Below are 115,343 nucleotides of genomic sequence, written 5' to 3'. Positions count from 1 at the left end.
AGTGGGGCGACCCGACGGCGCGCTGCGCCATGGGCCCACAAGGAGAAACCGTCGTGTCCCATCCCCCGCTCACCCAGCTCTCCGACGAGGAGCGCCTCTTCCGCGACTCGGTGCTTGATTTCGCCAAGAAGCGCGTCGCGCCGCGCGCGGCGGCGATGGACGAGGAGGGCGCGCTCGACCGCGATCTGCTCCCTCCGCTGTTCGAGCTCGGCCTCATGGGCATCGAGATCCCGGAGGCGTACGGGGGCTCCGGCGCGGGCTTCTTCAGCGCGATCCTCGCGATCGAGGCGCTCGCGGTGGTCGACCCGAGCGTGAGCGTGCTCGTCGACGTGCAGAACACCCTGGTGGCCAATGCGTTCCTCCGCTGGGGCAGCGACGCGCAGAAGGAGAGGTATCTCTCGCGGCTCTCCCGGGACTGGGTCGGCTCGTATGCGCTGAGCGAGGCGGGCTCCGGCTCGGACGCGTTCGCGCTCGCGGCCCGGGCCGAGCGCCGGGGCGACCGCTGGATCCTGAACGGCCGCAAGCTCTGGATCACGAACGCGAACGAGAGCTCGGTGTTCCTGGTGTTCGCCAACGTCGATCCGTCGAAGGGCTACAAGGGCATCACGGCCTTCGTCGTCGAGCGATCCTCCCCGGGCTTCTCGGTGGGCAAGAAGGAGAACAAGCTCGGGATCCGCGCCTCCAGCACGTGCGAGCTCGTGCTCGAGGACTGCGAGGTGCCGGAGGGCAACGTGCTCGGCGAGGTCGGCAAGGGCTACAAGATCGCCATCGAGACGCTGAACGAGGGCCGCATCGGCATCGGCGCGCAGATGCTCGGCCTGGCCGCCGGGGCGTTCGAGCACGCGATGCGCTACATGGGCGAGCGGAAGCAGTTCGGGCAGTCGATCGCGAGCTTCCAGGGCGTGCAGTTCCAATATGCGCGCGTGGCCATGGAGATCGAGGCCGCGCGGCTCCTTGTCTACAACGCCGCGCGGCTCAAGGACGCGGGCCAGCCGTTCGTGAAGGAGGCGGCGATGGCCAAGCTGTTCGCGTCCGAGGTGGCCGAGCGGACCGCGTCGCTCTGCATCGAGTTCATGGGCGGCGTCGGCTTCACCAAGGACTATCCGGTCGAGAAGCTCTACCGCGACGCGAAGATCGGGAAGATCTACGAGGGAACGTCGAACATGCAGCTCTCGACGATCGCGAAGCTGCTCCAGGCCGGATACGACGCGAAGGGCTGAGCGGGGGAGTTCGCCCCCGTCCCAATACCGGCTCCCCACATCACGGGAGCTGCCGCTTGAGATCCGCGAGCGAGCGGCGCGTCGACACCTGCTGCGGCAGGATCACGTCCCGCACCAGGGCGTGCGACTCGGAGTCGAGCTCCTCGATGTCGTCCCGGTAGTCCTTCAGGCCGTGATCCTCTCCCTCCGCCAGGACCGAGAGCGCCGTCTTGTGGCCGAGCGCCACCGCGGTCCTCTCGACGGCCTTGGCGAACGCGCCCCATGGCCCGGAGCTCTCCGGGGGGTCGCCTCCGAGCTCCTCGATCCGCCGGCGCAGCACCTTCACCCGCGCCTCGTGCGACGCGAGGTTGAGCCGGAGGTGGTGGGCCACCCAGCCCTGGCGCGCGGCGGCGATGGCCTGGCGGTACGTCTCGACCGCGGACATCTCGCCGCGGCAGAACGATTTGAGCTGCTCGATCGAGTCGTCGTCGATGAGGCCATCCAGGCCCACGTTCTCCTCTGCAAATGCGACAGGTTCCATGGGTACTCTCCTGAGATGTCTGGTGAACGCCCGATTCCTCTCCTCCTTACCTCCCGAGATCGGCCTCCATGCCGTGCGTCCATGCAGGAACCGCGATCACCAGGGCTCGGCCTTACAGCGCGAGCCCCTTGACCTCAGGGGTACAACCTCGCCTCACACCGAATCAGTCTCGGCTGAACTCTTTCATTCCCTTCCACGTCTCTTCCAATTCCCGTTCCAACGTCCGGGACCTACTCGGTCCAGAGCGAGCTCATCCTTCCAGCGGCAATGCGGGGCGCTGGTGGGGCTCACAGCGCGGCGAACACGCGAGCGCCCTTGCTCGTGCCGTAGGACTCGCCGTTGCCGACCTCTCGCAGGATGGCGCGCAGCGCAGCGGCGTCCCGCTCGTCGCGCGCGACGGCGCCGAGGAGCATCGCGCCTTCCTTGAGGCGCCTTTCGACCTCCGGCGCGCTCTGCTCCGGGATCCCGGCGTCGACGAGCACGCTGATCAGGCTGGCCGTCTCGCTCGCCGAGCTCGCGTCCGCCAGCCTCACCGCGATGGGGCCGGCCACCGCGAGCCGCAGCCCTGGGACCACGAGCCCCGCGCGCGCCGAGGCGAGGATCGAGCTCAGCGCGCTCCCGTGAGAGGCCGAGCCGTGCACGCGAGAGCGCGAGAAGTGGTGGCGGCGGGCCGCCTCGCTCACGATGGCGCAGACGTCCCACCGCGTGTGCCCGCTGTCCAGGATCCGCCGGACGGCGTCCTCGGCCTCTCCACGTCCTCGCACCATCCCGGTGATCAACCTCTGGCTCGCCATGCAGACCTCCTTGGCTGAGGGTTCGCGCTGCTCGCGCTGGTTTCCAAGGACTTCCGCACAACACGAACCGTACCGCGCTCATCTGCGGCAGGAGATGCGCGGAGCCGCTCGCGAATCCACGAGAGCACCGTCGCGTCCGGGGCACGATGCCACAGCGAGGGAGTCACGCTGTGACACAAGGACACGGCGATCTCGTCGGGAGCGGCGTGCCCCCACGACGGCGCTGCTGCAGCGCTCGCCGTCAGCGCGGCTCAGGCTGCGGCGCGCCGCTCCTTGGCCGGACGCTTCGCGCTCTTGCCGGCTCGCCGCGCGCTCGCCGCGCGCACCACCCGCACGCTCTCGCGCAGGCGGGTCACGAGCGGCACGGCATCTCGCTCGCTGAAGCCGCGGACGATCCGGAGCATCTGGGCCTCTTCGGGCCGGAGCGCCGCGAACGCCCCGTCCGCGGCGGACTCCTCCGCCTCGATCAGGGACTGCAGGGCGCCCTCCGTATAAGCGCGGATCACGGCGGGGTGAACATAACAACGCTGACAGACAGCGCGTGTGTTGCCGAGGCGGGCGGACACCCTGTCGATCACCTGCGCCACGCACTTCTTCACCTGGCGGACAGAGCTCGCGACCTCCATCTCGCAGAAGAACGACGCGCACAGCACGGTGCCGGTCCAGGTGCGGAAGTCCTTCGCCGTGAAGTCCTGGCCCGCGATCGAGCGCAGGTACTCGTTCACGTCGTCCGAGTGGATCCTCTGCCGCTTCCCCTCGCCGTCGATGTACTGGAACAGCTCGTGGCCAGGCACGTCCTGACATCGCTTCACGATGCGCGCCAGCCGCCGATCCCGCACCGTCAGCGTGTGCTCCTTGCCGGCCTTGCCCCTGAAGTGGAACTTGATGAGACTCCCGTCTATCTCGACGTGCTCGTCGTGGAGCGTCGTCAGACCGTACGAGTCGTTGTCGCGCGCGTATTCGTCGTTCCCGATGCGGATCGAGGTCTCGTCGAGCAGGCGCAGCACCGTCGCCAGCACCTTCTCGCGCGGCAGCCCCGGGAGCGCGAGATCGCGCTCGGTCGCCGCGCGGATCTGCGGGAGCGCCGCGCCGAACGCGAGCATGCGATCGTACTTCGTCTCGTCGCGGACCTCGCGCCAGCGCGGGTGATACCGGTACTGCTTCCTGCCGCGCGCGTCCCGCCCGGTGGCCTGGATGTGCCCGCGCTCGCTCCTGCAGATCCACACTTCGGTCCACGCGGGCGGTATCGCGAGGCGGCGGATCCGCGCGAGCGCCGCCTCGTCCTTGACGGGGCGCCCGTCGGGGTCGACGTAGCTGAAGCCCTTGCCCGCCCTTCGCCTGAAGATCCCGGGCTCATCGTCGTTGACGTACCGGAGCCCAGCCGACGCCGCGGACTCGACCGGCGACGGGGTGAGCTGCCCTGTCCCCGCGAGCTCGCCGGTCGCGCGAGCGAGGCCGACCGCCTCGACGGACTCGATTGACACGCTGACGCGGCGCCGGCGGATGACGACGGCGGTCGGCGCGGCGGGCCGCCCCCGGCGCGGAGCGCTCCGCGGGCCGCGCTTACCGCGGGCGGTCGTGGTGCTGCTCTTCATGGCGCGACGCCTTCAGAGGGCCTCCTGCACGACGGCGCCCGTCGCGCGCCGCCGCGCGCGCTCGCGGTGCGCTTCGTCGATGTACCGCCTCACCTCGGCGTCGATCGCCGCGATCGCCATCCGGCTGAACATGCGCAGCGGGAGCGGCATCTCGATCTCGACGTCGACGGCTCTGGGCCGGAGCTCGAGCCGCCCGGAGAGCGTGAAGCCCTTGAAGGAGATGCCGAGCTCCGCGCATCGCTGATCGCTCCAGACGATGGTTGGAGCGTACTCCGCGTACCGATCACAATACTTCGCCATCGCCCGCAGGACGGCGCTCTTCGCTTCTTCATCGTTCAGGTCGTGATGGACCGTGTGCTTCATGATGACCTCGGGTGATGGCTGGAAATCGGCTCCAGTGGGCGTCGACGCGCGACAGGCGCGCCGACGCAGGCGTTCGCAGGGTTAGCAATCCGGGTGCCTGTCGGGCCCTGCGGCGGTCGAGCGCCCACGACGAGGCCATTTCCAGGGAGATCCGGGTGAGATCGGGCCCCCCTGCGGTCCGCGCATGGTGACGTTCGCCACGAGCGGGGCAGATCGCCACGGCCAGCCCTGAGCCCGCCCCCTCGCGCCGCGGCTCAGCTCGCGGCATGGCGCGTGCGATCGGTGCATTCATGCACGCGCCCATGCACGCGCTCAAGCACGAAGCTGTCGCGCTGAAGTCTCCACCTAGGCTCAGCGGGTGGCTCGGGCCACGGGCGAGGAAGGCGCTGAAGGCGCTGTTGATCGTGCCTATCGCGATCTGGCTCGGCTACGTCGTGATCGTGAACATCATGCTGAGCACGGGGCTCATCGCGCGGCTCGTCAGCTACAACCCCGTCGACGCGTCGCTCTATTACGGGTCGGCGTGGAGCCTCTGGCCGGGCCTCGTTCACGTCGAGGAGCTCCGGCTCAGCGGATCCGACAGCGTGCTCCAGTGGGCGGTGGAGCTCGACGAGGTGGACGTGGACATCCACCTGACCGATCTCCTCCGGCGGAAGTTCTATGCGGAGGACATCCGCGCCAGGGGCTTCGTGTTCCGGATGCGGATGCTCGTGGATCCGACGAGCGAGCGCGATCTGGAGGCGCCGCACATCGAGGCGCTGCCGCCCATCCCGGAGTTCGCGAACCCTCCGCTCAAGCCGGAGCTGCCGCCGAAGCACGATCTCGAGAGCTCGGACGAGGGTTACAACCTATGGACGGTGCACCTGGAGGGCATCGACACGACGCTCAAGGAGATCTGGATCCAGCAAGTCAAGTATGCCGGCAGCGGCCGCGTGCGGGGAGGATTCTATTACAAGCCGCTCCGCGCCGTCCGCGTCGGGCCCGTCGCGCTGGAGCTCCGGTCGGGCGAGGTCCACGTCGCCGACCGCGTCGTCGCGCGGCTCGACGCCGACGCCGACGTGACGATGACCACGTTCGATCCGCGGGACGTCGACGGGCTCGACGTCCTCGATACCACCTGGGCGCGCGTCCGACTCGACGCGCAGCTGCCAGGGCTCGACGTCATCCACCACCCCGCGTTCATCCATCTTCCCGGGGGCGAGGGCGCCGGACCGCGGATCGAGGACGGGAGCGGAGAGCTCCGGACGAACCTCATCGTGAACCGGGGGAACATCGAGCCGGGAAGCACGGTGTCGTACGAGACGAGCCGCCTCGTGGCCTCCGCCGCGTCGCTCCGGGCGACCGCCGAGGCGCGCGCGGCGCTCCATGTCGATGAGCGCGGGGCGGCGCGCCTCGCGGTGACGCTGCCCCGCGCGACGATCGAGCGCCCGGAGAGCGGGCTGCCGCCCATCGTGGTGGAGAGGGCGAGCGCCGTCTTCGACGCGCCGGAGCTCCACCTGCTGCGGCTCCCGCCGGGGTTCGCGTCGAAGGTGGATGTCGTCGCCGCGGCGATCCCGGATCTGCGCTGGCTGAACGCCGGCGGCGCCGCGCCGGACGCGCCGCGGTTCACGGGCGGCGCGGCGTTCCTGCGGAGCAGCCTGGAGGTCGACCCCCTGGGCCGCGGGACGGGCGCGCTGAGCGTGCTGCTCAAGCACGGCGCCCTGCGGTGGAAGCAGACCACGCTGAAGGGCGATGTGGCGGCGCGCATGAAGCTCGACGCGGCGAACATATCGAATTGGACAGCCAAGCTCCGAGAGGGCCGCATCGACATCGAGGACCTCGCGATCGAGCACGAGGGAGAGGCGCTGCCGGGCTGGTGGGCGCACGTCGATATCGAGGACGCCGAGGTGAGACGAGGGCTCATGGAGGCCGCGATCCGGGTGGAGTGCAAGGACGCGAGGCCGGCCGTGACGCTGCTCGACGCCGAGGATGTCATTCCCGGCTGGGCCGCGGGGCTCCTTTCCATGGAGGGGCTTAAGGCGTCCGCGAAGGTCAGGCGCACGGCGGGCGGCGTCGATTTCAGGCTGCTGGAGGCGCAGGGCGGCGACCTCGCGATCCGCGGCCGGCTCACGAAGTCCGACGGGCAGACCGCCCGGGGGGCGTTCCTCGTGAAGAGCGGGCTGCTCTCGGTGGGGATCGCGATCGAGCAGGACGGGGCCGGCGTCCACCCGCTCGTCGGCAACGACTGGGTGAACGAGAAGATGACCGCGCTGGGCAGGTGATCCCGCCGGACGACGACGACGGACCGCGGGACAGCCACCTGCGCGACGCTCGCCCGCGCCTCGAGGTGCGCCGCGGCCGCGTCATCGCACTCGAGACCCCTCTGTAGGCATTACGGAGAGATTCGCCGTGTAATGCGGCATCTCGGGTAAAATTCCCCATCCGAACGTTCAGCTCAATGCCGCGCAACCGCGCAAAGACACGACCTCGGCGCCGCATCGCATCACACGACGCTCGACGCTGGGTTCCGCCACGGGTTATCCTGCTTTGCTCAGCCCACCAGAACGCAGCGGTGTGTGTCTCGCGACGCGGGGACACGACGGAGGGGTGCGTGAGCTGAGCAGGAGGGATTCTTATGTGCCAGAAGCTCTGTGGAAATGACTCGAAACACGAGCGAGAGCCGGGCGAGGCGGGCTCTTCTCGTCGCCAGTTTCTCGCGGTGGGAGCTTCAGCCCTCGGCGCAGCAGCGGCCTTCACGGCCCCCGCGGCGGCGATGGGAAAGGCGGAGCACGATGACGAGCTGCCGCACGGGACCGGCGCCCCGCACCGGCGTTACATCCTGAGAGGCGGCGCCGTGCTCAGCATGGATCCGAACGTGGGGGACTTCGCCCAGGGCGACGTGCTCGTCCAGGGCAAGAAGATCATCGCGGTCGGGGCGCACCTGCACGCCCCAGGCGCGGAGATCATCGACGCGACGGGCACGATCGTGATGCCGGGGTTCGTCGACACCCATCACCACCAGTACCAGACGGCGCTGCGGAGCTACCTGTCCGACGGCCTGTTGGCCAACGACGGATTACCACACGGCGAGAAGAACTACCTCGACTACATCCACTTCACCATCACGCCGGTCTTCAGACCACGGGATGCCTTCCTCGCCATACTCGCCTCCTCGCTCAGCCAGCTGGACGCCGGCGTGACCACGGTCGTCGACACATCGCAGGTGGGTCATACGCCGGAGCACACCGATGCGGTCATCCAGGGATTACAGGAATCAGGCCGTCGCGCGCTCTTCGTGTACTCGCCGGGCGCGGGCCCCGGCAACATCTTCCCGAATGACCTCGATCGGATACAGAGCCGGTACTTCTCCTCGACCGACCAGCTCCTGACCCTGGCCATGGGTGGGGAGGTGTTCGACCCCGCGTGGCGCGATTACTGGGCGATCGGGCGCCAGCACGGCCTGCCCATCGTGACGCACCTCGTCGGCAGCATCGGCCAGGGCACGCTGATCGAGCAGATCGAGAGCGAGGGCCTGATGGGGCCAGATCTCGAGTTCATCCACGCCAGCGCCATCTCGGAAGCGTCGTGGCAGGCGATCGCCGATGCGGGCGCGAGCGTCTCGATCGCGGCCCCGATCGAGATGACCATGCGGCACGGCACGCCCCCGATCCAGGCCGCGATCGATCACGGCGTCCAGCCCGCGCTCAGCACCGACGTCGAGTGCACGATGACCGCGGACTTCTTCACCCAGATGCGGACCGTCTTCACGCTCCAGCGGGCGCTCATCAACGAGCGCGCGCTGTCCGGAGAGACGGATCTGCCCGAGCTCCTCACGTGCCGCGATGTCATCCGCCTGGCCACGGTCGAGGGGGCCCGGGTGGCCGGTCTCTCCCAGAAGATCGGCACGCTGACGCCGGGCAAGGAGGCAGACATCATCCTGCTGCGGGCGGACGCCATCAATGTGGCGCCGCTCAACAATGTGCCGGGGGCCGTGGTGACGTTGATGGACCGCAGCAACGTGGACACGGTCATCGTCGCGGGGAGCATCCGCAAATGGCGAGGGAAGCTCGTCGGCGTGAACTTTGGCCGGCTCCGCGCGGGCCTCGAGGCGTCCAGGGACTACCTCCTCGACGCGGCCGGCGTCGAACGCGTGCTCTTCTGAGGCGAGAGCGCCGCGCCCCGCGTCAGCCGCGGGCCTTCTCACGAACGGCGATCTGCCGAATCGCTTCCTCGATCGCCCCCGCGACGCCTCGAATCCGCGGGACGCGCCGCAGATCGCGGTGGACCACGAGGTACACGCTCACGGTCGGGAGCGGCGTTGGGCAGGCGAGCCGTCGCAGCCCGGGCACGTCACGGGCGAGCGCGTCCGCGAAGATGCAGATGCCCTGGGACTCGCTCGCGGCCGTGAGGATCGCGTCGTCCGAGCTCGAACGGAACGGGAACCGACGCGCGCCGCGGGCGACGAGCCACTTTTCCTGCTCGGAGTCCCGTCCCGGCCCGTCGTAGCCGACGAAGTCGTGCCGCGGGAAGTCCGCCTCGCGGAGGTGGCCGTCGCGCAGGTGGCGCTCGACATACTCGTTCGAGGCCCAGAGTCCGTACGAGAACGTGCCGAGGCGCTTCTCGACGAGCGCCTTCGACGACGAGCGCGCCGTCCGGACGCCGAGGTCGGCCTCACGCTTCGCGACGTCCGCGAGGCGCGCCTCCGAGGCGAGCTCGATCTGCGTCTCGGGGTGGAGGCGCCGCCACGCGGAGAGTACCTTCGCCGTCGGACGCGCGAAGCTCTCCTTGATCGAGACGCGCACCACCCCCTCGAGCGACTCGGCGCCGCGCGCGTCCCTCCCTTCGACGCGGAGCTCCCTCTCCATGCCCTCGGCGAGCGCGACGAGGGCGCGCGCCGTCGCATCGATCGACGTGCCGGCGGTCGTCCGGTGCACGAGCTTCCGGCCGAGCGCCAGCTCGAGCGCGTCGATGCGCCGCCCGACCGTCGAGGTGGAGAGCCCGAGCGCCTTGCCCGCGCCGAGGAAGCTGCGACGTCGGTCGACCTCGAGCAGCACGCGCAGGTCGTCCCAGGAGAAGGCGTCGTTTTTCATCCGTGGAACTCCGATGCCCGAAGATGTCCGTTCTCGCGAACCAACCCGGAGCTTACAACTGGAGGCATGACGCGACACCCCTTCGAGAACCGGAACGCCCTCATCACTGCCGCCTCCACGGGCATCGGCGCCGAGTTCGCCCGCCAGCTCGCCGCGCAGCGGTGCGACCTGATCCTCGTCGCCCGCTCGCGCGACAAGCTCGAGGCGCTCGCCGCCGCGCTGCGCGCCGCGCACGGCGTCCGGGTGGAGGTGATCGCCGAAGACCTCACGAGCGAGGGGGCGATCGGGCGCGTGCAGGCGGAGGTCGCGCGGCGCGGCGTGACCGTCGATCTCCTCATCAACAACGCCGGATTCGCGACCCACGGCCGGTTCGAGGAGACGCCGATCGCGCGGCAGCTCGAGGAGATCGCGCTCAACGTGAGCGCGCTCGTCGCGATGACCCACGCGTTCCTGCCCGACCTCGTGAGGGCGCGCGGCGCGGTCCTCAACGTCGCGTCGACGGCGGCGTTCTACCCGATCGCCTCGATGGCCGTGTACGGCGCGACAAAGGCCTTCGTGCTCTCGTTCAGCGAGGCGCTCTGGGCCGAGCTCGGCGAGCGGGGCGTGAAGGTGGTCGCGCTCTGCCCCGGCGCGACCGAGACGCCGTTCTTCGAGATCGCCGGGGAAGCCGCGGCCGTGGGCGCGAAGGCGAAGGCGAGCGACGTCGTGCGGCTCGGCTTGCGCGCCGTCTCGACGGGGCGCACGTATGCCATCCACGGCCTCGGCAACTACCTCCTCGCGAACCTCGCGCGCTTCGTGCCGCGCTCCGTGGCGGCGCGCCTGACGGCGGACGTCATGCGGAAGAACCAGGCGCGAGCCTTGCCCGCCAGGGCGGCGGGCGCACATCGCTGATCGGCGCTCGGCCGGGCGCCGCGCCGCCCCGCGGGCCCGTCACGTCGGCAAGCGCGTCACGTCGGCAAGCGCGTCACGTCGGCAAGCGCGTCACGTCGGCAAAGGAGCCCTGAGGGCGAGCTCGCGTCGCAGCAGGATCTGCTGGAGCCCGAGCTGGCCGAGCGTGGTGCCGAGCGAGACGAGCCAGATGGTGTGCATGCGAAAGCCGGGGCGAGCGCTCAGGGCGAGGACGGGGAGGATGAACGCGAACGCGCGCGCCCCCGAGGCGACGAGCGAAGGCCAGGTGTTGCCGAGGCCTTGAAAGACGCCTGCGCAGACGAACACGATGCCGCTCGCGAAGTACCCCCAGGAGATCACCTGGAGGTAGTCGACGCCGGCCGCGATGACGTCCGGGGCCGGCGAGAAGAGCGCGACCATCTGCGCGGGGAAGACCTGGCAGACAAGCGTGAAGAAGAGCATGAACCCGAGCACGAGCTTCACGCTCTCGAGCGCGGTCTCGCGGACGCGAGCGTACGCGCGAGAGCCGTAGTTCTGGCCGACGACCGCCGCGGCGGAGAAGCTGATCGCCACGGCGGGCATGAAGCCGGCCTGCATCAGCCGCAGCCCGATGCCGAACCCGGCCTGCGCCTCCGAGCCGAAGGGGCGCGTGACCACATAGATCACGCCCATCGTGACGCCGAGCAGCAAGAACTCCGCGCCCGAGGGCAAGCCGATGGCGAGCAGCTTGCGCCACGTGGAGAGGTCTGGCCGCCAGTCGGCGAGGCGGAGGCGAAGGAAGGTCTTGCCGCGCAGGAGATAGACGGCTAGCCCGGCGACGGCGGCCGCCGTCGCGATGAGCGTGGCGAGGGCCGCGCCGAGGACGCCGAGCGGGCGCCCCGAGATCCAGCCGAAGACGAGGAAGGGCGCGAGGACCATGTTGAGCAGCACGCTCGCGGTCTGGGCCACGAGGCCCGGCTTCATGTCTCCGATGCCGCGCAGGGCCGAGCCGAGCCCCACCATCGTGAACTGGAGCGCGAGCGCCGGGATGAAGGCGCTCAGAAAGGTGCTCGCCAGCTCGGCGGTCATGGCGTCTCCCGAGAGCCGCTCGGCGTACGTGCGCTGAAGCGCGAGGCCGACGACGAGAAAGAGAGCGCCCGCCCACATGGCGAGGCTCTGCACCTGGTTGAACAGGCGCTGCACCTCCCCGTGCTCCTTCCTTCCGGCCGCCTGCGAGACGAGGGCCACGCAGCCGACCGAGAGCATCTGCGTCGCGGCCAGGGAGATGAACATCAGGTTGCTGGAGATCGCCACGGCGGCGACGGCTTCCTTCCCGAGGCGACCGACCCAGTAGATGTCGACAAGGCCATACAGGGTCTGGATCACCATGCCGGCCAGGATGAAGAGCATGACGCGCACGACGTGCGCGCGGGGCTTGCCCTGCGTCATGTCGTGCACGCCGCGCGGCGCGGACGGCGCTTCGGTCTCGATTTTCGTGTCCATATATTTTACGGGGTAATATTTGATCGTCTCGGAGGTGGCGGCTCGACGGCTACCTCGTTCGCCGCGGTTTGCCCTCGCGCTCGGCGGGGAAGGCCCCGCCTTCGCGCAAGAGCTCGCTCAGGTGCTCTCGCACGTCCGCGGGCCACGAGCGCGTGAGCTCCGTGAAGCGCCGCTTGTCCGAGGCGAAGAGCGCGCGCGACGCCTCCTCGAACAGGGGCAGGTCGCCGGCCATGACCCACATGAAGCGGCTGGCCGCGGCGCGGGCCTCCCGGGCGCGGTCCTCGTCCGGGGCGCGCTTGCTGGCCTCCTCCACCAGCCTGCGGAGCGCTGCCGAGATCCCCTGCGGCTGGCGCTCGAGCCACTCCCAGTGCCTGGGCAGGAGCGACACCTCGCGCGACACGACGCCGAGCTTCGGGCGACCGGGGCCCGCCTTGGCCGGGCGCTCCGGCATGGCGCGCGAGAGGACCTGATCGAGGGTGCCCCGGAAGTCGAAGTCGACCTGTTTCCCCGAGGCGTCCTCGAAGATCAGGAGACGGAGCTCCGGATCCGCGTCGAGCCGCTTCTTGGCCTCGCGCAGCATCTCTTCCAGCGTGCCGCGGACGATGCGCTCGGCGCCGGCGAAGGCGGTGAACGTCGGCAACGTCGGCGGGTCGCTCATGGTGGCGACAATATTACCCGGGTATATTCTCCTGGCAAGGGCCGGGCGAGGCGGCGACTTCGTCCGGTGCGACAAGGGTCGTTCGCCGACAGCGTGGGCAATTGTCCCACGCAGCGCTGCCGGCTCCGCTACGCTATGACTGCGAGATGTTCGGTCCAGGGCAGCCTCCGTACCCTCCGCAGCGACCACCTCACTATCCTCCGCAGCCGCCGCCTCAGTACCCGCCGCAGCCGCCGCCTTACTACCCTCCACCGCCGCCGCAGCGTCCGAAGCCGGGCCTTTCGCCAGTCGCGATCGTGCTCATCGTCCTCGGCGGGCTGTTCGCGTTCGGCATGGGCGCCCTGGTCGTGCTGGGCGGCGTGGCGTACCTCGTGGCGAGCGCGTCGCCGGAGGATGCCGTCGTCGAGTCCGAGCCTTCGGCCGTGCCGACCGTCGGCGGCGCCTCGCCGGTGCGTCCCAAGTCGACGAGCACCCCGCTCCGCCCCGACAAGGAGGCCGACGAGGCGACGGGCGAAGACCCGTCCACCGGCGATCACGTCGCGGGTGATGCCCCGTCGCCTGCTGCCGACGACGAGGCGGGTGAGGCGCCGACGCCTCTGTCGACGGCGGCGCAGACGCCCACCTCCCCGAGCGAGGGCTCCTCGAAGGGAGGCCCGAGCAACGGAAGCGCGACGGGCGGGACGTCGTGGTGGTGTACGGCGAGCGCGTCCGTGCGCGTCTGCGGCTTCGCGGGTGCGTGCAACTATCAGATGGTGTTCGGCAACGGCTCGGCGAAGGATCGCTTCCTGGCGTCGCAGCAAGCGAAGCACGCGTGCGAGGCGAGCGCGCGCGCCAGGGGCGCCACGGCCATCTGCATCGTGCAGTGCAGCCCTCGCTGACGAGCGACGAGGCGCTCGCTCCGCCGAGCTAAAAGCACCTGACAAAAGAAAATCGCACGACGGCTCCTCGCCCACCGGCCGTCATTCCGGGCGCCACCGTCACCCCGCCGCACGCCTGCCCGCGGCCTGCCTGTTGCTCCCAGGGGAACGTGCGCTTGCCGGACGGAAGAACCAAGCTCGTTCGATGATCCCGCTTTTCTGGAGGGGCGGGTCGCCGAGGCTCAGCGCGCGGGGCTCCGCGGTGTGACCGCACGGCCAGCACGGACCCCTGCGGGGCGCGGGGGACCACCCCTCTTCGAGATCATCCGGGCGCATTTCTCGAATCGCTGAGGAGAGCGGAAGGGCAGGAGTCTCATGGCTATCGACGCGTATACCTCGCGTAAGTCGGTCGTGCAGGGAGAGGCGCTCGGGTTTCGCGTCAGCAACACCGCGGCGGACCCCACGGTGCAGATGGCCATCGAGCGGATCGGAGGGCGCGCGTCGCTCGGCATCTCTGTCGTGTTTTCGGCCGGCGCCCATGCGACGCCCCCGGACGCCTACGCGGTGGGCTGCGGCTGGCCCAGCGCCCATGAATGGTCCGTCCCTCCCGATTGGCCGAGCGGCGTCTATCTGGCCACCCTGAAGAACACGGACGGCGAGGAGACGTCGCTGCGCTTCGTCGTGAGATCCCGCGTCCCCGGCGCGAGCATCCTCGTCTGTATGCCGTTCTTCACGGACGAGGCCTACAATGGCTGGGGGGGCAATCGCCTCTATCCATGGGCCTCGCCGGATCGCTCCAGGAGGGTGTCCTTCGAGCGCCCCGGCGGCACGGGCGCGACGAGCGCGATGCCGCTCGTGCGCTGGCTGGAGAGGGAGCAGATCGCGGTAGATTATTGCACCAGCATGGACCTGCACGCGGAGCCCGACCTCCTGCGAGGGTATCAGCTCCTCGTCAGCACGGGCCACGACGAATACTGGTCCAAGGAGATGCGCGACGGGGTAGAGGCGTTCGTGCGCGCAGGCGGCAACGTGGCGTTCCTGAGCGGCAATACGTGCTACTGGCAGGTCCGCGTCGAGGATCAAGGCCGCACGATGGTCTGCTACCGCGACGCGGTCGAGGATCCGCTGGCGGGCGTCGACAACGAGCGAGTGACCGTGCAGTGGGCCAACGCCCCCGTGAATCGCCCGGAGAATCGGTTGACAGGCGTAGGCTACCGGTACGGCGCCGGCAGCTGGCTCGACACGGAGGAGTGGAAGGAAGCGGTCTACCGGGTCAATTTTCCCGAGCACTGGATCTTCGATGGAACGGGGCTCGCGCTCGGAGATGCCTTCGGGAGAGGCTCGGTCGGCTACGAGACCGACGCGGCCGATATCGTCGACGTCGACGGGATCGCGCGCGCGACCGGGCTCGGCGACACGCCCTCGACGTTCGTGGTGCTCGCCGTCGCCGACCTGCGGCACTGGCGCGCCCAAGGGCAAGGCGGGCTCTCGACAATGGGCATCTACCGCCGCGGAGGCACGGTGTTCACCGCGGCGAGCGTCGACTGGGCGGCCCCGTTCGACAGGGGGACCGCCCCGGAGATCGAGCGCATCACGCGCAATGTGCTGGAGAAGCTCTCGCGTCGAGACCCCGAGCACGGCTGGCAGCGGGCGGGCAGCGCGCCGCGCATCGTGGCGATGACGGGCGCCGAGGGGACCCTCTTCGCGGCCACCGAGGACGGCGCGCTGCTGTGGCGGGAGCCATCGGGCCAGAACCTCCCCTGGAGGTCCGCGGGTGTGGCCCGCTCCGTCATCGCCATGGCGAGCTCGGTCGAGGCAGAGGCGGACCAGCCGCTCGGGATCTTCCTTCTGACGGCCGATGGTCGCCTCTTCTTCCGAGAGCCGTTGCGCGAGGAGGTCCTCTGGCGGCCGGCCGGCGCGGCGCCTGGCATCGTGGCCATGGCCACGGCCCGTTTCGATCTATTCGCCGCGACGCGCGATGGTCTCTTGCTCACGCGCCCCACGCGGGGCGGCGATGTTCCGTGGAAGCCCGTCGGGCGCGCGGAGGGCGTGGTCGCCATGGCGGCGATCAACGGAAAGGTCTATGCGGTCACGGGGGATGGGCGCCTCTCATGGCGCACGCCGGTGCGCCATGAGAGCCCATGGGTCTCCATCGGAGAGGCGAAGGACGTGCGAGCGCTCGCCGGCGCGCAGGGGAGGCTCTTCGGAGCGACGCGCACGGGCGCGCTGCTGGCAAGGGACGGCTTCTAGCGCGCCGACCGGTTTGAATGGCCGACCGCTCCACCCCACGCACGAGCTCCTCGTCGCACGTATGGCCGTTCACGTTCACGATCGACCGCTCGGCTCTTCACGGCAGCGCTGAACACCGCCGCTGCCGCCGCTCGATCGCTCGTATCAGGGCGAGCCGCCCCCGACCCCGGAGGCGCCGACCCCGGAGGAGCCGCTCCCGACCCCGGAGGAGCCGACCCCGACCCCGTAGTAGCCGCTGGTCACGCTCTCGACCGGGTCCCCGCCTCCACCACCGTAGTACTCGTCCGGAGTTTCGTAGACGTTGATGTTGACGTTCAGCTTGCCGTTGAGCCACACCTCCCGATCCCCGATACCGAACGCATACTCAGCCCAGCTCGTCGAGCGCGGCGAGACATAGACATAGACCGTCTGCTGCGACAGCAGCGTCGCCTCCACGTTCGGCTCCGTCACCGTGCCATTCTCGACCTTCTCGAAGTGCCAGCCCGGCAGGAGCCTGACGTTGTACGACCCCCGCTCCAGATCGACGAGGATGGAGCTCGCGTCCGGATCCTCGTCCTCGCTGCTGACCGTCACCAGAGATCCATAGCCATCACTTCCACCGACGCCGACAGCGACGGCTGAAGAATTCTCATTCCAGTAGTAATTGCTGCTCCAGATCTCGAACGTGGCATCGCGAAGTCGATATCGCGCTCCAGACGGCGCCTCGGCCGCGAGCGGCAAGCTGAGCGAGCCGACCCCTGCCTCGCGATCGCCTGCCTGCGAGCCGCAACCGCTGAGCAAGGCCGCGAACACCACGCCGGCCGCCGCCAGCGACCCAAACCCCTTGATCGTCTTGGTCATTCTATCCTCCAGCTAAGCTGCCGCTCTGGACCGATAGCGGCGTGTGCCGTTGCCTGCCACCGGTCCAGAGTGGGCCACCACAGCAAGAGCAACCCGCGTACCAAGCTGAATTCGGCGAGATTTCGGGCATTCTCGTCGCTGGCCATCGATGACACGACCCATTTGGCTCATGCCATATTGAGCCAAATGTGCCAAATGTGCCAGGATGAGCACGTCGAGCGCCGGGCGGCCGATCGCCGAGGACTGCGTCCCTCCGGGCCTCGTCGTCGATCAGCTGCCGGTTGGCAGCGACGAGCTACCCCTCGCCCGAGAGCACCGCGGCGATCGCAACGCGCTGCCCTCGCGGATTCCCCGCCGCGTCGGCGTGGGCCATGTCGAGCGCGGCCAGCACCGTCGACAGCGTCGTCTGGTCCAGGACCGACGACGCATCGACGGCGTGGAGATCCTCTCCCACGAAGTTCTTGGGGCAGGCGTCGATGACCGGCAGCGCGCGCTCGCTGGCCGGCGCGAACCGGATGGGCAGGCCGTGCGTGCGGCAGATGAGCGGCCGCGCCGCGTAGACGGCGCACCTCCCCTCGCCGTCGAGCGCTGGGCACACGCCCGGATCGCCCGCCCGCGCGCGCTCGGCGAGCGCCGCGCGGTCGGCCTCCGGAAGCGCCGCGAGCGCCTCGCGGATCGCGTCGGCCTCGAGCGACGTCACCGAGAACCGCCGCCGGCAGCAGTCGCTGCACCCCGTTCGGCAGGCCATCTTGTCGCCGTGGCGGGCGCTCGCCCTCGCGAAGAACGCGTCGACCTTGGCGAAGAGCTCGTGGAGGCGCTCGCGCGGCGTGCGGTGCATGGCGCCGGGTCCTATAGCGGGGCGCACCTCCGTGCGCCACGGGCTCATCCGCAGAGCGAAGCTCGCCGCGGCGCGCGCTCGTGCGCCTCGCTCGCCTGCCTTGAACGGCTGAGCCCTTATCCTACGAACCTGCTCCCCGTCATCGCGAGCGGGACGGCGCCCCTCTACCCAGCGGCCACGGCGGGGCCGTTGGCGTACTCCGGCGAGGGCGCGTGCCGGGCCACGAGCTGGGCGACCTCGCCGCGGCAGGAGCCGCACCCCGTGCCGGCCTTTGTCGCCGCGCACGCCGCCTCCAGGGAGCAGGCGCCGCCCTCGATGGCCCCCCGGAGGGTCGCCTCGCTGACCTTGTGACAGTTGCAGACGATGCGCTCGGCCTGCGCCGCCGGCCCCGCGCCGCCGCCGGCGCAGAGCACCTCCAGAGGATCGGCGGGCAGCGGATCGTTGCGATCGAAGAGCTGCACGAGCGTGGCCGCGGCCGCGGTGTTGCCGACGAACATGGCGCCAAGGAGCCTTCCATCCCGGATGATGAGCTTCCGGTACGTGCTCTTCCGCGTCTCCACGATCTGGAGCACTTCGTCGCTCTCCAGCTCCGGCTCGGTGCTGCCCATGGAGGTGACGTCGACGCCCGCCACCTTCAGGCGGGTATACAGCTTGGAGCCGCGGTAGCGCGCCTGCGGGTTCGCGCCCGTCAGGACGTCGGCGAGGACGGCGGCCTGCTCCCAGATGGGCGTCACGATGCCGTAGAGCTTGCCCCGGTGCTCCGCGCACTCGCCGATCGCATAGATGCCGGGCACCTGGGTGGCCATCGTGTCGTTGACGATGATCCCCTTGTTGATGGGCAGGCTCGAGGCGCGCGCGACGTCGATGCGAGGCCGGACGCCGCACGCGAGGACCACCATGTCGGCCGGCAGGACGCTGCCGTCGTCGAGGCGACACCCCTCGACCGACTCGTCCCCGCAGATGGCCTCGATCGTGCGCCCCGTGCGGACGAAGATCCCGCAGCGCTCGATGTGCTGCTCGAGCATGTCGCCGCCCATCTGATCGAGCTGCGCGTTCATGAGGCTCTTCGCGACGTGGATGACGGTCACGTGGAGCCCCATGTCGCTCAGCACCTTGGCCGCCTCCAGGCCGAGGAGCCCGCCGCCGACAACGACGGCGTTGTCTCCCGCCCGCGCGCAGCCGCGCATCCGGACACAATCGTCCATCGTCCGGTACACGAAGACGCCCGGGCGCAGATCGCCCTCCGCGGTCGTCATGCCCTCGAGCGGCGGGACGAGCGGCTGGCTGCCTGTCGCGAGCACGGCGACGTCATAACGATGGCGCGCGCCGTCGGCCGCGACGACCGCCCTCGACGAGGTGTCGATCCGCGCGACGGACGTCCCGCTGACGAGCCGCACCCCGTTCCGCTCGTACCAGGCGGGGGGCTTCGTGACGATGGAGTCGGGCGCCTCCCCTGCCAGCACCTTGCTGAGCAAGACACGGTTGTAGGCGCCGCCTCGCTCCTCGCCGAACACGGTGATGTCGTAGCGCTCCCTGGCGCCGCGCGACATCAGCTCATCCAGCAGGCGGCACGCGGCCATGCCGTTGCCAACGATGACAAGGTCCTTCCTTCGCATCAGTTCGACTCCGAGACCCGGCGCGCCCTGACGGCGCACACCTTGAACTCCGGCATCCGGCTGGTCGGGTCCAGCGCCGGCACGGTGAGCACGTTGGCGGCCTGCTTGCCGCCCCAGTGAAACGGAGCAAAGAGCGTGTCCGGCCGGATCGAAGGCACGACCGCGACGCGGAAGGTGACCGCGCCTCGCCGGCTCTCGACGAGCAGCCAGTCGCCGTCGACGACGCCGAGGCGCGCCGCGAGCCTGGGGTGGACCTCTACCTTCGGCGCGGGCTTGGCCTCTTCCAGCTTGGGGACGCGGCGCGTCTGGGCGCCGGAGTTGTAGTGTTCCTTGTAACGGCCCGTCGTGAAGTAGAGCGGATAGGCGTCGTCGGGGAGCTCGGCGGCGGGGCGGTGGTGGACCGCGTGGAACCGCGCCCGTCCGTTCGGGTGATGGAACCGCTCGGCGAAGAGGCGCGGAGTCCCCGGGTGCTCGACCGACGGGCACGGCCAGAAGACGCCTCGGTGCCGGCGGATCTTGTCGTAGGTGATGCCGCTGTAGTCCGCCCTGGCGCCCGCGGTCGCCCGGCGCAGCTCATCGAACACCTGCTCCGCGGAGGTGTACTGGAAATGCCTTCCCGCGCCGAGGCGGCGGGCGAGCTCGCAGAAGATCTCGATATCGGTCTTCACCTCGGGGGGCGCAGGGCGGACCTTCTGCCGCAGGATCACCCGCCCTTCGAGGTTCGTCATCGTCCCCTCCTCCTCGGCGAACTGGGCGACCGGCAAGAGGACGTGGGCGTCTCGGGCCGTCTCGTTGACGAAGGCATCACAGACCACGAGCAGATCGAGCGAGGCGAGCCGCCGCTCGACGTTGAGCGCGTTCGGCGACGCGACGACAACGTTGGAGCCGAACACGAGCAACGAGCGGATCCCCCCCTCGGGGCCGAGCGCGTCGAGCAGCTCGTAAGCGCTCTTTCCCTTTGTCGGCAGCTCGGCCGGGTCGATGCCCCAGACGCGGGCGATGGCCGCCCGGTGCTCCTCGTCCTCGATGTGCCGGTAGCCCGGGAGCTGATCCGCCTTCTGGCCGTGCTCGCGGCCTCCCTGGCCGTTGCCCTGTCCGGTGAGGCAGCCATAGCCGCTGTACGGCTTGCCGACCTTGCCGAGCGCGAGCATCAGGTTGATGAGGGAGAGCACGGTGTCCGACCCCTTCGACTGCTGCTCCGGCCCGCGGCCGGAGAGCAGCATGCTGCTCGGCGCCTCGGCGAGCAGCCGGACGGCCTTGAGCTGATCCTGCGTGGAGACCCCGGTCAGCCGCTCGACGTGCGCCGGGTGGTACGAGAGGACGACGCGCCGGAGCTCGTCGAACCCGTCGGTGCGCGCGGCGATGTACGCGGTGTCGACGAGCTTCTCCTCGAGGGCGAGGTAGAGAAGGCCGTTGGCGAGCGCCAGGTCGGACCCGGGCGTGGGCTGGAGGTGGAGCGCCGCAGCGCGCGCCGTGTCGGTGCGCCGCGGATCGACGACGATCAGCGCGCCGCCGTTGTCGCGCTGCGCGAAGATCCATTGCATGATGGGCGGCAAGGTCTCCGCGCAGTTCGCCCCCCAGAGGAGGAGCGCCTTTGTCTGGGCGATATCGGACACGGGGAACGGCAGGCCGCGGTCGACGCCGAACGCCTTGTTCTGCCCCGCGGCCGCCGAGGACATGCAATAGCGACCGTTGTAATCGACGTTCGGCGACTTGAGGGCGAGGCGGACGAATTTGCCGAGGAGGTAGGTCTTCTCGTTCGTCAGGGCGCCGCTGCCGAACGCGGCCAGCGCCGCGGGGCCGTGGAGGTCGCGCAGGCGAAGGAGCCGCTCGGCGACGAAATCGAGCGCGGTGTCCCAGCGCGCGGGCAGGAGGCGGCCGTTGCGCCCGCGGATCTTCGGCACCGTCAGCCGCTCGGGGTGATCGAGCAGCGCCGCGGAGGTGAACCCCTTGATGCACATCTGCCCGCGGTTGACGGGGAAATCGTCGTCCGGCCGGACGTCGATCGCCCCCGCGTGGTCCGCGCGATCCGTCACGACCAAGCCGCACTGGAAGGCGCAGTAAGGACAGTGGGTCTGCGTCGTCGTCTCGGAGGTGACGATCTTGAGCCGGAGGGAAGAGCGGGGTGCCATGGAGTCGCGTCGGCCACCCTCACCGAGCGCGTCGAGGAGGCTGGCTGTGATGTAGCAGGCGCTCTGTTTCGGACGTATTTCCGCGGAGTGTGCGGGCAATGAACCTGTCGATGCCCGATACTCCTGGCGAGCGGCCTTTCTCCAGCGGCCCACAGCGGATGCTTCGGAACGCAAGCCGCGGAGCGGCCCCTGTCTCGCGCGCTACGCGGCGCCGGACGGCGCCTCTGGCGAACCGTGACGCCGGCGCAGCAGGAGGTTCTCTCCCAGCGCCCACATCTCGCCCCCGTCCCCGCGCACCTCGAACAGGGTGGCCCACGTGCCGGACGCCTCGCCTCGCCAGGTGTGGCCGCCGTCGATGGAGCGCAGGAGCACGCCGCTCCCGCCGCACGCCCACAGCGCGCCTGCGTCGTCTCCCCAGAGGCTTTTGAGGCTGCCGGAGACCTGGGCCAGCATCTCCCAGGTCGCGCCGCCGTCGCGAGAGCGCAGCACGTCGCTGATGCCCAGTCCGCCGGCGACGAAGAGCTCATCCCCCCTGCCCCAGATCGCGCACAGATCGCGGGTGCTGCCGCTCTCCACAGCTGCCCATGAAGCGCCGTCGTCGATCGTGCGAACGATGGTGCCGCCGGAGCCCACCGCCACGGCGCGCTGCTCCGGCCCTGCCCAGACGGCGCGGAGGCGCGGCTCGCACGGGATCTCCAGCGCCAGCCATCGTGAGCCGTCCGCGCCGATGCGGCAGACCCGGCCATCGAGGACGGCGAAGGCCCTTGTCGCGCCCTGCCCGTGGACCGAGGCCCCGCCAGGATTGCCTGTCACTTCCACCCAGTGCCGCCCGCCGTCATCGGACCGGATCTGCGAGATTCCCTCGCCGACGGCCAGGATCGTCTCGCCGCTTCCCCACACGGAGATCAGCGCGCCGGCGTCCTCCACGGTGCTCCTCTCCCAGGTCTGGCCGCCGTCGTGGGTTCGCGCGATGGTGCCGCCGTCGCCCACCAGCACGACCCTCCCCTCGCCTTGCACCCAGAGACTCCGGAGCTTCCCTCGGACTGGCACCTTCTCCCAGGGGCCGTCGAGCGGCGCGTCCCCTCCCTGGACTGGCACCTTGGTGAAGCTCTTGCCGCCATCGAGGGATCGGGCGGCGGGGCCGTCCCCCACACACCAGATCGTGCCCTGGTCATCGCCCCACGCGGCGAACCGGTGCTGATCGGACTTGAGCGCGGTGCGCGTCCAGGTGCGGCCCTCGTCCTGGCTGACCGCCAGGATGCCGCTCTCGCCGGACGCGATCACGAGGCCCGTGGAGCCGAGCCAAAGCGCCTTGATCGAGCGCCCGGTCCCGGTGGAGTGCGACTCCCAGGAGGCGCCCCCGTCCCGGCTCGCGTGGGCATGGCCGTCGCCGTCGCCAACGATCACGAGCCCGCCTCGCGCAGAGAGCGCCCGGTGATTCCGGCCCGGGATCTTGTGGCGCGTCCATGTCGCTCCTTGCAGGGTGCCGAGCTGCCCTTCGAGCGCGAGCGCGAGGAAGCGGCCCTCGGCGTCGACCGCGGCGGCCTCCAGGCACAAGTCTCCGAGGCTCGGCCCGGCGCTCCACGTCTGGCCGTGATCGCCGGAGCGGAGCACCGTCCCGCCGAGCCCCACCGCGATGGCCTCGCCGTCGTCGCGCAGCGCGACGCCGCGCAGGTCCGCGCTTGCGCCGCAGCTCACGTCGGACCAGCGCCGCCCGTCATCGCTCGACGCCAGCAAGGTGCCGCTCTGTCCGGCGGCGATCAGCGCAGGGCCGGCGCCTGCGAGCGCGCTCAGACCCTGGCGGACGGGCGTCTGCACCCTTCTCCAGCGCTGGCCGCCGTCCTCCGACCGGAGCACGTGCCCCTCAGATCCCACGATGACGAGCAGGTGGCCTCGTCCCCAGACGGCGCAGTGTCGGATGCTCATGCCAGCCACCATAACAGGCCGGTGCACCGGGGGCGCTCGCGATCGTGTTCGGGCGCCCCGCGCAGCCGGCGAAGGCATGCGAGTGTCGACATCGTCGGTTGGCAACGGAGGTGGTCGTCCGACGTCTCATGACCTCACCACAAGGAAATCGGCGTGGGGACGGCGGCGTGCACCAGCTCCCCGACATCCGACATGAGCGTGGTCAGATCTCACCGGGCTCCTTCCGGAAGAAGTGGCCGTGCAGGAGCTGCCCGTTCGCCGGATCTCGGTGATAGTTGTACTTGAAGCAGCGGTTGGGGCAGCTCACATCAAACAGGCTTGGCGAATCGTGGACGCTCAGCACCGCCGAACACAAGGGGCAAACGGCCTCCACGCCCTCGTGCTTCGCGATGCGACCGCAGAGGTGCTGGATATGCCGACCTTCCGCCAAGTATCGATCGCGGCGCGCGGGAGTCCAGAGGTAGAGCGGCTTGTTCCCTCTTGCGGAGAACGCCCTGGCCCCCGCATGGAACACCAGCTCAACCTTGATCGTATCATCGCCCGATGAACGATGGAATGCGAACTCGAACTCATAGATGTCGCGAACCGCGCTGTTCGGACCGCAGCACCTTTCCTCGTCGTAGGCCGCCACCAAGGTCCCGCTCGTCGACTCGAAAGGCTGTTCGACCTGTGGCAGCAGTTCCTTTTCCAGAAATGCGCCAAGCGCCTCCTTGAACTCCGGAGTCATGGCTCGCGAGTGGTAAGCGCTCGCAAAGGGGCCGAATTGAATGTCGGCGAACGCAGGATGCATCTTTGATCACCAATACCAGCGCTCAGCGGCGGGCGCCAGAGCGACGGCGAAGCCCGCAGGCTGCGGAGTGAAAGCGGCCCCTTTTAATACACGGATAAATTGTTAATACAGCGTCACTTTTCCAGGAGGGATGCGGATCGCGTAAGGTGTTCGATGTCAGCCGGCGCGTGCAGCGTGACTGTACTGCGGAACCGTTGGTGCCACGGGCCCTTCAACGGGCGTCACGTGCGTCGGAGCGAGCGGTCAGGTGTGTCGGAATGCCCCGCCCGGCGGGCCGGAACGCCCCGTCATGTCCCCTCGGAACGAGCCGTCACGTGCGGCAGCGCAACGCAGCAGGTGGCATGCTCCGTGCTTGCTTCTCACGAGCGTGACCAATTTTAACGATTCACCAAGAGGCCTAGTGCACGCCGACGATGCCTGCAGAGGCTCGGACGCGAAGGGACGGCCGCCGGCGACCGCGTACATCAACCGCATTGCCACGGCCGTGCCGCCGCACGACGTACACTCCTCTTTTGTCGGCTTCGCGAAGACGCTGTTCAGCGATGAGCGCAGCCGCGCGCTGTTCGGGCGGATGGCGGACAAGGCGCAGATTTCACACCGGTTCTCCGTGCTGGCCCCGAGCGTCGACGTGGGCGGCGCCTCGGTCGACGCGGGGCGGTTCTACCTGCGCGGCAGCTTCCCCACGACCGCAGACCGCATGCGTTTGTACGAGGAGCACGCGCCGGAGCTCGCCGCGCAGGCCGTCTCCGGCCTCGACCTCGGGACCACGGCGCGCCGGATCACCCATGTCATCGTGACGTCGTGCACCGGCTTTTTCGCGCCGGGCATCGACCAGGCGCTCGTCGAGCGCTTCGACCTCGATCCATCGGTCGAGCGCACGATGATCGGCTTCATGGGGTGTTATGCGGCGATCAACGCGCTGAAGCTCGCGCGGCATATCGTAAGGTCGGCGCCCGGGGCGCGCGTGCTCGTGGTGAACGTCGAGCTGTGCACGCTGCACCTGCAGGAGACCATCGCCATGGATCAGATGCTGTCGTTCCTGGTGTTCGGCGACGGCTGCGCCGCGGCCGTGGTCAGCGCCGAGCCGATCGGGCTCGCGATCGACCGGCTCCACGCCGTCGTGGTGCCCGGCACGCGCGAGCTCCTCACGTGGAACATCCGCGACTCCGGCTTCGAGATGTTCCTGTCCGGCCGCGTGCCGGGCGCGATCGACCGGGGGCTCAAGGCCGCCGCGGGCGAGATCCTCGACGGCGCCGCGCCGGGCGAGATCGACCTGTGGGCGGTGCACCCCGGCGGGCGGTCGGTGCTCGACGCGGTCGAGCACGCGCTCGATCTCGGGCCGGCCGCGCTCGCGGCGTCGCGCGACGTGCTCGCGCGCTTCGGCAACATGTCCTCGGCGACCATCATGTTCGTGCTGCAGTCGATCATCGCTGACGCGCGGCCGGGCATGCGCGGATGCGCCATGTCGTTCGGTCCAGGCTTGACCGCCGAGACAATGCTGTTCCACGCGGACTAGACCGATGAGCGCCCCGGACTTCTCGCGTCGATCCACGCTCGACGAGCTGATGGATACCGAGCCCGTTGGATTCGAGGAATTCCGCGCCTGCCTCGTCGATCTGGCGCTGGTCAACCGGCTCACGCTCGCTTACCGGCCGACGTTCGCGTTCCTCGAGCGCCTCGTCGCGCGCGGCCTGCCCGAGAACCGTCCGCTGGAGGTGATCGACGTCGGCAGCGGCTACGGCGACATGCTGCGGAGGATCGACGCGTGGGCCAGAGAGCGCGGCATCGCCGTCTCGCTCACCGGCGTCGACCTCAACCCGTGGTCGCGCCGGTCGGCCGCCGAGGCGACCCCGCCGGGCCGGCCGATCACCTGGGTCACCGCCGACGCCTTCGCCTACGAGCCGCCCGGCGGCGTCGATGTCGTGTTGAGCTCGCTCTTCACGCATCATCTCCCCGATCCGCTGGTCGTCCGTTTCCTCGCCTGGATGGACGCGAAGGCGCGGCTCGGCTGGTTCATCAACGATCTGCACCGCCACCCGCTGCCGTATCACGTCTTCCGCCACCTCTCGCGCCTCGCAGGCTGGCACCGCTTCGTGCAGCACGATGGGCCGGTGTCGATCGCCCGCGCCTTCTCGGCGAGCGACTGGCGGCGCCTCATCGCCGAGGCCGGGCTCGATCCGCGCGCCGTCGAGGTTCGATGGCGCGTGCCGTTCCGGCTCACCGTCGGGAGGCTCAAGGTCCCGTGAACGACGCTGTCGTCGTCGGAGGGGGCCTGGCCGGGGCGGCGGTCGCGCTGCTCCTTTCGCAGGCGGGGCGCGAGGTCGCGCTGATCGAGCGCGAGGCCTGCCCGGCGGACAAGGTCTGCGGCGAGTTCCTGTCGCGTGAGGCCGCGCTCTACCTCGCGTCGTTCGGGCTCGATCTGCGGGCGCTCGGCGCGGTGCCGATCGAGGCCGTGCGCCTGGTCGAGCGCGATCGGATCGCGGCCGCCGCGCTGCCGTTCTCCGCGCTCAGCCTGTCGCGCCGCGTGCTCGACGAGGCGCTGCTCGCGCGCGCCGCGGCGGCGGGCGCGTCGATCCGGCGGGGCGTCCGGGTCCAGGCGCTCACGCGGGCGGGCGCGGGCTGGGGGGCGCGGCTCGAGGACGGCACCGCGATCGAGGCGCGCGCCGCGTTCCTCGCGACCGGCAAGCACGACGTCCGGGGCCTGAAGCGGCCTCCTGGGCTGCAGGACGATCTCGTCGCCTTCAAGCTGCACTGGCGGCTGTCGCCGCGGCAGGCGGCGGAGCTCGACAGGCACGTGGAGCTCGTGCTGTTCGAGGGCGGTTATGCCGGGCTGCAGCCGGTCGAGGGCGGTCGGGCGAACCTCTGCCTCCTCGTCCGCAAGAGCCGCTTCGCCGCGCTCGGGCAGCGCTGGGACCGCCTCCTTTGCGCGATGCGCGAGGGGTCGCCGCACCTCGACGCGCGGCTCGCGGGCGCGGAGCCGTGCCAGGCGCGGCCGCTCGCGCTCTCGGCGATCCCGTACGGCCATGTCCAGCGCCGCGCGGACGGGATATGGCGCCTCGGCGATCAGGCGGTGGTCATCCCCTCCTTCTCTGGAGACGGCATGTCGATCGCGCTGCACAGCGCGCGGCTCGCGACCACGGCGTACCTCGAAGGGGCGAGCGCGGAGACGTACCAGCGTCGGCTCTTGCGCGACGTGCTCGGGCAGGTGCTGCTCGCGACCGGCCTCTCTCACGGCCTCGTGCGGCGGCCCGGCCAGGCGGCGCTCGGCGCGGCGGCGCGCCTTTGCCCGGGCCTCATGGCGGCCGTGGCCGGGCTCACGCGCGTGCGCGAGGCGGCGCTCGTGCGTGGAGGGCTGCCGCTCGCCGCGTCGAAGGGCGGGCTCGTGAGGGCCGCGACGCCTCGCCGTGAGCGCCGGAGTCCAGCCTGAGGCAGCGCGGCGCTCGGTCCTGCCGGAGGGGCCGCCGCGGTGCGCTCAGACCTCCTGCGCGCTCTCGACGATGCGGTGCACGAGGCCGTACGCCTGGGCCTCGCGCGCCGTCATCCACAGGTTGCGCTCGGTCTCCTGCGCGATCTTCGCGGGCGCCTGCCCCGTCGCTTGCGCGAAGATGCGGTTGAGCCGCTCGCGCGCGGCCATGATCTGGGCCGCCTCGATCTCGATGTCCGACGCGGGGCCGCGCACGCCGCCGAGCGGCTGGTGCAGGAGAAAGCGCGTGTTCGGGAGCGCGAACCGGTTCTCCCGCCGCGCGGCGACGAAGATCAGCGCGCCCGCGCTGGCGACCCACCCGGTGCCGATCACCTTGACCTCGGGCCGGATGAAGCGAATCACGTCGTGGATCGTGTCCCCCGACTCCACGTGCCCGCCCGGCGAGTGGATCAGGATCCGGATCGGCGCGTCGCCATCCTCGCTCGCGAGGGCGAGGAGCTGCGCGGTGGTCGCCTGCGCCAGCTCGCTGGTGATCTCCCCGAAGATCAGGACGGTCCGGCTCCTCAGCAGGCTGCTCTGGACCTTCTCGGACAGCGCGCGGGGGTGCGGCTCTTCGTTCGGCGTAGAATCGAGGCGCGTCATGTCCCCGAGCTTCCGGCAGCCCTCGCCCGCGCGCCATGACCGCGAGGCGCGGAGTCATGCTCGCGCGTCTCGATCCGCGAGCGAGCGCTGGACGAGCGGCCTCGGCGGGGGCAACCATGGAGTATGGCGGACGAGATGGAGCGGCTGCTCCCCCGAGGCGTGGTGGTCTCCCGGCATCACGGCCCTCCTGGCGCGCCCTGGCGTGCGAGCGCGGGCGATCCGCCGAGCCTCCACGTCGTCGTGCAGGGCGCCTTTCGCCTCTCGCAGGACGGCGTGTGCGCCCTGGAGCTCGACGCCGGCGACGTCGTGCTCCTCGGGTTCGGCCCGCGCGGCGCAGGGCCCCGCGAGCAGAGCCTTTGCTGCGTCGCGCCGCCGCCGGGGCGCGCTCCCGCCGAGGCGGAGCTGATCTCGGCGACCTACGCCGCCGCACCCGGCGGGGCGCTCGCCTCGCTCGCGCCCGTGATCCACCTGCCTGCCGGCGAGGTGCGACGCTCGCCGGGGCTCTCTGCGGTCGTGGGCCTGCTGCGCGCGGCGCTCGCGGACGCTTCCCCGGGGCAGGCCCAGCTGGCGCGCGCGCTCCTCGAGCCGCTGCTCGCCTACGCGCTGCACTGTCACGAGCATGCGCGCGAGGGGCGCGAGCCGCGCGCGCTCGACCGGCGCGGCGCGCGCGCCTTCGACCGTCGCGTCGCGCGCGTGCTCCGGCTCATGCAGGAGAAGCCGGCCGAGCGCTGGAGCGTCGAGGCGCTGGCGAAGGCGGCGGGCCTCTCCCGCGCCGCGCTGGCGCGGCGGTTCCTCGCCGAGCTGGGGGTCCCGCCGCTCCGCTACCTCGCCGAGCTCCGCATGCAGCGGGCGGCCGAGCTGCTCGCCGAGAGCGACGGCTCGCTGGCCGCGGTGGCGGCCGAGGTCGGGTACGACTCGGAGTTCGCGTTCAGCCGCGCGTTCAAGCGGCACATGGGCGAGGCGCCGGGCGCGTTCCGCCGGCGCAGCCGCTCCGAGGGGGCCGCGTTCCGCCTGCCGCCGGTCCGCGCGGCGGCGTGAGCGCATCGCCTGGGCGGGTCTGCCGGTCGCCAGGAAATCTTTTCGAGTATCGTCCTCCCCGATGTCGAGAACGCCGCCTGGACTCCGACTCCTCCGTGAACGCGCCCCCGATGCGGGGCGCGCACGCTGAAAGGGAGCTGACGATGAAATACGTCCTGATGATGCACGTGCCGACCAGAGAGCCCTACCAGTTGATGAGCTGGCCGCCGAAGGACCTGCAGGCGCACCTCGCGTTCCTCAACAGCTTCAACCAGAAGCTCCGTGAGTCGGGCGAGCTCGTCGGGATCGAAGCGCTGACCGGGCCCGACCAGGCCAGGCTCGTGCGCGCCGGCAAGGACGGCAAGCCCATCACCGACGGCGTGTTCCCCGAGGCCAAGGAGTTCCTCGCCGGCTTCTGGATGGTGGACGTCGGGAGCCCCGAGCGCGCCTACGAGCTCGCCGCGCAGGCGTCCGCCGCGCCCGGGCCCGGCGGCGAGCCGCTCAACATGGCAATCGAGGTGCGGCAGGTGATGAGCGGGAGCGAGCTCCCCAAAGAGCTCTTGTGAGCTCACCCGCGCCGAGCGGGCGGTTCCGCCCTGCAACCTCAGCGCTAGCGCTTGCATCGAGCCGCTGACCTGGCTACGTCGGCGCCTCCGTGACTCCCGCCCCCTCGCCCTACGGTGTCCTAGGCCACCTCGACGTTCCCTTCGGCCTCGGCCTGCTCCGGCTGGCCACGGAGGGGCGCCCCTCAGAAGAGGACGCGACAGCCGTCATCCACGTTGCCCTCGATCAAGGCATACGCCTCCTCGACACCGCCGACTCCTACTGCCTCACCGACCGCGAGGTCCACTATGGAGAGCGCCTCGTCCGCAAGGCGCTCGACGCATGGTCCGGCCCGCGCGACGACGTGCGCGTGATCACCAAGGCGGGCCTCAGCCGACCCAAAGGGCGATGGGTCCCGAACGGCAGCCGCGACCACCTGCGCCGCACGATCGAGGGCAGCCTGAAGGCGCTCGGCGTCTCGCGGATTTTCATGCTCCTCCTCCACGTGACCGACCCCAGGACCCCCCTCGAAGAGAGCCTCGCCGCCCTCGCCGAGCTCCAGAGAGAGGGCCTCATCGAGCACCTCGGCCTCAGCAACACCTCCATCGCAGAGGTCCGCCAGGCCGAGCGGCATTTTCCGGTGCGGGCCATCCAGGAGGAGCTGAGCGTCCTCGATCGCGGCAGCGCCGCCCGAGGCCTCTTCGAGCTCGCCAGGCAAATGGGCATCCCGTTCCTCGCCCACCGGCCGCTCGGCGGTCACGCCAAGGTCGATAACCTCCTCAAGAACCGCGCGATCAAGCCCATCGCCGCGCGGCACGGCATCACGCCTCAGGAGGCGGCCCTCGCGGCCTTGCTCGATCTCGGCCCCCCAATCGTTCCCCTGTTCGGGGCGACAAAGCGGGAGAGCGTCGAGTCCTGCTTGCGCGCGCTCCGGGTTCCCTTTGGCGCGCGCGATCGAGCCGACCTCTCGAAGACCAGCTTTGCGCCCGCGGCCGATGTGCTGGCCTCGGTCGCGCCCCCCGTGGTCCCCGCCGGCCTGCGCAAGCTCGAGCCCGGAGAGGGCCCCGGCGATGCGCCCGAGGTGGTCGTGGTCATGGGGATTCAAGGGGCAGGCAAATCGTCGGAGGTCGCCCGCTACACGGCCAAAGGGTACGCGCGCCTGAACCGCGATGAGCTCGGCGGCACGCTCGACGGCGTGGTCAAGAAGCTCGGGGGGCTGCTCTCCTCGGGGCAGACGCGGGTGGTCCTCGACAACACGTACGGCACGCGCGCGTCGCGTTATGCGGTGCTCCGGATGGCGCACGCGCACGGCGTGCCCGTCCGGTGCCGGTACCTGGCCACGCCCATCAACGAGGCCTACGCGAACGTCGTCCTGCGCGTCCTCGAGCGCTACGGCAAGCTGCTCGGGCCGGAGGACATGAGAGCGCTCGGCAAAGAGGATCCCAACCTGCCGCCGCCGCAGGCGCTCTCGCGGTGGGCCGCGAATTTCGAGGCGCCGCACGCGGATGAGGGGTTCTCGGTGGTCGAGGAGATCCCGTTTGCCCGGCGCGTCGATCCGCTCTTCACGGGCAAGGGCCTGCTCCTCGACGTCGACGGCACGCTGCGAAAGACGAAGAGCGGCGAGATCTACCCGCGCGACCCCGACGACGTCGAGCTCCTGCCTGGTCGGCGCGCGGTCCTGGAGCGCTGGGTCAACGACGGATACACGCTCTTCTTCGTGTCGAACCAGAGCGGCATCTCGAAAGGATCGGTGACCGAAGAGGCTGTCCTGGCCGCGTTCTCGCGGACGATCGAGCTCCTCGGCCTGCCCGTGGCCGAGGTCGTGTACTGCCCGCACCCGGCGTTCCCGGTCGGCTGCTTCTGCCGCAAGCCCCTGCCGGGGCTCGGGGTATCGCTGATCCAGCGCCATAAGCTCGCGCGAGAGCACCTGGTCATGGTCGGCGATATGGAAAGCGACCGGGAGTTCGCGCAGGCGCTCGGGGCGAAGTACATGAAGGCCGAGGAGCTCTTCCCGGGCGAGTGAGCGCCGCCCGCGCTGCACAGGCTCCTGCTCGAGCGCGGCGCCGTTCCGACGACCACGTTGTTGAGGACGTCGAGCTCCGCGGCCCTTGCCCGCCATGCCGATGCGGATGTCCTCGGGCGCGCCAGGCGCGCAGCAGCTCCTGAGGACCTGGGAGTGTAGTTACGATGTCGCGGGGAGCCAACGGGCCTCCGCGAGCAGCGTCTGATCGCGCTGCGGCTGATTCATGAGCGCGATCAGCTCGACCATGGCGCCGTGGAGCTCGCGGAGCTTCTTTCTGCAATATGTGTATTTTGCACAAATTTTCTTGACGCTTCGAAAGGGACGACTATATGCATAATACACATATACAAAACGCAGTCGAACAAAACATGGCTCCTTACCAAGCGCCCGGCCCCTCCGCTCGTGAAGGATCCGGCTGCCCGGAGGTCTCATGCCTGCTTCAACACGTTCGCGTGCCGTCGTCCGAGTCTCGCTGTCCGCCCGCACCCTCGCCCTGCTAGCCGCCGCCTCGTTCACCGGCTGCTCCGGGGGCGACGAGACCACGGAGCCGCAGGCTGCCGGGAGTAGCCCCACGTTCCACAAAGACGTCGAGCCCATCCTGCAGAAGAGCTGCATGGGCTGCCACTCCGCGGGCAATATCGCGCCCTTCAGCCTTACCGCGTACGACGATGCCAAGGCTGTCGCGGCGCTCATGGTCCAGACGACCAAGGCGGGCACGATGCCGCCCTTCGCCGTGCGTGACACGGACGAGTGCTCGACCCGTCACGCGTGGAAGGGCGACATCCGCCTCTCCGACGAGGAGATCAGCACGCTGGAGGCCTGGAGCAAGGCCGGCACCCCCAAGGGTGATCCGAAGGACGCGCCCGCCTCGTTCGTGCCGAAGAGCCCCGGCCTGCCGGGCATGACCCTCGAGGTTCATCCGAACGAGCCCTACGTCACCTCCGGTGAGCAGGACGAGTTCCGCTGCTTCGTCATCGATCCCGGGCTCACCGAGGACCAGTACCTAAACGGTATACAGATGGTGCCCGGCAACCACAAGGTCGTTCACCATGGGATAATCTCCATCGATCCGGAGGGGAAATCCGCGAGCGTGGCCGGCCCCGACGGGAGCTTTCCGTGTGGCGCCGGCGAGGTCGCGAATGGCGTGGAGATCGGATCGCTCCAGATGCTCACAGCCTGGGCTCCCGGCACCGACCCGGTCGATCTGCCCGAGGGGGTGGGTCAGCTGATCCCGAAAGGGTCGCTCCTCATGATGCAGATCCACTACCACCCCGCCGGCACGACGGCCGACCCGGACCTGACGCGCATCCAGCTCAGGCTCACAAAAGAGAAGCCGAAGTACGGCTTCCTGTACCACCTGCTCGGCAACTTCGATGATCCGGTCGGTGAGTTTGGCTTCGGGCTGCTACCCGGGCCGGGCGACAAGAACGGCGTCGAGTTCCTGATCCCCGCGGACAGCAAGGATCATGTGGAGACGCAGCAGTTCACGGTCCCGGCCCCGGGCTCGCCCGGATCGGAAGAGATGCCGTTCCCGCCGGGCACGCGCATCTATGGCGACTTTCTGCACATGCACTACCTGGGCTTCGACGAGAAGGTGACGGTCACGCGGGCGAACGGCTCACCCGATCAACCCAAGGAGGAGTGCCTGGCCCACGCGCCGAAGTGGGAGTTCGGCTGGCAGCGCTCGTACTCGTACGACGCGCCCATCGAGACGCTCCCGACGCTCGAGCCGGGCGATGTGCTCCAGATCCGGTGCACGTACAATAACTCGACGGAGAACCCGTACGTGGTCAAGGCGCTCAAGGAGGCGAATATGATCTCGACGATCGACGTGACCTACGGCGAGGGGAGCACGTTCGACGAGATGTGCGTCGCCGGGCTCTCGCTCGTGTACCCGATGCCCTGACGGGAGCCGCGGGCGACGGGGCGGCGGAGGGCGCCCGTCGGGCCACACCGGAGCCCGCCTCAGCGGGGAAACAGGCGGAAACTACGGAAGTCGCTTCTGTTTCCGGCGACCGCTCGGTATCGACCGGTTTCTCTGGCGGGACGATTCCGCGGGGGCGAACCGTCGCGAGCCGTCGCCTGCCCCGGGATTTGTGGCGGCCGTCGACCGTAGGCCGAGCTCTTGCGCCGCACATTTGCGATCGATGGCCAGACCAGCGCCCGGACGGGCAGGTGTGCCCACGGCACGCCGATGCGCCCCACAGCGCGCTCGGCGCCGCCCGGACCACGCTCTTTCGACCCAGGACCGAGCCATCACGACGCTCGCCGTCCCACCCTTTAGGTTCGCTGCGCTACACTTCCTCGCGAAGGGCGCTGTGGGCTCAGGTCGCGCCGGGTCAGCGGGCGACCGAGCTCAGTTGACGACCGGGGTGAAGCAACCGATCGACGTGTCGATGCGGAAGTTCGACTCGGTCGTGTGGCGCTCGGCGAAGAAGAAATCGAGCGTGTAGCTGTTGCCCGGCGTGATGCCGAACTCCTCAGCGCGCGCGTCGAGGTCGATGGTCGCGCTCTCCGGCTTGTGAACACCGCCCAGATCGATCGCGAGGTGGCCGTTGATGAAGGTGAAGAGATCGTCGTCGCCCGAGAAGGTGAACACCTCGCCGCCCTCGTATTCAAACTTGGTGCGGAGCTCGAGCGTGAAGTGGTAGTTGTGGCTCCGGTCCTCGTTGCCAAACCCCATGTCGTCGATCGGGAAGAAGTCGGTGCTGTCGTACGTGGACGTGCCATTCCCGTTGTCGGCGAGCGGGATCGATATCTGGACGGCGGTGTTCACGTCGGGCACGTCGCGGAACCACTGATCGAAGGCCTCCTTGCCGGTCGTGGTCCGCGTGCCCTCGCTGCCGCCCGTATACACCGGCTTGCCGTCCGCGCCGAGCTGAGCCTCCACGAGGCCCCGGTCGCGCCCGAACCGGCCCGCCTCGAAATCAGGGTGCGTGTCCTTGAAGTCGCGGACGATTGCGATGAGATCGCTGCCGCACGCGTCGTCGCCCGAGCTCGGGTTACCGCCCGAGCTGCCGCCGATCTCGCCGAAAGAAGGATCTTGCCCGAAGTCGCCGCCGCTCGCCGTCCCGGAGCTGCCGCTCGCCGTCCCGGAGCTGCCGCTCGCCGTCCCGGAGCTGCCGCTCGCCGTCCCGGCGCCGTAGGAGGCAGCGTCACCAGCGTCGCTGGCCCCTCCTGCACACGCGGTCGCCGCCACCAGGGTCACGCACGCCGACACCGCCACCACCATCCGCCGATGAGCCATCATGTCTTGCCCCTTTTCCCGACCGCCAGAAGCCATCGAACCCGCACGGGACGACGTCTGAGCCCGCACGTCGCCAGCGTCCTTCACGGTGGGCAGCGGTGGGTCGAACGGGTCAAAAATTCTTCGACAAAAAAGCTCGGCGTCCCCGGCCGCAACCCCGGAGACATTCTGCATCAGGAGCAGAAAGTTCAAACGTATCTGAAGCTCGTCATGGCCTGTCTACGCCGCGGGACGTGGCCCTCCGCGCAGGAGCTCCGTAGAAGCAGTACCCCTTACCCCACAGGGGGAATCGGTAGGTGCCATACTCCCAGGTGAACGCGTCGCCGAGCGGGGCGACCATCTCCCGCAGCTCGGCCTGGCATGGCGCGAGGCGTCTCGCCGCGCGACGCGGTGGAGCGACGTCATCGCGGGCGCCGCGGCCGTCGGCCCCTCGTTCGCGCTCACGCTGCTCGCCGCGCACCACGCCGGGCTCCCCCCTGCGGCCGCGCTGACCTGCGCCGTCATCGGCAGCGCCGTGGTCGCGCTCTTCGGCGGCACGACGCTCGGCCTCGCCGGGCCAGGCCTCGCGATGGGCTTCGCGCTCGCCGACGTCGCCCGCGACTACGGGGCGGCGCCCCTCGCGCTCGCGGGCGCGATGTGCGGCCTCTTTCAGCTCGTCGTCGGGGTGCTCGGGGTCGGCCGCTTCGCTCGCCTCGTGCCCCTCTCCGTCGTGCACGGCTTCGTGCTCGGCCTCGGCGCGCTGCTCGTCATCCAGAGCCTGCCCGACGCGCTCGGGCTCGCGGCGCCCGCGGACCTCGACCCGCTGCGCGCGCTCGACCACATCGGCGCCCACCTCAGCGGTGCGCGCGCCCCGGCGCTCGCGATGGCCATGCTCGCGGGCGCGGCCACGTGGCTGGGAGCCCGCTACGCGCGGCGCGCCCCGGTCGCGCTGCTCGCGATCGCGGCGTGCACCTGGGTCACACGACGAGCGCACCTGGATCTCCCCACGCTGTCCGATATGCCGTTCGCGCTGCCGCTCGGCCCGTGGCCCAGCGAGCCCGCGCACGGCGTGGCGCAGTTCGGTCGGGCCGCGCTCGTCCTCTTCGCGCTCGCCTCGATGGAGACGCTGCTCTCGGCGAGCGCCGAAGAGGAGCGCGTGCCCGGCGCGCGCCGTGATCGTGCGCCAGCTCGACAACCTCCGGCGGTTTCCGCTGGTGCGCGACCGGCTCGCGAGCGGTGAAATCGAGCTTCACGGCTGGTTCTATGACGTCCGTCAGGCCGAGCTCTTCGAATGGGACGAGGCCAAGCGGGCGTTCACCGTCATGGAGGGTCGTGGCGCGAACGAGGTTCGCTCGGAGCCACCGCCCTTGCGCTGAAGGACATCGATCTACTCGCCAGCGGCGCGGCGCAGGGGGCACCGGCTCGCGTGCCCGCGCGGGGCTCGGCGGACCGCTCGGCGGCGCGCCCATTGACCGCGGCCCGTGCCGGCACGAGTTATCCATCATGAACGCGCCAACGTACGAGCTGTACTACTGGCCTGGCATTCAGGGCCGCGGCGAATTCGTGCGCCTCGCGCTCGAGGACGCCGACGCTCCTTATATCGATGTCGCCCGGCTGCCCGCGGCGAAGCACGGCGGCGTCGCCGCCATGCAGAAGCTCATGAAGAGCCACGCGCTCGCGCTCGAGCCCTTCGCGCCGCCGTTCCTTCGCTCCGGCGATCTCGTGATCGCCCAGGTGGCCAACATCCTCTTCTACCTCGGCCCGCGCCTCGGCCTCGCGCCGGACGACGAGGCGAGCAGGCTCGGCGCCCATCAGCTCCAGCTCACCATCACCGATCTGGTCGCCGAGGTGCACGACACGCACCACCCCATCTCTGTCGAGCTCTATTACGAGGACCAGAAGCCCGTGGCCCTCCGCCGCAGCCAGGCCTTCCTCGCCGAGCGCATGCCCAAGTTCCTCGGCTATTTCGAGCGCGTCCTCGAGCGCCACGGCGGCCGTCACGTCCTGGGAGGCGCGATGTCCTACGTGGATCTCTCGTTGTTCCAGGTGATCGCGGGGCTCCGCTACGCGTTCCCGCACGCCATGGCCGCCTTCGCGCCCAGGATCCCCGGGCTCGTCGCCCTGCACGACCGCGTGGCCGAGCGCCCGCGGATCGCGGCCTACCTGGCCTCGGAGCGGCGGATACCCTTCAACGAAGACGGCATCTTCCGGCACTATCCGGGGCTCGATCCGGCGCCGTCGAAGAGGCGGTGAATCCGCCACCGCCGCGGTCGATCTCCTCGATCGGCTGAAGCGCGATCTGGAGACGTGACGCGGGAGGCCTCGCGTCACGACGGCGGGACGACGGCGGTGGCGGGCGTAACCACCACCTTCCCCCGCGCGCGACGGCTCTCCAGATAGCGGACCGCCTCCGGTACCCCGCTCAAGGGATAACGCCGATCGAGCACCGGCCTGACCGTGCCCGCTTCGATCAGCTTCGTCAGGGCGATGAGATCGGCGGCGCTCGGACGCGACGCGTGCGCCTTCATCGCCTTCGACCCGGACCATCGCCCCAGGAGCGCGACCCGCAGAAACGCCCCGGTGGTTCCTCCGACGAGCACGTACGTGCCGCCATCGCGGAGCACGCGCCGGTAGTCCGAGACGGATCGGTAAGCCGCCGCGTCCACGATCAGGTCGTACTCGTGCCCGCTCCGGGTGACGTCCGCGCGCGTGTAGTCGACGACGTGATCGGCGCCCAGCGACCGCACCAGATCGAGGTTCCTGGTGCTGCACACCCCTGTCACCTCCGCGTTCAGGGCCTTCGCGATCTGGACAGCGAACGTCCCCACCCCTCCAGAGGCGCCGTTGACGAGCACCCGCTGCCCGGCCCGAGCCCGCCCGCAGTCGCGGAGCGCCTGGAGCGCAGCCAACGCCGCCAAGGGGACGGCCGCCGCTTCCTCGAAGCTCACGTTCGACGGCTTCGGGGCCAGCGCCTGCTCCGACGTGCAGACGTATTCCGCAAAGCCTCCCCACCCGTAAGCGGACAGATCCCCGAACACCTCGTCGCCCACCCGGAACCGGGTCACGTTCTTCCCCACCGCCTCCACCCGACCGGCGATGTCGGCGCCGGGCACCCGGTGATTCGGCGCGAAGAGCCCGAAGCCGAGAAACCGAAGGAAGAACGGATCTGCCCGCATCATGTGCCAGTCGGCCGCGTTCACCGACGCGGCCTCGATCCGCACGAGCACACCGTCGTCCCTGAGCGCGGGCATGGGGATCTCCTCAAGCCGCAGGTTGTCCGCCGAACCGTATTCGTACTGAACAATCGCCTTCATCGCATTCTCCCGTGGCGAGCCCCTTCGCCGCCCGCTGCGATGGTGGTCCCGGAGGCCGCACGCCGCCGCTCCACGCGGGAGCCTTTCAGCTCCCAGCGGGAGGACCGTGCTTCGAGCCGGCCCCTGGCGGCACCTACCCCTCGTGGCGATGCTCCCCGCGCGCCCCCTCGCCGTCCGCGGCAGCGAGCGTCGCCCCCAGGGCGCTCAGCCCACCGTCGACGGGGGCACGCCGAACCGCTTGCGGAACGCGGCCGCGAACTTGCTCGGGTTCTCGTACCCCACCCGCTGCGCCACCTGGGTCACGTTGCACGCCCGCTGGCGCAACAGGCGATGGGCCTCTTCCAGCCGGTGGTTCCGGAGGTACGCGAAGACCGGCGCGCCGAAGAGCGTGCGGAACCCCGCCTTGAGCTTCACCTCGTTCAGCCCGGCGTGCCGGGCGAGCTCCGGGAGCGTCGGCGGGTCCACCATGCGCGCCAGCAGGGCGTGCCGCGCCCGCTCGAGCCGCGCGATGTCGTGCTGCGAGAGGAGCGGCGACGCAGCGCTCTCGCTCTCCTCCAGCTGATCGACCATGGCCGCCATCAGCTCGATCCCCTTGGCCTCCAGGTAGAGCTGCCGGGAGAGACCCTTGGCGTCGCAGCCCAGGATCTCGTCGAGCAGCCGGTACAGGGTCGGCGACATGGCGTGCGTCGCGCGCGGGTAACCCCCGGTGTCGGCCACGATCCGCTCGAGGGGCGCAGGCAGGACCTGCGAGCCCAGGAGCTCGCGGAGCCGCCATGCGTCGATGATGAGGCAGAGGCTGTCCTGATCCTGCCCGAGGGCCGACTCGTCCCATTCGCACACGAGCTTCAGCGGCCTCTTCACCTGGCCGATGCGGAATGTCCCGCCCCCGAGGAGAAAGCCGTCTCCCTCGCTGCTCCTCACCCGCATGTGGGGTCCCCGCGACAGGACGAACTCCAGCCCCGTCGGCGCGTGGTCGATGACCATCCCCGACGCCCACGCCCACCGGCACCGGGTGGCGGAGAGGGAGATGCCGGAGCGCAGCGTGGAGGCGCTGATGAGGCCCGTGTTGCCCTGCAGGTCCCAGCGCACCTGGCGCTCGAACGGGGTGGGCGTCTCGATGGGTGCGGCGCCTTGGAGGATCCCCGCCGCGAACGTCTCGAGATCGCGCTCGCTTCCCTCGATCCTCATCGCCTCCATGCGGACGTTTTAGCACGCGCCGCGCCCGGCTGGCTGCCGGCGAGGGACCAGCTGCCCCTCGGTCCTCGGTCCTCGGGCGATGCGCTGACACGTCGCGACCGCGTGGGCGCCCGGGCGCTCACGGGGGAGCCTGCCGGAGCTGGATGGCGTGCTCGGCCGCCATCGTATACCGGCGGTTCTCGGCCTCGTCGGGATCGAGCCCGAGCTCGCCATAGCGATATGCCATGGCCAGCGCCCCGCAGGCTGTGGAGTGAAAGCGGCCCCTTAGATGCATAGATTAACGATTGATAGAGCGCCGTTTCCCAGGAGGCCAGATCGCATGGGGTTCTCTATGTCAGCCAACGCGTGCAGCGTGGCCGTGCGGTGGGACCGGTGATGCCGCGGGCCCTTCACCGCGAGCGACGCGACGGCGGAGGGCGCCCCGTTGGGCCACACCAGAACCGCCCTCGGCGGCGAAACAGGCGGACGCCATGAGAATCGCTACTGTTTCCAGCGACCGCTCGCCATCGACCGGTGTTTCTGGCGGTGTTTCTGACCCGCGGAGCTAGCAGTCGAAGACCCCGGCGCCCCGCTCGATCTCGCCGAACGGATCCATGAGCGCGCGCACGATTAGGCGCGCCGGCGCGCTCTCGATGCTGCCCGCCGCGCGCCACGTCACATAGCGGAGCTCACCCAGGAGGGCCCCGGCGAGCGGCGTATAGACCAGATCGAGCGCCGAGGGCCGGACGCCGTTGGCCTCGTAGCCGTACTCCCAGAGGTGGGTGCCGGCGACGGCGAACGCGAACGCGGCCGGGGCGCCGAAGCGGCAACTCCGCGCCCTGAGGTACATCTCGCTCCCGAGCAGGCCGTGGCCAACCACGTTGATCGGCCATGGGTCGTGATCCCACCGGAAGGCGGGCTGAGCGGCGTCGAAGAGCGGCGGCTTCGTGAGCGCCTCGCCATACTGGTATCCCCATCGCTCCACGCGGAAGTCGGCGAAGGGCTCGGGCCACAGCACCGCCTCCACGCTGCGGGTCACCGTGAGCACGGCCAGGGTGTGCACGATCGGCGGCGCCCAGGCGGGCTCCACGGGCTCGGCCGCCGCAGCGGCGCGCGGCCATGCCTGGGGCTCCCCCGCGGCAGGCGCGCGCTCCGGCAAGGGGGCCGGGAGGCTCGGCGGGAATGCCGCCTCAGCCGGAGGGACCGCCGTCGTCCGGCCGGCGCACGCAGAGACGAGGACGGCGAGAGAAGCGGCAGCGCACAGGCGGATCTGGGCCATTGGGGAGCGGCCGCGGCGCGCGGTGGGTGCGGCGGCCAGACCCGAGTCTAGAGCGACAGACGGGTTGAAGCCGCATGCAAACAGCGAGAATTTGAGCCGCCAAGTCGCCAAGGACGCCAAGATTTTTAAGGACTTCTTGGCGACTCGACGGCTCATTTTCATGTCTTCTTGGCGACCTTGGCGACCAGGCGGCTTATTTCTCTGGTTTCCAAGCTGCTCGGCGCTCCAGCGCGACCGCGGGCCTGACGGCGCGCCGACTCGCCGCGGGCTGGCGTAGGCTCCCGCGGCTTCATCGCGCCTCGCCCGCCCCGATCGCCCCCACCACGACGGCCGCCAGCGTCCGCGCCGCGTCCCGGAGCACGCCCTCCGAGTGCGCGCCGAACCCCAGGATGAGCCCGGGCGCGCGCGGCGCGCGGGCCGAAGCGCGCGCCGCGGTGCTGCGCGAGAGCGGCAGCGCGTCCACGCCCCGCGCCGCGAGCGCCTGGACGATGGCGACGTCGTCCGAGCCCGCGGGCAGGTCGAGCGTCAGCACCGAGCCCCCCGCGGGCGCCCGCGCCCGGACGGCGCTCGGCAGGAGCAGCCCGAGCTCCGCGAGCAAGAGATCGCGGCGGTGCCGCGTCGCCTGCTTCAGCTTCCGGAGGTGGCGCGCGAAGTGGCCCTCGTCGATGAAGTCGGCGAGCGCGGCCTGCAGCAGGTAGGGCGGTGCGCGCGTCGACGCCGCGCGCACCGCGGCCACGGCGCGCACCAGCGCGGGCGGCACGATCATGAAGCCGAGCCGCAGGCCCGGGAACAGCGAGCGGCTGAAGGTCCCCACGTGAATCACGCGATCCTTCACGCCCTCGAGGTCGAGGCCGAGCAGCGAGGGCAGCGGCGAGCCGTCGAACCGCAGCTCGCCCTCGTAGTCGATCTCGACGATGACGGCGCCCGCCTTGGCGGCCCAGGACAGCAGCTCGATGCGCCGCGGCAGCGTGAGCCGCGCCCCGGAGGGGAACGCGTAGGCCGGCGACACGAAGGCGACCCGCGCGTGTGGCACCCGGCGCACGCCGACGTGCACCCGGAGCCCGTCCTCGTCGACCGGGATCGGGATCAGCCGCGCGCCCGCCATGCGCACCGCCGCGCGGAGGGCGAGCGGCCCCGGGTCCTCCACCCAGGCGGCGTCGCCCGGGTCGAGCAACACGCGGCAGCAGAGGTCCACCGCGGCCAGGGATCCCTCCGTGATGAACACCTGGTCGACCGTCGCGCGCACGCCGCGGGCCACCGCCACGTGGTGGAGCACGGCGCGCCGGAGCAGCGGCGCGCCCCGCGGATCGTGGTCGAGGGCGTCGGCCGCCGACATCGACCGGACGCGGCGCGCGAGGCACCGCTCGAGGATGCGCCACGGCAGCAGCTCGAGGTCCGGAAGGCCGACGCCGAACGGGCGCGATCGCGCGCGGCTCCCGAGGAGCGCGTCGAGCTTGTCGGGGGGCACCACCGCCGAGAGCCGCCGCGCGCTCTTCGACGTGCGCGGCGCGGCCGCCGCCGGCTGGACACGGGCGGCGCCCTGCCACCCCGCGCGCGCCGGCACGAGGGCGACGACCGGCGCCCGCCGGGGGCGGATCACGATGGTGCCGTCCGCGGCCAGCGCCTCGTACGCCGCCACGGCGGTGTTGCGCGACACGCCGAGCTCCCGCGCGAGCTCGCGGGACGACGGGAGCAGGTGATCGGGCTGGAGGACGCCGTCGAGCACCGCGCGGCGCAGCTGCTCGACCAGCTGGGCGGCGAGCGTCGCCGGCGCGCCGCGCTGCAGGCGGAGGAAGGCGTGGGCGGCGTGAGGGGTGGAGCGCGCTGGCACCATCGAGACGGCCTCTGCTGGCACTTTCCAGGGTGCCAGCTCCAGGGCACGCTGTCGACGAGGAGCCAGCCATGCCCACCGCCGATGACCCCACGTCGCTGTCTTCCGCCCGCGAGCGGCGGCCGCTCGAAGGCGACAAGACAGGCGAGCTCTCGTCGCGCATCGCCCGCCGCGCCGCCGGGGCGCACGCGGGTCAGCCGCTCGATCGGCTCCTCGCCGAGGACCTCCCGGGCAACGAGCTGACCACGCTCCTGCTCCATTGCCTGCGCCGGCGCGCGCTGCGGCGGAGCTTCGCCGACGTCCTCGACCACGCGGAGCGCGCGCCGATGACGCACGCCTCGGCCGCGGACGCCCGTCGGCTGCACGCCCTCGACGCGGCGGCGTTCGCGGCGGCGGCGGGCTTCGAGGCGGTGGATCTCGCCCCGATCGGGCCGCTCGGCGCCACGGCGTGCGCGGGCGTCGAGCCGAACAACGTGCTCGCGACGGTCCGCTTCGCCGAGGTCGCCGCGGATCCCACGACGGGGCTCGCGCTGCACGCCGCCCGGCGCCGACGCGGGACCCGGGGCGGCGAGCCGCTGCGGTTCTGCGCGAGCCAGCGCGTCCTGCGCATGCAGCCCACGACCCAGCCGGGCTTCACGCCGCACTTCCGCCTGTTCGCGCTCGTGACGGCGGCCCGCTCGCCGGGCCGCGGCGAGGACGACGCGTGCGAGCGGCGCGCCCTGCTCGAGCACCTCGTCGTCTGGGCCGATCTGGTCCGCGCGCTGCCCCACGCGGGCTTCCGCGCGGCGGGGCTGCGCGTCGTGCTCTCCGACACGTCGCTGGTCCGGGCGAGCCTCGGCGCGCGCGGCCTCGACGCCGACGCGATGGCGCGGCGGGCGAAGGCGCACGAGCCCGGGTCGACGGAGGCGGCCCTGCGCGAGGCCTCCGTCGATCTCCCGCGCGCCGCGGCGGATCTCGTGGGGGCCGCGCGGTCCATCGGCCTCGGCCCGGAGCTCCTCGCGCGCGCCGAGCGCTGGGTCGCCGAGGTGGGCGAGCCGCTCTCTCGCGCGCGGCCGGAGGTCGAGGTCGTCTACGATCTCGCGCGGCTGCAGGGGCTCGGCTACTACGCCGGGCCGTTCATCCAGCTCGTCGTCCGGCGGGACGACGGCCTCGAGCTCCCGCTCGGCGACGGCGGCGCGGTGCCGTGGCTCGGCGAGCTGCTCTCGAACCGCCGCGAGCGGATGGTCGCGACCGGCGTCGGGAGCGAGATTCTCGTGAAGCTCTTCGATCGATCGGAGACCCGGGCCGGCGAGGCTCGACCGGAAGGAGCGACCCCGTGATCCTCGAGATGCCCGCGTTCACCCTGCGTCCCTGGGCGGCGGTCGACGTCGGCGCGCTCGTGAAGAACGCGAACGACCGCCGCGTCTGGGCGAACCTCCGCGATCGCTTCCCGCACCCGTACACGCGCGAGGACGCCGAGGGCTGGATCGCGCACTGCGCGGCGCGGGCGCAGCCCGGCGAGGCGCTGGCGATCGTGGTCGAAGGCGAGGCGGCCGGCGGCATCGGCCTCGAGCGCTTCGACGACGTGCACCGGCACACCGCGGAGATCGGCTACTGGCTCGGCGCGGCCTACTGGGGCCGCGGGCTGGCGACCGAGGCGGTGATCGCGCTGACGCGGTACGGCTTCGAGCAGCTGGGCCTCGAGCGCATCCAGGCGGGCGTCTTCGACTGGAACGGCGCGTCCGCCCGGGTGCTCGAGAAGGCGGGTTACGCGTTCGAGGCGCGGATGCGCCGCCACGTCGTGAAGGACGGGCGGGTGGGCGACGTCCTGCTCTACGCGCGCGTCCGGGAGGGCGCGCGCGTAGAGCAGCCGTGAAGCGCCGGGCAGCCCCGGAGGGCGCCGCCGTGTGCCGGTCGACGCCTCACCCGCGCCGGCGGTCGTCGCCTCCCGCGGACGGCGCGGGCGCCCCTGCCGCGGCGGGCGCCTCGTGGGCTGCCGGCTCGGCGATCGGGAGCGTGAAGTAGAACCGGGCGCCCTGCCCGACCTCGCTCTCCACCCAGATGCGGCCGCCGTGCGCGTCGACGATCCCCTTGGCGATGTAGAGCCCGAGGCCCGTGCCCTTCTTCCCGGGCCTCTCCTCCTTCCAGAACCGTTCGAAGATGCTCGTGAGGTTCTCGCGGGGGATCCCTGGCCCCGAGTCGAGGACGGCGAAGCGGGCCATCGCCCCGTCCCGGTCCACCGAGAGGGTCACCTGGCCGCTCTGGGGCGTGAATTTCAGCGCGTTCCCGAGGAGGTTCGATAACACCTGGAGCACGCGCTCCCACTCCGCGCGGATCACGAGCCCGGGCTCCTTCAAGCGCTGCTCGAACCGGACGTGCTTCGACTCGGAGAGCGGCCCGAACATCTCCATCGTCTCGTGCAGGAGGTCCTCCACCGCGCACGGCTCCGGCGTCACGGAGAACTTGGAGGCCTGCATCGTCGTCACGTCGAGCATGGTCCTGATGAGGTGCTCCATCCGCAGCGAGACGTGCTCGATCGACTCCGCTTGCTGCCGTATCCGCTCGGAGTCGGCGCCCCTCCGCAGCCGCGCTGCCTTCAGCGCGATGGCGCCGAGCGGGTTGCGCAGGTCGTGGGCCACGATGCCCATGAGCTCGTCGCGCGCCGCCAGCGCCGTGCGCGCGGCGTCGCGGGCCTCCCGCGCCTTGTTGTACGGGCCGCCGAGGAGCTTCGTGAAGTACCAGGAGATCCCCAGGCCTGCCAGCACCAGCAAGCCCAGCAGGCCGTCCAGCCACATCTCCAGCCGGGCTCGCTCCGCCTTCGCGTCATCGTAGAGGTGCTCGAGGATGGCTTGTTTGTGGTCGACGAGGCGGCCGAGGGAGGCCTCGAGCTCGCGGTGACGCGGCCTCAGCTCCTCGTCGAACCGGCGCACGAGCGAGCTCGGGTCGTCGGTCCGCTGACGGGCGGCGAGCAGCTCCTCCTGGATCCGGACGAGGCGCCTGGCCGCCTGCTCGACCTCCGCCACCAGCTGGAGGCCGATCGGGCTGAGCGCATGGTCGCGAAGAGCGCTGACGTGCTCATCGAAATGCCCCCTGGCGCTCTTCGCCTCCTTCAGGAGCTCGCGATCGCCGGAGATGAGATAACCCCTGCCGTGAGACACGATGAGCTCGCTGCTCCACCGGAGCCGCTCCACGAGCGTGATCTCGTGCTCTTTGGCGCGCAGCCGATCGATCTGAGCCTCAGCCACGGACGAGAAGCGCCGCACCGAGAACGCCATGCCGACGGCCAGGAGCAGCGTGAGGATGGCGTAACCCATCCTCGCCGTGGCCTCGAAGCGCGTCCGCGTCGGCATGACCGAAGTTCCGTCCTCTCGACGGGCGCCGGCGGATCCGTGGGGCTGAGCCACTCGACGAAGGCTTGGGCCACGCTCCGCGAAGAGCAAGCTGCCCCCAAGCGCCGCGCGGCGCGGCGAGGCGCGCTCCGGCGAGCGGGGGCGTGGCAGGTCGGCGCGCGGCGAGCATGGCGGCTCGGCCTGGCGGGAGGAAGCGCGCATCGAGGCCATCAGCCATCAACGGATGACAAGCAAACGTTCCTCGGTGTAAAGAGTGTGCGTCATGACCGATCGAGCGGCGAACCGGGTCCGCGAGCGGCGCGAGGCGCGCGGGCTGTCCCAGGTGGCGCTCGCCGAGCGCGCCCGCCTCACGAGGCAGAGCGTCGGCGCCATCGAGGCGGGCCGCACGACCCCGGCGGTCGACGTCGCGCTGCGCATCGCGGGCGCCCTCGACTGCCAGGTCGAGGACCTCTTCGGGGCGCCGAGCGCGGCGTCGGACATCGCGACCGAGACCGACGCGCCGGCGGCACTGGGCCGCGCCGCGGTGGCGCGCATCGCGGGCCGCTGGGTCTCCTACCCGCTCGTGCAGGACGCGGTGCGGACGGCCGCGGACGGCATCGTGACCGGCGAGCGGCGCGGGATGGCTGTCGTCGAGCCCCTCCGGGAGCTCGCGGAGGTCGAGGAGAACGTCGTCGTGATGGGCTGCGCGGCCGGCCTCGGGCTGCTCGCCGACCGGCTCAACACGAGGCCGGGGCCCGGGCGGTTCCTCTGGTTCCCTCGCTCGAGCACCGCCGCCCTCCAGGCGCTGGCCCGGCAGCGGACCCACATCGCGGGGGTCCACCTCGTCGACGCGCGCACCGGCGAGGCGAACGTCGCCGACGTCCGCCGGCTCGGGCACGCCGAGCCGATCGTCCTCATCACGCTGGCGCGCTGGGAGGCGGGCCTCCTCGTTCGCCGCGGGGACGCGGACCGCATCCGCGGCGCGGCCGATCTCGGTCTCCCCGGCCTGCGCCTCGCCGGCCGCGAGGCGGGCGCCGGCGCCCAGCGGCTCCTCGAGCGCGAGGTGCGCAGCCACGGGCTGCCGCTCGATCTGGCGCGCAAGCCGCGGCTGCGGGTCGCCGGCCACCTCGACGTCGCGCGCGCCGTGGCGATGGGCGCGGCGGACACCGGCGTCGCGACGCGCGACGCGGCGATGGCGTTCGGGCTCGGCTTCGTGGCCCTGACCGAGGAGCGTTACGACCTCGCGGTCCCGCGCGAGGGGCTCGCCGACCGCAGGGTCCAGCGCCTGCTCGACGTCCTCGTCTCGGGAGAGTTCCGCCGTGAGCTCTGCGCGCTCGCCTACGACGCTCGCCAGGCGGGCGAGCAGGTCGCCGAGGTGCGAGCGGCGTGACGGCGCGAACGGAGCCACGGAACGACGGAACGCAGGAGTCCTCCAGATGAATTGCCCCGGACGACAGCTGTTGCGAGCCCTCCCCCTCCTGATAGTCGCCGCGTGCCTCGCCGTCCTCGGCGGCTGCGAGCGCTCGGAGCCGGCGTCTGCCCAGCGAGAGGACAAGCTCGTCGTCTTCGCCGCCGCCTCCCTCCGGGACGTGTTCACCGCGCTGGGCGAGGACTTCAAGCGCGCCAACGCGGGCGTCGAGGTCACGTTCAACTTCGCCGGCACGCAGGAGCTCCGCACGCAGCTCGAGCACGGCGCCGCCGCCGACGTGTTCGCCTCGGCGGATCAGCGCCACATGGATGAGCTCGTGAAATCCCGGCGCGTCGCGGGCCCGGTCGTCTTCGCGCGCAACGAGCCCATCCTCGTCGTCGCGAGAGAGAGCGCCGCGACCCTCCGGGGGTTCGCCGACCTCCCCGCCGCGACCCGCATCGTCATCGGCACCCCCGAGGTCCCGATCGGCCGCTATACGCTGCAGATCCTCGATCGCGCGTCGGCCTCCCTGGGCGCGGATTTCCGCGCGCGCGTGGAGTCCAGGGTCGTCTCGCGCGAGCCCAACGTGCGGCAGGTGCTCGCCAAGGTGCGCCTCGGCGAAGCGCAGGCGGGCGTCGTCTACCGGACGGACGCGGAGGCGGCGCAGGACGGCGTCGTCGTCGTGGCGATCCCGCCCGAGGTCAACGTCATCGCCGAGTACCCGATCGCCGTCGTGTCCGGCGCCGCGCACCCCGATCTCGCGCGCGCGTGGGTCGACCTCGTGACGTCGGAGGCCGGACGGACGGCGCTGTGGCGCGCCGGGTTCCTCGTGCCTTCCGGGAGCGGCGCGCTCCCGTGAGCGGGCGCCTCCGCGCGGAGCGGGTCGCCCTGGCCGCGGTCGGCGCCGTCCTCGTGGCCTTCCTGGCCGTCCCGATCGTCGCCTTGTTCGCGACGGCCACGGCGGCGGACGTCGAGCAGGGCCTCCGCCACCCCCTCGTGTGGCCCGCGCTGCGCCTGAGCCTCCTAACGACCTCCGTGAGCCTCGCCGTCGTGGTCGTCCTCGGGACGCCGCTCGCGTGGACGCTGGCGCGCTCGCGCGCGCGGCTCTCGCGCGCCGTCGAGGCGGTGGTGCAGCTGCCCATCGTCGTCCCGCCCGCGGTCGCGGGCGTCGCCATGCTGCTCGCGTTCGGCCGCCGCGGGCTCCTCTCGGGGTGGCTCTACCCCGCGGGGTGGTCCGTCACGTTCACGACGACCGCGGTCGTCGTCGCCGAGGTCTTCGTCTCCGCGCCGTTCTTCGTGCAGGCGGCGACCAGCGCGTTCCGGAGGGTCGACGCGAGGCTCCTCGTCGTGGCGCGGACCTTCGGCGCGTCGCCGCTCCGGGTGTTCTTCCGCGTGGCGCTGCCGCTCTCGGCCCCCGGGCTCGCCGCGGGGGCCGCCATGAGCTGGGCCCGCTCCCTCGGCGAGTTCGGCGCGACGCTGATGTTCGCCGGGAACCTGGAGGGGCGAACGCAGACGCTGCCGCTCGCCATCTACACGGCGCTCGAGTCGGAGCTGCGCGCCGCGCAGGCGCTGTCGATGGTCCTCGTCGTCGTGGCGTTCACGCTGCTCCTGTTCGTGCGCGCCGTGCTGCGGCGCTCCACCGAGCGCCCCGAGGCGGCGCCGTGATGGCGGCCGACCGCCTCTGCGCCCGCGTGACCGCGCGCGTCGGGCGGTTGCGCATCGACGCGGAGCTCGACACCGGCGACGGGGCGCTCGTCCTGGTGGGGCCCAACGGCGCCGGGAAGACGACCTTGCTCTCGCTCCTCCTCGGCATCTTGCCCGTGGAGCGAGGGCGGGTGGAGGTCGGCGAGGCGGTGCTCCTCGACACCGCGGCCGGGATCGACGTGCCCGTCGAGCAGCGCGGGATCGGCTATGTGCCCCAGGATTACGCGCTGTTCCCGCACCTGAGCGTCCGCGAGAACGTCGAGTTCGCCGTGAGGAGCGACCCCTCGCGGCGGAAGCGCGCGGCCCACGCCGCCCACATCGACGCCATGCTCGACGACCTCGGCATCGCCGCGCACGCCCACCGGCGGACGCAGGCGCTCTCCGGAGGCGAGAAGCAGCGCGTGGCGCTCGCGCGCGCGCTCTCCGTGAGCCCGAGGGCGCTGCTCCTCGACGAGCCGCTCGCCGCGCTCGACGTCCATTCGCGCCGCGAGGTCCGCGCGTTCCTTGCGGACTACCTGCGCACGCTCGCCCTGCCGACCGTCGTCGTCACGCACGACGCAGCGGACGCCCGGCTCCTGGGAGATCGCATCGCCGTGCTCGAGGCCGGGCGCGTGACGCAGACAGGCACCTGGGAGGAGCTCGCCGCCCGCCCGGCGTCGCCCTTCGTGGAGGAGTTCGCCGCCGCGGCGCGCAGCAGCGGCGAGCAGCGATAGCTGCCTCCGGAAGCTCACGCTCAGCGCAAATTTTCAGCACGGGCCAACGAGACCCGCTTCCGCTTCATCGGAATTGAAAATGCGAATCATTCGCCATATCGTCCGGCTCGGGAGGTCGACTTGGCAAACGCGAAGGACTGTCGTCACGAGACCCTGGCCCACAACGGCGTCGCGCACGTCCAGCGGTGCCTGGATTGCGGGGGCATCTCGGTTCACCTCGGCCCCGTCTCCATTCGGCTCGACGAGTCGAGCTTGGAGGCGCTGTGGGCCGTGCTCGGCGAGGCCGCCATGGAGCTCCACGCGAGGAAGGCGAGCGATCTGACGTACGTCGCGCGGCGAGGTGTTGCGTGAGGGCCCGAGCGCTCGCGCGCGCGGCCACGACGGCCCTTCCCCTGGAGGGGCCCTACGGGGCGCTGCGCGCGAGGGCTCGGGAGCTCGCCTGCGCGGCCATGGGGCGCTTTGGCCGGTGGGTCGCGGTGGTGGGGGGCGCGGCGATGTTCGGCTTCGTCGGCGCGTTCGTCGCCCTGAGCGCCGGCTGGCTCGCGTGGCCCGGCTACCTGACCGTGGTGTCCGGGTCGCTGCTCCTCTACGCCGCGTGCCTCATCGTCGGACACGCCGGCGATCCGGTCGCGCTCCGGCGCCGGGAGGGAGCCTCTCGTCAGGGGGCCTCTCGCGCGTCAGCGCTCGGCCCCGGCAGCGCTGCAGTCCTTGCAGATGCCGAGCAGCTCGTGGACGTGACCCGTCAAGCGGAAGCCGAATCGCTCCGCGACGTCGCGCTGAAGAACCTCGATCGCCTCGAACTCGAACTCCACGACCTTGCCGCAGCGTGTGCAGATCAGGTGGTCGTGATGTTCTCGCTCGAACGCTCGCTCGTACCGCGCCCCCTCGCCCTTCGACACGAGCGTCATCTGGAGGAGCCCCGCCTCGACCAGGAGGGGTAGGACCCGGTAGACAGTGGCGGGGTGGGCATCGACGACGCCGCCCTCGCGGAGCTCCTTCAGCAGATCGTCGACCGAGAAGTGGCCTCGCCGCTGGAGCGCCGCGCGCGCGATGGCGTCGCGGACCGACGACCCCTTCAGGCCTCGCTGCCGCACCGTGCGCCGCAGCCGTTCCAGCGCCCGCTCCAGGCCGGCCTCGTCGAGCGCAGGCGGCGGGGTCACGTGACGCACGCGGGGAACTATACGAACCGCTCGCAAGATGGTCAACGCTCCCCCGCCACCTCCGCGGGGGCGCGCGCCACGCGCCACGCGCCACGCTCCACCCTTGTTGCGCCGGAAACGGCCGAAGATCAGGCGTCCAGCGTCCCTCCGGCGCGAGCGGGCGCTCTGTAGATGGCCAAGAGGCAAGGTGAGAACCAGGGGTTCGTCTCGCCCGGGATCGTGTGACGTACCAGCGTCCGGACGGGCGGAACGAGCTTCCAGACCACACGCCGCACCGCGAGCGACGCCGTTTTGTCCAGCCACACGTCGAAGTGGCCGCCGGTGTAGCAGGCCTTGACCAGCTCGGCACCGTTACGGTGGGCCGCGGCTTCGAGGAACGAAAGATTCATGATGCGGGTGTTGTGATCGTCGAGGTTCGCGCGATCCAGGAGCCAGCGGAGCGCCTTCTGCCCGCCGGCGATGTTCGGCATCGCCACCACCACCGTGCCTCCCGGCTTCACCAGCTCGAAGTGGCGATCCACGACCGCCGCCGCATCCTCGAAGTGCTCGATGAAGCCGAAGGACGCGACGATGTCGAATTTCTGTGCGGATTTCCACGAGAAGAAGTCCTTCTTCTCGAGCGTCCCGACCTTGACACCGAGGCTCTTCAGCTCCTGAGCGACGATCGCCGGGTCGCACGCGCAGTCGATGCCGTTGACGGTGAACCCGTGGTGTATCCCGATCTCGGCGAGGATACGGCCAGACCCATAGCCGATCTCGAAGAACGACAGCCCATCGTCACGGGGCAGGAACGGGGCGACGACATCGTAGAGCTCGATCCCATCGCTCGGATCGCGCGGAGCGCCAGCGTTGCCTCTCCAGTAGTTCGCCCAGTAATCGTGTGAAGTGAGCATCCTCGCCGCCTCCTGGATCACCCGCCCATGGGAACGATCCTCCCCACGAAATGAAAGAGAGCCGCATTCGAGCGCCGGCGCCTCGAGCAGCCCGACGAGGCGCACATGCGCGCCTCGCGTGCGCTGAACCATAACAGGTGTATTACGATTTCAACCGGATTCTCAGTGTCCGGGCGAAGAGCGGCGCAACACTCGACTGTCCAGAGCGGCCGGCGCCGTAAGCGTAGAGGGGCAGAATGGCCGTGACGAAGTCCTCGCAAGGAGCGCCCTCACGCGAGGACGACGCCGCCGTCTACAACGATCGACGGATCACGACCGGGGCATTGGGGAATGGCCTGTCCGGCGTCACGTGGTTTCCCGAGGAGCGCCGACACCGATGGGCAAGGCGCTCTCTCAGGGTGCTTCCCGTCGATGCGGCTAGGGCGCTCTCGGTTTGTTCGGCGCAGACGGAGGCTCCTCGACCATCCGACGCAAGCGCTCGATCGCGCGATCCCAGCCCGCGGAGATCCCGTCGAGGAACGCGCGGGCCTCCTCGATCCGCCGCGGATCGAGCGCATAGAGGACCTCGCGCCCGCGCCTCTCGTGCGTCACGAGGCCCGCGCCCTCGAGCACCTGGAGGTGCTTCACGATCGCCTGTCGCGTCACCTTCGCTCCGTCGGAGAGCGCGGTCGCCGACAGCGCCCCTCCGGCCCCGAGCCTGGTCACCACCGACAGCCGCGTCCCGTCGCCCAGGGCGAAGAAGACGTCGGCGACCGCGTGGTCAGGCGCCGCCGACATACTTCGCGAGGTTCTCGGCCTGCGCGGCCCATCCGCCCTCGTTCATGCGGAACGCGCGCTCGCGGCGATGCGCTGGCACACGGTCGAAGCCGGACTCCACGATGGTGAGCAGGGTGCCTTCAGCGACCCCCTCGAGGCGGAACTCGACGAGCGTCGTCGGCTCGTTCTGCGGGTCGGCCTCGGCGTCGATGCCATACGGGATCCAGCGAAAACTGAAGTACCGCTCCGGCTCGATGCGCTCCACCGTGCAGAACACCGCGCCCTGCTCCGGGAGCTTCACCTTCGAAGGCCGGAGACCGCGGCTCTTCTGGTAGTCGATGATGGCGGCTTCGTTGAGCTCCTCATCGAATGTGCCGGTGAGCGTCTTGCCCGCGACGAACTCGCCCTCGAGCTCCACGCCGAACCAGCGCCCGAACTCCCGGGCGTCCGCGATCGCCCGCCACACGCGCGACACGGGCGCGCGCAGCGTGACCCGCTTCTCGATCCTGTCCGTCGATGCCATGTGCAACCTCCTGGATGCACAATACAAAGCCGCGCGAGGATGTGCAACCATTTGATTGCACATCGTCCGCGCAGCGCGACCGTGGCGTCCGGCGCCAGCGAGGCGCGCGAGCGTCAGCGCGACTGTGGCGTCCGGCGCCAGCGAGGCGCGCGAGCGCCAGCGTCGCGTCGACGGCGCGATTCAGGGGGTTCTCCACCTCGGGCGTTCGACGGGTTCGACCTTCGCTTGACTTCCGGGTCTCGATCCACAACCATATGGTTGTGGATTCGCTGAGCACGACCCTGGCTGCCTTGAGCGACGCCACCCGGCGCGCGATCCTCGTGCGGCTCAGGACGGGGCCTGCGTCGGTGCACGAGCTGGCGCAGCCGTTTCAGATCTCCCAGCAGGCCATCTCCAAGCACCTGGCAACCCTGGAGCGAGCGGGCCTGATCGAGAAGCGGCGCGACGGGCGACAGCACGTTTGCCAGCTCAACCCTGCGCCGATGCGCGAGGTGGCGACCTGGGTCGAGCAGTACCGGCAGCACTGGGAGGAGGCGTTCGGCCGCCTGGACGACCTCCTTCACGAGCTCCATCGGCCAAAGAGAGGGTGATCACGTCATGATGCAATCGCCTCGAGTCCCCCACGACCCCACGGTCGTCATCGAGCGCACGTTCGATTTTCCGCGCGACGTGGTGTTCGATGCGTGGACGAACCCCGACCTGCTCGCGCGCTGGTTCGCGCCGCGGGGGTGCACCATCCGCTTCGCGCGGATCGACGTCCGGCCGGGAGGAGGCTTCCACTCCTGCATCCACAACCCGCAGTTCGGCGATTGCTGGACCGTCGGTGTCTATCGCGAGATCGTGCGGCCGGAGCGGCTCGTGTTCACCATGCGCATCGCGGACGAGAAGGGGAATCCCGTCTCCTCCGAGAGCCAGGGGCACGATCGCGGCTGGCCCGAGGAGACGCTCGTCTCGATCACCTTCGTCGAGCGAGACGGGCGGACGCTCGTGAGGCTCGAGCAGAACGTGAGCGAGGCGCTCGCTCGCCGGACGGGCGCGCACCCGAGCTGGCTCCAGATGCTGGACGCGCTCGGCGAAGAGCTGGCGAGGGGCGCAGAGGCCCGGCCAGGACATCGATCAGGTTGATCTTGTGATGATTTCCGGCGCTCCGGTGGAAGGCTCGACGGCCTCGCCGGACCATGACCGTTTGCAGACACGAACCGCTCGCAGACACGCAAAACGATAAGGCCGACATGACGACACCGATCCTTTACGCACACCCCTTCTCGTCCTACTCCCAGAAGGCGTTCATCGCCTTCTACGAAAAGGGCGTCCCCTTCGAGCTGCGCCTGCTGGAGCCTTCCAACCCGCAGGCCGGCGCAGAGCTGGCGGCGATCTGGCCGCTCGGCAAGTTCCCCGTGCTCAAGGCCGGCGACCTCACCCTGTGGGAGGCGACCATCGTGGTCGAGTGGCTCGACCAGACCCATCCGGATCCTGCCCGCCTGATCCCGCTCGATCCGGCCGCCGCGCTCCAGGTGCGGATGTTGGACCGCATCTTCGACAACTACGTCATGAATCAAATGCAGGTGATCGTGAACAACCGCATCCGCGAGATGCAGTCCAACCCGCGCGATGAGTACGGGGAGGTCCAGGCCCGCGCCGCGCTGGACAAGGTTTACGCCTGGCTCGACGGCGCGCTCGCCGGCCGCACCTGGGCGACAGGCGACGCCTTCACCCTCGCCGACTGCGCGGCCGCCCCGTCGCTGTTCTACGCCGACTGGGTCCACCCCTTCGACGGCCACCCGAACCTCCGCGCCTACTACCGCCGCCTGCGAGAGCGCCCGTCCGTCGATCGCGCTGTGGAGGGCGGCCGCCCCTACCGCCACTACTTCCCGGGCGGCGCCCCGACAGATCGCGACTAGCTCCGGAGCTCTCGCGGCTCGGCGGCGCCTCTCGCTTCAGCCCGCGGCAGGGTCGTCGAGGTTCTCCACCACCCGTCGCAGCGTCGCCATCAGGGCGGCGCGCTCGCGCTCGTTCACGCCCGACATCGCGCGCTCGACCACCCGCTGCATGGCGTGCTTCACGGCGGGAAGGCGGGCCTTGGCCTTGGCCGTGAGCGACACCTGACGCGCGCGGCCATCGGTCGGGTCGGGCACGCGCACGATCAGCCCGTCACGCTCCATCCGGCCGAGGAGCGCCGCCATCGTCGGCTGCTCGACGTGCGCGCGCTCGAGAAGATCCCTTTGCAGGAGCGGACCGTTCTCCTCGAGGGCGATGATCACCGGGAGGTAGGCCATCCCGAACCCGAGCGGGCGGAGCTGCTCCTCGAAATGGCGCATGATCAACCGAGACGCGTGGTTGATCCAGAAGGTGGGCACGGATTCGGGCGCCCAGGCGGGGCCTCCCTTGACTTCCATAGCATGCGATATACATGAGAGGTGTCCCGAAGGCAACCGCAACCCGAGCCCAGGAAGACCCCATGCCACCCACGCCCAGCGCCTACTTCGACCGCGCCTATCGCCGCCCCCTCACCCTGTGGGGAGATATTCGGATCCCTCCCGAGATCGCCGCGCTCGTGCGCCGGGGAGCGCCGAACGGTGTGCTCGAGCTCGGGTGCGGCGTCGGCCGCTTCTCGCGCTACGCCGCCCGCCAGGGGCTCCGCGTCACCGGCGTCGATTTCTCCCCGGTCGCCATCGAGAAGGCGCGCGCCCGCGTGGCCGCGGACAAGGTCCGGCCGGACTTCGTCGTCGGCGACGTGACGAACCTGGACGCGCTCACCGGCCCGTTCGATCTGTCGTTCGACGTCGGCTGCTTCCATTGCCTCGACGCGACCCAGCAGGGCCTCTATGTGTCGGAGATCTCCCGTCTCCTCGCGCCGGGCGGCACCCACCTGATCTGGGCGATGGACGCGGCGCCGGCTGGCATCCCGCTCCACGCCGCCGCCGTGGAGACGGCGTTCGCGCCTCGCTTCGCGCTGCGCGACGCCAGAGCGAGCCGCCGGCGCCTCGTCCGATCGCACTGGTACTGGCTGGTCCGCTCGGCGGAGCAGCTCGACTCGCCTTGATGCATAGCATGCTATCAACACAGGACTCCCCATGATCACCGCCATCACCAATGTCCGCGTGTTCGACGGTGACGTCGGCCATGCGCCCACGACCGTCCTGATCGACGGCAGCACGATCCTGGCCGTAGGCGCACCGGCGCCGAGCGGCGCCGCGATCGTCGACGGGACGGGGGCGACGCTGCTCCCCGGCCTCATCGACGCTCATGTCCATACGAGCGAGGCCGGCCTGGCGCTCGCATTGAAGTTCGGCGTCACCACCGAGCTCGAGATGCAAGGGGTGCATACCAGGAACGACCGTGCCCACATCTCCGGCGACGACACGCTCGCCGACGTGCGCTCGTCGGGCTTCGGGCTCACCCCGCCTGGAGGACACCCGAGCGAGCTGTTCCCGAAGGGCTTCGACCGCCGCGGGGCGGGCGGGCCGCCGCGGCCGCGGGTGGACCCGATCGTCGTGCCGCACGTGACCACGCCGGAAGAGGCGGTCGCCTATATCCCGAAGCTCGTGGCCGCCGGCTCCGACTACATCAAGTTCATGGTGGACGACGGGAGCGTCGAGGGACACCCCGGCCTCCCGATGCTGGACCAGGCGACCCTGAACGCCGGCGTCGCCGAGGCCCATCGTCACGGGAGGCTCACCCTCGCGCATGCGCTCACCCTCGACGCGACCCGCATGGCGCTCGACGCGGGGATCGACGGCCTTACCCACCTCTTCATGGATCGACCGCACACCCCGGAGATCGTCGAGCGGATCGCGGAGTCCGGCGCATTTGTCGTCGCCTGTGTCACGCTGAACGCGTCGATGATGGGGATCACCGGCGCCGAGCTCGCCGACGACCCTCGCGTCGGCTCCCGCCTCGACGAGAGGTGGACCGAGACGCTGCGCAGCAGCTTTGGCCACTATCCGCAGGGGAAGATCGAGGACGTGCTCGCCTCGGTGAAGGCGCTGAGCGACGCCGGGGTCGACGTCCTCGTCGGCACCGACGTCTCGATGCCCTTGCCGTTCCTCGGAGGTCTCGCGCACGGCGCGAGCGTCCACCACGAGCTCCACTACCTCGTTCGGGCAGGCCTCACGCCGCGCCAGGCGCTGAGAGCGGCAACCGCCTTGACGGCTCGGCGCTTCGGCCTCGATGACCGGGGGCGGATCGCTCCCGGCTTGCGGGCCGATCTCCTGCTCGTGGAGGGCGATCCGACCACCACGATCGGCGACACGTTGAATATCCGGGCGGTCTGGCGCCGCGGCGTTCGCGCCGCGCTCTGAAGATCCCCGGAGCTCAGGTGGCGCGAGCCGGCGGGAGCTCGCCTGTCGCGAGGTCGTAGATCAGCGCTGCAATCGCAGAGAGATGGCCGGGCGCCGCTACGGGCGAATCGCCAGCAGCTCGGCGGCCTGACCCGGCGCCGCGGCGGCCACCATGTCGATGAGCATCCGGGGCTCCGCAGCGCCGAGCGCGCCGAGGTTTCGGAGCTCCTGGGTGCGGCTCATGAGCCAGAACAAGCAGGTCGTGAGCGGGCGCGGAAGGCGACTGAGCCATGCCACTTCCGTCGGCGTGACGGCGTGGCCCAGGCCGCGTACGACGTGGAACGCTCGGGCGAGCGCGGCGGCGTAGCGGCGCGCCTCACGCCATGTGATGCCGGCGTTCCGGTGCGCCACGACGACGCCGATCGACATGAGCGGGATCACGAAAGCGGCGTGCGAGCGCAACCATCCGTGCATGTCGGCGCTCGTCACGGTCGGGATCCCCGCAGCGCCGAACACCCGCGCCCACGCCGCATTGCCCACGGTGGTGCCGCGCAGGACGCGCCTCCGCAGCTTGCCGTCGATGAGGTGCGCCAAGACGCCGCCGGGGAAGCCGAACGAGAACCGCTCGGCGCCCACCGCGTCCCGCAGGCGATCCAGCGGCTCGAAGGTGTTGAACATGAACATGATGTGCTTCGCGGCGCTCTGGCGCAGCGCGGGCAGGACGCTCTCGACCTGCGGCGCCAGCACCGTCACGAGCACCAGATCGTAAGGGACGGTCGGGTCGAGCGTGCCGGCGACAGCCACGGGGGCGCGCGCGCCATCGCTCAGCACGATGGCGCGGTCTTCCTGCAGGCGCTCCAGCCGCGCGCCGCGCGCGACGGCCGTGACCTCGTGTCCGTCTCTGGCCAGATGGTAAGCGAACGTACTGCCGATAGCTCCTGCGCCGAGCACCGCGATCTTCATGCCGGCAACATAACCTGCGTCGGAGAACCATGTTTTTGCGTGGATGAAAAACAGTTCTGCATGGACGCAAACCATCCGTGCTGGCAGAGTCGCACCATGGACTGGGATGACTGTCGTGTACTGCTCGAGGTCCACCGCCGCGGGAGCTTCCTCGCGGCCGGACAGCGCCTCGGGATGTCGGCTTCCACGGTCATGCGCCGCGTCTCGGCGCTCGAGCGCACGCTCGGGCGCTCCGTCGTCCACCGGACGAGCCACGGGGTGCGGCTCGAACGCGAGGCCCTCGCGCTCGTGAACATCGCCGCTGGGTTCGAGCAAGCGCTGGGGGCGCACGATCGTGAGCGAGCCGGCACCGTGCGCCTCTCCGTGCCGGAGGGGTTTGGCGCCGTGGCAGCGCAAGCGGCGCGGCGATGCTGGGAGCAGGACCGGACGACCATCGTCGAGGTGTCGGTCGAGTCGCGGCTCGTCGATCTGGCGGAGCGCGAGGCCGACATCGGGCTCCGCGCGGGGCGTTCGGCCTCGAACGTGCTCATCGAGAAGCGCGCCGGCGAAATCGAGCCGGCTCTGTACGCGAGCGCCGCCTACCTGGCGGCGCACCTGCCCAGACGCCTGCTCACGCGAGAGGACTACCCCGAGCAGCGCTTCATCGTCGACGAGCGGGTCACCCAGGGACTCGGCCCCTTCCGCTGGCTCGTGGAGCGCGGCGCGCAAAACTTCCCGCTTCGTTCAAACGCCGTGGAGACGCGGCTCGAGGCGGCACGGGCAGGCATGGGCATCGTCGTGCACGGGGCCGGCGTCGATCTTCCGGGTCTTGCGCCCGTGGCGCTCGACGCCGCGGGTCCGTCGGTCCCGTTCTACGTCGTGATGCATCGAGAGCTGCGCCAGGTGCCGCGCATGCGCGCGATGGCGAGGGCGTTGAGCGAGATATTCGCGGAGTACACGGCCAAGAGCACGTCCGGCGGATGACGGCGTGCGAGCCACGCCGCTCCGGCCTGCCGACCGGCGCAACGGCGGGATGGTGCTGGAGGCACCGGCGCTCGGCGACCGCGCCCGCTGGTGCCCCGTGTGCGCCCCTGGACACCTGCGCGGATCCGCGCTGGCCAGCCGCAAATGACCGATGCCCCTCCCGCCGCCCCTGCGGTAGCATGAGCCATGTCTTTTGTTCCTCTCGATCTCTCCGACAACAAGGGTGAAGCCAGCCGGCCATGAGCACCGAGACGATCGTTGGGCCCGACGGCCGAGCGCGTTGCCGCTGGTCCGGTGCAGCGCCGGAGTTCATCGACTATCACGATCGCGAGTGGGGGTTTCCGGTCAGCGACGACCGCCGCCTGTTCGAGAAGATTTGCCTCGAGGGCTTCCAGTCCGGGTTGAGCTGGCGCACCGTCCTCGCCAAGCGTGAGAGCTTCCGCGCTGTGTTCCACGGCTTCGACGTCGCCAAGATCGCTCGCTTCACCGGGCGAGACGTCGAACGGCTCCTCGGCGATGAGCGGATCATCCGCCACCGCGGCAAGATCGAGGCGGTCATCAACAACGCTCGACGCGCCAGAGAGCTCGTCGAGCGTGAGGGCTCGCTGGCGGCGTTCGTCTGGCGCTACGAGCCCGACGCCGCGCGGCTCGCGCGACCGCAGACCGTGACGACCTCGCCGGAGGCGATCGCCCTCTCGAAGGACCTGAAGAAGCTCGGCTGGAAGTTCGTCGGCCCCACGACGGTGTACTCGTTCATGCAGGCGATGGGGCTCGTGAATGATCACGTCGAGGGCTGCTTCATCAGGGCAGAAGTCGAGCGCTCGCGCAGGACGTTCGAGCGCCCCCGACGCTGACAGCTCGCGCCCGACGCCCATCGCGCCGAGAGGGGCGGATGTAGTGCTAGCCCGCGCGCGCGTAGCGGCTCGGAGGCTGGCCCACGTGCCGGCTGAACGCCGTGCTGAAGGCGCTCGCCGAGCCGTAGCCGACGCGCTCGGCGACCTCGGCGATCCCGAGGTCGTGACGGCGGAGCAGATCCCGCGCGACGGCCATGCGCAGGGCGAGCAGGTATTCCATCGGCGGCAGGCCCACGGCGCGGGTGAAGCGCTCGAAGAAGGTCGAGCGCGAGAGCGCCGCCGCCTTCGCGAGCTCGACCACCGTCCACGAGCGCGAGAGCTGGCCGTGCATCTGTCGTATCGCTGGCGCGAGCCGAGCATCGGCCAACCCGCGCAGGAGCCCCGGAGGCGCGTCGTCACCCGAGGTCGACCGCAGCGCTTCGATGAGCATCACCTCCACGAGCCGCGTGAGCACGAGGTCGCGACCCGCCTTCTGCTCGTTCGATTCCTCGCCGACGAGCCGCACCAGCACCGAGAGCCGCTCGACACCGCGGACGTGCACAAGCGCAGGCAGCAGCGACACCATGAGAGCCGCGTCCGGCGAGTCGAAGACGAAATAGCCGCCGAGCAGCCGCACGTCGGGGCGTCCGCCGCGCGTGCCGTGGCGGACCTCGCCCGTCGGCGCGGGCGTGACCTTGGGATCGATGCGCTCTGGCCTCACCGGATCGAATCCCGACAGCGTGAAGCCCGGCGTCGCCGGCAGGAGCACGAAATCACCTGCGTCCAGCGTGACGGCGCGCTGGCCGTCGACAGCGAGACGACAGCTCCCCTCGAGCACGGCAGAGAAGCTCGGTTGGCCGAAGTCCGAGTAGCGAACACCCCAGCGGCCGGCTCCGCTGATGACCTTCGAGAACACGGCGCGCGGCTGGAGCAGCGCGATGATTTCGGAGAGAGGGTCGCTCACGTCCGGACTCTAACAAATGAAATATGGACCGTCCATGATAGATCGTCCGGCGCGCCGCGGCTACTTTACCCCCATGAACGCCGCGCGCGCCGCGGCGAAGGAGTCGACATGAAGGCTACGTATGGATTCGGTGGCAAGCTTCGCAGGGAGGTGGCGCGATGAAGACGGTGCTCATCACGGGTTGTTCATCTGGTTATGGCCTCGAGACCGCGCGCCACTTCCACGCGCAGGGCTGGAACGTGGTCGCGACGATGCGCACGCCGCGCGAGGACGTGCTGCCCCGATCGGACCGGCTGCGCGTGGTCGCGCTCGATGTGACGAGGCCCGAGAGCATCGCGGCCGCGCTCGAGGCGAGCGGCCCTGTCGACGTGCTCGTCAACAACGCGGGCATCGGGCTCATGGGCGCCTTCGAGGTCACGCCGATGACCACGGTACGCGACGTGTTCGAGACCAACACCTTCGGCGTGATGGCGATGACGCAGGCCGTGATTCCCCAGCTCCGCGCGCGCAAGTCGGGGGTGATCGTGAACGTGACGTCGAGCGCGACGCTGGCGCCCATGCCGCTGGTGGCCGTCTACACGGCGAGCAAGACGGCCATCGAGGGGTTCACCGCGTCGCTCGCGTTCGAGCTCGAGGAGTTCAATGTGCGGGTGAAGCTTGTCGAGCCGGGCTACGGCCCGAGCACGAGCTTCACGAGCAACGGGGGGGCCCGCATGCAGGGGCTGCTCCCCGAGGCGTACGCGCCTTTCGCACAGCGCATCTTCGCCTCTCTCGGGCAGCCGTCTGCGGTGACCAGGGAGTCCGACGTGGCCGAGGTCGTGTGGCGCGCCGCGAACGACGCGACGGGGAAGCTCCGCTTCCCGGCCGGCCCCGACGCGGTGGCGCTGGCTCGATCGAACTGAGCTCGGTCTACCCGGCGCGGGGACCGTCGGTCATGGGCGCTGTCTTCATGGGTGAGGCCGCTCACAAGACGCCGTCGTCTTCGACCAGCGCGTAGCCCTGGAGCGGCCCGTGGGCGCACGGGAACCACCGCGCTACCGCAGGATCTCCTCGAGCAACGCGTTCGGCTGGCCGCGGCGATCCTCGCCGAACGACGAGACGCCCAGGCCGTAATACTGGTTCATGATGGTGAACCACAGATCGCGGAGCTGGCGATCGCTGCCGAGGGCGCCGTAGGCGACGTGCGCGTCGTTCAAGAAGACGCCGTCGCCGCCGAGGAGCACGATGGGCAGGTCGTACCCGTCGTGATCGTGCGAGCGCATCTCGCTCATGTGCACCATGACGCAGTGATCGAGCACCGTCCCGTCTCCCTCGGGGATCGCGTCAAGCCGCTGCGCGAGCTGCGCGCTCTTCTGGTTGAGCCAGCAGTTGATTGCCGCGTAGTCGAGGTTGCTCTGCTGGACGATCTTGTACCGGCCGTCCTGGGTCGCGCGGTCGAGGTTGCCGGCGGCGTGCTGGGAGGAGTGGTAGTGCAGGCTGGCCTCCCTCCTGTACGCGAGTCCCACCTTGGCGCGGACGTCCTCCGGGATGCACCGATACTCGAACTCGGAGCGCATGTCGTCGTGCATGTGGGTGATCACGCGCGTCACGTCGCATTGAATGGCCATGACGATGAGGTCGATCATGACCTTCGCGTGATCTTCGTGCTTGTACGGGCCGGCTCCCGTGTTGTCGTTCTCGTTGAGCCCCTCCGCCTGGCCCGGCGGCTCGGGGACCACACCGGGCTTGTCGATCGGGCTGCAGCCCAGGCCCGTCTGCGGGGTCATCGTCGACTGGACGCGGGTCGCGTTCTTCTCGATCTCGCGCAGCGAGTCCAGGTACTGCTGGACGATCTTGCGATCCGCGGAGCCGACCCGGCTCATGAGCGAGTTCGCGTCCGCGAGCACGCCGTCGATGACGCTCTTCTCCATCGCCGCGCGGCGCTCCGCCTCGATCCTGGCCTCCTCGTCGCTCTGCCCTGGCACGCCGGCCCCTGCGCCCGCGCCGACGAGCGCGTCGAACACCGCCTTCGGGTTGACCGAGCGCTTCAGCGGCTCGCGCGGGCTCTTCCACGAGAGGACCTGATTGTAGGCGTAGCTGCGCTGGTCGAAGAAGCCGGGCTTGACCCCGAGCCCCGTCTGAAGCGACGGGATGCGGGTCGCCTGCTCCGGGCCTGCCTTCTGGACGATGAGCTGGTCGACCGAGACGCCGTTGCCCACCCATTCGCCGAGGTCCTGGCGCGCCTCCCTCCCCAGCTGATCGGCGTCCACGCAGGTCGAGAGCGCCGCGCCGAGGCGCGAGTGGGAAGGCTCGATGTAGGGGTGCTGCTCCGTGCTCCACGTGTAGTTGCCGAGGCGGCTTATCATGAGCATCTTCGACTTCACCGGCGCGAAGTGCTCGAGCACCCTCGGCAGCTTGAAGTCGGCGCCCTTCAACGTCTTTCCGAACGCCGGGGCCGTCTCCCACCAGTGATGGGGCGCCCCGTTCGGGAAGGTGCAGAGCAGGAAGCGCTTCGGGGTGCCGGGCTCCCCCGCGCGCGCCCCGCGCGGCGCGAGGCTCTCGAGAAACGGCAGCGCCAGGCAGACGCCCGCGCCGCGCAACAGATTCCTGCGTGTCATCAAGCGTTTCATGTGCGCATCGCTCCTTCGTGCCTCGTCTTGTGCAGAAACAACGCGCGCGGCCTCACCGCGCCTTGTCCTTCGCTCGAAGGCGGAACGCATCGTTGATCACCACCTGCTTCACCAGATCCGCCATCGTCCCCCCGCTCCAGCGCGCGGCGATCTCCTTGATCCTGGTCCTGTCCCCGCCGCTCGGGCGCCGGCGCAGCGCATAGCTGAAGAGCTGCTCGGAGGGGCACGTCCCCGTCCGGGAGGCCTCGGCGAGCTCCGGCACGAGGCCGGCGATGTCCTCGAACGCCACGCCCTGGTACACCCCCGTCGCGTCGATCGGGTCGCCGTTCGGGTACGCGGTCCGGTAAGCGCCGATCGGATCGAAGTTCTCCAGGCTCAGCCCGATCGGGTCGAGCACGTCGTGGCAGCCCGCGCAGTCGGGCGACGCGCGGTGCTTCTCGAGCTCCTGGCGCACATTTTCGACAGGCTTCTCGTCCCCGCCCGCGGCGCCGAGCTCCGGGATATCCACGTTGGCGGGCGGCGCCAAGGGCGCGCAGAAGAGCTGCTCCATGATCGTCTTCGCGCGGGCCGTGGGAGAGGTCCGGTCGGCGCGGGACGACAGCGTCAGGAACGCTGGGAGCATGAGGAACCCCTTGCGCGCGCCCTCGGGGTCGTTCGCATAGAGCGGCTCGAGCAGCGGGCTCTCCGGGTGGGGCGCCGTGAGGAACTCGGACCACGGCTGCTCGCCGGTCGTGAAGCCGGCGAAGTAGTCGTTGACCTGGTCGAGCATCGCGGCCTTCACCTCGTCGTTCCAGTTCGGGAACCGGGTCTCGTCGGCGTTGTGGCTGGGGAGCGTGCGCGTGCCGAGCCACTGTCCGTAGAAGTTCTGGAAGAAGGCGGCGCTCTTCGGGTCGTCCAGCATGCGGTCCACCTGCTCCCGGAGCTCGTCCTCGGTGGCCAGCTCATCGCCCTCTGCCGCGTCGAAGAGCTCCTCGTCGGGGAGCGAGCTCCAGAGCAGGTAAGAGAGGCGCGACGCGATCTCGTAGCCGTTGAGGGTGCCCGGCGATCGCTTCGAGTCGGGGCCCAGCTCGATCCGGAGGAGGAAATGCGGCGACGTCAGCAGGGTCCGGACGACGTGCTGCACCGCCTGGACGGGGGACATCTCGAGGGCGGTCCGCGCTTGGGTGTACTGCGCCGCGTACCTGTCGACCTCCGACGCGTCGAGCGGGCGCCGGAACGCGCGCAGCCCGAAGCGCTCGATGATCTCGCGCGCGCACCCGTCGTCCGCGCCTTGCGCCGGGTCGCACACGAGGATCTTGGCGCGCTGCGCCTCGTTCGAGAACGCGTCCTCGGCGAGGTTCCTGGCGGCGTCGTAATACCCCTGGACAAGGACCTGCGAGAGGTTCGACAGCGCGCTCACGTTCGCGTCGAAGCCCTTCGCGCCGAATGCGGGGAAGCCGTCCGCGGGCCTCAGGCTCGTTCCCAGGAGGTGGGCGACAGTGGAATTATACTCCGAAGCTGTCATATGGTGGAGAGGCATCCCCTCTACAGTGAGGGTCGCGCCCTGCTCCGGAGCGCCATCGCCCGGCTCCGGAGCGTCATCGCTCCCGAGGGTGCCAGTACACGAGATGCTCAGGAGGCATCCCCCGGCAGCGAGCCAGGGACTCGCGAACACTCGGTCCAATCTGAACGTCATCGTCGGCTCCCGCGTGTGGAATCGGCTGTTACCCCTTAGTGACCGGTGCGCGCTGATTTCGTGATCAAATCGACCGCTGCCTCGCGAAATCAGGTTGTGCCTTGTGCGCATAAGACTACGGTGTTGATGTTGCTCCTCGGGCTGCCCGTGTGTGGGGCGGACGTGGGCCTCCTCGGACCCTGGCGTGGTGGCGGTGCACCGCGTCGGAGAACGCCTGTCGAGCGGCCCTCAGCCGCGCATACACGGTGTTGATGTTCACCCCGATCCCCTGCGCGATCTCCGCCGCCGGCATCTCTTCCAGCTCGGCGAGGAGGAGCACGACGCGCTTTTCCTCGTCGAGCGACGAGAGCAGCTCGTGCACCTCGCGCGCGGTCTCCTCCCTCGTCATGGCCTCGTAGGGGCTCAGGTTGCTCGGCCCTGCGACCTGCTCGGGATCCACGATCTCTCCTGTCCCGCGGAGGGCCGGGCTCTGGCGGCGCAACGACCTCCGGTGCGCCTGCACGACCTTGACGACGATCCCGAAGACCCACGTCGTCAGCGAGGAGCGGCCCCGGAACTCCGGCAGCCGTCGGTGCACGACGACGAACACCTCCTGGCACACGTCCTCGTGCGCCGAGGCGTCCACGCCGAGGCGGCGCACGGTCCGCCCGACGAGGGGAAAGAGCTTGCGGTACACCGTGGCGAAGTCGAGCGGCGCGGCCTGTACGCCGTCCTCGACGACGGCGGAGACCGCGTCGGCGGGCGGAGCCGTCGACGGAGCGACCGCGGCGCCGGTCGCGTCGGAGCTCGCCAAGGTACCGATCAAGGACAGACCTGTCGCATTCATGCCAATGCGCCGAGATGAAATCGACGCAGCAGCCTCGGCACGCACCATCGATACGAACGCAACCCTCTCGGGGTCGGAGCCGAACCCGATCCCGATGGCGAAGGAGCCGGTATGCATGGCGACCCCCCTCAGGGCAAAGCCGAAGTAGGAACCCATATTGTGAGCGCTCACATTTATGGAGTCAACGAGGATCTTGTCCATCCGCGGGCAGGCTCCACATCGGATGGCTGGCAAGTCTCCTCCGGAGCGGCGCGTCAAGAGGACGGGCGCAAGACCACGGTATTGTTCGACGTGGATCCCAATTTCGGGATCGAGGCTCGCCTCGCGCCGGTTCATTTGGGTTGACATAGACGATGTGAACGCTCACAAATCCGTCTCGGGGCGTCCTCCCGCTTTGTCCCGGGTAGCCGTCGTGTGCGCCGGACTCTTGGTCCTTGGTACAGGACTCGAGCTCTGCACGGACGCCGCCCGGGTGTCGTCAACGCAAGCCATGGCGAGCTCGCGGGGGCTCGCCCGCGCTGGGCTCGCTCAGGTGGAGCCGCTCCAGGTGAGCCAATCCTGGCGGAGGGAACAGCATGGCGAACTGTAGGACGAGATCGTGGTTCGGATTGACGATGGCGGCGTGCACCGCCGGCGCATGCGGCGGCGCGCAGGCCGTCGACACGCCCCCTGCGGCAGCACCGCCTGCGCCGGCGGCGACCCCCGCGACGGACGCCTCTCCAGCGGCCCCGGCCGCCAAATCCGAGCCACCTGGTGGTGAAGCCGTGAACGCAAAGCCCGCTCCCGTCTCCAAGGCGCCCTTCGGCAACGCCGACGGCAAAGAGGTGTTCCTTTACACCCTCACGAACGCGAACGGCCTGGTCGCGAAGGTGATGACCTACGGCGCGACGGTGACCGAGCTCCACGTCCCCGACAAGACAGGGAAGATGGGCGACGTCGTGCTCGGCCACGACAACCTCGACGGGTACCTAAGGAGCAGCCCGTACTTCGGGGCGACGGTCGGCCGCGTGGCCAATCGCATCAAGAACGCGCAATTCCAGCTCGATGGCAAGACCTACAAGCTCTCCGCGAACAACGGCGCCCACACGCTGCACGGCGGCAAGAAAGGCTGGGACAAGGTCGTCTGGGACGCGGAAGCGACCGAGACGCCGCACGGCCCGTCCATCAAGCTCACGTACGTCTCGAAGGACGGGGAAGAAGGATACCCCGGCACGGTCAACGCAACCGCGATCTACACGCTCACAAACGAGAACGAGCTCAGGGTCGAGATGTCGGCCACGACCGACAAGACCACCATCGTCAGCATGGCCCACCACAGCTACTGGAACCTGGGAGGGCACGGCTCGGGCTCCGTCGCCGACCAGGAGCTGACGCTGCACGCCGACAGCTACACTCCGCCGGACGCCACCGGCATCCCCACGGGCCAGATCAAGCCGGTGAAGGGGACGCCGCTCGACTTCACCGCCGCCAAGCCGATCGGCAGGGACCTGACAGCCGTGGGCGGCAAGCCGGTCGGATACGACCACAACATGGTCGTCAACGGCGACCCGCACAAGCTCCGCGAGGTGGCTCGGGTCAAGGATCCGAAGACCGGTCGGGTGCTGACGGTCGAGGCAGATCAGCCTGGGGTCCAGTTCTATACCGGCAACTACCTCGACGGGTCGGTCAAGGGCAAGGGCGGCGCGGTCTACAACCAGTACAGCGGCTTGTGCCTCGAGCCGCAGAAGTTCCCGAACTCGATCAACGTCCCGGCCTGGAAGAACGAGGTCATCCTCAAGCCCGGCCAACCCTACGCACAGACGGCCGTCTTCCGGTTCACCACCGAGTAGCTCGTCCCAGGAGGATCCATGACCCGCTCGAGCACATGCAGTATCTCGCTCCTTGTCGCGCTCTCAATCGCTGCTTGCGGGTCCGACAACGACGCCGCCGACGGCTCGGGCGGCAGCGGAGGAATAGGAAGCAGTAGCTCTTCGAGCAGCAGCTCTTCGAGCAGCAGCAGCTCCTCTTCGAGCAGCAGCAGCAGCAGCGCTTCTAGCAGCAGCGGCAGCCCCTCCGGCACGGGCGGCACAGACGACCCGAACCCGAACGGCGGGGGAGGACAGGGCGGGACGGTCGATCCGGTCGGCACCGAAGGCGACGGTGATTTCGAGATCGGGCCCAACTACCAGGACGCCCCGGAGATCAAGAGGATCGACGGCGTTCCCCAGGGGCGGACGTTCACGTTTTCCCTGTCATCCCGGGAGAGCGAAATCTTCACCGGCCACGATTCGACCTTGAACAACAACGCCAAGGGGGATTTCAACCGCCACGTGGAGGTCGCGATCCCCGCGACGTACGTCGACGGCGCGGAGGCGCCGTTCATGGTCGTCCAGGACGCGCGCGACAGAAACGAGATCATCAACACGATCAACAACTTCGTCGCGGACCCGAACAACCGTTTCCCGAGCGTCATCGCCATCTTCGCCGCGAGCGGAGGGGGCGACTCGTACGGCAGCGAGCGGGGGCTCGAATACGATACCATGTCGGACGCCTACCAGAGGTTCGTCGATACGGAGCTCCTCGAGGCGGTCAAGAACGACAAAGCCGTCCACGCCGCGTACCCCAACCTGAAGTTCACGAGCAACCCGGACGGCCGCGCCACGTACGGGTGCAGCTCGGGCGGGGCGGCGGCGCTGACCATGGGCTGGTTCGGCCACGACACCTACCGCAAGATCGTCACCTACGCCGGCACGTTCGTCGACCAGCAGAACCCCATCGCGCCCACCGAGGCCGAGTATCCCGACGGCGCCTGGGAGTACACGGAGGGGCTCATCCGGGAGAACCCGCGCAAGCCGCTGCGCATCTTCCTGGAGGTCGGCGAGAACGACCTCGGCAGCGACCGCGATGAAGCCAGCCACCACAACTGGGTGATGGCGAACCAGCGCGTGGCGGCGGTCCTCAAGGAGAAGGGGTATCATTACCGCTTCGTCTACGCGAAGGGCGCCAACCACTGCGACGGGAGAGTGATCAAGCAGACGCTCCCCGACACGCTGCGCTGGATGTGGCGGGGCTATCCGGTCGATTGACGCATGGCGGTCCGGCACATGCCGGGCCTCGACCGGCGGCGCCTCGGGCGAGCTTGTGGAGCGCGGCGCTCACGGGAAGGCTAGACTTCGCCCCCGGAGGCTTCGAGCGTGATCGACACGACGTACGTGGTGACCATGGCCGCCTACAACCGGTGGCAGAACGACAACCTGAACGGCACGGCAGACGCCCTGTCCGAGCCCGATCGCAAGCGGGACCGCGGCGCTTTCTTCGGCTCGATTCACGGCACGCTCAATCACATTCTGTGGGCGGACGAGGTCTGGATGGGTCGGTTCGCCCAGCGCCCCCACCCGGCGACGCCGATGAACAGGTCCCACGACCGCTACCAGGACTGGGAAGAGCTGCGCGCGGCGCGCATCGGGCTCGACGCGGACATCGTGGCCTGGGCAGAGGCGCTCGATCCGGCGTGGCTCACGCGATCGCCGGTCCGGTCTCCGGGCGGACACAAGACGAAGGCGCCGCGCACCCACGCCTTTTTGGTGATCCACATGTTCAACCACCAGACGCACCATCGCGGACAGGTGCATGCGATGTTGACGGCCGCGGGGGCACACCCCGGCGACACCGACTTGTTGAAGATGGAACCGTGAGAGCACGGACCCGCCAGCGCCGATCAGGACCTCGTCATCCAGCGGCACCCGGCCTCGGTATCTCGCGCATCGCCGCCACCTCCGGTGGCCCGAAGGGCTCGTACGCCGCGGCTTTCATCTGCCCGTCCTCCCCCCGTCATGGCCGCGGTGCGAGCCGGCGCGCAGCGCGCTGACGATCCCGGCGCTCAGCGTCAGCACGGCGCCGATGCCGAGGCCGATGCGCGGCGCGGCGTCGATTGGCGTGAGCACGAAGAGCAAGGTCATGACGACAGCGCCCGCCGTCTGGCCGGCCAGCCGCGCGGTGCCCTGCATGCCGCCCGCGGCGGCGCTCCGCGCGCGCGGCGCCGCGAGGAACATGTTGCGGTTGTTCGGCACCTGGAACAGGCCGAAGCCCGCGCCGCACAGCGCCACGAACGGCACCAGCGCCAGCGCGCTGCCGCGCGCCGGCCAGAGCGCGATCGCCGCGAGCCCCAGCGCGAGACACACCGCGCCCGTCGCGCACAGCCACGCCGTCGAGATGCGGTCGGCGAGGCGGCCCGCGACGGGCGCCACGATGGCCACGCTCAGCGGCCAGGGCGTGATCAGCAGCCCGGTGGCCAGGGCCTGCTGGCCAAAGCTGTGCTGCAGATAGAAGGGCAGCGCGACGAGCGCCGAGGCCTGTCCCGCGAAGCACGCGACAGACGCGATCACCGAGATGCGAAATGAGCGGCTGCGCAGCAGGTCGAGCGGCACCAGGGGCGCCTCCTTGGGGAGCTCGCGGCGGAGCAACAGCGTCGCGCTCAGGACGGCTGCGGCGAGCAAGCCGGCCCCGAGCGCTGGCTCGGCCGGCAGCAGCTCCGCGCCTGTGATGAGCGCGCCGAAGGCGACCGCGTTCAGCGCCATGCTGGTCGCGTCCAGCGCTCGCGCCGTGCCGGGGACATCGGGGAGGCCGCGCGTTGCGAGCAGCACCGCCACGCCGAGCGGAAGGTTGACGGCGAACAGCCAGGGCCAGCTCGCGCTCGAGAGCAGCGCGGCGCCGACCGTGGGCGCCGCGGCCGAGGACAGCGCCACGGCGAGCGCGTTCCAGCCGATGGCGGCTGCCAGCTGCGCCTGCGGGACCACGAAGCGCAAGAGCGCGACGCCGAGCGCCATCACGGCGGCGCCCCCGAGCCCCTGCAAAAAGCGCGCAGCGACAAGCCAGTGGAGCGAGGGCGCCAGCGCACACAGCACCGACGCGCCCGTGAACAGCCCGACGCCTGCCGTGAACACGGCGCGACAGCCAAGGCTCTCGCCCAGCGCGGCGCACGGCAACAGAGCCATCACCAGCCCGAGCTGGTAGGCGCTGACGACGCGCACCGACACGGCGGGCGTCACCTGGAACGCGTGCGCCAGCGCGGGCAGCGCCACGTTGGCGATGCCCGCGGAGAGCACCACAAGCACCATGGCCGCGAGCACACACGCGATCGCCTCCGCGCGCGCCGGGCGCTGCACACCGGAAGCCGCCTGTTCGGACGCCTCGCTCGGCACGGGCGCGCCCGCGATCGAGGTGCGCAGCGCGATCATGTTCCCACCGTCCAGACGCCGTTGCGCTCGACATAGCGGGTCACGCGCCGCGCGACCTGATCTTCCTGTTTGAGATCGCGCTCGGTGAAGCGGAACAGCAGCGCCGGGCCGGCGACGCAGCGCGTGTCGTGAATGTCTCCCGGCAAGAACAGCTGCGCCTGACCGGCGCGCAGCAGCGTCTCGTCACGCTTGACCAGCTGGATGCCGGCTCCGGTCTCGACGCGGGCGTAGGTCGACATCGCGATCTCTCCGCGCTGGAGGGCGTAGATCACCCAGCTGCGGCCGTGGTCGTGCGGCGGGCGGTAGAGCCCGGCCTGCTCGGTGTGGGCCTGCAGCACGAAGCCGTGCTTCGCGTCCCGGTAGAGCTCCCTGGAAGCGGGCGCCTCCTCGTGCAGCGCCGCGAGCCAGGGCTCGGCGGCGGGCGCCTTCGCCAGCTGTTCAAGGTGACGGCGGCAGCTGGCGACAAGGTCGCTGCTGAGCGGTCCCCAGCTGGCGCGGGTGCGATGGACGAACAGGTCAAGGGCGTTCTCGGTCATACGTGGCCTCCGGCTCGGCTCGAATCGACGTGATCCGCGCTTCGACGTCCAAGCTAGAGCGCCGGCACGGATTGCGGAACGCGCAATGGACGCAACTTACCTTTGCGTTTGACGCCATGTCTCGCCCCGAGCTCTGTTAGCCTGGCGGCATGGCGCTGCCCGATCTGAACTTGCTCGTGACGCTCGACGTGCTGCTCACGGAAGGCAGCGTCACCGGCGCGGCCCGACGCCTGCGCCTGAGCCCCTCGGCGATGAGTCGGGCGCTCGCGCGCCTGCGTGAGACCGTGGGCGACCCCCTGCTGGTGCGCGCTGGACGCGGCCTGGTGCCGACCCCACGCGCGCTCGAGCTGCGCGAGCGCGTGAGCCACCTGGTGCAGGGCGCCGAGGCCGTCCTTCGCCCGGCCGAGAAGCTCGACCTGAAGCGCCTTGTGCGCACCTTCACGCTGCGCACCAGCGAGGGCTTCGTGGAGAGCTTCGGTCCAGCCCTGATCGAGCGCACCGGCGCCGAGGCGCCAGGCGTCCGGCTGCGCTTCGTGGCCAAGCCCGACAAGGACAGCGCGCCGCTGCGCGCCGGTGCCGTCGACCTCGAGACGGGCGTCGTCGACGAAGAGACCAGCCCCGAGCTGCGCACGCAGGCGCTGTTCCGCGACCGCTTCATCGGCGTCGTGCGCAGCGACCACCCCCTCAGCCGCGCGAAGATCACGCCCGCGAGCTACGCCGCCGGACGCCACGTCGTGTTCTCACGGCGCGGCGTGGCCAAGGGGCGCATCGACGAGAACCTGGCCGCGCTCGGTCTGGCGCGCGAGGTGGTGACCATCGTCGGCGGGTTCGCGACGGCGATCGCCCTGGCGCGCGCGACCGATCTGATCGCCACCGTTCCGGAGCACCACACCCGGAGCCTGCGCGACGGCCTGTTCAGCTTCGCGCTGCCCTTCGCTGCGCCGGAGATCACCGTGTCGTTGCTGTGGCACCCGAGGCTGGACGCAGACCCCGCTCACCGCTGGTTGCGCGACAGCGTGCGGGAGAGCGTGGCAGGCGGGGAAGAGACGGTGGCGCGGAAAGGGCGTGCTGGGCAGCGCGGCGAGCCACGGAGGAGGCGGAGGGGCTAGCGCTGCCCCTCAGTGTTGACGATGACCGATGGCCTTACCGCTGTGACCCGGCGGCCAGGCTGGCGGTGTCGATGACGAAGCGATACTTGACGTCGCCCTTGAGCATCCGCCCGTACGCCTGTTCGATCCGCTGGATCGGAATCACCTCGATGTCGGCGACGATCCCCTTCTCCGCGCAGAAATCGAGCATCTCCTGCGTCTCGGCGATGCCGCCGATCGTCGACCCAGCGATCGCCCTGCGCTTGAGCACGAGGTTGAAGACGGTGGGCGACGGGTGGGCGTCCTTCGGCGCGCCCACGAGCACCAGTGCGCCGTCCCGCCTGAGCAGCCTCGTGAAGGCGTCGAGGTCGTGGCTCACCGCGACCGTGTCCAGGATCATGTCGAAGCTCTCGACGTGAGCGTCCATCTCGCTCGCGTTGCGCGACACCACGACCTCGTCCGCGCCGAGGGCCCGGGCGTCATGCCGCTTCGACTCCGACGTCGTGAACGCGACGGTGTGCGCGCCCATCGCGTGGGCGAGCTTGACGCCCATGTGGCCGAGCCCGCCGATGCCCACCACGCCGATCTTCTTGCCGGGCCCGGCCTTCCAGTGCCGGAGCGGCGAATAGGTGGTGATGCCGGCGCAGAGCAGCGGGGCGACGGCCGCCAGCTGCTCCTCGCGATGGCGGATCTTCACCACGTGCCTGTCGTTGACGACGATCCGCTGGGAGTAGCCGCCCAGCGTGTGCCCGGGGGCGTCCGGGGTCGGAGAGTTGTAGGTGAGCGTCATGCCCCTCTCGCAGTACTGCTCGAGGTGCTCGGCGCAGGACGCGCAGCTGCCGCAGCTGTCGACGATGCAGCCGACGCCGACCAGCTCGCCCTTCTCGAAGCGAGATACCTGGGCCCCCACAGCGGACACCCGCCCCACGATCTCGTGCCCAGGAACGCACGGATAGAGCGTGCCGGCCCATTCACCTCGGACGGTGTGCAAGTCCGAGTGGCAGACGCCGCAGTAGGCGATGTCGATCTGCACATCGTGGTCGCCTGGAGCGCGACGAAAGATGTCGAGCGCCTCAAGCGGCTTGTCGGCGGCATCGGCACCAAAGGCTTTCACGGTCATCTTTTACTCCTGGAAGAGCTTGAGCTCCGGGAAGAGGTAGGCTCGGCCCTGCTCGCTCGCCGGCTGCCGGGCCATGTGCAGCACTATCATGCGCTCGGCGCCGACGGTGAACCAGAGCGCCGACTGCGAAAAATCATAACAATTACAATAACTTCGCAGGCAGCGCACCGCGCGACCCCCTCCGACGGCGCCTTCATCCTCTATCTGGACGTTCTCAAGCTGCTTGAGCCGCATCTGAAGCCTGGCGCGATCATCATCGGCGAGAACGCGTTCGAGCAGGCCTCGGGTTATATCGACTATGTGCGCAAACCGCAGAACGGCTACCTCTCCCAGCCGCTCCCGTTCGAAGCGGGACGCGGCAACGAACTCACGATCGAGACGAGCTGAGCACCCGGGCTCGAGGCACGCCGACCTCGGCAGGACCGCCGCACGGGATCGCCTGGCGTCGGCCTGGGAAGCAAGTCGGCCGCGGTCGTGGCGGTGGAGCCGGGCGCGTGCGCGCCGCAGGGCGGCGAGCCCGTCGGCGAGCTCCAGCCGGCCGAGCCGCTGCAGGGCGCCATCGACCGGAACCTCGTCGCGCCTGCTCGACTAGCTCCTCCTCGCGCCCGATCTTCAAGACGCCGTCCGTGCGCTCGAAGCCGCCGACGGCGCAGAGCCGATGGCCGAGCGGCCCGTCCGATCGGTGGCCCACGCGGGGACGTGAGCCCCGCAGCGGGCGGTGTGCGCGTCCGGCGTCCGGCGCGGGTAGGTTCCGAGCCACACCCGTTCTTCTCGACTCTAGTCGGGTCTTGTTGGCAGAACTCGGCCCGGGTAGCGTGCTCCGGTGCACACGGGATTCCACGCGACCGGAGCGGAGCCGATGACGACAGAGCGTTGGGCCTCGGTTGAAGACGTCGCCAGGCACCTTGGGGTGGCGAAGGACTCGGTCTACCGATGGATCGAGACCCGGAGCCTGCCGGCGCACAAAATAGGACGTCTCTGGAAGTTCCAGTTTTCCGAGGTCGACGAGTGGGTGCTCGACAACGTCAGCGAGTGGCCCCCGTTCTTCGAGAAGCTCAAGACGCTCGACGAGTGTGCGCGCCTCATCGGGGCGGGCAAGAAGGTGGTGCTCTCGTGACGGCCCGCATCGACCTCGTGGAGCTCGCGAGGCGGGAGAGCGAGCAGACGGAATGGAAAGAGAACGTCGCTGATGTCAACGACGTCGTCGAGACGCTCTCTGCCTTCGCGAACGACCTCCAGAATCTGGGCGGCGGCTACGTGGTATGTGGTGCGAAGGAGGAGAAGGACGAGAGCGGATTTCCCAAGCTCGTTCGCGCGGGGCTGACCGCGGCACGCTTGAAGGAGGTCGAGAACACGGTCCTGACTCGGTGCAGGGATCGCGTTTCTCCGCCTCTGGCGCCGTTGGTCGAGGAGCTCGAGTCGGATGATCCGCAGCGGCGGATCCTGGTCTTCCTCCAGCCTGCCACGGGCTCCGCGCACACGTTTCGCCGAAACAACGAGGGGGCGAAGCACTTCGTGCGGGTGAGCCGCTCCACGATCGAGGCGCGGAACGGGCTCCTCAAGGACCTGCTCGTTCGCAAGGGGGCGCTGGAGCCCTGGGATCGGAGGCCGTGCAACGCCGCGACCGTGAACGACATCGACCTGCTCACGCTGAGGGACGCGCTGCAGCGCATGGGGGTCTTCACGCTCGACCGTGGTGTCGAGCCCTACCTGGTCGACGGGGTCCAGCTGTCGCCGTTCGTGCCGTCGCTGTGCGTGGCCGAGCCGCTCTCCGGCGTGCTGCGTCCGAGGAACTTCGCCGTGTTGCTCTTCGGACGAGAACCCCAGCGCTTCATCCCCGGCGCGTTCTCGATCTTCTCCGCGTACCCGGGGCTCGATCGCACGGGTCCCATCGCTCGTCGCTTCGAGATCCCCGGCACGCTGCTCGATCAGGCGCGCCGCCTTCAGGATCTCCTCGACGCGGAAGCCGTGACGCTGTTCGACAAGACCAACCTCGAGGCGCCGAATGCGGAGAAGTATCCACGGCGAGCTCTCCAGGAGGCGATGGTCAACGCGCTCGCGCATCGAGACTATGAGCTCATCGATCCTGGCCGCTTCACCTCGTACCGTGATCGCATCGAGTTCGTCTCACCGGGGCCGCTTCCCGTCGGTGTGACGCTGAAGAACCTCCGTACGGGGAACGTCACGCCCCGCTGGCGAAACCAGGCGCTCGCCTGGTTCCTCTCTCGCCTCCAGCTCGCCCAGGCGGAGGGACAAGGTATCCAGACCATCCGGAGCACGATGAAGGCGACGGGCTGTCCCCCACCCATCTTCGATGCCACGGAGGTCTCCGTGACTTGCGTCCTGCGGGCCCATCCCCGCTTCGAGTCGGCGAAGCCAGGGAAGCCCATGTCGAGAGGCGGAGCCACGAAGCCCACCGCTTCGAAGAAGACCAGGCCGAAAGCCAAGAAGGTCGCATCGAGGTCGAGACCAGCGGCGAAGCCCAGGGAGACCGGCACGAAGGCGACCCAGAAGAGCAGCAAGAAGGGGGTGCGTCGCGGATAAGGACACACGCAACGCCATCGAATGCGCCACCCAGCGAGCGCGGAAGCTCCTCGAGGAGGACTTCGCCGCGCAGATCGAGGGCGACTTCGACGTGCATGAGGACGGCGAGATGGCCGCCAAGGCGGGCACGGCGTCGCGCTCTCCATGCCGCTCATCGCGGGGTTTGCTGCGGGCAAGGTCTCCTGCTGAAGCTGGGCGCGCGCGGCGTCGGGTCGAATAGCCGCCTTGCCACAAAAGCGGCCACCCGGCGCGCACCGTCCGCGTCGGTTGCTGACAACCCGGAAGCGCTGCCCGAGTAGAATGCGCCAGTGAGCAACGCGCCCAGCATCGCCGACGAGGTCGAGCGGTACCTCCGCACCGGCGAAACCGACCCACACCACGCGGCGTGGCCCGGCGAGTTCATGGCGCGTGCGAACCGCGCCCATGAGGAGCTCCGAGGCGCGCTCGTTCGCGAGGTGCGGCGGCGGGCCGAAGGACTCGCGCACCAGTCGCTGCCGCACGCCGACACCGTCGCCATCACACGCGGCAAGGTCGAGCCGATGGTGCGGGGGCTGTTCCCGCGGGTCGAGCAGGATGCGGTGCTCGCGACGCTCGAGACGTCGGTCGTGTTCGTCACGAGCGCGAACATCGAGCCGCTCTTGCTGGAGCATGGATACGACAGCTCGGCATGGACGCTCGCCAACCTGTACCTCGCGAGCCTCGGCGCGGATCTGCTCGGCGAGGACGCGCCGTGCCTCGTTGGCTTGAGCGAGGGGACGACCTGCTATGTCTCGGTCGAGTACTTCGCGGACGACGATCCGTTCGCCGACTTCATCGTTCACGAGGCGGCGCACATCTTCCACAACTGCAAGCGCGCGACCGTCGGTCTTCGCGAGACGCGGACGAAGGAGTGGCTCCTCGACATCGAGTACCGCAAGCGCGAGACGTTCGCGTACTCGTGCGAGGCCTCCGCGTGCATCCTCGCGCGCGCCAAGGGCCCCGCCGAGCGCCGTGCGCTCGCCGCGGAGTACGGTGCGACGGCGCGGCTCTCCGAGGAGCGGGTGGACGCGAGCGAGGTCGCAGACATCGTCGCGGAGGCGGCGAGCGCACGGAACGGCTGGAAGATCATCCTCGCGCGGTGCGCTCCGACGAGCCGTCCGCGGTCGGCTATCCAGCTGCTGCGGGCGTCGTGGGCCGCTGAGGAGGCTGCCCGGCGTCGGTGATCGAGTCGGGTCCGGCATCCATGCATGTCGGCCCGTTGGCCCAGCACTTCTTCCACGTCATCGTCACCCCACCGCCGTTACGTTCACGGGGAACCAGCACACGCGCGCGCTATCGTGAGATCGCGTCACTCTGGGCGCGGGGCGCCGACATCGAACTCCCGGAAGATCGGCGGGGCGGGCAGGCTCGCCGCGCAGCGAACGGCAACTGGCGTCCCAGGTCTGCTCGAGGAGCTGCCCCCTCCCATCCGGGCGTCCCACGCGGCCGAGGGGGTCGCCCCTCGGCCGAGCTGGAGTCGCATCGGGTCGGAGGCGGGTGCGCGTCGGGTCGAAGGGGGGCCGCATCGGCTCAGAGGGGCTTCGGCCCGGCCCGATTCTGTGACGGCCGCGGGAGACGCCCCGTAATTCCAAGCATGAGCCCTTCTCGTCCTCCGGCCGCCCCGGTCCAGCACGGCGCCTGGGCATCCATGCACGCAACCGCCGTTCACGTCCTCCCAGGCATGCTCCGGTTCCTCGGTGTCGCCGAGGAGGACCTCGAGGACCTGTGCCAGGACGTCCTGCTGGGCGCCTACCGCAGCTTCCCTCGGTACGACCCCATGCACTCCAGCAACGCGCGCGCCGCGGCCTTGCTGGACTCGCCAGACACCCTGGGATCCGTCATGGCACTCGCGCAGGCCGCCATCGCCGCAGGCAGCGCACCGGGTGATACACCTCCTCGCCCGCGCAGCACACGCACGGGCGCGCCCGATCCATCTCGACGCGATCTTGAGCGGCGCGGCGTTCGGGTGGCCGCGCGTGCCGCCGTTTCCCTCGCTGGCGAGCTCGCCACCATCGAGGAGGACGCCGGCGCGCAGGGCCGCCGTCTATGTCCAACTGGCGATCCCATCGGCTTGATAGCGCGAAGCATGCAGTAGGGCAGCTGGAAATACACTTACGGTGGCCAGCGGCTCGCCCTTGGGCCGGCCGCGCGTGTGAGCTCTCCAGCGCGTCGGAGTCACGGCTCAGTGAGTTTGATCTCAGGGAACCCGAGCCACTCCGCATCGAGCCACGAGAGCCTGCCATCTTCCTTATAGTGGTCGAGCATCACCGGAATTAAGAAGAGCGCGCTGTACAGCGCCTGGAAAGCATCGATGCCGGTTCCGTGGGTCTTATGGTTGTGCCCCGCTCCAGCAACTTCCACATCAGCGACCCAGCTCCGAAAAGATGGATTGTACTCGGGTGCCCACACTCGAACTCGGATGCTTTCTTGCGTCCCGCTCGGAAGTGTCAGCTCGATGGTACGTTCCGCAATCACGTCCGGCATGCCCCACCAGCTAGCGCCCTCTTCGGCGATGTCAAGCGCCCTAGCTCAACAGGAGCTCAGGCACTTGCTCTGCCCGTTCTGACGCGCCTGTTCGCAGACGCTCTTCATGAGCAACGGCGAGCGCTCTTCACAGTAAAGCTCCCATCGCGTCGAAAGCGCGAAGCATGCGGTAGGGCAACTGGAACGGCACTTCTTGTAGCCCGCGGCTCGTCCTTCGTTGCTCTCCGAATGGCAGTGACCTGCTTGTGGACGCGTTAATATATATCCATCGCTGCGCCACACATAAGAGTCCAAATGTTAACACCATCATCCACCGCGTTGTAACACCTTTCTTCTGCTGTGAGCGACTCGCCAGACTCCATGGCTTCATCGTCCAACACGGCTTCCGATTCAGGCATCTGGTCGACCGTACACGAAGGGATGAAACAGCAAATGAGAGCTACTGCGATGGTGGTGGTGATTGTTCGCATGCCGCGCCTATTGCGATCGGCGTGCCGGGCTCATGTGTGCTGCCCTGAGGCGTGCCGCATCTCCTCCGAACTAGAAACCAAAGGCTTTAGGACATGAACAGGTCACGTCGGGAACCGTCCTCTTGGTTCTCACCGCAGCTCCCACCGGCCTCTTTCCACGTCGACTGCCCTTCCTCTTCCTACTCCACTGCGTGGGCAACGGCGTCCGATGTCCGGGAGGGAACCCGTCCGCCGTGTAGAAGCCGAGCCGGAGCAGCCCCGCGGCCGAGGCGTCGCGAGGTACGTCGGCGAGCTCGGGTCCGTTGCCGGCGTCGAGGCGTGCGCCGGGTCCGTCGCCGGCGGGCGGTACATGGCGTCGCGGTCTGGTCGACCGCGGAGCGGCCGCGCGCGTCGAGGAGGACGCCGTCGAACGCGGGGCGGCTGTATGGGTCGAGGGCGACGTCGTGCACTGGTGACTGGACACCGGTGTTCAGCGCCGGCGAGCTCGGGGCCGTCGCCGTCCACCGTCCACCTGGTCGAGCTCGGGGCCGTCGCCGGCGAGCTCCGTCGCCCCTTGTCCGAGCTGGGATCGCACCGGGTCGAAAGGGGCCGCATCGGATCGGAGGGGGCTTCGGCCCCGCCCGATTCTGTGACGGCCGCGGGAGACGCCCCGTAATTCCAAGCATGAGCCCTTCTCGTCCTCCGGCCGCCCCGGTCCAGCACGGCGCCTGGGCATCCATGCACGCAACCGCCGTTCACGTCCTCCCTGGCATGCTCCGGTTCCTCGGTGTCGCCGAGGAGGACCTCGAGGACCTGTGCCAGGACGTCCTGCTGGGCGCCTACCGCAGCTTCCCTCGGTACGACCCCATGCACTCCAGCAACGCGCGCGCCGCGGCCCTGCTGGACTCGCCAGACACCCTGGGATCCGTCATGGCACTCGCGCAGGCCGCCATCGCCGCAGGCAGCGCACCGGGTGATACACCTCCTCGCCCGCGCAGCACACCCACGGGCGCGCGCGATCCATCTCGACCGGAGCGCCTCGGCGAGCACTGGCGGGCGGAGGCGTCGTGGCTCTTCGGGATCGCCTGGCGGCAGGTCCGCCATTACCTGGAGCGCGCCTACCGGCGCCGCGAGGTGCCGGCAGGGCTTGCGGATGCCGCCTGCTTCCAGCAGGCATACGTCGCGGCGAGCAGCGAGCATCAGATCGCCGCGAAGGAGCGGCTCGCGCTCGCGATCCGCCTCCTGTCGGAGGTCGCGCCCGAGCGCCGCGCCATCCTCCTCCTCGCCGACGGGTACGATGTCCCGATGCGCGAGATCGCTCGCGCCCTTTCGCTCAACGAGCACACCGCCGCGAGCCGGCTGCGCCTCGCGCGCCAGGACTACCGCGCCGCCGAGAAGCGGCTGCGCCCCGAAGAGAGACGGGCGCTCCGGTCCAGCGTCCTCGTGCTCCCGCTGTTCTCCTCGACCTCCTTGCGTTCGCTCCGCGAGACGATCCTGCCCGCGAGCGACCCGGCCGGGGCGAGCGCCGGAGCGCGGATCGATAGGACACCGTGGCGAGCACGCTTCGTGCGCCTCACCCGCCCGTTCGCGCGGGCCGTTCGCCCGGCCCTCGGGCGGGGTGCGGCAGGCGTCGCCGGGGGAGTGCTCGTGGCCGCCTGGCTCGCCCGTGCACCGGTGGACTGGGCGCGCCACCTCGGCCCGGGGGCGATACCCCTCCTCGTCGCGCGGAGCACACATCCAGCCCCGATGCCGAAACCGCAAACCCGGGACGTTCTCGGTGAAGCGCCACGCTCCGACGACCCTCCGCGCTCCGACGACACCCAGAGCCCCCGAGCTCCCGCGGCACGGACGACCGAGGGGCCAGGACAGCGCAAGCCCGCCTCCTCGAGGCGCGCCCCGGCGCCCCCAGACCAAAGCGAGGATCGGCTCGACGAGGAGCTCGCGCTGCTCGATGCGGCCAAGCAGGCGCTGTTGCAGGGCGAGCGCGCCGCGGCCCTGGAGCGCATCGATGCACACGCGCAGCGGTTTCCACGGAGCCGGCTGACGTTGCTGCGCGAGCGGCTTCGGTCGAGGGCGGAGGCGCTGCCGGTGAAGACGACCGGCGGCACGGCGGGACACGAGCGGCGATGAGCGCAGAGCTGCCCCATCACGCGCGCGTCGCGTCGCACGCCGCGCGATGGGTAAAGCAGGCACGGCGCGCAGCATTCGCTGCGATGGCCGCAGCCCTTGTCGCGCAGCTCGCGGCCGCACCGGTCCGGGCCGATTCCGGACCGCCCCGGGCCCGCGTGCGAATCGAGCTCACGCGCGGTCCAGGCACCGAGCGCTGCCCCGACGAGCGGTTCCTGCGCTCGGAGATCGCCCGGCGCATGGGATTCGACCCCTTCGACGCGGAGGCTCCGCTCACGATGGCGGCGTCGATAGAACAAGAGCAGGGCGAGCTCATTGCGTCGGTATACCTCCGCGATCGCCGCGGCGTGGTGCTCTGGGCCGACGACTACAGGACCCGCGGCGACTGCAAGACGCTGGTGTCGACGGTGGCCCTATCGATCGCCGTGCAGCTCGACGACACGGGCGAGCTCCCGCCGCAGGCAGCGCCGGCCCCGCAGGGAGAGCCCGCGTCGTCGGCGGAGGCGCCGTGCTCCCCGGAGGGCCCGTGTGCGGGACGGCCGGCGCCGCCGCGGAGCGAGGCGCCGCCCGCGCGCCTGCCGAGCGAGGCGCCGCGCGCATGCGCTCTGCCATCCGTGCGGGCACCGCCCCTCCGCCGCGCGGAGCAAGCTGCGGCGGAGCGCTTCCGGTGGAGCGTTGGCGCCGGCGCCACGATGGCGCTGGGGCTGACGCCCGGCGTTGCGGCTGGACCGACGTTGGCGGTCACGGGACGCTGGCCGGCATGGTCGGTCGCGCTGGAAGCCCGCGGGCTCTCCTCGCTGTCGCCCCAAATAGAGGGCGTGCGCGTGACGGCATCTGCGCTCACCGCGAACGCTGCCCTGTGCCTTCACCGGCAGCTTCTCTTCGCGTGCGGGGTCGGAGAGCTCGGCGTGCTCCGTGTCGTGCCCGAGGTTCCAATCACCCCGGAATCCCTGCTGGGTCTTCGTGCCGGAATCGGCGCGCGAGCGGGCGTCACGTGGCCGTTTTCAGAAAGCCTCTCTGGATACGGGTATACCGAGGCAGTTCAGCGCTTGGTCGACTGGTCCCTCCTCCGCCGTGGAGACATCGCCGAATCAGAACGCGCGGCCTGGAGCGCTCCCGCGCTCGGCGTGGCGTTCGGGATGGGTCTACAACTGAACCTGTGAGGGTGATCCGGGGCAAGGACATCTGCCGTCCCCGAACGTGAGAAAGTATGAGAAATTTTCCTCGATCCGCGGAATGCTCAAGCCTTACGAGGCTCCCAGGGAGACTCCCACCTTGCGCCGGGGACCATCGTTCATTTAGGGTACCACGCATGCGCGTGCCGAGCTTTGCCCTTGCTGGAGTGCTGTTGAGCGCTGGTTGCACCCAAGAGCCAGGTATCCTCTCTGGCCCATGTACGGACGAAGAGCGCGCCCACTATCCTGAGTGGTGCGAGAAATACGGCGGCCAGGGCGGCGACGGCGGCCAGGGCGGCGACGGCGGTCAAGGTGGCGACAGCGGTCAGGGCGGCGCTGGCGGTGAGGCGCACAGCGCGCTGTGCTCCGGCCAGTGCGTCTCCCCCTCCCCGCTCGGCTGGTCCGGCCCGGCGCTCCTCTGGTTCGGCCCACCGGAGGCCGCCCCCGGCTGCCCCGCCGACGCGCCGACGATCGGGTACGAGGGCTTCGCCGATCTCCAGCAGGTGCCGAAGACGTGCCCGACCTGCGCGTGCGACCCGCCCGAGGTCTCGTGTTCGCTCCCCACCGCGTGGGCCGCCGTATCGTCGTCCTCGTGCGCCGGCGACGAGCCCGACGCCGTCGCGACGCCGTTCGCCGCGCCCGACGCATGGGACGGCGCCTGCACCGCCGAGAGCGCGATCCCCGCGGGTCAGGGCTGCAGCGGCGAGCCCTGCGTGCAGTCGCTGACGATCGCGGCGCCCTCGATCACGGCCGGCGCGTGTATGCCGCGCATCGAGGTCCCGCAGCCCATCCCCCAGAACGCCCTCTGGTGGGCGACGCGCGCGACGGCCTGCGTCGCCGGGGCGCACACCGCGTGCGCCGACGCGACGACATGCGCGCCGGCAGCGCCGCCCGAGTTCCTGACCTGCGTCTACCACGAGGGCGACGCCGCCTGTCCGGAGGGCTACCCCCGGAAGCATGTCTTCTACACGGACGTGCTCGACGGCCGGGAGTGCACCCCCTGTAGCTGCGGCGAGCCGACCGGCGCCTCGTGCACGGTCATGGCGTCCGTGTACCGCGACGCGGCGTGTACCGATCTCGTCGCGTCGAACCTCGTCAGCTCGAGCGTCCCGTTCTGCGCGGTGACGCCGCCCGGCGTCGGCCTGGGGAGCAAGTCGGCCTCGGTCGTGGCGGTAGAGCCGGGCGCGTGCGCACCGCAGGGTGGCGAGCCCGTCGGCGAGCTCCAGCCGGCCGAGCCGTCCACGTTCTGCTGCATCGCCTGAGCTCGTCAGAGCCACCGCCGCCCGCCGGCCGGTGTGGGTTGCGATCTCGAGCGTCCAGAGGTGGACGGTGTCACGGCGCAGCCTGGTGGCGTGCGCGATCGGGTCGGCTTCAGGGCCCGACTCGATGATCACCAACTGCCCGTACTTCCGGGCCCTCAGGTGGGGCAGTCCGTGCGCTTCGAGGTAGGAGCGGACCGCGGCGGCGTGCTCCGGGGCGGCGTGCGGCTTGGACATCGGCCCGCACGGAAGCTCAGGCTGCGTACGATGGCAAGGTCGCCCTCCACTGGCCGCGGAACTTCCAGCGAAAGGGCCGGGCTTGGTGCTCGTTCCAGTGGCGCACGAAGCCGAGCACGCACCGGCTCAGCTCCTCGACGGAGGCGAAGGAGGCGTGCTTGAGCACCCGACGGCTCAGGATGCTGAACCACAGCTCGATCTGATTGACCCACGACGCGTGGATGGGCGTGTAGACGAAGTGGACGCGCCCGCCGTGCCGCGCGTTGAACTCGTTCCACCTGGCGCCGTGGTGGATGTTGAGGTTGTCCCAGATGATGTAGACCTCGCCCGTGGGGTAGCGCTTCGCCACCTCGTCCATGAACGCGAGCAGATCGGCGGCGGTGCGTGTCGGTCCACAGCGCGACACCACCTCGCCCGTCTTGGCATTGGAGGCGCCGATCAGCGTGAGCGTGCCGTGGCGTTGGTACTCGAACTCCCGGCGTGCGGCTTTTCCGCTGCGGCACGGCTGCATGGGGAACCGATGCTCCAGCGCCTGCATGCCGGTCTTCTCATTGACGCACAAGTCGCTGAACGCGCTGGTGAGATGTGCCGCCATCCACCACGACCCAAGGAGCCAGCGGATCGTACGCTGTGACCCCCCACACCGGTAGCGGCGCCCCTTGAGCGATTTCAGCAAGACCGTGTCGTTTTATTTCATCGCCGACAGCCGTCAACCTATAGCGAGCCTCCAGCATAGGTCCTCTGTCCGTCCTATAGGGCACACTCTCCAGCGCCGCCTCGTCCCCACGGTGCTCGGCCCACTGGCGCAGCCGCATGGAAAAATAACAATCGCTGATGCGTATCATCCAAGTTTTAAGCAGCTCTGTGCCAGCCGACGAACGATGCATCAATACGTCGACGGGCGTCGACCAGTCTTTACCGAGACACGAGAACAAGAGCTCGTCAATCCGAGATAGGGTGAGCTTGCTACCGTCCACCCGAGGAAAGAATGCCGCCTGGTGGGTGCCTAGCTCTACGAGATCCTTCGGTGCTCGATCTGCGCGCCCCCTTTCGGTGGACAGGACCGGAGACCGACCGGCTACCTTTCGCCAAGAGCGCGCCATGTGCTGGACGCGCGTCCGAGATAGAGCGCATGCGTCGTCCAGACCGTGGCGCGCGTCAGCCGGCTTCACGTGGACGAATCCACGGCTAAACCCATCCTCTGGCGCATCTCCCAGGACGACGATGTCGAGATCCGGGTGCTCGGGCCGATAGCGGAGCCTCCACGCGCAGAGCGCCCACAGCATCAGCCTATCGCTCCACAACCCCGACGTCCACACGACGATTCTCTGCTGCGACTTCAACGCATCGATAACATCCTGAAACCGCGAACGAAACCGTGCCCTTTCCCGCCCTCGAAGGTTCCAATAATCGCACCTCCGATCACAATGGTCTTCGGGATCGGACGCGCACGGCCCCTCCAGCACGTTATCGCGCACGAAACGTACAGCAAGGCGAAGCCCGCGCCGGATCGCTGTCCGAATGTCCTCATTTACAGTGACGTGAATCGCCATTGGAACCTCAGAATAAACACTTTTTGCAATCCGGCGATGGCGGATCCCCGGACTCGCACCGTCTAAAGCAGGTCCGACACTTCGTGCCGTCGCTTCCAGACCCTGGTCTTGCACAAGACCACGGACCGCGGTTGATGCAATCCTGAAACTTCTCATTGCAGCTGCTGTTATTTGTCCGCTCGCACCCCTCTCGACAGCTCTTATATCTGGCGTATGCGCTATCCTGACACGCTACCCGCTGCGCTTCGTTCTCCATCTTTCCACACTGAATATTGTCAGACTCGGAATCCGCCTCGCATTTCTCCTCGCATGGTGTCTGGCTCGCGATGTTGCAGATGGGAGGAGAAGGCGGATCCATGTCCTGCGGCTCCAGCGGCGGCACAGGCCCGAAGCCACCCGACCCTGTCGGGCCGAATCCGTAGCCGCCGACCCCTGTCGCGGTAAGGATGACGCCGCCGGCGCCGCTCTCGCCCTCACTCCGGAGGTAGCAGTCTCCGACATCGAAGTTGCACCCAGCGAGACCGAAAGACAGAAGAGCGCATAGCTTGTTCATTTGGACTCCCCACCAAATTTCCAAACGGGCCCAGCAGCGACCATCACAACCCAGCTACCAGGAAGAAATCGGCTACTCCCGCCGGCCCAGTCCGCGTTAGCGCTCACGGACGCGCCCAGACGACCAGCAAAGAACCAATTAGACTGCCCGCGAACACCTGGAGCGAGGCCCACCACGGTGTCGCAGAGCACGACACCACACACAGGAATCGCGTAGATCGCCAGGGACGGCCCAAGATTGACGTCACCTGTCTTCGTGACGTATCCAAGCGTGACCGCCGTTCGATCGTAGACCCCTACACGTGCCCCTGGGATGATGCTGAGCATGTTGTGGACTTCGATCCGGAAGTCCTTCTCTCTGCGCCAGAGCCACCCGACAGAAGGACTCACCGCAAGTTTTGGCTCGGTCCCGACCTGGATCCCGCCCACACTCACGCCGCCGCTGACCTCGAGTGCCTCTGCCGGCGCCGGGACAACGGCGAGCGCACAAGCGCAGAGCAGGCAGACCTTGCCGTGTGAGCACATGGACATGGCGGAAGCCCTGGCCACATCGCGACGCGCGCTGTGGAGCGCGAACGATTTTTCTGGGGGTGTGGCGTGGGCGTCAAAGAGAAACGCTGCGGCGAAGCCGCAATGGGTGGAGGTCGACCCGTCCCAGGCGTACGCCGGTGCGCAGGTGGCTACGTGGCTGGAGTGTTCGTGAACCAAGTGCTTGGCGAATGGCCCTTGCCCGGAAGGCCGTAGCGCCGCGAGTATTCCGCTTGACTATGGCGGCCGCACCGTGCTTCACGGCATGCGCTTCGACCTCTACGACCGCAGCGGCGGAGAGGAAACGCGCCGACCTCGCGCCCGCGGGCCTCGTCGCCGGCGTCCCTCCTGCAGGCGACGACACCACGCTCGCCCTCGAGCTGCGCGTTGCCGGCGTTGATCCTGCGCTCGGCCAGCCGGAAAGCCGCTGCATGGTCGCCGCGCTCCTCCTCGGCTTCCGGCGCGGTCGCTAAAGGTTACGAACGGCGAGCGAGGATGGGAGCGGACGCGCCGCGGAGCGCAGTTCCGCGCGGACGGCGAGCCGGCTGGGATGACGACGACCGAGCGCCGGCCGATCTTTAGGAGGTCGCGGGCGCGGGCGCCGCCGCCGGCTTGCCGTTGGCCTGTCCGGCCTCGGCGGCCTTGCGGGCCTTTTCGCGCCGCGCCGACGCGCGCCGGCGCCGCTCGTAGGCGCTCGTCACCTCGCGGGCGATCTCGGGGTGGCGCCGGAAGACGTGGGCCGCGGTCTTCCGGATGGCGCCGATGCGCTCGACCATGAGGTGCAGGAGCTGGTTGCGGATCGTGGTCGCGGCGGCCGAGGCGCCTGCTTCGGGGGCCGCCTCCAGCGCTCGCCGTTGCAGATCCTCCGCGAGCTTCCTGGCCTCGGCGATGAGGCGCACGTCGAACGCCTCGTCCGCCTCGACCAGGCGGTCCTTGAGCGGCTCCGCGAGCCCAGCGTAATCGCGGAGCGCCTGGGAGAGGGCGCTGGAGCGCTGGCCGTCCTGCGCGTGGAACTCCTTGATGCGCGCGAGCTGCGCGTCGGCGGGCTCGTCGACGTCGTCGTCGAGCAGGAACTCGAGCGCCGACTCGAGCTCATCGACGACGAACCGGGCGCGCTCGCCGAGATCGGCCACGGCCGGATCGACGATGAGCAGCAGCCGCGTCTGCGCCTCCTGCACGGCGTGCACGATGGAGAGCAGCTCCTCGCTGCTCGAGGCGGGCAGGCGGCTCTTGACCCGCTTGAGGCCCGGGCGATCGCCGTCGGGCTCCCAGTACCTCTTCACGAACGCCGCGGCGGCGACCGCCTCACGCACGGCGATGTCGTACGGAATATTCAGCGGGTTGTCGGTCCGCTCCGACCCGGCGGCGACCTTGACCCAGCGATCGAAGTCCGTTCCTTGCTTTGCCATGATGACGTTGACCCCTCCTCCTGCGACCCGCGCCCGTAGGGGCACGACGCAAAGCAGCAAGGATGCGCTCGGTCGCGGGGACGTCCAGCACGGAGCAGCATCTGGACATGGGTGGGGGGCGCCGGGAGGCGAGGCGACGGGGTGGGATGTCCAGATGAGCGAGGGCGATGTCCAGATGAGCCTACCCCCTGTCCAGATGAGCGGGCGGGATGTCCAGATGAGCCTACCCCCTGTCCAGATGGGCGGGCGGCGTGTCCAGATGAGCCCACCCCCTGTCCAGATGGGCGGGCGGGATGTCCAGATGAACCCACCCCCTTTCCCAGCGCCAACGCCCGCTCGCAGGAGGCCGCGTGACGAGCACCAACTCGCCGACGCCGCAGGACCGCCATGTCCTCACCGGCACGCCGTTCCGCCGCCGCAGCTCGCGCGTGCTCCTTACCGAGCAGCCGCGAAGCCCGAGCCCGTCCGGTGCCCCGCCGAGGTCGCCCGGAGGCTCGCCCTCGCGCACCACCTGCAGGGCGCGATCCACAGGGAGCTGGTCGCGGACCGGCCAGCCGTGGCCCGAAAGCTGGGGCTCACGCGGGCCCCGATGACGCAGCTCCCCGACCTGCTCCTTCTCGCGCCCGATCTTGAAGACGCCATCCTGGCGCTCCAAGCCGTCACCGGCGCCGAGCCGATGCCGAGCGGACGCTGCGGGCCGTGGCGCATGCGGGGAGCTGGGCCAAGCAGCGGGGCGCCTTGGACTGGGCTCCGGAGGAACTGATCCCCGACACCTCGCGCGTCTTGATACCACCCCATCCGCCGCCGTACTCTAGAAATGGCTGGAAGCCACGCCTTCCGCCGCCATGGATTTCTGAACGGATGAGCGACGAGATACTCACGGTCCAAGAGGTCGCGGCCTTGTTGAAGGTCGCCGACAAAACCGTCAACACGATGGCCCAGAAGGGGCAGATCCCAACGTTCAAGGTGCGCGGGCAGTCGCGCTTCCGGCGCGCGGACATCGATGCGTGGATCCGCAGCAGGCGACCGCGTGCCGTGAGGAGGGAGGTCACGAGTAGCCAGTCGTCCCTCCCGCTGCCCGTGACGCTGGCCGAGCTCGAGTCGCACCTCTGGGAGGCCGCGAACATCCTGCGCGGCAGCCCGGTCGACCGCACGGATTGGAAGTCGTACATCCTGCCGCTGCTCTTCTTCAAACGCATCTGCGACGTGTGGGACGAGGAGCACGCCGCAATGCTTGCCGAGTACGGCGAGGACTTCGCCGACGAGCACCGTTTTCAGGTGCCTGAGGGCTGCCACTGGTCCGCCGTGCGCCGTGTGCCAAAGAACGTCGGCAGTGCGCTCGCCAACGCGATGCGCGGCGTCGAGGCGGCGAACCAGAAACACCTCTACGGCGTGTTCGGCGACGCGCAGTGGACCAACAAGGACCGGCTGCCCGACGAGCTGCTCAAGGACCTCATCGAGCACTTCTCGGCGCTCTCGCTCGGCAACGCCCGCGTCGCTTCCGACGTGATGGGCGACGCCTACGAGTACCTCATCAAGCAGTTCGCTGACGCGACCAACAAGAAAGCGGGCGAGTTCTACACCCCGCGCAGCGTCGTACGCCTGGTGGTCGACATCCTCGACCCGGAGGAAGGCGAGACGATCTACGACCCGGCCTGTGGCACGGGCGGCATGCTGCTCGCAGCCGTGGAGCACGTGCGCGAGCGCGGCGGTGATCCACGGACCTTCTTCGGCAGGCTGCACGGACAGGAAAAGAACCTCACCACCGCCTCGGTCGCGCGGATGAACCTCTTCCTGCACGGCATCGAGGACTTCGTCATCGAGCGCGGCGACACCCTTCGCAACCCGGTGTTCACCGACGCGAGCACCGGCGGCCTCGCGACCTTTGACGTCGTCATCGCTAACCCGCCGTTCTCTCTGGAACAGTGGGGCCGCGATGTGTGGGAAACGGATCCGTGGGGGCGCGCATTTGCGGGTCTGCCGGCGGACAGCAACGCGGACATGGCGTGGGTGCAGCACATGGTGAAGTCGATGGCACCCAAGACCGGTCGTATGGCCGTGGTGCTCCCGCAGGGCGCGCTCTTCCGTGGTGGTGTCGAAGCGCAGATCCGCAAGCACCTCCTCGAAAAAGATCTCGTCGAGGCCGTCATCGGCCTCGCACCGAACCTCTTCTACGGCACTAGCCTGGCCGCGTGCGTGCTGGTGCTTCGTCTGCGCAAGGCGAAGCGCAAGAAGGGCAAAGTCCTCATCGTCGATGCGTCCTCGGTGTTCCGTCGCGGGCGAGCTCAGAACTTCATGGACCCGACGCACGTCACCGAGATCCATTCGTGGGTGCAGGGATTCGCCGACGTCCAGCATCGCGCGCGCGTCGTCGACCTCTCGGACATCGAGAAGGAAGGCTGGACTCTGAACATCTCGCGCTACGTGCTTCCGCCCATCGAGGCCGACATCCCGCCGCTTCCCCTCGCTGTCGCCGCCTTCAAGGAGGCCCTCGCGAAGTGCCGCGAGGCCGAAGACAACCTTCGTCGCGTCATGCGCGAGGGGGGTTGGCTGTCGTGACGACGCACATGACCCACCAAGAGCTCGAGTCGTATCTTTGGGGCGCCGCCATCATCCTGCGCGGCCTGGTCGATGCTGGGGACTACAAGCAGTTCGTCTTCCCGCTGATCTTCTTCAAGCGCCTCTCGGACGTGTGGGACGAGGACTACGCCGCCGCCCTCACCGAGTCGAAGGGCGACACAACGTACGCGACCGCGACGGCCGACGACCGATTCGTGATCCCGGACGGCTCGCACTGGAACGACGTGCGCGCCGCCGCAAAGGACGTGGGCAAGAAGCTCCAGACGGCGCTCCGCGCGATCGAAGCGGCGAATCCCGGGCGACTCGACGGCATATTCGGCGACGCTCCGTGGACCAACAAGGAGCGCCTCCCCGACGTCACGCTGAAGAACCTGCTCGAGCACTTCTCGGGGCAGACGCTCTCGATCGCGAACGTGCCCGAGGACGAGCTCGGCAACGGCTACGAGTTCCTCATCAAGAAGTTCGCCGACGACAGCGGACACACGGCGCAGGAGTTCTACACGAACCGCACCGTCGTCCACCTCATGGTGCAGATGCTCGAGCCGAAGAGCGGCGACAGCATCTACGACCCGACCTGCGGCACCGGCGGCATGCTCATCTCGGCGCTCGCCGAGGTAAAGCGAAAGCGCGGCGAGCACCGGACGCTCAAGCTCTTCGGTCAGGAGCGGAACCACATGACGGCGTCCATCGCCCGCATGAACCTCGTGCTTCACGGCGTGGCAGACTGCGAGATCGCACGCGGCGATACGCTGGCCGCGCCCGCGTTCCACGAGGCCGACCGGCTCAAGACGTTCGATGTGGTCCTCGCCAACCCGCCGTACTCGATCAAGCAGTGGAACCGCGAGGCGTGGACCACCGACCCCTGGGGCCGGAACTTCCTCGGAACACCGCCGCAGGGCCGCGCCGACTACGCATTCTTCCAGCACATCTTGAAGAGCATGGACCCGAAGACGGGACGCTGCGCGATCCTCTTCCCGCACGGTGTGCTCTTTCGCAGGGAGGAGGCTGATATGCGGCGACAGCTCATCGAAGCCGATCTCGTCGATTGCGTTCTCGGGCTCGGGCCGAACCTCTTCTACAACTCGGCGATGGAGGCCTGCGTCGTCTTCTGCCGCTCGAGGAAGACGCCGAAGAAGCGCGGCAAGGTGCTTCTGATCGACGCGGTGAACGAGGTCGCGCGCGAGCGGGCGGTGAGCTTTCTGCGGCCCGAGCATCAGCAGCGCATTGAGGCGGCATACGCGGCGTTCGCCGACGAGGAAGGGTTCGCGACGGTCGCGACTATTGAGGAGATTGCCGCGCAGGGCTTCAGCCTGTCGATCCCGCTCTACGTGAAGCGTAAGACGGCCGCGACGAGCACGATGGAGGCAAGCCACGCGGCGACGCTGCGCGAGGCGTGGGAGGCTTGGGAGGACTCGGGGCGCACGTTCTGGACCAAGATGGATGCGGTGATCGACCTGCTCGACGGGCTTGTGGGCGACCAGGAGGTGGCCAATGGGTGACCTGAAGCCCGGGTGGAAGCGTTACAGGTTTGGAGAGATGGTGTTGAGCATGGGGGCGACCCGAAAGGCTCGCGGGTGGACCGCCAGCGGGAGTGGGGTCAACCGGTACGTCGGCCTCGAGCACTTGGACTCGAAGAGCCTCAAGATTCAGCGATGGGGTTCGCCGGACGACGTCGGAGAAAACAGCGACCTTCGGCACTTCGAGCCCGGTGACGTAATTTTGGCTCGCCGAGGAATCGAACTACGGAAGGTCGGGGTAGCAGAGTTTCGTGGTGTTGCTTCGGGACATGCCCTGGTGTTCCGCGCAAAGCCCGAGGTGGTGCTGCCAGAATTCCTGCCGTTCTTCATGCAGTCCGACGCGTTCATGCTGCGTGCGGAGCGATTTTCGGTCGGCTCCCTGTCGCGCACAGTTAACCTCTCAGCCCTGATAAGGGAAGAGTTCGCGTTGCCCCCGCTGGAAGAGCAGCGGCGCCTTCTACCTACCCTAGTCGGAGCTGAGGAGGCTCGGCGAGCCGCGGACTACCTGGCCGGCAGTGCGCGAATAGCGTTTCACTCCACAATCGAACATGCTCACGCCGAGACTGCGGCGCGATTCCCCTTGGTGGCGCTTGAAGGCGCGGTCGAGGCAGGACGACCCATCACTTACGGCATCCTAATGCCCGGCACCGGCTTTCCCGGTGGGGTCCCGGTTATCAAGGTTAAGGATTTCCCCGACGGCGAGATCCTCAGGACCGATTTGTTGCTCACCGACCCTGCGATCGAGCAAGAGTATCGTCGATCGAGACTACGTGGCGGCGACGTCTTGGTCTCGATCCGAGGAACCATCGGACGGGTCGCCGTGGTCCCTCTCGAGTTGGCCGGTGCCAACATCACGCAAGATGCTGCCCGGCTCTCGTTTCCGCCAAGTAGCAACCCGTCCTACTTTCGGGGTCTCCTGGAGTGCGCGACGTTGCAGCGCAGGATTCACAGCAACGTTCCTCCACCGGCTCCCGCTGGGATGCCGCGGTCCAAAGCAAAGCCTAGAGACCGGATTCAAGGTCTGAACATTGGCGAGTTGCGCCGCGTCGTGGTGCCCGTGCCGCCGCGGCAAGTACAGGATAGCTTCGCTGAAACGTTCGACACCGCGCGCGCCTCGGTGACCGCTAGCGCGAAGCGTGCGGAAGATGCCCAGAGATTGACGACGATGCTGGTTAACCGGCTTCTCGGAGGCGGCGCGTGACCTTCACCGAAGCCTCCACCGTCGAACTCCTGATCCGCGACCTGCTCTGCGGCGCCGTCACCCACCACACTGCCGTCGGCGCGGGCTTCGCGCGCAAGAGCGGCAAGCTCGCGGGACTCGGCTGGCACTACCTGGCGCCCGCGAACATCCCGCGTCAGCCCCACGAAGTCTTCATCGAGGACTGGATTCGCGACGCGCTCATTCGGCTGAACCCCGAGATCGCGGCCGTTCCCGACCGCGCCGACGAGGTCCTCTACAAGCTGCGGGCGATCGTGCTCGCGGTGCGTTCCGACGGTCTCCTTAAGGCGAACGAGGAGCTGACCGCGTGGCTGCGTGGGGACCGCTCGATGCCTTTCGGGCCGAACCACGAGCACGTGACCGTTCGCCTCATCGACTTCGAGAGGCTGGAGAACAACCAGTATGTCGTCACGAACCAGTTCACCTTCCTCGCTGGCCCCGCCGAACGGCGCGCGGACATCGTGCTGCTCGTCAACGGCCTACCCATCGTCCTCATCGAGGCCAAGACGCCTGTGCGCCATGCGGTGAGCTGGCTCGACGGCGCACTCCAGGTTCACGATGACTACGAGAAGAACGTCCCGGAGCTCTTCGTCGCCAACGCGTTCAGCGTCGCCACCGAGGGCAAGGAGCTGATGTATGGCGCCGTTCGCATGCCCGTGAACCTGTGGGGCCCGTGGCGTGGCGAGGACGAGGCGACGCCGGGCACGCTCGCGGGGCTGAAGGCGGCGGTGAGCGGCCTCCTGCGCCCGGCAGTGGTGCTCGACATCCTCGCCCACTTCACGCTCTTCGCGACGGACAAGAAGAAGCGCCGCATCAAGGTCGTCTGCCGCTACCAGCAGTACGAGGCGGTGAACCTCATCGTGCAGCGCGTCCTCATTGGCAAGCCTCGCAAGGGGCTCATCTGGCATTTCCAGGGCTCGGGCAAGTCGCTGCTCATGGTGTTCGCCGCTGAGAAGCTCCGGCTCCAGCCCGTGCTCGGCAACCCCACGGTCATCATCGTCGTCGACCGCATCGACCTCGACGCGCAGATCAGCTCGACGTTCCACGCCTCCGACGTGCCGAACCTCGTGAAGGCCGAGACGCGCGAGGACCTTCAGCGGCTGCTGAAGCAGGACACACGCAAGATCATCATCACGACGATCTTCAAGTTCGGCGAGGCTGAGGGCGTGCTGAACGACCGCGGCAACATCGTCGCCCTCGTCGACGAAGCGCACCGCACGCAGGAGGGCGACCTCGGCATGAAGATGCGCGCGGCGCTGCCCAACGCGTTCCTGTTCGGGCTCACAGGCACGCCCATCAACCGGCGCGACCGGAACACGTTCTACGCCTTCGGCGCCGAGGAGGACGCGCGCGGCTACATGAGCCGTTACGGCTTCGAGGAGTCGATCCGCGACGGCGCGACCTTGAAGCTCCACTTCGAGCCGCGCCTCGTCGATCTGCACATCGACAAGGCCGCCATCGACCAGGCCTACCAGGCGCTCACAGGCAAGCTCTCCGACCTCGACAGGGACAACCTCGCGAAGGCCGCCGCCAAGATGGCGGTGCTCGTGAAAGTGCCCGAGCGCGTGCAGAAGATCTGCGAGGACATCGCAAGGCACTACCAGGACGCGGTCGCGCCCAACGGATTCAAGGGCATGGTCGTGACCTTCGACCAGGAGTGCTGTCTGCTCTACAAGGCGGCGCTCGACAAGCTGCTGCCGCCCGAGGCAACGGAGATCGTCATCTCCGCGACCGGGTCCGATGAGCGCTTCAAGCCCTACGCGCGCTCGCGGGACGAGGAAGAGAAGCTCCTTGATCGCTTCCGCGATGCCAACGATCCGCTGAAGCTGCTCATCGTCACCGCGAAGCTGCTCACGGGCTTCGACGCGCCGATCCTCCAGGTCATGTACCTGGACAAGCCCCTGCGCGACCACTCGCTTCTCCAGGCCATCTGCCGTACGAACCGCACCTACGGCGACAAGAAGACCCACGGCCTCATCGTCGACTACCTCGGTGTGTTCGACGATGTGGCGAAGGCTCTGGAGTTCGACGAGAAGGGCTTCCGCAGCGTCGTCGGCAACATCGAGGGTCTCAAGGCTCAGCTCCCCGAGGCGATGCAGAAGTGCTTCGCGTTCTTCCCCGGCGTCGACCGCACACAGACCGGTTACGAGGGGCTGATGGCGGCACAGGAGTGCCTGCCGAACAACGACGTGCGCGACGCGTTCGCCGCCGAGTACTCGGTACTCGGTAAGCTCTGGGAAGCCATCTCGCCCGATCCGATGCTGCTGCCGTTCGAGGTCGACTACCGCTGGCTCACGCAGGTGTACGTCTCGGTCCAGCCGACGAGCGGCACGGGCAAGCTCGTGTGGCACGCGCTCGGCGCGAAGACCATCGAGCTGATTCACCAGAACGTTCACGTCGATGCGGTACGCGACGACCTCGAGACCCTGGTGCTCGACGCCGAGCTGCTCGATGCGGTCATCGGCTCGCCCAACCCGAAGAAACGCGCGAAGGAGTTCGAGATCAAGCTCACCGCGCGCCTGCGCAAGCACATGGGCGATCCTCGCTACAAGGCGCTGTCCGAACGCCTCGAGGCGCTCAAGGAGCGACACGAGCAGGGGCTGGAGAACAGCGTGGAGTTCTTGAAGCAACTCCTCGAACTCGCACGCGACCTCGTCCGCACCGAGAAGGACACGCCACCCGAGGAGGACGAAGACCGCGGCAAGGCCGCTCTCACCGAGCTGTTCCAGCAGGTGAAGAACGAAAAGACGCCCGTGATGGTCGAGCGCGTGGTCGCCGACATCGACGGGATCGTGCGGCTCGTCCGCTTCCCCGGCTGGCAGAACACCGCAGCCGGCGAGCGCGAGGTGAAACAGGCCCTGCGCAAGAGCCTGCTCAAGTACCAGCTCCACCAGGATGCCGAGATCTTCAAGCGCGCCTACGGCTACATCCGCCAGTACTACTGAGCGAGGCGCCGGGCTGCGTCTCGGTGCGACGCCTGGATGACCGTCATCCACGGTCGTTGGCGATGCGACCGTCGACGATCTCGACGACGCGGTCGCACTGGTCGGCGATGCGCGGATCGTGGGTGACGACGAGGAACGTCGTGCCGAGCTCGCGGTTGAATCGGCGCATCAACGCGAAGACCTCGGCCGATGACTCGGTGTCGAGGTTCCCTGTCGGCTCGTCGGCGAGGACGAGCGGCGGTCGGCGCGACAGCGCGCGCGATGGCCACGCGTTGCTGCTGGCCGCCCGAGAGCGCCGTCGCCCTGAAGTTCATCCGGTCGGCGAGCCCCACCGCTCCGAGCAGCTCGGCCGCGCGCGCCTTCATGGTCGACGAAGGGAAGCCTTCGTCGCCCCAGGCGGGCAGCATGACGTTCTCGAGCGCGGTGAACATCGGCAAGAGGTGATGGAACTGGAATACGAAGCCGAGCGTCCGCGCGCGAAGCCTGGTGAGGCTCGCCTCGTCGAGCCCTGTCGTGTCCTTGCCGTCGACGACCACGCGCCCGCGCGTCGGCCGATCGAGCAGGCCGATGATGTTGAGCAGGGTGCTCTTGCCGGAGCCGGACGGACCGATCAGCGCGGCGAACTCGCCCTTCTCGAGCCGGAGATCGACTCCATCGAGGGCGCGCGTGACGACGGCCTGGCCGTATTCCTTCACCACGCCTTCGACGACAAGCAGCGGATCAGCCATTGCGGATCGCCGACGCCGGGTCGAGCCTCGAGGCGCGTTGCGTGGGGAGCACGGCGGCGAGGAGCCCCACGCCGATCGCGAGGGCGGTCGCGGGCGCGAAGAGCTCGAGATCGAGCTGCACGGGAAACTTCGCGGCGCCGTCGGGCCCGCGCACGAGGCCCTCGAAGAGCTTCGACAGGAGCGCCCCGAGCGCCGATCCGACGAACGACCCGAGGAGCCCGAGGACCGCGCCCTGGATCAGAAAGATGCGCAGGACGCGGCCCCGCGACGTGGCGGGCGACCGTCTCTGCGAAGAGCTGATCGGCAAGCTCGACGCTCTTGCGCTCGGCGAGCAGCCAGCCAGCGGTCATGCGACTGAACAGGTCGAGGACGACGTACAGGCAGTAGAAGACCCCGGGCAGCGGCCCGCGCAGCTTGGTGATATCCCACGTCCAGATCTGGTTGGGGGCCATGGCGGTGAGCGTCGGCTTGACATGCTTCATCGGCCCACGCTGCGCGCGTCGCTCGCCGCTCTCGCCGGACGCCGCGAGTAACACAGAGGGCGATCCCGCGAGCGCTTCCGTCGTACGGGATGGGTGTCCTATTCGCCCCCGTGGCGCGACGCCATCATCGGAGCGATGACCTCGCCATCGAGGTGCTCGGGGATCAGGTGGGAGAAGTCGTCGTCCGTGGTGAGCAGCGTCGCGCCAGCAGCCTTGGCGCAGGCCGCGATCCACAGATCGTTCTTTCCCATGTTGCGGGCGCCGTCGGGATGGCGCTGCGAGACCAGGTCGAGCTGCACGTAGGCGTCAAGGACGGCTGGATGATTGATGTCCACGACAACCAGGTTGTCGAGCGCATTCGAGAGCGCCTTTAGCTTGGCGTCGCCCCAGGCGTTGCGCAGCGCGAGCGCGCGCACCTCGCCGAGGCTGACCACCGACACGAGCGGACGTTGCGTAACGGACCGCAGGCCGAAGCGCTCGTCGATGTACCGACCCAACGCGTTACCGCGCACCAGCGGGAGAATCACGCTCGTGTCGAGCAGGTAGATCCGCTGGCTCACCGGATCGCCTCGAGCGCGCCGAGCAGCTCGTCATCGGTCTCGTCCCCCGGCCACGTGCCGAAGAACGCCGACACGCCAGTGGCCTCGTCCTGCGGCACCCAGGAGGCCACGGGCTTCCTGGCGGTGGCTTTCGGCGCGCTCTCGAACACGGTGTCACCAGCGCGCGCGGGGCCGAGATACTCGACGTCGATGACCAGGAGCTTGCCGGACGGACGGAACTGGGCCATGCCCGAAACCACCACCCGCGAGCCGAACAGGGTCTTGAGCTGCTCGTTGTCGCGCGCGTCGAGCCGGGCAGCCACGGCAGTGCCATCGGCCAGCGTGAGCACGACGTCTGACTTCGTCGCGGAGATCGTGTCCAGCGTGCCGGTCACACGCACGGCCCTGGGATCCGGGGTCTCGTCGCGAAGGAGCTCGATCTTGCCCACATCGTCGCGTCGCACGACGAGGGGGGCGTCGAGCCCAGCAATGCCTTCGAGCTGTACGCCGTGAAAGCCGTCACGCGCAGCCCGAGCGAACCGGACGCAGGTGTCGAGCAGCGCGCGGTCGGCGAGCACGCGATCTCGGTCGCCCTTCACGACGCTCGCGAGCACCCCCGCGAAGATGTCCACGGCCGAGCTGCTCGTCTCGATCAGCCGCTGCGCCTCGACGAACAGCGAGACTTGATGCGCGCCTCCAAAGCGCTCGGGCGCCACGTCGGCCAGCGTCGGAGCCTCGAGCGCCACGACGGCGGAACCAGCGGTCAGCCCCGTGATTTCCACGCGACAAGCCGCATCGAGCCACGCGGGTCGCGGCCCCTTGCGCGTGCTCTCGCCCTCGACGACGAAGCGCGTCGCCTGGCGGGCGCCCTCGATCAGCGCGCCGACCGTCTCGAGAAGCACGTCTGCCGGAACGCGAAGCTCGCCGCGCATCCCTCCCAGCAGCGTCATGGTGTGCTTCTTCATCGCGGCCTCCCTCTCTATCTTCCGGTGTGCGGGCGCGACCGGCAAGGAGAGGAGGTGGAGCTGTGAACCCCAGAGCGAGGAGCCGTTCAGCGTGAACTCGAGAGCACCGCTCGGTCTCGGCTCTCCGTGGGCCGAACCTTGTGGTCCGTCGTCGCTCGTCACGCGCCCCGTCTTGCCCTGAGCGATCTCCAGGGTTCCGCGTGCGCGCCGCGTGAGCCGCGGAAAAGAAAAGAGGCCTTGCCAGGTTTTCCGGCAAGGCCCCTTGTCGGCCTGGCGCCCAGACCGGGTCGCCTCGGCGAAATGGCTCCAGCTGCTGGACTCGAACCAGCGACCCGGCGGTTAACAGCCGCCTGCTCTACCAACTGAGCTAAGCTGGAATGCGTTGGAGACGGGCGCGAGGATAGTCGGCGAGGCTTTCCCGTCAAGCGAATCCGTATCGCCCCTGAAGTTTACGTGACGCCCCCGTGTGCTCGCCCGCTCCGCGCGAGATTGCCCGCCCGGCGTGCTTCTGCGACAACGCCGCCGTGCAGCGCGCCGCCGTGCCCTCTCCGCCGCAGCCGCCGGACGCTCCGGCGCCCTCGGATCCCCCGCACTCCGCCCCGGATCCCTCGCGAACCGCCGCGGCCCCCTCACAACCTGCCCCGGCGCCCTCACCCTCCACCGCCCGCTCCGCCGGCCGCGGCGGCCTCGCCATCGCCGGGGCCAAGGTCTCCTTCATCCTCTTCGGCTTCGTCCAGCAGCTCATCCTCCCGCGCCTGCTCGGCACCGACGGCTACGGCGCGGTCTCCGTCGTCCTCGCGGGGGTCGGCGTCGTCAACAACGTCATCGTCGCGACGGGCATCCAGGGCGTCTCGCGCGCCGTCTCCAGCGTCGCGGAGCAGGACGTCGCCGCCGCGTTCCGCCGCACGCTCGCCCTGCACGCCGTCCTCGCCGTCGTCGTCTCCGCCGGCTTCGCGCTCCTCGCCGGCGCCATCGCCGACTTCTCCGAGGCCCCGCACGTCGCCGGCCCGCTGCGGCTCGCCGCCGCCGTCGTCCTCCTCTACGGCCTCTACGCCCCGCTCGTCGGCGCGCTCAACGGCCAGCGGCGCTTCCTTACGCAGGCCGCCTTCGACGTCGGCTACGGCGCGCTCCGCACCGCGAGCATCGCCGGCTTCGCCCTGCTCTTCCTCCGCGCCGGCCAGAGCGGCGTCCTCGGCGCCATCGCCGGCTTCGTCGCCGCGGCGTCCGTCATCGTCCCCCTCGCGGTCACAAGGACCGGCCTCGGCCGCCGCGGCAGCGCCGGGCCCTCGATCCGCGAGCACGCCGCCTTCCTGCTGCCGCTCGCCGTCTCGCAGACGTTCCTGAACCTGCTGCTCCAGACCGACTTCTTCCTCCTCCGCCGCTTCCTCGGGCAGGCCACCTCCGGGCTCGCGCTCGGCGCCAAGGCGGCCGACGACCTCATCGGCGTCTACCGCGGCGCGCAGCTCTTCGCGTTCCTGCCGTACCAGCTGCTCCTCTCGGTTACGTTCATCCTCTTCCCGATGCTCGCCCGCGCGCACGCCGAGCACGACCGCGCCGCGGTCCGCCGCTTCGCCATGACCGGCGTCCGCCTCTCGTTCCTGCTCACCGGGCTCCTCTGCGCGCCGATCTCGGGCCTCGCCCCGCACGTGCTGCACTTCGCCTTCCCGGTCGAGATCTGGAGCCGCGGCGGCGACACGCTCCGCGTCCTCTCCCTCGGCATGGGCGCGTTCGCCGTCCTCGGCGTCGCCTCGGCCGCGCTCACAAGCCTGCACCGGGAACGCGCCGCCGCCGCCCTCACCGCCACCACCGTCCTCCTCGTCGCCACCGGCTGCTCGATCGCCGTCCCGCGCGCCCCCTTCGGCCCCGACATGCTCGTGCGCTCCGCCGTCGCCACCTCGCTCGCGCTCGCCACCGCCGCGGTCGCCGGCGGCGTCCTGCTCCACCGCGCCGCCGGCGGCTTCGTCGCCGCCCGGACGGCGCTCCGCGTCGGCGCCGCGCTGCTCGTCGCGATCGCCGTCGGCACGCAGCTCCCGTGGCTCGGCAAGATCGCCGTGCTCGGCGAGGCGGTCCTCGTCGCCGTCGTGTACCTCGCCGTGCTCGTCGCCACGCGCGAGATCGGCCGCGAGGACCTCGCCGCCCTCAAGCAGGCGTTCGGGCGCGGCGCACGGCGCGCCTAGCCGCTCGCCGCGCGCGCCCGCCCGCGTCCGTCCCGACGCGCGCCCTGCGCGCCCGCCCACAGCCGCCTCCGCGCCCTCTTGACCGTCAGCCGGCGATCTCGCATACGGCCTCTCCCCCCAGCCCGGCCAGCGCCGCGCCCGCTCGAAGGCCGAGCGGGGCCCCACGGCGCGCCGGGCACGCACAGGCAGGCGAAGACGTGGCCCCTCAATTCATCTTCACGATGCAGGATGTCCGGAAGGTGCACCCCCCGAACAAGGAGGTGCTGAAGGGCCTGTGGCTCTCCTTCTTCCCAGGCGCCAAGATCGGCGTCCTCGGCTCGAACGGCGCCGGGAAGAGCACCCTGCTCCGCATCATGGCGGGCGTCGACAAGGAGTTCCTCGGCGAGGCGAAGCCCGCCGACGGCACCCGCATCGGCTACCTCCCCCAGGAGCCGCAGCTCGAGGCCGGCAAGACCGTGCAGGAGCACGTCGAGATGGCCGTCCACGAGGTCCGCTCCCTCGTCCAGCGCTTCGAGGAGATCGGCGCGAAGCTCGGCGAGTCGCCCCCCGACATGGAGGCGCTCCTCGAGGAGTACGCCGCCCTCCAGGACAAGATCGAGGCCGCGAACGGCTGGGAGATCGACCGCGTCGTCGAGCGCGCCATGGACGCCCTCCGGCTGCCGCCGCCCGACGCCGACGTCACAAAGCTCTCCGGCGGCGAGCGCCGTCGCGTCGCCCTCTGCCGGCTCCTCCTCGAGAAGCCGGACCTCCTGCTGCTCGACGAGCCGACAAACCACCTCGACGCCGAGAGCGTCGCCTGGCTCGAGCGCTTCCTCCACGAGTACCCCGGCACCGTCGTCGCCGTCACCCACGACCGGTACTTCCTCGACAACGTCGCCGGCTGGATCCTCGAGCTCGACCGCGGCGCCGGCATCCCGTACGAGGGCAACTACACCGGCTGGCTCGAGCAGAAGAAGAAGCGCCTCGAGCTCGAGCAGAAGCAGGAGAGCGCGCGCAAGCGCACCCTGGAGCGCGAGCTCGAGTGGGTGCGCCTGGCCCCCCGCGCCCGCCAGGCCAAGAGCAAGGCCCGCCTCGCCGCCTACGAGACGCTGCTCGCCGAGGACAAGTCGAAGAAGGTCGAGGAGAACGAGATCCACATCCCCGCCGGCCAGCGGCTCGGGAACGTGGTCGTCGAGGCCGAGCACCTCCGCAAGGGCTTCGGCGACCGCGTCCTCATCGACGACCTCAGCTTCTCGCTCCCGCGCGGCGGCATCGTCGGCATCATCGGGCCGAACGGCGCCGGCAAGACCACGCTCTTCCGCATGATCATGGGCCTCGAGAAGCCCGACGGCGGCGCGCTCAGGCTCGGCGAGACCGTGGAGCTCGCGTACGTCGACCAGTCGCGCGACGCGCTCAACCCGACAAACAACGTCTGGCAGGAGATCTCCGGCGGCGAGGATCGGCTGCTCGTCGGCAAGCGCGAGGTCAACTCGCGCGCGTACGTCGCGAGCTTCAACTTCGCCGGCAGCGACCAGCAGAAGAAGGTCCGCGATCTCTCCGGCGGCGAGCGCAACCGCCTCCACCTCGCCAAGCTGCTCCGCCGCGGCGGCAACGTCCTGCTGCTCGACGAGCCCACAAACGACCTCGACGTCGACACGCTCCGCTCGCTCGAGGAGGCGCTGCTCAACTTCGCCGGCTGCGCCGTGGTCATCAGCCACGATCGCTGGTTCCTCGACAGGATCGCGACCCACATCCTCGCCTTCGAGGGCGACAGCAAGGTCGTCTGGTTCGAGGGCAACTACGCCGACTACGAGGCCGACCTGAAGCGCCGCCTCGGCGCCGACGCGGCCGAGCCCCGCAAGCTCCGCTACCGCAAGCTCACCGCGGGCTGACCCGACCACGAGGCGAACGCGGCGCCGGACTGCCCCGACCGCCGCCTCGCCGAGGTCCAGCGCGCCCGCGCCCCCAGCGGATCGTTGGACGTACGACTTCAGCGGACAGCTACAGCCCCTCGACCACCCGCTGGTCAACCCGCTGCTCCGGGGGATGCTGGATCCGTGCTCGGTCCGGATCCAGCACGGGCCGTCGATCGAAGGTGCCAGCCACAACGCCCGGTCTTTTCCAGGTACAGGATCACCCTGCGCCCGTAAGCGCTCGACCGCTCTTCAGCTAAGCTGCGCCCCGATGCACGGCACGAGGAGAAAGGGCTCCCCGCCGAGCGCCCGCAGGGACTGGGGGCGCCTCGCCGTGCGCGTTTTGTGCGCCGTGTTCGCGGTGATCGGCGCGATCCCGCTCGCGCTCGGCTTCCTCGTGCGCACCGAGACGGTGCGGGCCTGGGCGGCGCGCGAGACGGCGGCGCTGCTCCAGAGCGAGCTCGGCATCACGGCCCGCTACGACGTGCGCGTCCAGGCCTGGCCCCTCATGGTCGGCCTGAACCGGCTCGTCGTCGACTCCTCGGACGGCGGCGCGCCGTTCCTCGAGCTCGAGCGCGTGGCCATCCGCCCGCGCCTGTTCTCGCTGCTCGCGGGGCACATCGACGCCGGCGACGTCGAGATCATCGGCCCCCGCGTCCGCGCGGTGCTGAAGGACGGGGAGCTCCGGAACCTCACCCTCCCCAGCGCCGGCAAGGGCGGGTCGGGCGGGCTCGGACGCGCGCCGCTCTCCTCGGTCGCGATCACCGACGCGCGGCTCGATCTGACGATCGACAACGTCCGCGTCCAGGCCAGCGAGGTCGACGTCGACGTCTCCGCCGAGCCGGCGGACGCGTTCGAGATCGCGATGCGCTCCGGCCTCGTCTCGGTCGTCAGCACGCACCCCGCGCCCGGCCACGAGGCCGAGGAGGACAGCGTCGACGAGGACGTCGTCTGCCGCTTCGACACGCGCGTCCGCGTCGAGCCGGGCCGCGCGCTCGTCCGCCGGCTGATCCTCGAGGGCGCCGCCGACTTCGACCCGGATCCCGGCACCACGCCCCCCTGCACGCTCCAGGAAGGCGACTGGCGCCGGGTGGAGCTCGAGCTCGGCGCCCTCCGCGCCGTCGGCCTGGGCGACGGCATGCCCCACCGGATCGAGGGCCGCATTCGCGCGCGCCTCCCGGTGCCGATCGTGCACCGCTTCGTGAACCTGCCGCCCGCGTCCGGCTCTGTCTCGCTCGACGTCGACGCCGAGTACGACGCGGCGTCCGCGCCGTTCGGTCTGGCGCTCCCCCGCGTCAAGGGCACGCTCCTGCTCGACCGGCCGGGCCTCGACGGCAGGGTCTTCGTCACGCGCCTCGCGGGCAGGGTCTCGACGACCGCCGACGCCGTGCAGCTCGCCGACGCCGACGTCGCCTGGGCCGACGGCACGCTGAAGATTTCGAGCGTGGAGATCAAGCCGTTCGAGAAGGGCGTGCCGCTCCAGGCCGGGCCGATCGACCTCGCCAACATCGAGCTGCCCGGCCTGCTCCGCGACCTCGCGGTCCACCCGCAGGCGCACGTCGCGTGGACGCTGCGCGAGGGGAGGTTCGATCGCTTCGGCGGGACGCTGTCCCCGCTCTCCCTCGAGGGCCCGCTCGCCGTGCAGACGCGCGGCTTCGACATCTTCGATCGCCCGACGAAGGACCCGGCCCGCAAGCGCCTGATGGGCGTCAAGGAGGGCACCGTCCGCGGCTCCTTCCAGGTGCGGCCGAACGCCGTCGTGCTCTCGGGCTTCGCGGTCGACACGCCGACCTCGCACCTCAGGACCACCGTCTCGCTCGGCTTCAACGACCAGCTCGGGGTCGACGTCCACCCGGGCTCGCGCGTGGACCTCGCCGAGGTCTCCCCGCTCGCCGCGCTCGAGCTCGCCGGCGTCGCCACGATGAAGGCGGCGATGCACGGCTCGTACGCGCACCCGAAGCTCACCGGCGAGATCGGCGTCGAGAAGTTCGTGTTCGCGGGCTTCCCCATCGGCGACCTCGAGCCCTCGCCGGTCGCGTTCGAGCCGCTCGCCCTGACGCTCGAGAACGCGCGGGTCCGGCACGGGGCGAGCCGGGTGCGCATCCCCTCGATCAAGGTCGATTTCGATCCGGCCGGCAACCTGCCCAAGGGCCGCGCGCTCGACAGCTCGACGGGGATCGTCGTCGTGGACGCGACCGTCGACACGCGCGAGGCGCCGCACCTCGCCGCGCGCGACCTCCTCGAGGTGCTCCGCCTCGACAAGGATCCGCGGTTCGCCGCCTACAAGGCGACCGCGAGCGGGACGGCCCGCGCCCACTTCGCGCTCGGCGGCCCCGAGGACCGCTGCGGCGGCGGCTACCTCGCGGTGAACGCGGGCATGCGGCTCAGCGGCATCGAGCTCCTCGACGAGCGCTTCGACGAGGGCGAGATCGACCTCGACATGATCTGGGACGACCAGGCCGCCGGCGCCGACGGCATGCGGCTCGACGTCCGCTCCGCGTCGCTGCGCAAGGGCACGGGCTCCGTGCTGGCGAGCGCGTCCGTGGCGCACGGCGGCGCGCTGAAGGGGAGCGTCATCGCGAGCGGCCTCCCGCTCTCGCGGATCGACGCGCTCGGGGCGGCGGCCTCTCAGTTCGACGGCGCCGTGTCGGTCGTCGCCAGCCTGGGCGGCACCGTGAGCAGGCTCTCCGGCTTCGCGGACGTCCACGTCTCGCGCGTCGGCATCCGCCGCACGCACGCGAGCCTGCCGCCCTCGCGGGTCGCGCTCACGATCGTGCCGAACGACAAGCCGCCGAAGATCGTCGGCAGGACGCCGATCTGCGGCAACCCCCAGGGCGCGCCGTTCGATCCGGCGGAGTACGAGCGCGACCTCCCCGACGGATCCTTCGTCGCCAACGGCTCGCTGTTCGGCGGGCAGGTCGCGCTGAAGGGGCTCAGCGTCACGCGCCAGCGGCGCAAGATCGTGGAAGGGGACGTGCGCATGGACGCGCTCGACCTCGGCACGCTCGCGAACGTGATCCCGGACGCCGTGCTCGCGGCGGCGCCGAAGGGCACGATGACCGGGTCGCTCGACATCGAGCGGCTCCCCCTCGCCGATTTCCGGCAGGCGGCGCTCACGCTCACGGTCGACGCGCTCAAGCTCGATCGGGAGGGCCAGGGGCTCAACCTCACGAGCCCGAGCGGCCCGATCCGCCTCGCGGGCAACACGCTGAAGGTGCCGGAGCTCCACCTCGAGGCGCACACCGCCTCGCGCCTGTCCGCCGCGTTCACGGCGTCGGGCGAGGTGAAGCGGGTGTTCACGGCGCCGGACCTCGACATCGCGATCCGGGTCAGCCCGACGAACCTGTCGCGGCTCAGCGCCGACATCCCGCAGATCCGGCGCGCGCGAGGCACGGTGCAGGCCGAGGTCGAGCTGACCGGGCCGCTCCAGGGGCTGCGCTACACGGGCTCGGCGACGCTCAAGGAGGGAGAGCTCGACGTCGTGGGCCTGCCGGTGTCGCTCGACGACATCGACGTGGAGATCGCGATCGGCGGCGACCAGGTCCGCCTCACGAAGGCGACCGCGCGTGTCGGCACGGGCACGGTGAGCGCGGTCGGGCACATGCCGGTGCGCGGCCTGACCCTCGGCACGGCGCAGGCCTCCATCGTGGCGACCGGCGTGAAGCTGCCGGTCGCGGAGGGCGTGAACCTCACCGCGAACGCCAACCTCACCGCGAGCTTCCGGCCCGGCGTCGGGGACGACCCGTCGGGGGAGAAGAACCTCCCGCGCGTCGAGGGCAGGATCACGCTCACGTCGTTCAGCTACACGCGCCCCATCCTGATGAGCATGGACCTCGGCGATCTCACGGGGCGCCAGCGGACGACGGTGCAGACCTACGACCCAGCGGACGACGTGGTCCGGTTCGACGTCACCGTCGCCTCGCCGAACCCGCTGCGCTTCTCGAACGATCTGGCCGACATGCGGCTCGAGGTCTCGCAGCCCGGGCTCGCGCTCTCGGGCACGAACCAGCGCTTCGGCGCGCGCGGCACGCTGCGCATCCTGCCCGACTCGAAGCTCATGCTGCGGAGCACCGAGTTCGAGGTCCGGGACGGCTACGTGCGCTTCGACGATCCGTTCCGCATCGCGCCCAAGGTCGACGTGCGCGCCGAGAGCGAGTACCGCCGCTACACGTCGACGAGCGGCAGCGCCACGACGGACGCGTCGTCCGGCGCGGAGCCCGCGGCGCCGACCGCGGGCGTCGGCGGCAGCGCGAACTCCAGCGGGCTCTGGCGCATCAAGCTGCACGCCCAGGGCGACGCCGACAACCTCCAGCTCAACCTGACGAGCGATCCGCCGCTCAGCCAGGAGGACATCGTCCTGCTCCTGACGCTCGGCATGACGCGCGCCGAGCTCAACCAGGGCGTCGTGTCGTCGCTCGGCGAGACGATGGGCCTCGAGGCGCTCTCGTCGCTGACCGGCGCCGACAAGGCGGTGAAGACGATCGTCCCCCTCATCGACGAGTTCCGCTTCGGCACCGGCTATTCGTCCAAGAACGGCGCCCCCGAGCCGACGGTGACGCTGGGCAAGCGCATCACGGACGCGGTGCGCGCCAACGTCACGACGGGGCTCTCGCAGGGCAGCCAGGTGCGCGCCGGCGTCGAGGTGAAGCTCAGCGACCGCATGAGCCTCCAGGGGTCGTACGACAACGCCAACGACGCCTCGAGCTCGCCGCTCGGCAACGTGGGCGCCGATCTGAGGTGGCGGCTCGAGTTCGAGTGACGTCCGCGCCGCGGCCTTCAGGTGGCCGCGGCGAGCGCGGCGTCCGTCAGGTCGCCGCGGCGAGCGCGGCGTCGAGGGCGCCGTACCGGTCGTCGCGGCCGACGACCCACTGCTTGTGGCCCATCAGCTCGAAGATGCGCCGGTGCTTCGGGTTCTTCCAGGTCATGCTGAGCAGCGCGCGCTGGAACGCCTCGGCCTTCGCCTCGGGCAGCGCCGGCAGCGCGTCGAACATCGCGAAATCGTACGCCGGCGTGGTCCAGAGGACGTCGACCCGGCGCAGGTCGATGTGGCCGTTCGCCTGCTCCGCGAGCCACACCGCGTCCCCGACCGCCGCCGCCTGCGCCTTGCCCTCGTGCAGCGCCGCGAGCGCCTGGACCTCGCTCGTCGCGGTGTCCCCGTGCTTGCCGACGTCCACCTCGAACGGCACGAGCTGGATCTTCTCCACGGCCACCCCGGCCTGCCGGAGGAAGTGGAGCGGCAGGATGCGCGCGTGCGGCGAGTCGGCGCCCCCGACCGCGAGCACCTTGCCCTCGAGGTCGCTGAGCGCGCCCACGGCGGCGTCGCGGCGGACGAGCAGCTTGCTGTGGAAGTCGCGATCGATCTCGCGCATCGCCAGCGAACGGGAGCGGCCCTCGGTCTGCCGCTTGACCCGCACGTGCGCGACGGCGCTGTTCCAGGCGACGTCGATGTGCCCGCGGACGAGCGACTCGACCTGGCGCTCGTAGGTAGAGAACAGCGCGAAATCTATCAGGATTCCATGTTCGCGGAAGTGCTCGCGCAGGCTCTCCCACAGCGTCACCACCTTGGCGTCATGCGCCACGGCGCCGACGAGCATCGCCAGGTCCTTCATCCGGTGCCTCGCACGGGCGGCGACGCTAGCACGAGCCCCGCCCGCCGAGAGCCCCGCGTCTCGTACATCGGCGCCGCTCCGGGCCTGACGGGACGCCGTCCGGCCGCTCTGGCCCGCGCGGCTCGTGCTGGCGCGCGGCCGGCGCGCGGCGCCGGGCGGGCGCGGCGCGGCCCTTCGAGGTGAGCCGGCGAGGTCGCCTCGCGGGCGGCCTCTTGCCCACCCGGCGCCCAACCGGGCTACGCTGCGTCCGTCGTGCACGCCGGCGCCGGTTCATTTCATTTTCGTCCCCCGGCGCTCCGCGCCTGATGGCTCGCTTTCGTTCCCCCCTCTTTCCCCTTCTGCTCGGCCTTTTGCCGCTCGGCGCGATCTCCGCCCCGGCGCGCGCCGACCAGACGTCCGCACCAGCTCAGGCGAACCTCAACCCCGGTCAGCCCAACCCCGGTCAGCCCAACCCCGGTCAGCCCAACCCCGGTCAGCCCGACCCCGGTCAGCCCGACCCCGCAGCACCCACGGTGCCTTCGAGCGAGGCTGGCACCGAGGCCACCGATGTGCCGTCGCTCCGGCAGCCGATCGCCCTCGGAGAGCTCGTCGGCAAGCCGATCGTCCGCATCGACGTCGCCGCGCAGGGCGACCGGTGGCAGACCGTGTCGCCGGTCACGAGCGTCGAGCTCGGCGAGCCGCTCAGCCCCGACGCCGCCCGCCGCGCCATGCGCGAGCTGCTCGCCTCCGGCAACTTCGCCCGCGCGTCGGCCGAGGCGCGCGCCCTGGCGGACGGCGCCGCGCTCCGGATCGTCGTCGTCCCCCGCCGGAGCATCGCGACCGTCCAGATCACCGGCGGCGCGCTCGACCGGCAGGACACCCTCGGGGCCGCCGGCATCGCCGAGGGCGGCGAGATCACCGCGGCCTCCCTGGCCGAGATCGACCCCCGCATCCGCGCGTTCTACGCCGAGCACGGCTATCCCGCGGCCGCCGTCACCATCCGCGCCGTCGACACCGACGACGCCTCCGAGATCGTCCTCGCCCTCAACATCGAGGCCGGCGCCCCGCGCCTCGTCTCCGAGCGCGTCTTCGTTGTGGCGCCGCGCGCCGACCGGGAGCTCGGCTCGCTCAAGCAGAGCTACCGCCTCGGCGTCGGCGCCCGCGTCGACGAGCCCGCCCTCGCCGAGGCCGATCGCGAGATGGCCGAGCTGCTCCGCCGGAGCGGCTTTCACGACGCCGAGGTCTCTCACCGCGTGCTCGCGGTCGGCCCGCACAACTACCTCTACGTCTACCTCGAGCCCGGCGCGCGCATCGTGCCGGTCTTCGACGGCAACCGCGCGTTCGACGACGACGCCCTCGAGGCCGCGCTCGACCTCGGCGAGACGACCGAGACGAAGACGACCGACCTGACCGACCGGCTCCGCGCGTTCTACGTCGCGCGCGGCTTCCTCGACGCCGAGGTCACGCCCTCGCTGGGCGGCAAGCCCGAGGATCCGGTCCGTTACCTGACCTTCACCGTCCGCGAGCACGAGCAGGTGCGCGTCACCAAGCGCGTCTTCCCTTGCCTCACGGGCGACCTCGGCCCGAACGACCTCGGCCGCGAGATCGAGAGCTTCCTCGAGGAGGACCTGCCCGGCGCCGACGCGTTCGCGATGCCCGACCCCCGAGGCATCTCGGACCTCTTCGGCCCGACCCGCGGCGCCGGCGGCAGGGCCAGACCGGTCGAGCTCATCCCCTCGATGACGTACGCGCAGGAGACCTACGAGCGCGCCCTCAAGCACCTGCGCGATCTCTACTTCAGCAAGGGCTACCTGAACGCCGTCGTCGGCCCGGTCTCCGTGCTCCGCGTCACCTGCTCGCGCAGCTCGAAGCCGGGCACCTGCGTCCCCGAGCCGACCGCCGAGCGGGTCACGGCCCAGTGCCGCACCGACGCGCAAGGCCTCCCCCTCCCCGAGCCGCCCGTCCCCGCCGCCCTCACGTGCCGCCCCGACCCCGCGCGGCGCATCGCGTGCGCCCCCGAGGTGACGCTCCGCATTCCGGTCCACCCCGGCCCGCAGACCCAGCTCTACGACCTCGCCTTCGAGGGGAACAAGGGCTTTTGCGGCCAGGCCGACCTCAGCGAGCGAGACCGCGCCCTGTGCGCCGAGCGGCGGCCGTTCAGCGAGCGCTGGCTCAGCGACCTCGCGGATCTGAAGGTCGGACAGCCCCTCTCGACGCTCGCCCTCGACGCCGCGCGGCTGCGCATCATGGATGCCTATCGCGATCTCGGCTATGCGTTCGCCGAGGTCCGCACGGCCATCGAGCCCTCTCCCGACCGCACGCGCGCCCGCGCGCGGTTCATCGTGTCGGAGCGAGATCGGGTGTTCGTCACCGGCATCGTCGTCAAGGGCGCCGTCCGCACCGACGAGCAGCTGATCCTCCGCCGCGTGCTGCTCCGCGAGGGCGCGCCGTTCCGCCAGTCGCAGGCGCGCCTGAGCGAGGAGCGCATCGCCACGCTCGGCCCCTTCTCCAGCGTGTCGATCTCGCTCGAGGATCCCGAGATCCCGCAGAAGAACAAGCGGGTCGTCATCCACGTGGTCGAGCAGCTGCCGCAGTACCTCAACCCGCAGATCGGGTTCTCGACCGGCGAGGGCGCCCGCCTCGCCTTCGAGTACGGACATCGCAACATCGGCGGCCTCGCCATCGGCCTCACGATGGGCGTCCAGCTCAGCTACCTGTTCGAGTTCATGATCGTGGACGAGGCGGCGCGCCGTCACTACGAGGAGCTCAAGGGCGACGACCAGCTGGAGCGCCGCATCGCGGTCTCGGTCACGCTCCCGGACATCGGCCTCGGCCCGCTCGTCAACCTGTCGCTCGCGGGCATCAACGTGCGCGACAACCAGCTGGATTTCGGCGTCACGAAGACGGCGATCATCCCCGCGCTCACCTACCGCCCGCGGCGCGCCGTGACGACGCAGCTCGCCCTGTCGGCCGAGCTGAACAACGTCGGTTTCTTCCCGGGCGCCGTCGGCGCCGACAAGCGGGATATCCTCGACCAGCTGCGCATGCCCGAGGGCCAGACGATCGCCCTGGCGCAGCGGATCGACGCGTCCTGGGACACGCGGGACACCCCCTTCGCCGCGACCCGGGGTTTCCTGCTCTCCGGCGGCGTCGAGCACGTCGACGCCTTCGACGCCTTCGCCTCCGTCAAGACGAAATCGAGCTTCCCCGAGAGCCACTTTCTGCGATTCACGGGCCGCGTGTCGGGCTATATCCCCCTCGCGCAGCGGTCGCGGCTCACCCTCGCCCTGAGCCTGTCCGGAGGGTATATTCAGCCGCTCGTGGCCGAGAGCGGGACGTACCCGGATCGCCTGTTCTTCCTCGGCGGCGTCGACTCGCTCCGTTCCCATCTGGCCGAGTCGCTGTATCCGGAAGACGGGCTCGAGGAGGCGAGAAAGGCGCTGGGCGAGAGCGCCGGGGTCTCGACCGACGATATCCCCCGCGGCGGGACGGTGATGGTGAACCCGCGCGCCGAGCTGCGCATTCCGCTGACCGATCTGCTCCAGCTCGGGCTCTTCCTCGACGCGGGCAACCTCTGGATCAGGGCGAAGAACGTCAACCTCGATCCGCGGCTGCTCCGCTACGGGCTCGGCGCCGGCCTGCGGGTGAACACGCCCATCGGTCCCCTCGCCTTCGACTACGGCTTCAACCTGGATCCACGCGATGAGCTGGACGAAATCGACGGCGCACTCCACTTCTCCGTGGGGCTCTTCTGACAGGCAGCATCACGCGCGACCCGCGTGAGGCGGCTCCCAACGCACGATGACAACGAGGCTCCCCTGATGAACCGTTCACTCCGCATGTGTGCCCTGCTCGCTCTGACTTCGACCCTCACGCTCACCGGCTGCGGAGACGACAGCGCCGCGCCAAGCAGCACGGCGAGCACCTCCGGCGGCGGCGGTGGAGAGGGCGGGCAAGGCGGGCACGGTGGGGCCGGCAGCGCCGCGGGCGGCGGCGGGACGGGCGGGCAAGGCGGCTCGGCGAGCAGCGCCTCGGCGGGTGGCGGCGACGCCTCGGGAGGCGGCGGGACGGGCGGGCAAGGCGGCTCGGCGAGCAGCTCTTCGGCTGGCGGCGGTGGAGAGGGTGGGCAAGACGCCTCGGCGAGCAGCTCTTCGGCAGGCGGCGGCTCGGCCAGCAGCTCTTCGACAGGCGGCGACTCGGCGGCGAGCAGCTCTTCGACAGGCGGCGGCTCGGCGAGCAGCTCTTCGACAGGCGGCGACTCGGCGGCCAGCAGCTCTTCGGCGGGCGGCGGCTCGGCCAGCAGCTCTTCGGCAGGCGGCGACTCGGCGGCGAGCAGCTCTTCGGCAGGCGGCGGCTCGGCCAGCAGCTCTTCGGCGGGTGGTGACTCGGCGGGTGGCGGCGATGCCACGGGCGGTGGCTCGGCAGGCGGCGGCGGAGAGGGCGGGACCGCGGTGTGCGGCGACCTGCGGTGTGACGCCGGCGAAACGTGCGAGAGCTGTCCCGGCGACTGCGCCGGGTGCGCGCCGGTCTGCGGAGACACGCGCTGCGAAGCGCCGGAGACGTGCGGTTCGTGCGCCGCCGACTGCGGCGCGTGCCCCCCGCCGGTCTGCGGAGACGGCACGTGCGAGCCCGGGAGGGAGACCTGCCATGCGTGCGCCGCCGACTGCGGCGAGTGCCCGTCGGCCGAGTGCAGCCACGACCTCTGCGAGGAAGGGGCGCCCCTCGTCAACGACTGCGACCCGTGCGTGACCGCGCTGTGCGCGGAGGACCCGGCGTGCTGCATGAGCTCGTGGGACTCCTACTGCGTCAAAGGCCTCGCCGCCGCCTGCGGGCGGGCCTGCGGGTGCGCTCACGACCTCTGCGAGACGGGCGAGGCGCTCGACCCGTCCTGCAACAGCTGCGTCGCGACCGTGTGCGACGAGGACGTGGGAGACAGCCTGTGCTGCTGGCTCGGGTGGGACGAGAGCTGCGTCGCGCTCTCGCAGATACTGTGCGACGCCACGTGCCCGTGAGCCCGGCTCGCCGCACGCCACGCGAGCGGCCTCCGGCGGCCGACCGCCGTTGTCCCCTCGGACGGCGGTCGGCCGACATCGCCCCCTCGGGCCGGCCGATGTCGCGCCCTCGAACCGGGCTCGCCGCCGCGCTCAGCGCGCCGTCGCCGCCTTCATCTCGCGGACGAAGCGCGTGACGGAGCGCGCGGCCGCCTCGCGCTCGCCGACGTGCGCGGCGACCCGCTGGACGACCGCGGAGCCGCTGACCACGCCGAACGCCCCCGCGGCGAGGGCGTCGCGCACATGCTCGGGCTTGGAGATGCCAAACCCCAGGATCGCGGGCGGCGCGCCGAACCGCCGCAGCGTCTCGAACAGCGCCCCGTGGCCGAGGTGCAGCTGCTCGTCCGCCCCGGTCACGCCCTTGCGCGTGACGCAGTAGGTGTACGCCTTGCACCGCTCCGCGAGCTGCTGCAGTGTGGCCTCGGAGGCGTTGAGCGGCGCGATCAGCACCGGTGCCACGCCGACCGCGCGTGCCGCCGCCACGTACGGGTCCGACTCCTTCACCGGAACGTCGGCGACGAGCACGCTGTCGACCCCGGCCTCGGCCACCGACGCGTAGAACGCCTTGAGATCGCGGTGCTTCACCAGGTTCGCGTACGTCAGGATGCCGACCGGCACCTCCGGCGCTTCGGCCCGGAACCGCGTCAAGAGCTCGATGCAGTCGCCCGGTCTCACGCCGGCCTCCAGCGCCCGCACGGCGGCCGCCTGGATCGTCGGGCCGTCCGCGATCGGATCCGAGAACGGGATCCCGACCTCGATCGCGTCCGCGCCTCCCTCCACCGCCGCGCGCAGCAGCCGCAGGCTCGTGGCCAGGTCGGGATCTCCCAGCATCAGGAAGGGGATGAACGCCCCCTCACCCCGCTGCCGCAGCCGCTCGAATGCGCGCTCGTAGCGCGTCGTCATCGCCTCCCGACTCATGTCGACCTCCCGGGATCGAGCAGCTTCTGCGCCTGCTCCATGTCCTTGTCTCCGCGGCCCGACAGGTTCACGACGAGCACCGTCTCTCGCCCTGCCTGCGCCGCCTCCGCCGCCATCTTCAGCGCGTGCGCGATCGCGTGCGCCGACTCGAACGCCGGGATGATGCCCTCGCTCCGCGCGAGCTTCTGGAACGCGCCGAGCGCCTCGTCGTCGGTCGCCGCCACGTACGTCGCCCGGCCCGACGTCATCAGGTGCGCGTGCTCCGGCCCGACGCCGGGGTAGTCGAGCCCCGCCGACACCGAGTGCGTCTCGGCGACCTGCCCGTGCTCGTCCTGGAGGATGTAGGTCTCCGACCCGTGCAGCACCCCCGGGCGGCCCTTGAGCAGCGTCGCGCCGTGTTTGTCCGTCGAGAGCCCGTGGCCCGCGGGCTCGACGCCGATCAGCGCCACGCCCTTGTCCGGGATGAACTCCGAGAAGATCCCCATCGCGTTGCTACCCCCGCCCACGCACGCGACCACCGCGTCCGGCAGGCGCCCCTCCGCCTCCAGGATCTGGG

93 protein-coding genes, 1 tRNA gene and 4 pseudogenes (1 of these 98 only partly in view) are annotated in these 115,343 nt (G+C 70.0%); 52 read left to right on the top strand and 46 right to left on the bottom strand.

The window, feature by feature from the left end; genetic code table 11:
- Positions 1-53: 53 nt before the first annotated feature.
- The gene (locus WME90_RS06870) at positions 54-1,220 is read left to right on the top strand and encodes an acyl-CoA dehydrogenase (RefSeq protein WP_437280269.1); all 1,167 of its coding nucleotides are present in this window, start codon (positions 54-56) and stop codon (positions 1,218-1,220) included.
- 40 nt (positions 1,221-1,260) lie between these two features.
- On the opposite strand, the gene WME90_RS06865 is transcribed toward WME90_RS06870, so the two are convergent.
- From WME90_RS06865 to WME90_RS06850, 4 genes are all read right to left on the bottom strand, one after another.
- Complete coding sequence (locus WME90_RS06865; protein WP_437280268.1) at positions 1,261-1,740, bottom strand: DUF2383 domain-containing protein; 480 nt, start codon at positions 1,738-1,740, stop codon at positions 1,261-1,263.
- A gap of 287 nt (positions 1,741-2,027) precedes the next feature.
- Positions 2,028-2,534, bottom strand: a complete 507-nt coding sequence (locus tag WME90_RS06860; RefSeq protein WP_437280267.1) for a hypothetical protein — start codon at positions 2,532-2,534, stop codon at positions 2,028-2,030.
- Between the two features lie 251 nt (positions 2,535-2,785).
- On the bottom strand, positions 2,786-4,129 hold the full coding sequence (locus tag WME90_RS06855) for a DNA topoisomerase IB (RefSeq protein WP_437280266.1): 1,344 nt from the start codon (positions 4,127-4,129) through the stop codon (positions 2,786-2,788).
- 12 nt (positions 4,130-4,141) lie between these two features.
- Positions 4,142-4,492, bottom strand: a complete 351-nt coding sequence (locus WME90_RS06850) for a polyhydroxyalkanoic acid system family protein (RefSeq protein ID WP_437280265.1) — start codon at positions 4,490-4,492, stop codon at positions 4,142-4,144.
- Positions 4,493-4,896: 404 nt separating this feature from the next.
- Between WME90_RS06850 and WME90_RS06845 the strand changes: the two genes are divergently transcribed.
- Complete coding sequence (locus WME90_RS06845) at positions 4,897-6,753, top strand: hypothetical protein (RefSeq protein WP_437280264.1); 1,857 nt, start codon at positions 4,897-4,899, stop codon at positions 6,751-6,753.
- A gap of 353 nt (positions 6,754-7,106) precedes the next feature.
- A complete protein-coding gene (locus WME90_RS06840; protein WP_437280263.1) occupies positions 7,107-8,633 on the top strand; it encodes an amidohydrolase family protein in 1,527 nt (508 codons plus the stop codon).
- 22 nt (positions 8,634-8,655) lie between these two features.
- Here WME90_RS06840 and WME90_RS06835 read toward each other — a convergent pair whose 3' ends face one another.
- Complete coding sequence (locus WME90_RS06835; protein WP_437280262.1) at positions 8,656-9,561, bottom strand: LysR family transcriptional regulator; 906 nt, start codon at positions 9,559-9,561, stop codon at positions 8,656-8,658.
- A gap of 66 nt (positions 9,562-9,627) precedes the next feature.
- On the opposite strand from WME90_RS06835, the gene WME90_RS06830 reads away from it, so the two are divergent.
- Entirely contained in the window at positions 9,628-10,452 is an 825-nt protein-coding gene (locus tag WME90_RS06830; RefSeq protein WP_437280261.1) for an SDR family NAD(P)-dependent oxidoreductase, read from the top strand.
- Positions 10,453-10,542: 90 nt separating this feature from the next.
- Here the strand turns inward: WME90_RS06830 and WME90_RS06825 are convergent, their stop codons facing one another.
- On the bottom strand, positions 10,543-11,931 hold the full coding sequence (locus WME90_RS06825; protein WP_437280260.1) for an MATE family efflux transporter: 1,389 nt from the start codon (positions 11,929-11,931) through the stop codon (positions 10,543-10,545).
- A gap of 49 nt (positions 11,932-11,980) precedes the next feature.
- Positions 11,981-12,589 (bottom strand): DUF2239 family protein, encoded by a 609-nt coding sequence (locus WME90_RS06820; protein ID WP_437280259.1) that lies wholly within the window; start codon positions 12,587-12,589, stop codon positions 11,981-11,983.
- A 296-nt stretch (positions 12,590-12,885) separates the two neighbouring features.
- On the opposite strand from WME90_RS06820, the gene WME90_RS06815 reads away from it, so the two are divergent.
- Positions 12,886-13,467 (top strand): hypothetical protein, encoded by a 582-nt coding sequence (locus WME90_RS06815; protein WP_437280258.1) that lies wholly within the window; start codon positions 12,886-12,888, stop codon positions 13,465-13,467.
- A gap of 354 nt (positions 13,468-13,821) precedes the next feature.
- Complete coding sequence (locus WME90_RS06810; protein ID WP_437280257.1) at positions 13,822-15,696, top strand: N,N-dimethylformamidase beta subunit family domain-containing protein; 1,875 nt, start codon at positions 13,822-13,824, stop codon at positions 15,694-15,696.
- Between the two features lie 144 nt (positions 15,697-15,840).
- On the opposite strand, the gene WME90_RS06805 is transcribed toward WME90_RS06810, so the two are convergent.
- The 6 genes from WME90_RS06805 to WME90_RS06780 all read right to left on the bottom strand — a co-directional run bounded on the left by WME90_RS06805 (position 15,841) and on the right by WME90_RS06780 (position 23,838).
- Complete coding sequence (locus WME90_RS06805) at positions 15,841-16,536, bottom strand: hypothetical protein (protein ID WP_437280256.1); 696 nt, start codon at positions 16,534-16,536, stop codon at positions 15,841-15,843.
- A gap of 295 nt (positions 16,537-16,831) precedes the next feature.
- Positions 16,832-17,374, bottom strand: a complete 543-nt coding sequence (locus WME90_RS06800) for a YkgJ family cysteine cluster protein (RefSeq protein WP_437280255.1) — start codon at positions 17,372-17,374, stop codon at positions 16,832-16,834.
- A 164-nt stretch (positions 17,375-17,538) separates the two neighbouring features.
- The gene (locus tag WME90_RS06795) at positions 17,539-18,990 is read right to left on the bottom strand and encodes an FAD-dependent oxidoreductase (RefSeq protein ID WP_437280254.1); all 1,452 of its coding nucleotides are present in this window, start codon (positions 18,988-18,990) and stop codon (positions 17,539-17,541) included.
- Positions 18,990-21,122: a molybdopterin oxidoreductase family protein gene (locus tag WME90_RS06790; protein ID WP_437280253.1), complete on the bottom strand. Its 2,133-nt coding sequence runs from the start codon at positions 21,120-21,122 to the stop codon at positions 18,990-18,992. The genes WME90_RS06795 and WME90_RS06790 overlap by 1 nt, the downstream gene beginning before the upstream one ends.
- Before the next feature lie 201 nt (positions 21,123-21,323).
- Entirely contained in the window at positions 21,324-23,048 is a 1,725-nt protein-coding gene (locus tag WME90_RS06785; RefSeq protein WP_437280252.1) for a WD40/YVTN/BNR-like repeat-containing protein, read from the bottom strand.
- Between the two features lie 202 nt (positions 23,049-23,250).
- Entirely contained in the window at positions 23,251-23,838 is a 588-nt protein-coding gene (locus WME90_RS06780; protein ID WP_437280251.1) for a hypothetical protein, read from the bottom strand.
- A 400-nt stretch (positions 23,839-24,238) separates the two neighbouring features.
- Between WME90_RS06780 and WME90_RS06775 the strand changes: the two genes are divergently transcribed.
- From WME90_RS06775 to WME90_RS06765, 3 genes are read left to right on the top strand one after another with little or no spacing between them, the layout of a single operon-like run.
- On the top strand, positions 24,239-25,354 hold the full coding sequence (locus WME90_RS06775; RefSeq protein ID WP_437280250.1) for a type III polyketide synthase: 1,116 nt from the start codon (positions 24,239-24,241) through the stop codon (positions 25,352-25,354).
- Between the two features lie 4 nt (positions 25,355-25,358).
- Entirely contained in the window at positions 25,359-26,084 is a 726-nt protein-coding gene (locus WME90_RS06770; protein WP_437280249.1) for a methyltransferase domain-containing protein, read from the top strand.
- Positions 26,081-27,265 carry an NAD(P)/FAD-dependent oxidoreductase gene (locus WME90_RS06765; RefSeq protein WP_437280248.1) on the top strand — a complete coding sequence of 395 codons (1,185 nt, stop codon included), beginning with the start codon at positions 26,081-26,083 and terminating at the stop codon, positions 27,263-27,265. Before WME90_RS06770 ends, WME90_RS06765 begins: the two co-directional genes overlap by 4 nt.
- Positions 27,266-27,310: 45 nt before the next feature.
- Here WME90_RS06765 and WME90_RS06760 read toward each other — a convergent pair whose 3' ends face one another.
- Positions 27,311-27,904 carry an ATP-dependent Clp protease proteolytic subunit gene (locus tag WME90_RS06760; protein ID WP_437280247.1) on the bottom strand — a complete coding sequence of 198 codons (594 nt, stop codon included), beginning with the start codon at positions 27,902-27,904 and terminating at the stop codon, positions 27,311-27,313.
- A 123-nt stretch (positions 27,905-28,027) separates the two neighbouring features.
- Here WME90_RS06760 and WME90_RS06755 point away from each other — a divergent pair, with 123 nt between their 5' ends.
- The 3 genes from WME90_RS06755 (at position 28,028) to WME90_RS06745 (ending at position 31,487) form a co-directional block, all read left to right on the top strand.
- Complete coding sequence (locus WME90_RS06755) at positions 28,028-28,942, top strand: helix-turn-helix domain-containing protein (protein WP_437280246.1); 915 nt, start codon at positions 28,028-28,030, stop codon at positions 28,940-28,942.
- A gap of 143 nt (positions 28,943-29,085) precedes the next feature.
- The gene (locus tag WME90_RS06750; RefSeq protein ID WP_437280245.1) at positions 29,086-29,487 is read left to right on the top strand and encodes a YciI family protein; all 402 of its coding nucleotides are present in this window, start codon (positions 29,086-29,088) and stop codon (positions 29,485-29,487) included.
- A gap of 89 nt (positions 29,488-29,576) precedes the next feature.
- Positions 29,577-31,487 (top strand): aldo/keto reductase, encoded by a 1,911-nt coding sequence (locus tag WME90_RS06745; RefSeq protein ID WP_437280244.1) that lies wholly within the window; start codon positions 29,577-29,579, stop codon positions 31,485-31,487.
- Between the two features lie 183 nt (positions 31,488-31,670).
- On the opposite strand, the pseudogene WME90_RS06740 reads toward WME90_RS06745, so the two are convergent.
- Positions 31,671-31,822, bottom strand: a pseudogene (locus WME90_RS06740) (MarR family transcriptional regulator); the annotation flags it as partial.
- Between the two features lie 95 nt (positions 31,823-31,917).
- Here WME90_RS06740 and WME90_RS06735 point away from each other — a divergent pair.
- Entirely contained in the window at positions 31,918-33,393 is a 1,476-nt protein-coding gene (locus WME90_RS06735; protein WP_437280243.1) for a hypothetical protein, read from the top strand.
- 450 nt (positions 33,394-33,843) lie between these two features.
- Here WME90_RS06735 and WME90_RS06730 read toward each other — a convergent pair whose 3' ends face one another.
- The gene (locus WME90_RS06730; protein ID WP_437280242.1) at positions 33,844-34,737 is read right to left on the bottom strand and encodes a fibro-slime domain-containing protein; all 894 of its coding nucleotides are present in this window, start codon (positions 34,735-34,737) and stop codon (positions 33,844-33,846) included.
- 298 nt (positions 34,738-35,035) lie between these two features.
- Between WME90_RS06730 and WME90_RS06725 the strand changes: the two genes are divergently transcribed.
- From WME90_RS06725 to WME90_RS06715, 3 genes are all read left to right on the top strand, one after another.
- Positions 35,036-35,953, top strand: a complete 918-nt coding sequence (locus WME90_RS06725) for a SulP family inorganic anion transporter (RefSeq protein ID WP_437283570.1) — start codon at positions 35,036-35,038, stop codon at positions 35,951-35,953.
- The gene (locus WME90_RS06720; protein ID WP_437280241.1) at positions 35,886-36,089 is read left to right on the top strand and encodes a carbonic anhydrase; all 204 of its coding nucleotides are present in this window, start codon (positions 35,886-35,888) and stop codon (positions 36,087-36,089) included. The genes WME90_RS06725 and WME90_RS06720 overlap by 68 nt, the downstream gene beginning before the upstream one ends.
- Positions 36,090-36,216: 127 nt before the next feature.
- Positions 36,217-36,966 (top strand): glutathione S-transferase, encoded by a 750-nt coding sequence (locus tag WME90_RS06715; protein ID WP_437280240.1) that lies wholly within the window; start codon positions 36,217-36,219, stop codon positions 36,964-36,966.
- Between the two features lie 74 nt (positions 36,967-37,040).
- Here WME90_RS06715 and WME90_RS06710 read toward each other — a convergent pair whose 3' ends face one another.
- The 4 genes from WME90_RS06710 to WME90_RS06695 form a co-directional block, all read right to left on the bottom strand.
- Positions 37,041-38,027: an NAD(P)-dependent alcohol dehydrogenase gene (locus tag WME90_RS06710; RefSeq protein WP_437280239.1), complete on the bottom strand. Its 987-nt coding sequence runs from the start codon at positions 38,025-38,027 to the stop codon at positions 37,041-37,043.
- Positions 38,028-38,231: 204 nt separating this feature from the next.
- Complete coding sequence (locus WME90_RS06705; RefSeq protein ID WP_437280238.1) at positions 38,232-39,215, bottom strand: helix-turn-helix transcriptional regulator; 984 nt, start codon at positions 39,213-39,215, stop codon at positions 38,232-38,234.
- 553 nt (positions 39,216-39,768) lie between these two features.
- The gene (locus WME90_RS06700; RefSeq protein ID WP_437280237.1) at positions 39,769-40,293 is read right to left on the bottom strand and encodes a DUF3943 domain-containing protein; all 525 of its coding nucleotides are present in this window, start codon (positions 40,291-40,293) and stop codon (positions 39,769-39,771) included.
- A gap of 478 nt (positions 40,294-40,771) precedes the next feature.
- Positions 40,772-42,316, bottom strand: coding sequence for a PLP-dependent aminotransferase family protein (locus WME90_RS06695; protein WP_437280236.1), 1,545 nt, complete (start codon positions 42,314-42,316; stop codon positions 40,772-40,774).
- A 68-nt stretch (positions 42,317-42,384) separates the two neighbouring features.
- Here WME90_RS06695 and WME90_RS06690 point away from each other — a divergent pair, with 68 nt between their 5' ends.
- The gene (locus WME90_RS06690; protein WP_437280235.1) at positions 42,385-43,632 is read left to right on the top strand and encodes a hypothetical protein; all 1,248 of its coding nucleotides are present in this window, start codon (positions 42,385-42,387) and stop codon (positions 43,630-43,632) included.
- Entirely contained in the window at positions 43,629-44,168 is a 540-nt protein-coding gene (locus WME90_RS06685; RefSeq protein ID WP_437280234.1) for a GNAT family N-acetyltransferase, read from the top strand. Before WME90_RS06690 ends, WME90_RS06685 begins: the two co-directional genes overlap by 4 nt.
- Before the next feature lie 46 nt (positions 44,169-44,214).
- Here WME90_RS06685 and WME90_RS06680 read toward each other — a convergent pair whose 3' ends face one another.
- A complete protein-coding gene (locus tag WME90_RS06680) occupies positions 44,215-45,642 on the bottom strand; it encodes an ATP-binding protein (RefSeq protein ID WP_437280233.1) in 1,428 nt (475 codons plus the stop codon).
- Between the two features lie 262 nt (positions 45,643-45,904).
- Here WME90_RS06680 and WME90_RS06675 point away from each other — a divergent pair, with 262 nt between their 5' ends.
- The 5 genes from WME90_RS06675 to WME90_RS06655 all read left to right on the top strand — a co-directional run bounded on the left by WME90_RS06675 (position 45,905) and on the right by WME90_RS06655 (position 49,797).
- Complete coding sequence (locus WME90_RS06675) at positions 45,905-47,011, top strand: substrate-binding domain-containing protein (protein ID WP_437280232.1); 1,107 nt, start codon at positions 45,905-45,907, stop codon at positions 47,009-47,011.
- A gap of 70 nt (positions 47,012-47,081) precedes the next feature.
- Positions 47,082-47,888 carry a molybdate ABC transporter substrate-binding protein gene (gene modA, locus WME90_RS06670; RefSeq protein WP_437280231.1) on the top strand — a complete coding sequence of 269 codons (807 nt, stop codon included), beginning with the start codon at positions 47,082-47,084 and terminating at the stop codon, positions 47,886-47,888.
- On the top strand, positions 47,885-48,694 hold the full coding sequence (locus WME90_RS06665) for an ABC transporter permease (protein ID WP_437280230.1): 810 nt from the start codon (positions 47,885-47,887) through the stop codon (positions 48,692-48,694). Before modA ends, WME90_RS06665 begins: the two co-directional genes overlap by 4 nt.
- Positions 48,694-49,446, top strand: a complete 753-nt coding sequence (locus WME90_RS06660; protein WP_437280229.1) for an ABC transporter ATP-binding protein — start codon at positions 48,694-48,696, stop codon at positions 49,444-49,446. The genes WME90_RS06665 and WME90_RS06660 overlap by 1 nt, the downstream gene beginning before the upstream one ends.
- 120 nt (positions 49,447-49,566) lie before the next feature.
- Positions 49,567-49,797, top strand: coding sequence for a hypothetical protein (locus tag WME90_RS06655; RefSeq protein WP_437280228.1), 231 nt, complete (start codon positions 49,567-49,569; stop codon positions 49,795-49,797).
- Between the two features lie 326 nt (positions 49,798-50,123).
- Here the strand turns inward: WME90_RS06655 and WME90_RS06650 are convergent, their stop codons facing one another.
- From WME90_RS06650 to WME90_RS06635, 4 genes are all read right to left on the bottom strand, one after another.
- Entirely contained in the window at positions 50,124-50,615 is a 492-nt protein-coding gene (locus WME90_RS06650; protein WP_437280227.1) for a Fur family transcriptional regulator, read from the bottom strand.
- A 119-nt stretch (positions 50,616-50,734) separates the two neighbouring features.
- Positions 50,735-51,499, bottom strand: coding sequence for a class I SAM-dependent methyltransferase (locus tag WME90_RS06645; RefSeq protein WP_437280226.1), 765 nt, complete (start codon positions 51,497-51,499; stop codon positions 50,735-50,737).
- Between the two features lie 417 nt (positions 51,500-51,916).
- Positions 51,917-52,276 (bottom strand): ArsR/SmtB family transcription factor, encoded by a 360-nt coding sequence (locus tag WME90_RS06640; RefSeq protein WP_437280225.1) that lies wholly within the window; start codon positions 52,274-52,276, stop codon positions 51,917-51,919.
- A complete protein-coding gene (locus WME90_RS06635) occupies positions 52,260-52,778 on the bottom strand; it encodes an SRPBCC family protein (protein ID WP_437280224.1) in 519 nt (172 codons plus the stop codon). The genes WME90_RS06640 and WME90_RS06635 overlap by 17 nt, the downstream gene beginning before the upstream one ends.
- A gap of 260 nt (positions 52,779-53,038) precedes the next feature.
- Between WME90_RS06635 and WME90_RS06630 the strand changes: the two genes are divergently transcribed.
- The 3 genes from WME90_RS06630 to WME90_RS06620 all read left to right on the top strand — a co-directional run bounded on the left by WME90_RS06630 (position 53,039) and on the right by WME90_RS06620 (position 54,679).
- Positions 53,039-53,368 carry an ArsR/SmtB family transcription factor gene (locus WME90_RS06630; protein ID WP_437280223.1) on the top strand — a complete coding sequence of 110 codons (330 nt, stop codon included), beginning with the start codon at positions 53,039-53,041 and terminating at the stop codon, positions 53,366-53,368.
- Between the two features lie 7 nt (positions 53,369-53,375).
- The gene (locus tag WME90_RS06625; RefSeq protein WP_437280222.1) at positions 53,376-53,903 is read left to right on the top strand and encodes an SRPBCC family protein; all 528 of its coding nucleotides are present in this window, start codon (positions 53,376-53,378) and stop codon (positions 53,901-53,903) included.
- Positions 53,904-54,010: 107 nt separating this feature from the next.
- A complete protein-coding gene (locus WME90_RS06620) occupies positions 54,011-54,679 on the top strand; it encodes a glutathione S-transferase family protein (protein WP_437280221.1) in 669 nt (222 codons plus the stop codon).
- Positions 54,680-54,715: 36 nt separating this feature from the next.
- On the opposite strand, the gene WME90_RS06615 is transcribed toward WME90_RS06620, so the two are convergent.
- Positions 54,716-55,174 carry a MarR family winged helix-turn-helix transcriptional regulator gene (locus WME90_RS06615; protein ID WP_437280220.1) on the bottom strand — a complete coding sequence of 153 codons (459 nt, stop codon included), beginning with the start codon at positions 55,172-55,174 and terminating at the stop codon, positions 54,716-54,718.
- Positions 55,175-55,236: 62 nt separating this feature from the next.
- Between WME90_RS06615 and WME90_RS06610 the strand changes: the two genes are divergently transcribed.
- Both WME90_RS06610 and WME90_RS06605 read left to right on the top strand, forming a co-directional pair.
- Positions 55,237-55,821, top strand: coding sequence for a class I SAM-dependent methyltransferase (locus WME90_RS06610; protein ID WP_437280219.1), 585 nt, complete (start codon positions 55,237-55,239; stop codon positions 55,819-55,821).
- A gap of 31 nt (positions 55,822-55,852) precedes the next feature.
- Positions 55,853-57,079 (top strand): amidohydrolase family protein, encoded by a 1,227-nt coding sequence (locus WME90_RS06605; RefSeq protein ID WP_437280218.1) that lies wholly within the window; start codon positions 55,853-55,855, stop codon positions 57,077-57,079.
- Between the two features lie 96 nt (positions 57,080-57,175).
- Here the strand turns inward: WME90_RS06605 and WME90_RS06600 are convergent, their stop codons facing one another.
- Positions 57,176-58,156 carry a ketopantoate reductase family protein gene (locus WME90_RS06600; RefSeq protein WP_437280217.1) on the bottom strand — a complete coding sequence of 327 codons (981 nt, stop codon included), beginning with the start codon at positions 58,154-58,156 and terminating at the stop codon, positions 57,176-57,178.
- Here WME90_RS06600 and WME90_RS06595 point away from each other — a divergent pair.
- Complete coding sequence (locus WME90_RS06595) at positions 58,118-58,984, top strand: LysR family transcriptional regulator (RefSeq protein ID WP_437280216.1); 867 nt, start codon at positions 58,118-58,120, stop codon at positions 58,982-58,984. The two genes, WME90_RS06600 and WME90_RS06595, sit on opposite strands and share 39 nt — an antisense overlap.
- A gap of 239 nt (positions 58,985-59,223) precedes the next feature.
- On the top strand, positions 59,224-59,838 hold the full coding sequence (locus WME90_RS06590; protein WP_437280215.1) for a DNA-3-methyladenine glycosylase I: 615 nt from the start codon (positions 59,224-59,226) through the stop codon (positions 59,836-59,838).
- A gap of 46 nt (positions 59,839-59,884) precedes the next feature.
- On the opposite strand, the gene WME90_RS06585 is transcribed toward WME90_RS06590, so the two are convergent.
- Entirely contained in the window at positions 59,885-60,781 is an 897-nt protein-coding gene (locus WME90_RS06585; protein WP_437280214.1) for a cupin domain-containing protein, read from the bottom strand.
- A gap of 158 nt (positions 60,782-60,939) precedes the next feature.
- Here WME90_RS06585 and WME90_RS06580 point away from each other — a divergent pair, with 158 nt between their 5' ends.
- A complete protein-coding gene (locus tag WME90_RS06580) occupies positions 60,940-61,683 on the top strand; it encodes an SDR family oxidoreductase (RefSeq protein WP_437280213.1) in 744 nt (247 codons plus the stop codon).
- A 132-nt stretch (positions 61,684-61,815) separates the two neighbouring features.
- On the opposite strand, the gene WME90_RS06575 is transcribed toward WME90_RS06580, so the two are convergent.
- The 3 genes from WME90_RS06575 to WME90_RS06565 form a co-directional block, all read right to left on the bottom strand.
- Entirely contained in the window at positions 61,816-63,390 is a 1,575-nt protein-coding gene (locus WME90_RS06575; protein ID WP_437280212.1) for a DUF1552 domain-containing protein, read from the bottom strand.
- A gap of 52 nt (positions 63,391-63,442) precedes the next feature.
- Positions 63,443-64,894, bottom strand: a complete 1,452-nt coding sequence (locus tag WME90_RS06570) for a DUF1592 domain-containing protein (protein ID WP_437280211.1) — start codon at positions 64,892-64,894, stop codon at positions 63,443-63,445.
- Between the two features lie 286 nt (positions 64,895-65,180).
- Positions 65,181-65,858: an RNA polymerase sigma factor gene (locus WME90_RS06565; RefSeq protein ID WP_437280210.1), complete on the bottom strand. Its 678-nt coding sequence runs from the start codon at positions 65,856-65,858 to the stop codon at positions 65,181-65,183.
- Positions 65,859-66,655: 797 nt separating this feature from the next.
- Here WME90_RS06565 and WME90_RS06560 point away from each other — a divergent pair.
- From WME90_RS06560 to WME90_RS06550, 3 genes are all read left to right on the top strand, one after another.
- On the top strand, positions 66,656-67,720 hold the full coding sequence (locus tag WME90_RS06560; protein WP_437280209.1) for an aldose epimerase family protein: 1,065 nt from the start codon (positions 66,656-66,658) through the stop codon (positions 67,718-67,720).
- Positions 67,721-67,738: 18 nt separating this feature from the next.
- Positions 67,739-68,956: an alpha/beta hydrolase gene (locus WME90_RS06555; RefSeq protein ID WP_437280208.1), complete on the top strand. Its 1,218-nt coding sequence runs from the start codon at positions 67,739-67,741 to the stop codon at positions 68,954-68,956.
- 135 nt (positions 68,957-69,091) lie between these two features.
- Positions 69,092-69,565 (top strand): DinB family protein, encoded by a 474-nt coding sequence (locus tag WME90_RS06550; protein ID WP_437280207.1) that lies wholly within the window; start codon positions 69,092-69,094, stop codon positions 69,563-69,565.
- Positions 69,566-69,679: 114 nt separating this feature from the next.
- Here the strand turns inward: WME90_RS06550 and WME90_RS06545 are convergent, their stop codons facing one another.
- Positions 69,680-71,107, bottom strand: coding sequence for an MFS transporter (locus WME90_RS06545; RefSeq protein ID WP_437280206.1), 1,428 nt, complete (start codon positions 71,105-71,107; stop codon positions 69,680-69,682).
- Positions 71,104-71,643, bottom strand: coding sequence for a hypothetical protein (locus WME90_RS06540; RefSeq protein ID WP_437280205.1), 540 nt, complete (start codon positions 71,641-71,643; stop codon positions 71,104-71,106). Before WME90_RS06540 ends, WME90_RS06545 begins: the two co-directional genes overlap by 4 nt.
- Before the next feature lie 149 nt (positions 71,644-71,792).
- On the opposite strand from WME90_RS06540, the gene WME90_RS06535 reads away from it, so the two are divergent.
- The gene (locus tag WME90_RS06535) at positions 71,793-72,752 is read left to right on the top strand and encodes a LysR family transcriptional regulator (protein WP_437280204.1); all 960 of its coding nucleotides are present in this window, start codon (positions 71,793-71,795) and stop codon (positions 72,750-72,752) included.
- 34 nt (positions 72,753-72,786) lie between these two features.
- On the opposite strand, the gene WME90_RS06530 is transcribed toward WME90_RS06535, so the two are convergent.
- A complete protein-coding gene (locus WME90_RS06530; protein ID WP_437280203.1) occupies positions 72,787-73,851 on the bottom strand; it encodes an NAD(P)-dependent alcohol dehydrogenase in 1,065 nt (354 codons plus the stop codon).
- A gap of 183 nt (positions 73,852-74,034) precedes the next feature.
- On the opposite strand from WME90_RS06530, the pseudogene WME90_RS06525 reads away from it, so the two are divergent.
- The 5 genes and pseudogenes from WME90_RS06525 to WME90_RS06505 form a co-directional block, all read left to right on the top strand.
- Positions 74,035-74,238: pseudogene (locus WME90_RS06525) on the top strand (methyltransferase); the annotation flags it as partial.
- A gap of 472 nt (positions 74,239-74,710) precedes the next feature.
- Positions 74,711-74,968, top strand: a complete 258-nt coding sequence (locus WME90_RS06520) for a helix-turn-helix domain-containing protein (RefSeq protein ID WP_437280202.1) — start codon at positions 74,711-74,713, stop codon at positions 74,966-74,968.
- Entirely contained in the window at positions 74,965-76,395 is a 1,431-nt protein-coding gene (locus WME90_RS06515) for an ATP-binding protein (RefSeq protein WP_437280201.1), read from the top strand. The genes WME90_RS06520 and WME90_RS06515 overlap by 4 nt, the downstream gene beginning before the upstream one ends.
- A gap of 308 nt (positions 76,396-76,703) precedes the next feature.
- Positions 76,704-77,597, top strand: a complete 894-nt coding sequence (locus WME90_RS06510) for a hypothetical protein (protein ID WP_437280200.1) — start codon at positions 76,704-76,706, stop codon at positions 77,595-77,597.
- A 497-nt stretch (positions 77,598-78,094) separates the two neighbouring features.
- Positions 78,095-78,508, top strand: a complete 414-nt coding sequence (locus WME90_RS06505) for a sigma factor (RefSeq protein WP_437280199.1) — start codon at positions 78,095-78,097, stop codon at positions 78,506-78,508.
- An 80-nt stretch (positions 78,509-78,588) separates the two neighbouring features.
- Here the strand turns inward: WME90_RS06505 and WME90_RS06500 are convergent, their stop codons facing one another.
- Positions 78,589-78,897, bottom strand: coding sequence for a DUF6968 family protein (locus WME90_RS06500; RefSeq protein ID WP_437280198.1), 309 nt, complete (start codon positions 78,895-78,897; stop codon positions 78,589-78,591).
- Positions 78,898-80,030: 1,133 nt separating this feature from the next.
- Between WME90_RS06500 and WME90_RS06495 the strand changes: the two genes are divergently transcribed.
- From WME90_RS06495 to WME90_RS06485, 3 genes are all read left to right on the top strand, one after another.
- Positions 80,031-81,476, top strand: coding sequence for an RNA polymerase sigma factor (locus WME90_RS06495; RefSeq protein WP_437280197.1), 1,446 nt, complete (start codon positions 80,031-80,033; stop codon positions 81,474-81,476).
- An 83-nt stretch (positions 81,477-81,559) separates the two neighbouring features.
- The gene (locus WME90_RS06490) at positions 81,560-82,636 is read left to right on the top strand and encodes a hypothetical protein (protein ID WP_437280196.1); all 1,077 of its coding nucleotides are present in this window, start codon (positions 81,560-81,562) and stop codon (positions 82,634-82,636) included.
- Between the two features lie 179 nt (positions 82,637-82,815).
- Positions 82,816-83,910: a hypothetical protein gene (locus tag WME90_RS06485; RefSeq protein ID WP_437283569.1), complete on the top strand. Its 1,095-nt coding sequence runs from the start codon at positions 82,816-82,818 to the stop codon at positions 83,908-83,910.
- Positions 83,911-84,160: 250 nt separating this feature from the next.
- Here the strand turns inward: WME90_RS06485 and WME90_RS06480 are convergent, their stop codons facing one another.
- Both WME90_RS06480 and WME90_RS06475 read right to left on the bottom strand, forming a co-directional pair.
- Positions 84,161-84,739: an IS630 family transposase gene (locus tag WME90_RS06480; RefSeq protein ID WP_437280195.1), complete on the bottom strand. Its 579-nt coding sequence runs from the start codon at positions 84,737-84,739 to the stop codon at positions 84,161-84,163.
- Positions 84,740-87,355: 2,616 nt separating this feature from the next.
- Positions 87,356-88,186 carry a hypothetical protein gene (locus tag WME90_RS06475; protein ID WP_437280194.1) on the bottom strand — a complete coding sequence of 277 codons (831 nt, stop codon included), beginning with the start codon at positions 88,184-88,186 and terminating at the stop codon, positions 87,356-87,358.
- 861 nt (positions 88,187-89,047) lie between these two features.
- On the opposite strand from WME90_RS06475, the gene WME90_RS06470 reads away from it, so the two are divergent.
- The 4 genes from WME90_RS06470 to WME90_RS06455 are packed head-to-tail and all read left to right on the top strand — an operon-like array spanning position 89,048 to position 96,447.
- The gene (locus WME90_RS06470) at positions 89,048-90,745 is read left to right on the top strand and encodes an N-6 DNA methylase (protein ID WP_437280193.1); all 1,698 of its coding nucleotides are present in this window, start codon (positions 89,048-89,050) and stop codon (positions 90,743-90,745) included.
- 8 nt (positions 90,746-90,753) lie between these two features.
- Positions 90,754-92,265 (top strand): type I restriction-modification system subunit M, encoded by a 1,512-nt coding sequence (locus tag WME90_RS06465; protein ID WP_437280192.1) that lies wholly within the window; start codon positions 90,754-90,756, stop codon positions 92,263-92,265.
- A complete protein-coding gene (locus tag WME90_RS06460) occupies positions 92,258-93,484 on the top strand; it encodes a hypothetical protein (protein WP_437280191.1) in 1,227 nt (408 codons plus the stop codon). Before WME90_RS06465 ends, WME90_RS06460 begins: the two co-directional genes overlap by 8 nt.
- Positions 93,481-96,447: a type I restriction endonuclease subunit R gene (locus tag WME90_RS06455; protein WP_437280190.1), complete on the top strand. Its 2,967-nt coding sequence runs from the start codon at positions 93,481-93,483 to the stop codon at positions 96,445-96,447. The genes WME90_RS06460 and WME90_RS06455 overlap by 4 nt, the downstream gene beginning before the upstream one ends.
- A gap of 43 nt (positions 96,448-96,490) precedes the next feature.
- Here the strand turns inward: WME90_RS06455 and WME90_RS06450 are convergent.
- From WME90_RS06450 to WME90_RS06425, 6 genes and pseudogenes are all read right to left on the bottom strand, one after another.
- Positions 96,491-97,175, bottom strand: a pseudogene (locus tag WME90_RS06450) (ABC transporter ATP-binding protein).
- Positions 97,168-97,482: an ABC transporter permease gene (locus WME90_RS06445; RefSeq protein WP_437280189.1), complete on the bottom strand. Its 315-nt coding sequence runs from the start codon at positions 97,480-97,482 to the stop codon at positions 97,168-97,170. Before WME90_RS06445 ends, WME90_RS06450 begins: the two are co-directional and overlap by 8 nt.
- Positions 97,466-97,627, bottom strand: a pseudogene (locus WME90_RS06440) (integrase catalytic domain-containing protein); the annotation flags it as partial. The gene WME90_RS06445 and the pseudogene WME90_RS06440, both read right to left, overlap by 17 nt.
- 128 nt (positions 97,628-97,755) lie before the next feature.
- Positions 97,756-98,217: a PIN domain-containing protein gene (locus tag WME90_RS06435; RefSeq protein ID WP_437280188.1), complete on the bottom strand. Its 462-nt coding sequence runs from the start codon at positions 98,215-98,217 to the stop codon at positions 97,756-97,758.
- Entirely contained in the window at positions 98,214-99,161 is a 948-nt protein-coding gene (locus tag WME90_RS06430; RefSeq protein ID WP_437280187.1) for a hypothetical protein, read from the bottom strand. The genes WME90_RS06435 and WME90_RS06430 overlap by 4 nt, the downstream gene beginning before the upstream one ends.
- 301 nt (positions 99,162-99,462) lie before the next feature.
- Positions 99,463-99,538 (bottom strand) — tRNA-Asn (locus WME90_RS06425).
- An 87-nt stretch (positions 99,539-99,625) separates the two neighbouring features.
- On the opposite strand from WME90_RS06425, the gene WME90_RS06420 reads away from it, so the two are divergent.
- The 3 genes from WME90_RS06420 to WME90_RS06410 all read left to right on the top strand — a co-directional run bounded on the left by WME90_RS06420 (position 99,626) and on the right by WME90_RS06410 (position 107,989).
- Positions 99,626-101,338 carry a lipopolysaccharide biosynthesis protein gene (locus WME90_RS06420; protein WP_437280186.1) on the top strand — a complete coding sequence of 571 codons (1,713 nt, stop codon included), beginning with the start codon at positions 99,626-99,628 and terminating at the stop codon, positions 101,336-101,338.
- A gap of 197 nt (positions 101,339-101,535) precedes the next feature.
- Positions 101,536-103,209 carry an energy-dependent translational throttle protein EttA gene (ettA, locus tag WME90_RS06415; RefSeq protein WP_437280185.1) on the top strand — a complete coding sequence of 558 codons (1,674 nt, stop codon included), beginning with the start codon at positions 101,536-101,538 and terminating at the stop codon, positions 103,207-103,209.
- A gap of 292 nt (positions 103,210-103,501) precedes the next feature.
- Complete coding sequence (locus WME90_RS06410) at positions 103,502-107,989, top strand: translocation/assembly module TamB domain-containing protein (protein WP_437280184.1); 4,488 nt, start codon at positions 103,502-103,504, stop codon at positions 107,987-107,989.
- Between the two features lie 46 nt (positions 107,990-108,035).
- On the opposite strand, the gene WME90_RS06405 is transcribed toward WME90_RS06410, so the two are convergent.
- Positions 108,036-108,839: a phosphate/phosphite/phosphonate ABC transporter substrate-binding protein gene (locus WME90_RS06405; protein WP_437280183.1), complete on the bottom strand. Its 804-nt coding sequence runs from the start codon at positions 108,837-108,839 to the stop codon at positions 108,036-108,038.
- Positions 108,840-109,144: 305 nt separating this feature from the next.
- Between WME90_RS06405 and WME90_RS06400 the strand changes: the two genes are divergently transcribed.
- Both WME90_RS06400 and WME90_RS06395 read left to right on the top strand, forming a co-directional pair.
- The gene (locus WME90_RS06400) at positions 109,145-112,573 is read left to right on the top strand and encodes a POTRA domain-containing protein (RefSeq protein ID WP_437280182.1); all 3,429 of its coding nucleotides are present in this window, start codon (positions 109,145-109,147) and stop codon (positions 112,571-112,573) included.
- 66 nt (positions 112,574-112,639) lie between these two features.
- Positions 112,640-113,830 carry a hypothetical protein gene (locus WME90_RS06395; protein WP_437280181.1) on the top strand — a complete coding sequence of 397 codons (1,191 nt, stop codon included), beginning with the start codon at positions 112,640-112,642 and terminating at the stop codon, positions 113,828-113,830.
- Positions 113,831-113,962: 132 nt separating this feature from the next.
- Here the strand turns inward: WME90_RS06395 and trpA are convergent, their stop codons facing one another.
- The gene (gene trpA / locus WME90_RS06390; RefSeq protein ID WP_437280180.1) at positions 113,963-114,787 is read right to left on the bottom strand and encodes a tryptophan synthase subunit alpha; all 825 of its coding nucleotides are present in this window, start codon (positions 114,785-114,787) and stop codon (positions 113,963-113,965) included.
- A protein-coding gene (gene trpB, locus WME90_RS06385) for a tryptophan synthase subunit beta (RefSeq protein ID WP_437280170.1) crosses the window boundary here: on the bottom strand, positions 114,784-115,343 show its 3' portion. Its footprint extends 634 nt past the window's final position; only the last 560 of its 1,194 coding nucleotides appear in the window; its start codon lies off the right edge, out of view; its stop codon occupies positions 114,784-114,786. Before trpB ends, trpA begins: the two co-directional genes overlap by 4 nt.

This window comes from Sorangium sp. So ce375, assembly GCF_051473855.1.
Lineage (GTDB): Bacteria > Myxococcota_A > Polyangia > Polyangiales > Polyangiaceae > Sorangium.
Note: the sequence above shows the minus strand (reverse complement) of the source record. Positions and strands in the feature narration are given on the sequence as shown.

Excerpts from the sequence above, each read along its gene's own strand:
- WME90_RS06660 (WP_437280229.1), top strand. The coding sequence starts at position 48,694 with ATGGCGGCCGACCGCCTCTGCGCCCGCGTGACCGCGCGCGTCGGGCGG.
- WME90_RS06865 (WP_437280268.1), bottom strand. The coding sequence starts at position 1,740 with ATGGAACCTGTCGCATTTGCAGAGGAGAACGTGGGCCTGGATGGCCTC.
- WME90_RS06605 (WP_437280218.1), top strand. The coding sequence starts at position 55,853 with ATGATCACCGCCATCACCAATGTCCGCGTGTTCGACGGTGACGTCGGC.
- WME90_RS06475 (WP_437280194.1), bottom strand. The coding sequence starts at position 88,186 with ATGGCAAAGCAAGGAACGGACTTCGATCGCTGGGTCAAGGTCGCCGCC.
- WME90_RS06855 (WP_437280266.1), bottom strand. The coding sequence starts at position 4,129 with ATGAAGAGCAGCACCACGACCGCCCGCGGTAAGCGCGGCCCGCGGAGC.
- WME90_RS06405 (WP_437280183.1), bottom strand. The coding sequence starts at position 108,839 with ATGAAGGACCTGGCGATGCTCGTCGGCGCCGTGGCGCATGACGCCAAG.
- WME90_RS06610 (WP_437280219.1), top strand. The coding sequence starts at position 55,237 with ATGCCACCCACGCCCAGCGCCTACTTCGACCGCGCCTATCGCCGCCCC.
- WME90_RS06430 (WP_437280187.1), bottom strand. The coding sequence starts at position 99,161 with ATGAAGAAGCACACCATGACGCTGCTGGGAGGGATGCGCGGCGAGCTT.
- WME90_RS06755 (WP_437280246.1), top strand. The coding sequence starts at position 28,028 with ATGGCGGACGAGATGGAGCGGCTGCTCCCCCGAGGCGTGGTGGTCTCC.
- WME90_RS06790 (WP_437280253.1), bottom strand. The coding sequence starts at position 21,122 with ATGGCACCCCGCTCTTCCCTCCGGCTCAAGATCGTCACCTCCGAGACG.
- WME90_RS06690 (WP_437280235.1), top strand. The coding sequence starts at position 42,385 with ATGCCCACCGCCGATGACCCCACGTCGCTGTCTTCCGCCCGCGAGCGG.
- WME90_RS06495 (WP_437280197.1), top strand. The coding sequence starts at position 80,031 with ATGAGCCCTTCTCGTCCTCCGGCCGCCCCGGTCCAGCACGGCGCCTGG.
- WME90_RS06580 (WP_437280213.1), top strand. The coding sequence starts at position 60,940 with ATGAAGACGGTGCTCATCACGGGTTGTTCATCTGGTTATGGCCTCGAG.
- WME90_RS06465 (WP_437280192.1), top strand. The coding sequence starts at position 90,754 with ATGACCCACCAAGAGCTCGAGTCGTATCTTTGGGGCGCCGCCATCATC.
- WME90_RS06575 (WP_437280212.1), bottom strand. The coding sequence starts at position 63,390 with ATGAAACGCTTGATGACACGCAGGAATCTGTTGCGCGGCGCGGGCGTC.
- WME90_RS06520 (WP_437280202.1), top strand. The coding sequence starts at position 74,711 with ATGACGACAGAGCGTTGGGCCTCGGTTGAAGACGTCGCCAGGCACCTT.
- WME90_RS06695 (WP_437280236.1), bottom strand. The coding sequence starts at position 42,316 with ATGGTGCCAGCGCGCTCCACCCCTCACGCCGCCCACGCCTTCCTCCGC.
- WME90_RS06835 (WP_437280262.1), bottom strand. The coding sequence starts at position 9,561 with ATGAAAAACGACGCCTTCTCCTGGGACGACCTGCGCGTGCTGCTCGAG.
- WME90_RS06810 (WP_437280257.1), top strand. The coding sequence starts at position 13,822 with ATGGCTATCGACGCGTATACCTCGCGTAAGTCGGTCGTGCAGGGAGAG.
- WME90_RS06805 (WP_437280256.1), bottom strand. The coding sequence starts at position 16,536 with ATGACCAAGACGATCAAGGGGTTTGGGTCGCTGGCGGCGGCCGGCGTG.
- WME90_RS06795 (WP_437280254.1), bottom strand. The coding sequence starts at position 18,990 with ATGCGAAGGAAGGACCTTGTCATCGTTGGCAACGGCATGGCCGCGTGC.
- WME90_RS06540 (WP_437280205.1), bottom strand. The coding sequence starts at position 71,643 with ATGACCGAGAACGCCCTTGACCTGTTCGTCCATCGCACCCGCGCCAGC.
- WME90_RS06785 (WP_437280252.1), bottom strand. The coding sequence starts at position 23,048 with ATGAGCATCCGACACTGCGCCGTCTGGGGACGAGGCCACCTGCTCGTC.
- WME90_RS06505 (WP_437280199.1), top strand. The coding sequence starts at position 78,095 with ATGCTCCGGTTCCTCGGTGTCGCCGAGGAGGACCTCGAGGACCTGTGC.
- WME90_RS06555 (WP_437280208.1), top strand. The coding sequence starts at position 67,739 with ATGACCCGCTCGAGCACATGCAGTATCTCGCTCCTTGTCGCGCTCTCA.
- WME90_RS06750 (WP_437280245.1), top strand. The coding sequence starts at position 29,086 with ATGAAATACGTCCTGATGATGCACGTGCCGACCAGAGAGCCCTACCAG.
- trpA (WP_437280180.1), bottom strand. The coding sequence starts at position 114,787 with ATGAGTCGGGAGGCGATGACGACGCGCTACGAGCGCGCATTCGAGCGG.
- WME90_RS06635 (WP_437280224.1), bottom strand. The coding sequence starts at position 52,778 with ATGGCATCGACGGACAGGATCGAGAAGCGGGTCACGCTGCGCGCGCCC.
- WME90_RS06830 (WP_437280261.1), top strand. The coding sequence starts at position 9,628 with ATGACGCGACACCCCTTCGAGAACCGGAACGCCCTCATCACTGCCGCC.
- WME90_RS06850 (WP_437280265.1), bottom strand. The coding sequence starts at position 4,492 with ATGAAGCACACGGTCCATCACGACCTGAACGATGAAGAAGCGAAGAGC.
- WME90_RS06770 (WP_437280249.1), top strand. The coding sequence starts at position 25,359 with ATGAGCGCCCCGGACTTCTCGCGTCGATCCACGCTCGACGAGCTGATG.
- WME90_RS06625 (WP_437280222.1), top strand. The coding sequence starts at position 53,376 with ATGATGCAATCGCCTCGAGTCCCCCACGACCCCACGGTCGTCATCGAG.
- WME90_RS06535 (WP_437280204.1), top strand. The coding sequence starts at position 71,793 with ATGGCGCTGCCCGATCTGAACTTGCTCGTGACGCTCGACGTGCTGCTC.
- WME90_RS06500 (WP_437280198.1), bottom strand. The coding sequence starts at position 78,897 with ATGCCGGACGTGATTGCGGAACGTACCATCGAGCTGACACTTCCGAGC.
- WME90_RS06530 (WP_437280203.1), bottom strand. The coding sequence starts at position 73,851 with ATGACCGTGAAAGCCTTTGGTGCCGATGCCGCCGACAAGCCGCTTGAG.
- WME90_RS06590 (WP_437280215.1), top strand. The coding sequence starts at position 59,224 with ATGAGCACCGAGACGATCGTTGGGCCCGACGGCCGAGCGCGTTGCCGC.
- WME90_RS06550 (WP_437280207.1), top strand. The coding sequence starts at position 69,092 with ATGGCCGCCTACAACCGGTGGCAGAACGACAACCTGAACGGCACGGCA.
- WME90_RS06395 (WP_437280181.1), top strand. The coding sequence starts at position 112,640 with ATGAACCGTTCACTCCGCATGTGTGCCCTGCTCGCTCTGACTTCGACC.
- WME90_RS06480 (WP_437280195.1), bottom strand. The coding sequence starts at position 84,739 with ATGGCGGCACATCTCACCAGCGCGTTCAGCGACTTGTGCGTCAATGAG.
- WME90_RS06620 (WP_437280221.1), top strand. The coding sequence starts at position 54,011 with ATGACGACACCGATCCTTTACGCACACCCCTTCTCGTCCTACTCCCAG.
- WME90_RS06730 (WP_437280242.1), bottom strand. The coding sequence starts at position 34,737 with ATGATGGCTCATCGGCGGATGGTGGTGGCGGTGTCGGCGTGCGTGACC.
- WME90_RS06545 (WP_437280206.1), bottom strand. The coding sequence starts at position 71,107 with ATGATCGCGCTGCGCACCTCGATCGCGGGCGCGCCCGTGCCGAGCGAG.
- WME90_RS06780 (WP_437280251.1), bottom strand. The coding sequence starts at position 23,838 with ATGCATCCTGCGTTCGCCGACATTCAATTCGGCCCCTTTGCGAGCGCT.
- WME90_RS06680 (WP_437280233.1), bottom strand. The coding sequence starts at position 45,642 with ATGCCGACGCGGACGCGCTTCGAGGCCACGGCGAGGATGGGTTACGCC.
- WME90_RS06705 (WP_437280238.1), bottom strand. The coding sequence starts at position 39,215 with ATGAGGATCGAGGGAAGCGAGCGCGATCTCGAGACGTTCGCGGCGGGG.
- WME90_RS06675 (WP_437280232.1), top strand. The coding sequence starts at position 45,905 with ATGACCGATCGAGCGGCGAACCGGGTCCGCGAGCGGCGCGAGGCGCGC.
- WME90_RS06460 (WP_437280191.1), top strand. The coding sequence starts at position 92,258 with ATGGGTGACCTGAAGCCCGGGTGGAAGCGTTACAGGTTTGGAGAGATG.
- WME90_RS06710 (WP_437280239.1), bottom strand. The coding sequence starts at position 38,027 with ATGAAGGCGATTGTTCAGTACGAATACGGTTCGGCGGACAACCTGCGG.
- WME90_RS06490 (WP_437280196.1), top strand. The coding sequence starts at position 81,560 with ATGGCCGCAGCCCTTGTCGCGCAGCTCGCGGCCGCACCGGTCCGGGCC.
- WME90_RS06615 (WP_437280220.1), bottom strand. The coding sequence starts at position 55,174 with ATGGAAGTCAAGGGAGGCCCCGCCTGGGCGCCCGAATCCGTGCCCACC.
- WME90_RS06820 (WP_437280259.1), bottom strand. The coding sequence starts at position 12,589 with ATGAGCGACCCGCCGACGTTGCCGACGTTCACCGCCTTCGCCGGCGCC.
- WME90_RS06800 (WP_437280255.1), bottom strand. The coding sequence starts at position 17,374 with ATGCACCGCACGCCGCGCGAGCGCCTCCACGAGCTCTTCGCCAAGGTC.
- WME90_RS06470 (WP_437280193.1), top strand. The coding sequence starts at position 89,048 with ATGAGCGACGAGATACTCACGGTCCAAGAGGTCGCGGCCTTGTTGAAG.
- WME90_RS06595 (WP_437280216.1), top strand. The coding sequence starts at position 58,118 with ATGGACTGGGATGACTGTCGTGTACTGCTCGAGGTCCACCGCCGCGGG.
- WME90_RS06640 (WP_437280225.1), bottom strand. The coding sequence starts at position 52,276 with ATGTCGGCGGCGCCTGACCACGCGGTCGCCGACGTCTTCTTCGCCCTG.
- WME90_RS06645 (WP_437280226.1), bottom strand. The coding sequence starts at position 51,499 with ATGCTCACTTCACACGATTACTGGGCGAACTACTGGAGAGGCAACGCT.
- WME90_RS06400 (WP_437280182.1), top strand. The coding sequence starts at position 109,145 with ATGGCTCGCTTTCGTTCCCCCCTCTTTCCCCTTCTGCTCGGCCTTTTG.
- WME90_RS06760 (WP_437280247.1), bottom strand. The coding sequence starts at position 27,904 with ATGACGCGCCTCGATTCTACGCCGAACGAAGAGCCGCACCCCCGCGCG.
- WME90_RS06840 (WP_437280263.1), top strand. The coding sequence starts at position 7,107 with ATGTGCCAGAAGCTCTGTGGAAATGACTCGAAACACGAGCGAGAGCCG.
- WME90_RS06735 (WP_437280243.1), top strand. The coding sequence starts at position 31,918 with ATGCCTGCTTCAACACGTTCGCGTGCCGTCGTCCGAGTCTCGCTGTCC.
- WME90_RS06825 (WP_437280260.1), bottom strand. The coding sequence starts at position 11,931 with ATGGACACGAAAATCGAGACCGAAGCGCCGTCCGCGCCGCGCGGCGTG.
- WME90_RS06860 (WP_437280267.1), bottom strand. The coding sequence starts at position 2,534 with ATGGCGAGCCAGAGGTTGATCACCGGGATGGTGCGAGGACGTGGAGAG.
- WME90_RS06715 (WP_437280240.1), top strand. The coding sequence starts at position 36,217 with ATGAACGCGCCAACGTACGAGCTGTACTACTGGCCTGGCATTCAGGGC.
- WME90_RS06410 (WP_437280184.1), top strand. The coding sequence starts at position 103,502 with ATGCACGGCACGAGGAGAAAGGGCTCCCCGCCGAGCGCCCGCAGGGAC.
- WME90_RS06570 (WP_437280211.1), bottom strand. The coding sequence starts at position 64,894 with ATGACAGCTTCGGAGTATAATTCCACTGTCGCCCACCTCCTGGGAACG.